Consider the following 115343-nt stretch of genomic DNA (forward strand, 5'->3'; position numbering starts at 1 on the left):
GTCTTGATCGAGTGATCCTCGTTGATCCAGTAGCGCTGCATCTCGTCGTCATAGTCGGCACCGACATACCAGCGAGATCCGGCGTTGGGGTCCTGGGCCGCGCCGTCGGCCGCGCCCATGAGGTAAATCTTGCCCTTCTCGGTGACCTTGATGCCGCGGTCGACGTAGCCCTCCTTGACGTTGCCGTGGAAGAGCTTGCCGTCGGCGGTGCTGAAGAAGCCCGTCTGGACGGAGTGGTCCTCGTTGATCCAGTAGCGCTGAAGGGCGCCACCGTCGTAGTCGCCGCCCACGTACCAGCGGGAGCCGGCGTTGGGGTCCTGGGCCGCGCCGTCGGCCGCGCCCATGAGGTAGGTCTTGCCCTTCTCGGTGACCTTGATGCCGCGGTCGACGTAGCCCTTCGTGGCGTTGCCGTGGAAGAGCTTGCCGTCGGCGGTGCTGAAGAAGCCCGTCTTTACGGAGTGGTCCGTGTCGATCCAGTAGCGCTGCATGCCGCCGTCGTAGGCGTCGCCGACGTACCACTGGGATCCGGCGTTGGGATTCTGGAGACGGCCGGTCTCGGCGTCGGCAAGGTAAATCTTCCCGGTCTTTTTATCGGTGTACTTTCCGAGGGCAATGTATCCATACTCAGTCGCGTAGTACCAGGACGTCGTGTTGCCCTCGAGGACGTCAAAGACCTGGGAGATGAGCAGGCTGCCGCTCTCGATCCAGAAGCGCTTAATCGTGCTGGCAACCGAGCCGTCAGCGAGCTTGTTGGTCTCGACCCAGCCGGACTCCTGCTTCTTACCGTCCTCGCCGTACCAGGAATAGCTGCCGTTCTCCTCCTTGACCCAGCCGGTCTGGGTGGCCTGGGGGGCAGCAGACTCCGGAGTCGTCGGCGTAGCGGACTGGGAGAGGGAGAGCTCGGGGGTCTCGAGCTTGATCGTCTCGGACTCACCGGCCTCCTCGCCAGAGGGGTCGGCCTCGCCGCCCGGGGTCACGACCCCGTCCTCGGACGTCACATCATCGGAAGTCGCCCCGTCATCGGTCTGGTTGCCCTCGACGCCGTCGCCCTCGGTCTCGGTCTCGGTCTCACCTTCGACCGGCAGCGAGCCCGAAGCGTCGCCCTCGGCCTCCGCAGTCTGGCCGTCGCTGGGCAGGTTGGTCTCGGGCTCCTGGGTATCGGAGACGGAACCCGTCGCCGAATCGTCAGTAATCACGTCCTCGCTCGGAGCGGGAACGTCGGAGGGCGTCGTCACGGTAGGGGTCTGGCTCTGCTCCATATTGGGCAGCGTCACCTCGATGCTCTGAAGCTCGCTTCCCTGCTCCGCCGGCGCCTCCTCGGCAAGCGCAGTCACCGGTGCCCACGCAAGCGCCAGGCCAAGTCCGGCCGTTACGGCAAGTGTGCGACCGCTGAATCTCATCGGCATGCTACTGCACGCTCCTTTCGACATGCACTCCGGGCAGCCCGCCCGCTCAATCGCTCAACAGTTTATCATCAACCTTCGATGGACTCGTGTTGGCTTTCTGAAGAAAAGGCAAAGCGGCCGCAAGGGGAAGAAAGAACCACAAAGAGAGCGCATAGCGCACGAGAGCGTTGACGGGAGAGGCGCAGCAGGTAAGCGTCAGGATGATCGTCGCGGCAAGAAGTCCCGCCGCCATTGCGCGCATCCCAAGGCATCTCCTCTTCTCGACCGAGAAGAGCGCGTGGAACGCAAGCGCGGCCTCAAGCCAGAGATACGTCGCCGGGTGATACAGGAGAGAGATGAGGGGGAGCTGCGAGAGCCCCCAGCCGACCTTTGCGGCCGTGGAGGCCATCTCGGGGAACATGGCAGTTGCCGGCTCCATACCCAGCGTCTCCCAGAGGGGCTCCTCGCCCGTGACCGGGCTCACCGGAGCCTGGCTTGAGTAGAAGTTGCTCGCCTGCGCGCGGACGCCGAACGGATACCAGTAGCCGTTGGAGCCCTGGATGGCGGCGACGAGGTAGTCCGCGGGATGGGACAGACCGAGCTCCAGCCAGACCCCCATGAAGCGCATGAGGTCATCGTTTCCCGTGGACTGGAACGAGTCCTTTACCGGGTCAGAAATCGACTCGTCATAGCTCGCCGCGATCCCCTCCAGGCTGTTTCCCAGCGTCTTCTCTATCACCTCTCGCTGCTCCGGGCTCACGTCCTCCATGTTGTCCCTCACGCAGCGCGCGACCTGCTGGAACGGGAGGGAGAGGACCTCCTTCACGCTGCCCTCAGCAATGCCCAGGGCCGGGTAGAGAAGGTTCGTCACGAGCAGGTTGGCCACCAGAACCACGGCGGCGACGGAGAGTGCCGCCCTGCGCACCGCGGCTCCCGCCCCACCAGACCCGCGAGGAACGGCAAGGGCGAAAGCGACGAGGGCGGCCAGCACCACGAACACGTTGTTGTTCCTCAGAAGGCAGGAGAGCAGCCCGGCCACGGCCAGGACGACCCAGCGTCGCGGGCGGCCGGCCTCCCCCAACCCAAACGACTGACGAAGGAGCAAAGTCATGAAGACGCAGAGGGCACTCGAGGAGAGCGTGTCCTTGACGAGCCACTGGGCATAGGTGGGGAAAACGGGCAGCACCGCGCAGAAGATGGTGAGGGCAATCGAGAGGGCGCGAGGACATCCGAGCCGGGAGACCGTCCTCAGGGCATAGGCGAGGGCGCAGGCCATGGCGAGGGCCTGGGCAGCCATGATGGCGAGGAGCGCCCCGTTGGACCCACCGATCGCTGAGCCCATCGCAAACAGGGCCCCGTATATCGCAGACGACAGCGGCGGATGGTGTGCCGTCATGGGCTCCGCACCGAGCCACTGCGGGACCTGGGAGAAGAGGTCCCCGCTCAGAGATCCGGGGGCGCAGACGATGAGCCAGGGCAGCCAGCACAGCAGAAGGATGCCAACGTAAAAGGGGTACCGCCAGGCAAGAGGCCGGCGAGCGGCGCCTGCCGATGCGTCCACCGCGCGGTCGAGGAGCCTGGACCCCCACGAGAGCACCAGAACGTACCCAACGAACGAGCAGACGAGGAGCAGCACAAAGCCGAGGGGGCGCTCCCTCAGGTAAACCAGGTTGTCGTACCGGTCCGTCCAGTAGCCCACGGCGGTGAGCACGGCAAAGACCGTGGCAAGCGCGATGCACCATCTCGGCACGGAGCACCGCCCGCGCCATGGGAGGGAACGAGCGGTTTTGGGTGAATCGGGCACCTATCCCCCTTATGACGGTCGCTACATCGAGACCTTGATGCCCCTGAGGGCGCGCAGGCCGAGCACGACGTACCACCTGATCGGAGAGAAGAGCAGCTCCGGCCAGTTCCGTTCGGAGAGGACCTTGCGGAGCGTCTCCCCCAGCCGGTACGGGTGGACCTTGCCCACGCTCCACTTGAGGAGCGTGCGGTAGTACGTGAGCTTGGCGTAGTGCACCGCCTCGGGCTTGCCCACATGCTCGGCGTACCTGACGATAGTGCGCCCGAAGTCGACCTCGTTTCTGGCGTAGGCGTCATCGATCCTCACCGTTGAGGAGTAGCTGCTCGAGCCCTTGGGAACGTAGCGATAGGCGCTCCACGTATGGGGCAGGCACGCCACGCGCCCATTGCAGAGCGTGAAGAACGCGTTTCTCCGGTCACCCGGATACGCAGCGTAGAGCCGCATGCCCATGAACGTCTCGCGCGCGCGGACGTACTCCTCGCGGCGGTAGAGGGAGGTCCCCAGCTGACCGGGCAGGCTGCAGTAGAAGAACTCCTTGAAGGTGTACTCCTCCCCCGGGCACTCGGGATAGCCGATTCCGCTAGGCCTGCCGTCCTTGCCGACGACCTCGCAGCGGTGGAACACTGCCGAGAAGTCCGGGTGGGACTCGAGGAAGTCCACCTGCTCCTGCAGCTTGCCCTCATAGGTCCAGAAGTCGTCCCCCTCCAGGACGGCAAGGTACTTGCCCCGGGCGCGGGCGGTGGACTCCCTTCCCATGGACTCCCCCCGGTCACCCGAGTTCTTCTCGTAGAGCAGGTAGGTCCAGTTGCCCGGCAGGCTCGGTGCCAGGGCGCGAATGACGTCCTGTGAGCCGTCGGGCGAGCAGTCGTCGCAGACGATGGCCTCCACCTCGAAGTTCGTCTTCTGCATCGCCACGCTTCTGAGGCACTGCTCAATGTAGTCGCGCATGTTGTAGGAGTTGACGATCACCGTCACCATGGGCGCGCTGTTCTCGGGCATGCCCCCTCCTAGCGCGCGCACGAGGCAACGACGTCGCAGATGCGGTCCACGTCCTCGAGCGCGAGGTCGGCGTACATGGGCAGCGTGAGGACGCGCGATGCCACGTGGGCCGCGACGGGCGTCTCTGCGGGATCGAAGCCCGTGCGGCCCCGGTAGCACGCAAAGTCGTTGGTCAGCGGGTAGAAGTACTTGCGGGCGCATACGCCGTTCTCCCCCAGGCGGGAGAAGACCTCGTCGCGCGTAGCGCCAAACTCGTCCTCAAAGACGACGGCGAGATAGGCGTAGTTGGACTCGACGCCCTGCTCCGGCTCGCACACGCGGACGCCGGGGAGGTCGCGCAGACGCTCCCAGTAGCGCTCCGCCACACGGCGGCGCCTGGCTATCTCCTCGCCGATGTGGCGGAGGTTGCAGAGGCCCATCGCGGCGCAGAACTCGTTCATCTTGGCGTTGCCGCCCACGTACTCCACGGTCTCCTCGTCGGCGATGCCAAAGTTCTTCCAGCGATTGAGCTTGGTCTTGAAGGCGGGGTCGCGGAAGCACACGGCACCGCCCTCGATGGTGTTGAACACCTTGGTAGCGTGGAAGCTGAACATCGAGGCGTCACCGTAGGCTGCGGCAGAGACCCCGTTGCGCCGCACGCCGAAGGCGTGGGCCGCATCATAGATGAGCTTGAGGCCGTGGCGGGCGGCAATCTCTGCCAGGGCGTCCACGTCGCAGAGGTTGCCGTAGACGTGCACCGGGACGATCGCGCAGGTGTCCTCGTCGATGAGCTCCTCGACGCGAGCCGGGTCGATGGTGTAGTTGTCCGGCCTGATGTCTGCAAAGACCGGCGTGAGCCCCTTGCGCACGATCGCGTGGGTGGTGGAGGCAAAGGTGTAGGGTGTGGTGATGACCTTCCCCTTGAGGTCCATAGCCTCGAGGACGCACTCGAGCGCCTGATGGCCGTTCACAAAGAGGGCAAGGTCATCCACGCCCAGGTACTCCTCGAGCGCGCTCTCGAGCTCCCGGTGCTTTGCGCCCATGTTCGTGAGCCAGTGGCTCTCCCAGAGAGGGGCGATCTCATCCACGTACTCGTCCAGAGGGGGCATGGACGAACGCGTCACCAGAATCTTACCGTCAGACATGGGCAAGCCTCCACAAACTCAAACACGGCCTACGCGGCCCTGCCGTCTCTCTTCATCTTAATCTCGCGCATCGTGTTCACGATATAGGAAAACTCCTCGACATGGAGGAGTGCAGCCACTCCCACGTACGCCACGAGCATGACCACGGCCTGGAGCACGATGAGCGCGACGCCGGGAAGGCCAAGGAGCCCGAGCGGCGCCGCCGCGGCGGCGGCAACGGCCGACAGGACGAACGCCGGGCAGATGTCGCGCAGCTGCTCCAGGTAGGCATAGCCGATCACGCGGCGATTGGGCTCGGCGTTCACAAACGTTGCCAGGACCGCGTTCACCACGTAGCCGCCCACGATGGCGTAGAGGTCACGAAGCACGAAGGCCGTGAAGCTGAGGATTCCAAGCCCCAGGAGGCACTTGATGACCTCCAGCTTGAGGAAGAGGTCGCTCCTTCCCACGCCGTTCAGCACCTGGAGGTTGGTGGTGTGGATGGGGAGCATCGCATAGATGAGGCAGTAGGTCTGGAGGAACGGCACGCAGGGAAGCCACTGCTCCCCCAGCAGCAGCTCGACCACCGGCCGTGCCACCAGGGCAAAGAGCGTCATCGCGGGAACGATGAGGAAGGTGCTCGTCTTGAGGGCGCGGCGGGCGAGCCTCTTGACGTCGGCGAGGCTGTCCTGGACGCGCGAGACCGCGGAGAGCATGACGGGCTGGATGGCACCGTCGAGGAGGCTCCCCAGGGCGTAAGGGTACTTCTTGCCCTGCGAGACGAGCCCGAGCTCCGCGCTCGTGAACTGCTTGCCGATGATGAGGTCGGAGACGCTCTGGTTCACCTGGTTGATGATGCCCGAGACGAGGAGCTTCCAGGCAAAGCCAAAGAGCACGCGCGCTCGATGGGGCTCAAAGACGAGCTGCGGCTTCCAGGGCACCTGCATCGCGAGGACCACGCACTTGCATAGCTGGTAGAGCAGCTGCTGCACCACGAGCGCCCAGATGCCGCCCCCCATGAGGGCGCACGCGACGCCCAGCGTGCCCGAGACCAGGCCGGCGGTGACCGTCGAGCGGAAGGTCTTGCGGAACTCGAAGCGGCGCGCGACAAGGGCCTCCTGGATGGCGTTGTAGGCGTTGATCACCAGGATGAGCACGAGCACGCGGAGCGGCGCGACGAGGCCGGGCATGGCATAGAAGTCGGCGATGGCGGGCGCTGCCAGGAAGATCGCCCCGTAGAGCACGACCGAGGTCACGAGGCTCATCCAGAAGACGGTGGAGCAGTCGCGGTCCGTGGCGTCCGGCGCCTGGATGAGCGCCGTGTTGAGGCCGGACTGCACGATGACGTTGCCCACGTTCACAAAGACCAGCATGATGGCGAGCATGCCAAACTCCGCCGGCGCGAGCAGGCGGGCCATGACCACCTGTACCGCGAGCGTGATGACGGACGCGCCGCCCTGCTCGAAGAGCTTCCAGAAGAGCGACGTGATCGTCGTGGTCTTCATGTCCTTCTCGGCCACACAGTCTCCTTGCCCGACGAAACGCGCCCTAGAGGCCCGTGGAGTAGATGACGATGCCGCAGATGATGAGCGCCAGGGCGACGAGCTTCCGCCGGTTCATGCGCTCATGGAAGATCGTGACGCCGAAGATGGTCACGTAGAGGTAGCCCGTGGCCTCGAGAATGGGGCCCATGGAGAGCGGGATGCCCCGGTACGAGATCACGGAAAGCAGTGTAGAACCCACGAAGAGCACGTACGCGAAGATCACGAACGGGTTGAGGTACTCGCGGATCGCGGACTCGTGCTCGCGCATCGCGGACTTCTTGAGGAGCACCTGCGAGACGGCGCTGACGAGCACGCCGAGCAGGTTCACGCCGGCAAAGGCGAGGGTCGTCGCGTCCATCACTGCCCTCCCTCGTCCTCGGAGAGCGAGAAGAGCACCACGCCCGCGAGCACCACGGCGGCGCCGAGGAGCTTGGCGGGCGTCACGGCCTCATGGAACAGCAGCACGCCCCAGATGATGCCCCAGACGATGGTCACCGCCTTGTTGGCGTAGGCGCTCGTGAGCGGCATGCGCTTGATGACCTGCTGCCACCCGATGGCATAGAGGCCCAGCACCAAGATCATGCCCCCGTAGCACAGGACGAAGCCGGGGCTCATGAGCTCAAAGCCGGAGGCCAGCTTGCCGCAGATGCTGCACAGCGAGTAGAGCGCGAGGAGCGCGTGCAGCCCGAGTAGGGTCTTCCCCCTCGAGGCACCCACCTAGAGGTTCACCTTCTTGCGCACGATGTACTGCGGCGTTCCGTTGACGGCGAGGACGAGGTCGCCCACGTACTCCCCGATGATGCCGAGCACCATGAGCACGAGCCCGAAGAAGAACACCATGAGCGAGATGGTGGAGGCCCAGCCCATGAGCATGGTGGGGTCGAGGAGCTTCCTGACGATTGTGACGATGGCCATCACAAAGCCCACGAATGCGGAGATGACCCCGATGACCGAGGCGATGCGCAGTGGGATGACGGAGAAGTTGAAGTACGCCATCCACTGCTTGATGAGCTTCTTCAGGGTGTAGCCGGACTGGCCGTACTCGCGCTCGTGGTGCTCAATCGTGACGTTGCCGATGTTGTGCGTCACCCGATAGAAGATGCCGTCCACGTAGGGGCTGTAGTTCTTGTACTTGACGACCTCGTCGCACACCTGGCGCGTGATGCACCAGAAGTTGGAGGACTGGATGTTCTTGGGGCGGCCGAGCAACACGCGGCTCGTCTTCTTGTTGAGCCAGCTCGTGAGGTTCTTGATGGAGCCGTTGGTGCTCTTGCGATAGACGCCGTAGACGAGGTCGTAGCCCTCCCCCATCTTGGCCAGAATCGGAGCGATCTGCGAGGGATGGGTCTGCATGTCGTCGTCCATGCCCAGGACGTAGTCGCCGCTCACGTGGTTCATGGCGCACATGAGACCGTTGTGCTGGCCAAAGTTGCGCATGAGGCTGAGGCCGTGGACGCTGGGGTAGCGCTCGCTCAGGCGCGCGATCTCCGCGAAGGTGCCGTCGGAGGAGTTGTCGTCCACGAGCACGAACTCGCAGTCAAAGCCATCGAGCTTGGCGAACTCCGCCATGGTGAGCTCGACCACCTCGGCGATGCTGCGCTCGGAGTTGTAGCAGGGTATGACGACGGACACGAGCTTGGACATATCTGGATGCTCCTGTTACTCAATTGCTGTACACAGAGCCTCTCGTCGAGGCGAGGTAATCGTAGAAGAGCGGCGTGCCCCCCGTGTGGAGGAACAGCACGCTCGCGTTTGACACGTCGTTGTCACGTAGGTAGTCGAGGGCCCCGCGGAGCGCCTTGCCCGTATAGGTGGGGTCGAGCGGGAGGGCGCAGCGAAGGAGCGCCTCCTCGATCAGTGCGTCCACGCGCGCGTCACGCGCACCGTAGCCGCCGCAGGTGTAGGAGGTGCAGAGGTCGAGGTGGCTGGCGTAGTCCGAGGGCAGCGCCAGGCCCCGCTTCTCGAACCAGTCCCGCACTGTGGCGTCAAGGATCTTCTCGGCGCGCTCCCTCGGCCGGGATGAGATGGAAATCCCCACGATCTTGCGGCCGTCGCCGCGAACGAGGCTCCCGCAGACGAGCCCGCCCTGGGTGCAGCCCGTCCCGTAGGGGACGAAGATGACGTCGAATCCCAGCCCGAGCTCCCACTCCTGGGAGCAGAGCTCCTCGTAGGCGCGCGCATAGGCGTTGGCGCAGGTTCCCTCGTTGCCGCGCCCCGTACGGTCCCCGTAGATGTAGTAGGGCCTGTGCCCGCACGCCCGCAGACGCGCGAAGGCCTCGTCGATGGCCTCGGCGATGCCGCCCTTCTCGCAGACCAGGACCGGGACGCCCAGGCGGCGCACCAGATCCTCGTTGAAGGACGTGCCCCCGTCCGCGTTCTCCGAGGTTGCGACCATGAGGCTGGGGACACCCCGCTGATGGCAGAGAAACGCGAGCACGCGACAGAGGTTGGAGCGGAGGTCACCGTACATGATGAGGGCGTCGCACCCGCTCGCCTCCATGTCTTCCATGAGCTCGAGCGCGATGCGAACCTTGTTGCCACCAAAGGCGACGGGAAGCAGGTCGTCCCGCTTGACGTACAGGCGGTTGCCGCGTGCCGCGAGCTCCGGTAGCTCAATGTGCTGGATGGGTGTGACGGGGAGCGCCACCTATCTCGCCTCCCCCGCAGTGGGAGCCCCTCCGCGCTCCTCGGAGAGCACGCGCAGAACGTCGAGCTCCCACGAGCGACGCGCCGCCTTCACCTCGGTGTCCAGAATCAGCCCGCAGATAAAAAGCAGCACCGCAAGGCCGCACAGCGCGACGGCGACGATCGCGGACGGCAGCCTGGGAACGAGCCCCGTTGCCGTGAACTCAAGGACGACCGGCACGCCAACGCACAGCCCCGCAACAAAGAAGACGAGGGCGAGGCCGGAGAAGAACCCCAGGGGCTTGTAGTCCTTGAAGAGCGAGCAGATCATACGGAGGACCTTGGCGCCGTCTGAGAAGGTGTTGAGCTTGGACTCCGAGCCCGCGGGCCTGTCCCGATAGTCGATGGGCACCTGCGCAATGCGCCAGCGCTTGTCGACGGCATGAATCGAGAGCTCGGTCTCTATCTCGAACCCCGGGGAGAGCACGGGGAGCGTCTTGGCAAAGGCGCGCGTGAACGCTCGGTAGCCCGTCATGACGTCGCTGAACTCAAAGCCGTAGAGAATCTTGATGAGCCGGCGCACCAGCTCGTTGCCCAGACCGTGAAAGGCTCGCTTGTTCTCCTCGCCGTAGCTGCCGTTGGAGAGTCGGTCCCCCACGACGTGATCCGCGCTCCCGTTGAACAGCGGCTCGAGGAGGCTTCTCGCAGCGTCGGCGGGATAGGTGTCGTCACCGTCGACCATGAGGTAGTAGTCCGCATCGATGTCGCGCAGCATCTGGCGGACGACGTTTCCCTTTCCCTGGCGCGGCTCAAACCTCACGACCGCCCCGTGAGCGCGGGCCACAGAGGCCGTCTCATCGGAGGAGTTGTTGTCATAGACGTAGATCGTTGCCTCGGGGAGGGTCTCCCTGAAGTCGTCCACGACCTTACCGATGGTCATCGCCTCGTTATAGCACGGGACCAGAACTGCAATGGTCTCCGACATGTGCACCGTCCTTCCCGACGCCACGGCGGCCAGCCCAGGAACTAGCCGACAAGATGGGCTAGGTACTCCTCGAGCTGCTCCTCCCAGTCGCGCGGCGAGAAGCCCGTGGCCTCGATCTTGGCGAGGTCCAGCGCCGAGTGCGCGGGCCGCGGGGCGACGGGGCCCTTGGCGCTCGCGTAGTACTCCGCCGTGGAGACGGGCACGACGGCGTCCCCGTTGCCGTTGGCGACCTCGAAGGCCCGGCGTGCGATGTCCGCCCAAGTGCGCACGGCGCCGGAGCCGGTCATGTCGTAGGTGCCGTGCGGCGCGCGGACATCCAGCAGGTGGAGGATCGCTGCGGCCATCTGGTCGGCAAAGGTGAGGCGGCCCTCCTGGTCGTTCACCACGGTCACGCGGGGCAGCTCGCCGGCGGCCACGCGGCCGGAGAGCCCCACCATGGTCTTCACGAAGTTCTTGCCGTCGCCGATGACCCAGCTCGAGCGCAGGATGTAGTGCGCGGGGCAACCCGCCACGGCAAGGTCTCCCGCCGCCTTGGACTGGCCGTAGACGGAGAGGGGCGAGAGTGGCTCGTCCTCGTCGTGGAGCTCACGCGTGCCGTCGAAGACGTAGTCCGAGCTCACGTGCACGAGCGTGATGCCGTGCTCGGCGCAGGTGCGGGCGAGCAGGGCCGGCCCGGTGGCGTTGGCCTTCCAGGCGGCGACGCGGCCCTCCGGGGTCTCAGCGGCGTCCACGGCGGTGTAGGCGCCGCAGTTGATGACCGTGCCGTAGAGCGACCAGTCGTAGCGGTCGTACTGCGCAGGGTTGGAGAAGTCGAAGGTGTCGATGTCGCAGTAGTCGAACGTGTCGGCGTCCGCGCGCTTGTCGGCGGCCTCGCGCACCGCACGGCCGAGCTGCCCGTTGCAGCCCGTGACGAGCGTGCGCCTGGGCGCCATGGGGACCACGTCGACGAGGAGCGGATGGTTCTTGTCGGCCTCCGAGAGCTCGCACTCCTCGAGCGGGATGGGCCACTCGATGGCGAGCGTGGGGTCGGCGAGGTTAACGAAGGTGTAGGTCTTCTTGAGCTCGGCGGACCAGTGCGCGTCCACCAGGTACGTATAGGCGGTGCCGTCCTCGAGCGCCTGGTAGGCGTTGCCCACGCCCCGGGGGACGTAGACGGCGCGCGAGGGGTCCACCTCGCAGGTGAACACGCGACCATAGGTGGGGCTGCCGGCGCGCAGGTCCACCCAGGCGCCGAAGATGGAGCCCGTGGCCACGGAGACGAACTTGTCCCAGGGCTCGGCGTGCACGCCGCGCGTAACGCCGCGGGCGAGGTTGTAGCTCACGTTGTTCTGGACCCAGCGGTGGTCCGGCAGGCCGAGGCCCCCGACCATCTTGGCGCGCTGCCAGTTCTCCTTGAACCAGCCGCGGTTGTCACCGTGGACCGTCAGCTCGACGACGACGAGACCCTCGATGCCGGTCTCCGCCGTGCTCAGCTCCTTCTCGAACTCCATGCGTCTCCCCTACTGGCCCTGCTTGGCGTACTTGGCCTCGGTTGCCGCCTTGGCCGGCCGCCACCATCCCTCGTGCTCGCGGTACCACGCGATGGTGGCCTCGAGACCCTCGGCGAAGTCGGTGTGCCTGGGCTCCCAGCCGAGCTCGGTCCTGAGCTTGGTGGAGTCGATTGCGTAGCGGCGGTCGTGGCCGGGACGGTCGCGCACCCAGTCGAAGTCGTCCTCGTCCCTGCCCATAGCGCGCAGGATGGCGCGGAGCACCGTGATGTTGTCCCTCTCGCCGTCCGCGCCGATGAGGTAGGTCTCCCCGATGCGGCCCCTAGTGAGGATGGTCCACACGGCGGAGCTGTGGTCCTCGGTGTGGATCCAGTCGCGGACGTTGCGGCCGTCGCCGTAGAGCTTGGGGCGGATCCCGTCGATCACGTTGGTGATCTGGCGCGGGATGAACTTCTCGACGTGCTGGTAGGGGCCGTAGTTGTTGGAGCAGTTGGAGATCGTGGCGCGCAGGCCGTAGGTGCGCGTCCAGGCGCGGACGAGCATGTCGGAGGCCGCCTTGGTGGAGGAGTACGGGGAGCTGGGGCGGTACGGCGTCTCCTCGGTGAAGCGGGCCGGGTCGTCGAGCGCGAGGTCGCCGTAGACCTCGTCCGTGCTCACGTGGTGGTAGCGCACGTCGTACTTGCGGCAGGCCTCGAGCAGGCGGTAGGTGCCCTCGACGTTGGTGCGCAGGAACGGCTCCGGGTCCGCGATGGAGTTGTCGTTGTGGGACTCGGCGGCGTAGTGAACGATGGCGTCGTGGCCGGGAACCAGGCGGTCCAGCAGGTCGGCGTCGCAGATGTCGCCCACCACGAGCTCGACGCGCTCGGCCGGCAGGCCCGCGATGTTCTCCGGGTTGCCGGCGTAGGTGAGCTTGTCGAGCACGGTCACGTGCACGCCCGGGCAGTTGTTGACGACGCAGTGCACGAAGTTGCTGCCGATGAAGCCGCAGCCGCCGGTGACGATGATGTTGGTGGGCTCGAAGGTCTCGGCCATGTGGTCATCTCCTTCACAAGATTGCACAGATTTTATATAGTCTACCTCACCGAGAGAGTTCGCACGTAACCGTCACAGGCGAAACATGCCTAAAGGGGACAGGCCCCTTTTAGGCATGTTTTGGCTAAAGGTCCTTCTTTTCTTCACTAGTCCTTGTACGGCCTGTCAGGCGCGATCTTGCCCTCGGCCACGGTCCGAAGGTGCGCGCCATAGTTGGACTTTCCGTAGCGCTCCGCGCACTCCAGCAGGCGCTCGCGGGAGACCCAGCCGTTCTCGTAGGCGATCTCCTCGGGGACGGAGACCGGCAGGTCCTGGGCGGTCTCCACCGTGCGCACGAACTGCGAGGCCTCGAAGAGCGACTCCATGGTGCCGGTGTCGAGCCAGGCGTAGCCGCGCCCGAGCGTCACCACGTCGAGCGAGCCGTCCTCGAGGTACATCCGGTTGAGGTCCGTGATCTCGTACTCGCCGCGGGCCGAGGGCTCCACGCGCGCCGCGAAGTCGCACACGCGGCCGTCGTAGAAGTAGAGCCCCGTCACGGCGTAGCTCGACTTGGGGTCGGCGGGCTTCTCCTCTATCGATATCGCGTTGTAGTTCTCGTCGAACTCCACGACGCCGAAGCGCTCCGGGTCGTCCACGCGGTAGCCGAAGACCGTGGCGCGGCCGCGCTCGGCGTTGGCGGCCGCCCGCCTCAGGTGCCGGCCGAGCCCGTTGCCGTAGAAGATGTTGTCCCCGAGGACAAGCGCGCAGGGGTCGCCGCCCGCGAAGTCGCGCCCGATGACGAAGGCCTGGGCCAGGCCGTTGGGCTCGGGCTGCACGGCGTAGGAGAGCGAGATCCCGAAGTCCGAGCCGTCCCCGAGCAGGCGCTCGAAGTTGGGGAGGTCCTCGGGCGTGGAGATGATCAGGATGTCGCGGATGCCCGCCAGCATGAGCGTGGAGAGCGGGTAGTAGACCATCGGCTTGTCGTAGACGGGCAGGAGCTGCTTGCTCGTGACCGTGGTGAGCGGGTAGAGGCGCGTGCCCGATCCGCCCGCGAGGATGATGCCCTTCATGGAGACCCCCTCCGAGGAGTTCTTCTCTGTCGTCTTCACATCATACGACAAGCGCGGCGAGAGGAGTCTACTTTGCCTCGAGCCAGCGCTTCCTGCTCCAGAAGTTCCAGAGGGCCACGACGACGGTAGCCACCACCTTGGTGATAGTCACGGCAAGGGCCCCGCCGCCAAACGCCTGAGTCCCCGCCCAGATAATCGCCGAGTTGATGCCGAGGCCAACAATCGAGAGGACAACGAAGATGACGAACTCCCGCTCGCGCGAGAGGTCCTCACGGCGCGTGAAGACGTAGCGCATCGACGCCACGTAGTTGAACACCACGGAGAGCGTGAAGGAGATGGCCGACGAGACCACGGGATCCCAGCCAACCACCTGGGATAGTAGCATGAGGACGGCGTAGTCGATCACGAAGGCGATAACGCCCACGACGCCGAATTTGAGGAACTGCCCCATGAGAGACTTGAGACCCATGCACGTCCTTCTCGCGCGTTCTTGTTCTGCCGACTTAGCATCCTACTACACAAGAAGAGGGGCCCGCCTAAGCGAGCCCCTCCCAAGTCGCCTATGTCCTGAGCCTAGAGCTTGCGGACGTTGGAGGCCTGGAGCTTGCCGTTCTGGCCGGTCGTGACGTCAAACTCGACAGCCTGGCCCTCGTCCAGCGTCTTGAAGCCGTCCATCTGAATCTCGGAGTAGTGAACGAACAGGTCGTCCCCATCCTCACGGGAGATGAAGCCGTAGCCCTTGTCCGGATTGAACCACTTGACAGTACCCTGAGCCATGTCGTGCCTTTCTTTCTCTGCCCCGCAGGGCAAAAGCTGCGCTCGCGCGCGATACCGTGACCGTTTGGCCACGCGGTCTATCTTACCCCGAAACCGCCATCGCATTCCCGACAATCCGCTGAGAGGCGATAACGGACCGTCGGCAGCATCTGGGCTACTCACCGTCAGGCTGAGCCCCCAACCTTCTGCAGCGCCCGCCTGAGGAAAGAGCCGATGCCCCTCTGGCGGAGGCGATGCTCAAGCGCGAGCGCTCTTCTCGCCCGTGCGGGCATGTCCGCGTGATAGCAGGCGTCAAGTGCCATACGACGGACGTCGCGTGGCAGGTCCATGGCGGCGACGTCCTCCTCGGTCCAGTATCGCGAGAGGATCCGGCGCAGCCCCTCGGCGACGGAACGATAGGCATCGTCATCGAGCTTGAGGGCGTCGTAGAGCGAGAAGTCGAGCGCAAAGGCCACGAGGTCGGCAGCGTGGGATCGCAGGAAGCCGCCGGCGTCCCAGTCGGCGAGGATTCGCTCGATGACCCCATTGTGCTCGAGCATCTTGGCGCCGAAGTCCGCGCGAAGCCCGCTCATGAGCGATCCCTCGCGCACAACCTGATACTCATAGAGCTCGTCGGAGATGAGCGTTGTGCGGCGCGAGCGCGGGTAGACGGCAAAGCAGAAGAGCTGGTCCTCGCCGAAGCGGAGGTCCTTGTCGAGAAGGACGCCACGCTCGAGAAGGAAGCCCCGCCTGAGGGCGAGCTTCCAGACGAAGGGGCGCGAGGCCTCCTTGAGCAGGAGGTCCATGCTGAAGGCGTCGTAGGTCACGTCGCGCGGGTGAAGCGACTCGGAGAGCCACTCGGGGCAGGGTGCGTCTTCCGGAGAGACCCGCCCGCCAAAGACGAGGACGTCGGACTCGGTATCGTCGAGCGCGGAGACGATGCGCCCGCACGCGCCGGGAAGATAGCGGTCGTCCGCGTCGAGAAAGCTCACGTAGTCGCCGCGCGCGGCGCAGATGCCGGCGTTGCGCGCGGCGGAGGGGCCTCGATTGACCTGGTCGATCACGCGAATCCGCGAGTCCCCGGCCTCCCACTCCGCCAGACGCTCGCGCGAGCCGTCCGTGGAACCGTCGTTCACGCAGACGATCTCAAAGTCAGGGAAATTCTGGGAGACCAACGACTCGAGACAGCGGTCAATCCAGCGCGCAACGTTGTAGACGGGGACGATGACGCTCAGTCGAGTCACAGCGCGGCCCCCCGGGCGTCGATCCTCCTCGCCGATCGTCCAAAGAGTTTGAACCAGAGGATACGCGCCACCAGGACTGGACCCCCCATACGCAGGTAGCGCCTGAGAGAGCCCATGGTACCCGCGGATGCGGCGGCATCACGCTCGGCGCAGAACACCTCGGGGCCGGCGACCATCGCGCGCAAATCCGCCTCTGCAGCCGGCTCGAAGAGCGTGCGGTCGACCTCTCCCCGCCCGAGCGCCGCCCGGAACTCTCCCGCCGCGCGCTCCACGAACGCCGGACGCAGCTCTGGGGCGAGTCGGTCGTAGTTCCAGAGGTAGCTGTCGAGCTTCATGCGCTGAAGGATGGCAAGGAGTTGCCGCTCGTCGGCACCACCGCGAGCGTGGACGAACTCCTCCATGGAGGCGTACTCGTCGCACACGCAGAAGACCTTGCCAGGGTTGTTGACAGACGAGCCCTCATTGTCCTGGCGATAGTTGAGGACGGGCGCGCCCACGAACGAGGCCCGCTCGGCCGCAGCCCACACCTTGAAGTTGAAGCCCGAGTCCTGATAGGATGCGCCGGGAGTCTCGAGGAAACGGATGTCGTTGGCGGTAAGGAAGTCGCGCCGATAGAGCCCCGACCAGATGGAGGGCTTGCGGAAGAAGATGACGAGATCGTCGAGCGGCCTCAGCGTGCGGCCCTCCTCAGAGGGGTCCACCACGCGGAAGAGCTCGCGACGCTCCTCGGGACGAGACCAGTACAGGTTGAAGTTTGCCTTCACGACCTCGGCCGAGTTCTTCTCGGCAGCCTCGTGCAGCGCAGCAAGGGCATCGGGTTCGTAGAGGTCATCAGACTCGAGGATGGCCACGTAACGACCGCGGGCAGCATCGAGGCCGCAGTTCATGGAGGCCCCGTAGCCGGAGTTCTCCTTGTCAATCACGCGGAAACGCGGGTCATCGTCAAGGAAGCGCTGGATGATGGCGCGCGAGCCGTCAGTGGAACCGTCGTTGATGCAGATGGCCTCGAAGTCGCCATAGGTTTGGTCACGGAGCGACTCGAGGCACTGCTCGAGATAGCGCTCCACGTTATAGATGGGGATGAGGACCGAGACCTCAGGCTTCTCGTCAACTCCGTGCTCCCGCGTCATGGGGTTCACCTCGTCCCAGCTAGTCCTCGGGCATGTAGCGGCCGGTGAAGTGGTTGAAGGCGCTCTCGAGCACGAAGAGCAGGCCCTCCGTCTTGCACGAGAAGCGGAACTCCTCGATGAGGTAGGCGAGACGTGACTTGTTATATGGGAGGCTCCTCTGCTCTGCGAAGAACTTCTTGTTGAACGGGGAGATCTGCTCCGAGCGCTCGACGATGCCCGGGTCCATCTGCTCCACCATCTCGTGAACGCGCTTGACAACGAGCGGGTTCTTCATGCCGTCGTCGTAGCGGGCACCGTGGGCGTAGTTGAAGCCGCGCACGTAGTGGCCGGCGAGGATGCGCTCGTCCGTGATACCGAGCCGCTCAATAATCTTGAGCATGTCATCCCAGCGGTCGAAGGGGCGCTCGACGGCTTCTGCCGTCTTGTGATGGCGTGTGGCGCCGGGCAGGTCACGCCGGTAGTTGTAGTAGGCATGGTCGAGGTAGACGATGGCCTCCGCCTGGCACATAGTTTCCACCAGGAAGGGGTTGTCTGCCCAGCCCGCTCCCGGGTACTCGGGGAAGCGGATGCCCTTCTCCACGAGGAAGTCCCGTCGATAGATGGCCGACCAGATGGAAGGGTGATGCTCGATGAGCAGCGGATTCTCGGCTAGCGTGAATGGGCGCCCTGAGGTCTTGATCTTTCCCTTCATGCTGCATTTGTGCGGGTGCTGCTTCCTGGGGTTGTCCCAGTCGCAGATGTCAGTCCACGGGGTCTTGACGATGTCGAGCTGCTCGTCGAAGGTCGAGGCAAAGGCGAGCATGTCCTCGTACATGGTGGGGTCGATCCAGTCGTCCGGCTCTACGATGGAGACCCACTCTCCCTTGGCGAGGCTGAGGCCGAGGTTGCAGCCCTGCCCGTAGCCGCCGTTCTCCTTGTCAATCACGCGGACGCGCGGGTCCTTCTCTGCATGGGCCGCCATGATGTCGCGCGAGCCGTCGGTGCTGCCGTCGTTGATGCAGAGGACCTCGATGTTCCTGTGCGTCTGGGCCTCGATGCTGCTGAGGCACTGGTCGAGGTACTTCTCTGTATTGTAGGTGGGAACGATGACGGAGACGAGCGCCTGGGAGTCATTGCGCATGCGGTCTTCCTCCAAGGGTTGCGTTGGGCTGTTCTTCAGTCTTTCCATCATAGCGGTTCTTCTCGCGCATTCCTCATTTCGGGTCGCAAGCGCATATTGTTACCCCCCACCCCCTTTAGGGGCTGAAAAAGAGTAAACTATCGGAGGTTCTGCACCTGACGCAGGGAGGTTCCCATGCACCATCGACTCAGGGCGGTGGCGGTCACGGCCGGGCTCGGACTCGCCCTTGCTGCCTTGCCCGCTCAGGGCGCGCTTGCGGACGATCTGGAGGCCACTTTCCCGGCCCAGGATGCTGCGTTTGAGCTCTCAGTTGAGGACGTCACGACGCCAAGTGACGAGAACGCGCCCGTCTCGGACGCCGACGTCCCCCAGCAGAGCGACGAAGCGCCAGACGGGCCCGCAGCTGAAACGCCGACCCAGAACGAGGCCGGCACGCCAACGACGCCGACGGCGCCTCCCAAGACGGATGGCGACGGGGACGTCGCAGCTGAGACCTCCCCTATCACGGAGGCCGAAACCACCGTTTCAAACTCGCTCCCCGATTCGCCCATGCTCCCCGTGGAGCCTGAAGCTGCGTCCGAGCCCGCCCAGCAGCCAACCCCCGTCAAGGGCTGGAGCGGGAACCACTACTGGGACGGGACGCTCAACGACGACGGCACGGAGAGACTCTACACCGGATGGGTCGTAGACGACCACGACGGCGAGGGTCTGCAACGTTACTGGGTGATCGGCGGCGAGAAGTTCACCGAGGGGCTCTTCCACGTTGGCGACGGGACGTGCGGCTATGCGCTCTCCGACGAGGGCTGGGTGCTGCGCGGCATCTCCGACGTCATCGACGGACTCGTCTACATCGCGAACAACGACGGCATCCTCCTCTCCCCCGGCTGGCACGTGACGGGCGAGTTCACGGACGGCGATCTGCAGCGCTACTACATCGAGGACGACCACGCCGCGCATGTGGGCTACGGGGAGTCCGGCGGCTGGGCGCATTACACCACCTCCCATGGCTACGTCGCCCGAGGAAAGACCGTGGACACGGACGGCACCGTCGCCCTCGCGGACAACGACGGACGCGTGGAGAGGGACGGATGGCTCGTCACGGGAACGTACGACGGCGGCGGCCTCCAGCGCTACTACATCGAGAAGGGCGCCGCCAAGCTCGGCGAGTTCACGGTGGGCGCGTCAAAGTACTTCGGCCTCGCGGACGAGGGCTACGTCCTCAGGGGCGTCGGCGCGGGCGAGGCTGAGGGCCGCTACGCCGACAACGACGGCGTGCTCGCCCAGTCGCGGTGGGTGGTGACGGACGCCTTTGGCCAGGGCCTCCAGCGCTACTGGTTTGACTCCTCCGCGAGCATGGCCTCGGGCCGCCTCGTTGACCCCACGAGCGTGCTGGACGCCGGCGCAGGCTGGTACGCATACGCGCGGCCGGAGGGCTACGTCGTCCGCGGGAAGTACGACACGGGCAGGGGCCTGGTCTACCTCGCGAACAATGACGGCGTCCTCGCCTCGACGCCCGATGGCGGTGGCTGGCTTATCACGGGAGCATACGACGGCGGCGGCCTCCAGCGCTACTGGATTGACCCGGTCTCCCACGCCGCCCGCAGCGGCTTCTTCGCCGTGGACGGGAAGACCTACTTCGGCCTCGGCAACCAGGGCTACATCCTGCGCGGCAAGATGACCTGGGGCGACCACGTCCTTCTCGCCAGCAACGACGGAGACATGGCGCAGGCCGCCGGCTGGCTCGTGACCGGGCTCTACGACGGCGGGACGCTGCAGCGCTACTGGATCGGTGAGATCGACGGCTTCGCCGGCTTCTTCGGCGCCGTCACGGGCTTCTTCGACCTGGCCGACGGCACGTCGAGCTATGGCGTGGCGGGCCAGGGCTACGTGCTCCGCAACGCCCCCATCTGGCGCCTGAACGACGACTACACCGCCCGCTACTGCGTTGCCGACAACGACGGGCGGCTCATCGTCGACGAGGCGCGCTCCAAGGTGGTGAGCACCTACGCCAAGTGGATGGCGGAGATCGCCCTCGACGACTCTCACGGCTACGACCAGCTCTATCGCCTGGGCCAGTACGGGGACTATGACTGCTCGGCGCTCACCATCGCCGCCCTCGAGAAGGCCGGCATCGACACCGCGTGGGCGTGGAGCACGCGCGACATGCGCGCCGCGCTCACGATCACGGAGTTCGAGTGGATTCCCAGCCTCTCCGACCTGCAGTACGGCGACATCCTCCTCGCGGAGGGACACCACGCCGCGGTCTACCTCGGCGACGGGAAGCTCGTCGAGGCGTGGGCGAACGAGTTCAACGGGGCTGTGGGCGGCAAGCCCGGTGACCAGACGGGCGAGGAGATTCGCATCCGCAGCTACTACGACTACCCGTGGAGCGGCATCCTGCGCCTGAGGGCGTAGGGACGGCCACCACAGGCTCGTGACATGGGGCGGGGCGCCGGCGACTTCCTCTGCCGGCGCCCCGTCCCTCTTGGCCGTAGCTTCTACGACGCGCTACCGGGCGTCGTTCTTCTCGATGTCTATGAGGATCTCGTCCGCGTCGATGAGGGGCAGCATCACGGTGCCCATGGGCGACATCGCTGACATCTCCGCGAGCTTGCTCGTGGCGAAGGCATAGCCCGCCTTGATGGCCTCGAGGCGCATGGCGTGCTCCATCTTCTTGTCGCGCTGCGCGGCGGCGGACTCCTCGCTGCCGGCCATGTGGCGCGCGGCTATCGCGGCATCCCCCATGATGGGCGAGGTCACGACCACGCCGACGAGCGCGCCGAAGTGCAGGAACTCGGGGTGCTCGCCCTGCTCGCCCGCGGGCGCGGACGGGTCGGCAATGCCAAACTGGATGCCCACCATGGCGCGCAGCACGTTCTGGCGGTTCTTGACGTCCAGGCTGAAGCGCTTGTCGGGGTTGGTGATGGCGAGGCGGCTCTCGCCGGCGCGCTCCGCGACGGGCGCGGCGTGGAAGACGCACTCGATGAGCGAGAGGTCGTCGACGCGCATGGCGAGGGAGATGTCGGTGTCGCTCATGTGGTCTCCTTTCGTGCGATGTCTCCCGTGCATCTTAGCATGCGGGGCGCTGGGGCAGAGGCGTGGGCCTGCGTCCCGGGGCCGCGGCTAGCATGCATTCTGCGCGGTCCTTCTCGCATACCCGCAGATGATGAGACAAGCCCGGCGCAGAGTGCATGGTACCCGCTGCCATCGACCAACGAAAATGGGGCCGGGGAGTCGCTCCCCGGCCCCGGAGTCACCGCTGTCGCTCGACACTAGCGGGTGAGCTCCCCCACCGCGGCGCGGAGCTCGTCCACGCGGTCCGTGCGCTCCCAGGTGAACTCGGGCAGCTCGCGGCCGAAGTGGCCGTAGGCGGCGGTCTTCTCGAAGATGGGGCGGCGCAGGTCGAGGTCGCGGATGATGGCGCCCGGGCGCAGGTCGAAGACCCTCTCCACGGCCGCCTCGATCACCGCGTCGTCGACGGAGCCGGTGCCGAAGGTGTCCACCATCACGGAGAGCGGGTGGGAGACGCCGATGGCGTAGGCGAGCTCGATCTCGCAGCGGTGCGCGAGGCCCGCGGCCACCACGTTCTTGGCCACCCAGCGCGCGGCGTAGGCGGCCGAGCGGTCCACCTTGGTGCAGTCCTTGCCGGAGAAGCACCCGCCGCCGTGGCGGCCCATGCCGCCGTAGGTGTCCACGATGATCTTGCGGCCGGTGAGGCCGGTGTCGCCCATGGGCCCGCCCACCACGAAGCGGCCGGTGGGGTTCACGTAGACGTCGGCGTTGTGCCACTCGATGCCCACCATGTCCATCACGGGCGCGATCACGTAGTCGACCATGTCCGCCTTGACGGTGGCCATGTCCTCGATGGCGGCGTCGTGCTGGGTTGAGACCACGATGGCCGTGACCTCCGCGGGGACGTCGTCCTCGTAGCGGACGGTCACCTGGGTCTTGCCGTCCGGGCGAAGGTACGGCACCTGGCCGTTCCTGCGGACCTCGGTGAGGCGCTCGGCCATGCGGCTTGCCAGGTAGTGCGGCATGGGCATGAGGACGGGGGTCTCGTCGGTGGCGTAGCCGAACATCATGCCCTGGTCGCCCGCGCCCACGAGGTCGATGGGGTCGGTGGTGCGGCCGGCCTGGGCGTCGAAGGACTCGTCGACGCCGGCGGCGATGTCGGGGCTCTGCTCGTGGATGAGGTTGAGGACGCCGCAGGTGTCGGCGTCGAAGCCGAACTTGGCGCGCGTGTAGCCGATGCGGCGGATGACGTCGCGGGCGATCTTCTGCACGTCGAGGTAGGCCTCAGTGCGGATCTCGCCGGCGATGATCACGGTGCCCGTGGTCACGAAGGTCTCGCACGCGCAGCGGACGTTGTCCACGTTGGCCGGGATGCCGCCGGGCGCGACGTAGCCGGCCTCCTGGAGCTCGGCCTCCTTGGCGAGGAGCGCGTCGAGGATGGCGTCCGAGACCTGGTCGCAGATCTTGTCCGGGTGGCCCTCCGTCACGCTCTCCGAGGTGAAGAGGTAGCTGCGGGACGAGGTGGAACGATGGGGTGAAGACATGTCGGTCCTTCTTTCGCTTTCGGGGCGGCCGTTGCCATTCCGCCCCTCCCAATACAAATGCCTAGTGATGATACCCAAATGCCGCGGCGCCGAGGCCGCGCCCGCACGTCGGCACGGCAACCACACGTTCCGGCGCGGGCAGGAGGGCGGCGGGCTCTTCTCGCCGGTCCTTCTCGCCATGCGGAACCGCGCGAGGAGGCATGCTCGGCAGGCGCGAGAGGCGAGAAGCGGGGCGCCCTCCTCGCCTTTGAGCATGCCGTATGTACCAGCATGCCCATATGCACGGAATCGGCCCCTGAAGACGAGAAACCGTGCGCGGAGGCATGCTCGGCGGCGGCATGGCAGCGACACCGGCCGTCGCACCCGTGGGTCAGCCGAGAAAGACGGCGCGGCCGCGCTCCGTGCCCACGCCGGAGAGCGCGAGGTCCAGAATCCTTCGGGTGAGCGCCTCGACGCTCTCGGGCGCCCCGTCGGGGGCCACGTGCTCGAACACCAGGAAGGCTCCTGCCACGGCGGCCGCGCAGAGGCGGCTGTCGGCGTCCTCGCGGACGAGCCCCTCCCCCTTGGCGCGCTCGAGCTGGGCCGTGAGGATGGCGAGGACGCGCGCGAGCCGCGGCCCCTCCACGGCGGGCGCCCCCGTCGCGCTCGTCCCGGAGCCGAGCATCGCGAGCATGAGGGGGCCACCGGGCCTCAGGGCCTCGGCGAGCGCGCGAACGAGCCCGAGGATGGAGTCGGCCGCCGAGGGGGCGTCGGCAACGACCCGCTCCACCGCGTCGACGAGCGCCTCGACCGAGCGGTCCATCACGGCGCGGACGAGCTCCCCCTTGTCCGCGAAGTAGTAGTAGAGCGAGCCCTTCGACATTTCGCAGCGAGACGAGACCTCGATCATCTGGAAGTCCGTCCCGCCGCGCTCTACCATGAGCTTCGCCGCGGCCTCCATGATCTTCTCGCGCGTCACCGCGCTCTTGCGGGTCCTCGCCTCCGCCCGGCCTCCCCTGACCTCCATGCGCGCCTCCCCTCGTCCGCCAGGGCCGCATGCCTAAAAGGTGCCTAAAGGGGGCCTGTCCCCTTTTAGGCGAGCCCTCCGGGCACGGCTCTCGTTAGCAGAATCCTAGCATCAGGTCGCTGTTTTTGAGCTGAGTTCAAAAATATTGAACACACGTGTATAGTTTCGGCCGAAAGGGAAACGAGAGGGTAAGCGGGCCCGGCAGCCCGCACGACGGCCGAGTGACGGGTTTTGGACGGATGAGGCCCTGGAAACGGCCTCGTTTGTCCGAAACCCGTCACTCGGCTGGACAGACCCGCCCGGAGGACCAGAGGAGATCACCAAGCATGCGCACCGCAATCAAAATATTCGCCCGCGACCTGAGGAGGCTCCTCGCGAGCCCCGCGGCGATCGTGATCGCCGTGGGGGTCTGCGTCATACCCTCCGTCTACGCGTGGCTCAACATCCTCGCCAACTGGGACCCGTACGAGAACACGGGCACGGTCCCCGTGGCGGTGGCCGAGCTCGACCGGGGGGCGGACGTCCCCGGGATGGGGTTCACGGACGCGGGCGACATGGTCCGCCAGCGCCTCGAGGAGAACGACCAGCTGGGCTGGACGTTCGTCGACAGCGAGGAGGACGCGCTCGAGGGCGTGCGCTCGGGGCGCTACTTCGCGGCCTTCGTCATCCCCGAGGACTTCACCTCCACGCTCGCGGGCGTGCTCGACGGGCGCACCGAGCCCGCGCGCGTGGGCTACTACGTCAACGAGAAGGCGAACGCCGTGGCGCCCAAGGTCACGGACACCGGCGCCACCACGCTCGAGACCCAGATCGCGCAGGAGTTCGTCAGCGTGGCGGGAGAGACGGTGACCGAGCGGCTCCAGGGCGCCGTGCGCGGAGCGACGGACGCCGCCGACGCCGCGTCCGAGGGCGCCGTGGCCGACCTGCGCGACGTCGGCGGGCGCCTCGACGGGCTCGCCGGCGTGCTCGAGGCGGCGCGCGGCGACGTCGCCACCGCACGCGGGGCCGTGGGCGACGCCCGCGCCGCCGTGGCGGACGCCGGCAGGGCCGCGAGCTCCCTCGCCGGGTCGCTTGACGCGGCGCTCGGGACGCTCGGCCAGGCGCGCGGGCGGGCGCGGACCCTCGCGGGCGACCTCTCCGCCGCGCTCGGGACGGGCGCGGGCGCGCTCGCCGACCTCTCATCGACCGCGAGCCACGACATCGGCGCCATAGCCGGGGACGTGGGCTGGGCGCAGGGGCGCGCGCAGGCGGCCATCTCGCAGATCCGCGCCGCCAACGGCACCGTGGGCGGCATGCTGGGGACGCTCGAGTCCGCCCTGGACGAGCTCTCCGCCGCGGGCCCCTCGGACGGGGCGGCGGCAGCGCTTCGCGACCGCGTGGTCGAGGACCTGCGCTCCGTCCTCGCCGACCTCGAGCGGCTCTCCGCCGACCAGGCCTCCGAGCTCGACGAGCTGGAGGCCGCCTCCCAGGAGGTCGCCGCCGGGGCGGACGCGATGGGCGGCCTCGCCGGGGAGGTGAACGACGCCGTGCAGGCGGGCGCCTCCTCGCTGGAGGGGCTCCGCTCCCAGGTGGCGCAGGACGCCTCGCCCCAGCTCTCCTCCGCGCTCGACGAGCTCGCGGACGCCGGTGGGCGCGTGGCGGGCGGCGTCTCCGCGCTCGGCCCGATGACGGGCCAGGCGGACGGCACGCTGGCGCAGCTCGACGCCCTTCTCGCCCAGTGCGACGCCACGCTCGACCGGGCCGCCTCGGGCCTGCGCGACGCCGCGGGCACCGCGGACGGCCTCGCCGACGACCTCGCGGCCGTGGCGGGGGCCTCCGACTCCGCCGCTGTGAGCGGCCTGCTCGCGCTCGACCCCGCGTCCACGGGCTCGGCGCTCGGCGCGCCTGTGGAGATGGCGAGCGATCCCGTCTTCCCCGTCGCCAACTACGGCTCGGGCGTGGCGCCCTTCTACACCAACCTCGCCCTCTGGGTGGGCGGGTTCGTCCTCGTGGCCGTCTACAAGCTCGAGGTCGACCGCGAGGGCCTCGACGTCGCCGAGGTGACGCCCACCCAGGCGTTCTTCGGCCGCTGGCTGCTGCTCGCCCTGCTCGGGCAGGTGCAGGCGCTCGTCTGCTGCGTGGGCGACGTGGCGCTCGGCATCCAGTGCGTCTCGCCCGCGGCCTTCGTGCTGGCGGGGATGGTGGAGTCGCTCGTCTACGTGTTCGTCGTCTACGCCCTGGCGGTGGCCTTGAAGCACGTGGGAAAGGCCCTCGGCGTGCTGCTCGTGGTCCTGCAGATCCCCGGAGCCTCGGGGCTCTACCCCATCCAGATGCAGCCCGACTTCTTCCGCGCGCTCGGGCCGTGGCTGCCCTTCACCTACGGCATCAACGCCATGCGCGAGGCCGTCGCGGGCTTCTACGACGGCTACTACGTTCGCAACCTGCTGGTCCTTCTCGCCTTCGCGCTGCCGGCGCTGCTGCTCGGCGTGGCCGCGCGCCGCAGGCTGGCGGGCGTGAACGCCCTCTTTGACCGCCGCATGGCCCAGACGGACCTCCTCATCGCCGACCATCCCGCCGCGTGGGGCGAGAAGGACGAGGGGTTCCTCGCGTCCGTCGTGGACGCGCTCGCCACCTCCCCGGGCCACCGGGAGGCCTTCCTCGAGCGGGCCGCGCGCTTCGAGCTCGCGTACCCGCGGCTCGTGCGGCGAGGCGTGGCGGCGCTGCTGGCCGTGCCGCTGGTCCTTCTCGCCCTGCTCTTCGTGACGCCCGCGAAGTTCGCGCTGCTCGTGCTGTGGGTAATCTCGCTCGTGGCCGCGAGCGCGTACCTCATCGGCGTCGAGTACGCGCACGACCGGCTCGCCCGCATGAGCGAGCTCGAGAGGATGGGGACCGACGAGCTCGTGGGGCTCGTCGAGGACATGAGAGGGGGCGATGGGCGATGAGGAGGATCTGGGCCTTCATGCGCCGCGACGCGCGCCATGCGGTCTCGAGCGCGATCGCGCTCGTCGTGTTTGCGGGAATCGTGGCCGTGCCGTCGTTCTACGCGTGGTTCAACATCGCCGGCAGCTGGGACCCCTACGGCAACACGAGGAACCTCCGGGTGGCCGTGGCCAACGAGGACGCCGGCTACGAGGGGAGCCTCCTTCCCGTGAGGGTCAACATGGGCGAGCGCGTGGTGTCCGACCTGCGCGCGTCCGAGTCGATCGGCTACGAGGTCACCTCCGCGGACGACGCCGTCGAGGGCGTGCGCTCCGGCGAGTACTTCGCCGCGATCGTGATTCCGGAGGACTTCTCGCGCGACATGATGGGCGTGCTCTCCGGGGACTCGGCCCGGCCGCAGGTGAGCTTCTACCAGAACGAGAAGGAGAACGCCATCGCCACGATCGTGACGGACAAGGCGTCGGCCGCCGCGCAGGCGGACATCGACGCGAGCTTCGCGCGGTCGGTCGCGAGCGTGGGCGCGGGCGTGCTCGACGAGCTCTCCCGCGCGCTCGACGACGACGGCGTCACCTCGCTCGCCGCGCGGCTCGACTCCGCCGTGGCCGACGCGGAGGACTCGCTCGCCGGCACGGCCGACGACGTGCGCGGGTTCTCCGAGCTGCTCGCCTCGACGCGGGGCCTCCTCGGCAGCGGGGCGGACGCGGCCGAGTCGGCGCTCTCCCCTGCCGCCGGGGCGGGCGACGCGCTGCGCGAGACGGCCTCCGGGCTCGCGGGCGCGGGGTCCGCGATCGACGGCGCGGCGACGTCCGTCGAGGGGGCGCTCGCGTCCGCCGGGGCGGGCCTCGACGGCGTGGATGACGCCATCGACGACGCGCTCGCCGCGGCGGGGGCGCAGTCGGCGCGCGTCCGCGGGCTGCTCGACGACGCGCGGGCCGCCGCGGACGGGCAGGCCTCCTCGCTCGACGCGCTCGCGTCCGCGCTCGGGGAGCAGGACGCGCTCATGGGCCAGCTCGAGGGGATGCTCCCCGAGGGGGCCGCGCGCGACCGGGTGGCGGCGGCGCGCGAGCGCGTGCAGGGGCTCGCCGGGCGCGTGACGCAGGCGGCCGACGAGATGCGCGAGCTCTCGCAGGGCCTCCAGCGCACCATGGCCGACCTCGACGCGGGCACGGCCGACGCCGAGGCGGCGCGCCAGGAGCTCGCGGGGCTCGTCGGCGAGGCGCGCGCGGCGATCGACGAGGTGCGCGGGTCCTACGACGCCGACGTGCGCGGCGTGCTCGAGGAGCTCGCGGCGCAGGTCGGCGACGCCGCGGCGCAGGCCGACGCCGTGCAGGGGAGCCTCTCGGCGGCGCTCTCCTCCGCGCGCGACGCCGCGCGGGGCGCGGAGGGCACGCTCGGCGACGCGCAGACCTCGCTCGACGAGACGGCGGACGCCATCGAGAAGGGCGCGGGACGGCTGAGCGACCTGCGCGAGCGCCTCTCCGCGGCCCTGGCCACCGGCGACGTTGAGCAGGTCCGCAAGGTGCTCGCCGCCGACCCCTCCGAGCTCGCCGACTTCGTCGCGGCGCCGGTCGACGTGGAGCGCACTGCCGTCTTTCCCGTGGAGAACAACGGCTCGGCCATGGCCCCCTTCTACACCACACTCGCCATTTGGATTGGGGGCGTCGTGCTCTGCGCGCTCGTGCGGGCCACCCCCTCGGCCGAGGCGCTCGCCGAGACCGGCTGCTCGCACGCGCAGGCCTACGTGGGAAGGCTCCTGCTGTTCTGTGCGGTAGGACTCGCCCAGGCGGCGCTCATCTGCGGAGGCGACCTCTTCTACCTGGGCGTGCAGTGCGAGCACCCGTGGCTGCTCCTCCTCGTGTGCCTCGCGTCCTCGCTCGTGTACGTGAACCTGGTCTTCTCGCTCACGGCGTCCTTCGGCGACGTGGGCAAGGCCGTGGCCGTGGTTCTCATGGTGATCCAGGTGGCGGGGTCGGGCGGCACCTTCCCGCCCCAGATGCTGCCTCCCGCCTTCCAAGCCGTCTACGCGTGGCTGCCCTTCGTCCACAGCGAGAACGCCATGCGCGCGGCGATGTTCGGCATCTGGGAGGGCGACATCTGGCGCGAGCTGGCGATTCTCCTTGCCTACCTCGCCCCTGCCCTGCTCCTGGGCCTGGTGCTCCGCCGCCCGGTGATCCGCCTCAACGAGCGGCTCGAGGAGCGCCTTGAGGAGACCCGCCTCATGTGAGGACATGCCACCGTGCCGCTGGCGTCAGGTTCGTCTGGCACGCGGAAAGGGCGTGCCAAACGAACCTGACGCCAGCGGCACGATGGTCTGCAATCAGGCGGATAGTGTGAAAAAACCGCGCCCCGCCCTGCAATCGGGGGGATAGTGCGAAGCGATTCTGGGGGTGCCCCGAGTATCCGCCGCAGCCGCAACAGGCATTTTGCCCGAGAGTCGCCGCAAATCGTGCCGAAGCGCCACGAAAAGGCTTCGCACTATCCCCCTGATTGCAGGGAACGAGCCCCGAATTACACACTATCCGCCTGATTGCAGGCGACGGCACGCCCGCCCCCTGGACACGGCGGCAGATTTCCTCCAACTGCCGTCCCTGCCCCGGTCAGGAGGTCTAGCGCGCTATACTGATGGCGTATGTGACGATTGATTCACGGAGAGGAACCTCATGTCAGAGACCCCCGTTCGCGTGCGCTTTGCGCCCTCGCCCACCGGCAAGCTCCACGTTGGCGGCGCGCGCACCGCAATCTACAACTGGGCCTTCGCCCGCGCCAACCACGGCACCTTCATCCTGCGCATCGACGACACCGACCCCGAGCGCTCCACCGAGGAGAACACCCAGATCATCCTGCGCGCCATGCGCTGGCTGGGGCTCGACTGGGACGAGGGCCCGGAGGTGGGCGGCGACTTCGGCCCCTACAAGCAGACCGAGCGCGCCCAGATGTATCGCGACGCCGCGCAGCGCCTGTGGGACGAGGGGAAGGCGTACCCCTGCTTCTGCACGCCCGAGCAGCTGGCCGCCGACCGCGAGGCCGCGCAGGCGCGCAAGGACCCCTTCCAGGGCTACCAGCGCCGCTGCCGCAACCTCTCCCGCGAGGAGGCTCAGGCGCGCATCGACGCCGGCGAGCCCTACGTCCTGCGCATCAAGGTGCCTGAGGACCGCGGCGACGTCGTCGTGCGCGACGCGGTCCACGGCGACGTGACCTTTGCGGCCCGCGAGCTCGACGACTTTGTCATCCAGCGCACCGACGGCACGCCCACTTACAACTTCGCCACCGTCGTTGACGACGCCGCCATGGGCATCACCCACGTCATCCGCGGCGACGACCACCTCTCCAACACCCCACGCCAGGTCATCGTCTACGAGGCCCTGGGCGCGCCGGTTCCCACCTTCGCGCACATCTCCATGATCCTGGGCGCGGACGGCAAGAAGCTCTCCAAGCGCCACGGCGCGACCAACGTGGAGGAGTACCGCGACGCGGGCTACCTCTCCGACGCCTTCGTGAACTACTTGGCGCTTCTCGGCTGGTCGCTCGACGGAGAGACCACGATCATCCCACGCGACGTCCTGGCCTCGCAGTTCTCGCTCGATCACGTGTCCAAGAACCCGGCCACCTTCGACCCCAAGAAGCTCGACTGGATCCAGGCGGAGTACATCCGCTCGATGAGCGACCAGGAGTTCGCCGACGAGGTCATGCTGCCGGAGCTCCACGAGGCCGGCGTCATCGGCGGCGACTTCGAGGCCGACGAGGCCTGGGTGGACGCACTTGCCGCCATCGTGAAGCCGCGCACGAAATTCCCCGCGGACGTGGTCACGGTGACCGCCCCGGTCTTCGCCACCGCCGAGACCCTGGTCTATGACGAGAAGAGCGTGGCAAAGGGCCTCGCCAAGGAGGGCATGGGCGCGGTCCTGGACGCCGCGCGCGAGGCGCTGGCGGGGCTCGCCGCGTGGGAGCCGGCCGCGATCGACGCCGCGCTTGAGGCGCTGCCCGAGGCGCTCGACCTGAAGAAGCGCCTGGTCTTCCAGGCCGTTCGCGTGGCCGTGTGCGGCAACATGGTGTCGCCGCCGCTCGGCGAGACGATGGCGCTCGTGGGTCGCGAGGACTGCCTCGCCCGCATCGACCGCGCCCGCGCGATGGCGCTGTAGGCCAAAGGGGACAGTCACTTTTGACTCATCGGGCGGGCCCCAGCTGGGGCCCGCCCGTTCTTCTCGCCGGACACGTGCGATCGGGGATTGCCGGAAACGCGAGATGCGCATGCGAGAAGGGCGCGAGGGGCACGCGCAACCTTGAGTCATGCGTCCCTGGGGACAGAAATCCCGGCCCGCGCATCCTTCTTGACATGCGCGGGCCGGGATTGCCGGTAAACGGGGATGCGTGTGGCGCCGCCGCATCCGGGCGCGCCGGGGGCGAGAAGAGCCTACTGCTCGGTGCCCTCCCCTGCCGCGACGGCGTCGTCGGTGCCGGTGACCGCGGCCTCGATCATGGCGGTGAGGCCCGTGACCATCATGTCCACGCTCATGGACGCGGTGCCCTCGCCCATGGAGACGGCCTGCTCGGTGGCATACGGCACGTGCACGAAGCCGCCGCGGACGCCGGGGTGGCGCGTCGCGAGGGTGTGCAGCAGGCGGTAGAGCACCTCGTTGCAGCAGAACGTGCCCGCCGTGTAGGAGACGGCGGCCGGCACGCCCGCGGCGCGCGCGGCGTCGACCATCGCGAAGACGGGGACCGTGGCGAAGTAGGCGTCCGGGGCGCCCTCCACGAGCGGGCCGACGGGCTGGTTGCCCTCGTTGTCCGGGATGCGGGCGTTCGCGAAGTTGATGCCCACGAACTCAGGCGTGATGTGGCTGCGCCCGCCGGCCTGGCCGATGCAGAGAACCACATCGGGCTTCTCGGCGTCGATGGCGGCGTCCACCGCGGCGGCGTCCTTCTCAAAGACCACCGGGATCTGCACGGTGACCACGTCCGCGTCGGCGATCTTTGCCGGCAGGCGGCGCACCGCCTCGAGCGCGGGGTTGATGGTCGCGCCGCCAAAGGGCTCGAAGCCCGTCACCAATACCTTCATGCGTATCGCTTCCTTCCAGGTCGGACGGTTTCCGTGCCATCCGCGTCAGGTTCGTTTGGCTCGACACGATGTCGAGCCAAACGAACCTGACGCCAGTGGCGCGCTAGAGGGCGGTCATGACGATCATGTAGACGATCTGCACGGCGAGCATGAACAGCGCGATGGGGACCTGCTTCTTGATGACGCCGTACTGGTCCTTCATCTCGAGGATGGCCACCGGCAGGATGTTGAAGTTGGCCGCCATGGGCGTCATGAGCGTGCCACAGAATCCGCAGGTGAGCGCCACCGAGCCGATGAGGGCGGGGTCGGCGCCGAGCGAGAGCACGAACGGCGCGCCGATGCCCACCGTGAGCACCGTGATGGCGCCGTAGGCGTTGCCCATGACCATGGTGAACACGGCCATGCCGATGGCGTAGACGATGATGCCCACCACGAGGTTGCCCTGCGGGATCACGCCGGAGACGATGTGGGAGATGACGTCGCCCACGCCGGCGGCGGTGAAGATGGAGCCGAGGGCGGCGAGCAGGATCGGCAGCATGGAGAGCGGGCCCACCGCGTCGAGCATGCGGCGCGTGTCGTTGAGGAACACCTTGGGCGTGTTCTTGTGCGAGAACGCGAAGAGCATGAGGCCGCCCACCACGACGCCGAAGGTGAGGCCGACGAGCGAGCTGATGTTGGTGAAGAGGGCGAAGATGAGCGCCATGACGCCCAGCGAGAGCGCGGGCACGAAGAGCTTCATGCCGATCTTCTCGTAGTTGCCCTCCATCTCCTCCTGAGTGGGCTCGTCGCCCGTTCCGCGGCCGACCTGCTTGCAGATGGCGGGGATGACCATGATGACGACCATCGCGCCCGCGACGGTGCTCGGCACCCAGCGGCCGACGATGAACAGCATGCCGCAGACCACCCAGAACAGGGCCGTGCCCATGCGCTTGGGGTTGGTCTCGTCCTGCGCGTTGCGGATGCCCGCGTAGACGGCGATGAGCCCCATGACGATGTAGGCGACCTCGAGGAGCTTGTCAGAGAGCGTCACGTCGGCGCTCTGGAAGAACTGGATGAACTCCGTCACTTTGCCTCACCGCCCTTCTCGGCGTCGGCGGGCGCGCCCTGGCCTGCGCCCTCGGCCTCGTCGGCGCCCTCCTCGTAGGAGGCCGACCCGGTGGCCTTGATGACGCGCGCGCGGCGCTTGGTGAGGCGACGGTCGATAATGTTGTAGTAAACGATGGCAGCGATCATGGCGACCACGGCCACGGGCACCTGCACCATGGCAAGGTCGAGCAGGCTCACGTCGTAGCCGAGGCCCGCGAGCGTGCCCTGGACGAGCAGGCCGCCCGAGCCGCCAACGAAGAGCACCTGACCGAAGAACCACGCAACGTTGTCCATGCCCGAGGACATGCCCTTGAGCTCCTCGAGGTGACCGTCGCCGATCTTCTTGCCGTCGCGCTCCACGGCCGCCTGGGCCATGGGCATGATGACCGGGCGGATGAAGCCGGCCACGCCGCCGAAGTTGATGTTGAAGGCGGCAAAGAGGACGCGCACGACGCCGTAGGCGGAGATGATGATGCCCGACGTGGCGTTCTTGAGCTTGCGGATGAGCGCCGCCGCTGCCTGGCGCAGGCCGTTGCGCTCGAGCGTGCCCGTGAGCACGAACGTCATGATGAAGATGCACATGCTCCGATTGGAGACGAAGCTCGTGCCGAGGGTGTCCAGGAACGCCACCGGGTCCATGCCGCCCACCACGGCGGTCGCGACGGCGGCCACCATGATGATGAGGATGGAGTCGAGCTTCAGCGCGAAGCCCGCCACGACGATGACGATTCCCAGGAGCTTGAGGAGCTCTGCGGGATCCATCGGTCCTCCTTACAGAGTGCTGATACGACGTACCTATCATAGGCAGCCCGGGCACGAGACGAGAAGAACGTGAGCAATCGGTAACATCATGCGTGCCGCTGTGCCACTGGCGTCAGGTTTGTTTGGCGCGCGTTCGCTGCGCGCCAAACAAACCTGACGCCAGTGGCACAGCGGCACGCTGACGCCGGCGGCGCGCCTGCTATGCTAGTCACCGACGCACGCGCCCGGAAGGAGCCCCCATGGCAGCAAAGCCGCAGACCCTCGCCACGACCTCGGCCTTCGAGGTGCTCGGCCCCGTCATGGTGGGGCCCTCCTCGTCCCACACGGCCGGCGCGCTGCGCTGCGCCCGCGTGGCGGCCTCGCTCATGGGCGGCCGCGTCGCCCGCGTGCGCTTCACGCTGTGGAACTCCTTCGCGCACACCTATCGCGGCCACGGCACCGACCGCGCGCTCGTGGCCGGCGTGCTGGGGCTGGACACCGACGACGAGCGCATCCGCGACGCCTTCGACCTCGCGCGCGAGGCGGGCCTTGCCTTCGAGTTCGTCGAGGCCGGCGACGACACCTCCGTCCACCCCAACACCGTCGACATCGACCTCGAGGGCGAGGGAGGCGCGCGCTGCCAGGTGCGCGGCGAGAGCCTGGGCGGCGGCAAGATGCGCATCAGCCGCATCAACGGCGTGGGCGTGGACATCACGGGCGCCTACGCCACGCTCTTCGTCTCTCACAAAGACGCCCCCGGCATCCTCGCCTCCCTCACCCACCTGCTCGCGATGGCCGAGGTCAACATCGCCTTCTGCCGCACGTACCGCACCGAGCAGGGCGGCCGCGCGTACTCGGTCTTCGAGACGGACGGCGCGCCGGACGACTCGGTGCTGCCCATGATCCGCCGCATCCGCGACGTGAGCTTCGCCACCTTCATCTCGGTCCCGGGCTCGGCCTCCACGGTCTCCCCCGGCGTCACGGCCGCCGAGCTCTTCGACGACGGCGCGCAGCTCCTGGATGCCTGCGCCGAGCGGGGCCTCTCCATCGGCGGCGTGATGGCGCTGCGCGAGCGCGGCCTCACGGGTGAGGAGCGCGCCGAGGCGTCCATGCGCCGCGTGATCGAGGTCATGCGCGAGGAGACCACGGCGCCCATCGCCGCGCCGGCCCGCTCGCTCGGCGGCTTCATCGGCGGCGAGGCCCAGCTCCTGGATGCCGGCGCCGCGCGCTGGTCCGGCTCGCTCATGGGGCCGGTGCAGACCGACGCCGTGGCCCGCGCGATGGCCGTGCTCGAGCGCTCCGCCGCGATGGGCGTCATCGTGGCCGCCCCCACGGCGGGGTCGGCGGGCGTGGTGCCGGGCAGCGTCCTGGCCGTCGCGGACGCCGTGGGCGCGGGCGACGACGCCGTGGCGTCCGCCCTCTGGTGCGCGGCCGCCGTGGGCCTCAACATCCAGACGCACGCGTGCGTGGCCGGCGCCGAGGGCGGCTGCCAGGCCGAGGTGGGCTCCGCCGCCGCGATGGCGGCAGCGGCCGTGGTCGAGCTGCTCGGCGGCACGCCCGAGCAGGCGCTCTGCGCGGCCTCGCTCGCGATCTCCAACCTGCTGGGGCTCGTCTGCGACCCGGTGGGCGGCCTCGTCGAGGTGCCCTGCCAGGCGAGAAACGCCATCGGCGTCGCGGCCGCCATCTCGTCCGCGCAGCTCGCGCTCTCCGGCGTGCGCTCGCTCGTGCCGTTCGACGAGGTCGTCGTCGCCATGGCCGAGGTCGGCCACGCCCTGCCCTCGCGCCTTCGCGAGACCGCGCGCGGCGGCCTTGCCGCGACGCCCACGGCCCGCGCCGCATGCGCGGCGTGCGGGGCCTGCGGGCAGTAGCCAGCGGGTTGGCGACGAGAGCGAGGTCCTTCTCGCCCGTTCTTCTCGGCCCCTCCCGGCGTTTGGTCACCTCTCCCTAGTGAGCATGCCCCGTGGCACGGAACCGCCCGAATCCGGCACGACTCCGTGCGCTGAGGCATGCTCGGCGAAAGCGTGCGCCACGGCATGCTCGGGGCCACCGCTGGCGAGAAGAACCCGCTGCGCGGGGCTCGTGAGCATGCCTCCCGGCACAGAACGCCCGAGCATGCCCCATGGCACGGAACCGCCCTCGAACGCGGGGTTTCCGTGCGCCACGGCATGCTCGGGGCGGCGTGAACCATGACCTCGACAACGAAAAAGGGCCGGACCCGAAGGTCCGACCCTGAACGTTTGGTAGCCCGTACCAGATTCGAACTGGTGATCTCCGCCTTGAGAGGGCGGCGTCCTGAACCGCTAGACGAACGGGCCATTTGGTAGCCCGTACCAGATTCGAACTGGTGATCTCCGCCTTGAGAGGGCGGCGTCCTGAACCGCTAGACGAACGGGCCACATATGCAATTGTGAGGCAAGCGGCAAATGGCTGGGACTGAGAGAGTCGAACTCCCGTTGACGGAACCAGAATCCGCTGTCCTACCACTAGACGAAGTCCCAATTTGCCACTTCGTGCGCCTCTCAGCGCGGAGAAACACTATACGGCATCCCCTCACGTCATGCAAGCAAGAATTTTGGAGAAGTTGTGCATGGAAACTTGCCTAAAAGGGGCCTGTCCCCTTTTAGGCGGCTACCACCGCAGCCAGGCGAGAAGGGCGTCGCGCCTGTTGGGCACCTCCCCCGCCTTGACGGCCTCGAGCAGCTGCGCGAGCACCATGCCCACGCCGGGCCCGGGCTCCACCCCGCGCTCGCGGATCACGTCCGCCCCGCCCACGGCCAGGTCGCGCACGCGCCACACCGCCCCGGCGGAAAGCTCCGCGCGCAGGACCGCCGTCATGGCGTCGAGCTCCACCGCGTACCCCATGCACGCGGGCGCCTTGGCCACCGCGTCGGCGCGCTTGAGGTCCAGCAGCGCGAAGGCCAGCGGCCGCGCCTGCCCCGGCGCCGCCGCCTCCAGCTCGGAGAGCATCCGGCGCATGGAGGGGGCCGTCGCGCGGATCTCGAAGTCGTGGAGCAGCACGAGCGCCGCCGCGGCGCGCGTCACCTCCCCGGGCACCGCCAGGCGCCCCATCACGCGGCGCGCCACGCGGGCGCCCTCCTCGGGGTGGCCGAAGAAGTGGCCGCGCCCCGAGACGTCCTCGCTCCAGCAGGACGGCTTGGCCACGTCGTGCAGGAGCGCCGCCCAGCGCAGGGCCGGAAGCGGGCGCCCGCCCGCGAACTCCTCCGCGCCCGCGCAGACGCGCGCCGTGTGCTCGAGCACGTCGTGGGCGTGATAGGGGCTCCTCTGGTCGAAGCCGGCCATCGGCGCGAGCTCGGGCACGGCCGCGGAGAGCACGGCGAACTCGTGGCGCAGCGCCCAGGCGGCGCGCCCCGTGGCGAGGATCCCGTCGAGCTCCTGGCCGATGCGCTCGGACGCGATCTGGTCGAGCTCGGGCGCGCACGCCTCGAGCGCCGCCTGCGTGGCGGGCTCGATCGCGGCGTCAAGCCGGCAGGCAAAGCGCACGGCCCGCAGCACGCGCAGGGCGTCCTCCTCGAAGCGCGTGCGCGGGTCCCCCACCGCGCGGATGACGCGCGCCGCGAGGTCCCTCTCGCCGCCAAAGGGGTCGAGCAGGCCGCGCCCCGGGTGGAACGCCATCGCGTTGACGGTGAAGTCGCGCCGCGCGAGGTCCTCGCGCACGTCCGTGACGAAGCGCACCTCGTCGGGATGGCGGCGGTCGGAGTAGCCGCCCTCTACGCGGTAGGTGGTGGTCTCGACGGGCCGGCCCCCCACGACGGCCGTGACCGTCCCGTGGGCGGTGCCGGTCTCGTGCACGGCGATCCCCGCCGCGCGCAGCACGGCCGCCGTCTTCTGCCAGGGGGCCGAGGTGGTCACGTCGACGTCATGGCCGGGCGTGCCGAGAAGGGCGTCGCGCACCCAGCCGCCGACGACCCACGCCTCGTAGCCGGCGGCCTCGAGCGCGTCGACGACGCGCCGGGCGTATGCGGGCAGCTCGCGCGCGAGGCGGCCCTCGATGTCCGTGCCCATATGACCCCTCCACCCGTGGTTCTTCTCGCCACATTCTAGCAGCTCGGCCGGACGCGCCCCCGGGTGCGTACGCGCCTCGCCCGGGTACGTACGAGGTTTCCGGGTTGATGTCCTTCTCGCCGCGGTGCCGACCTGCGGTTTTCCCGCAGAGGGCCCGATATCAGACCTCGAATCGCGTACGCATCCGGGCGGGGCGCGCACGCACCCGGAGGGACGCCCCGCCAAAGCGGTGCCGCCCGCCGAGTGCTATGCTCGATGCCGGTCCAATCCGAACTAACGAACGGGAGGTACCGCCCCATGGACGAGATGACATCCGTCACCGCTGACGACCTCGCCTGCGCCCGCGAGGAGTTCTTCTCCGAGCGCGCCAACGTGGTCGCCAAGAACGCCGTGAGCTCCGTCGGCATCCGCGCCGCCGCGCGCGTGCCCGAGGGGGTCGCGAGAAACGCCCTGACCTTCGACGTCGAGGTCACGCAGGGCGAGCGCTGCAACCAGGAGCGCTCGGGCCGCTGCTGGATGTTCGCGAGCCTCAACACCATGCGCTACCGCGTCATCAAGAGGTACGGCCTCAAGACCTTCGAGCTCAGCCAGGCCTATCCCCTCTTCTGGGACAAGCTCGAGAAGAGCAACTGGTTCTTCGAGAACGTCCTCGACACGCTGGACGAGCCGCTGGACGGCCGCCTCGTGAGCTACCTCCTCGCCGACCCCATCGGCGACGGCGGGCAGTGGGACATGTTCAAGAGCCTCGTCAAGAAGTACGGCGTGGTCCCCAAGGAGGCCATGCCCGAGACCGCCTGCTCGCGCAACACCCGCGAGATGGACTCCTACCTCACGCGCTACCTGCGCGGTGCCGCCAGGCGCCTGCGCCAGAGCCACGCGGCCGGTGTCGGCGCCGACGACCTCGCGGCCATGAAGAAGGAGATGATGGGCGACGTCTACCACCTCCTCGTGACCTGCCTCGGCGAGCCGCCCGCGAGCTTTGACGTCCGCCTGCGCGACAAGGACGGCAAGCTGGCGCTCTCCGGCACCTTCACGCCCGCCGCGTTCTTCGACGAGGCCGTGGGCATGGACGTGGACGACTACGTGAGCCTCATCTCCGCCCCCACCGCCGACAAGCCCTTCGGCCACACCTACACCGTGAGCCGCCTGGGCAACGTGGTGGAGGACGGCGGCGTGCGCTACCTCAACCTCCCGATCGAGCGCCTCAAGGAGTGCGCCGTGGCCCAGCTGCGCGAGGACCTGCCCGTGTGGTTCGGCTGCGACGTGGGCCAGAGCTACCTGCGCGAGGAGGGCATCATGGACACGGCCGCGCTGGACGTGGACGGCCTTCTCGGCTTCCCGGTGGAGGGCTGCATGGACCGCGCCGAGCGCCTGGACTACGGCGAGTCGCTCATGACCCACGCCATGGTCCTCGAGGGCGTGAACCTTGACGAGGGCGGTCACCCCACGCTCTGGAAGGTGGAGAACAGCTGGGGCAAGGACCACGGCCGGGACGGCTTTGACACCCTCTCCGACGCATGGTTCGACGAGTACGTCTACCAGGTCGTCGTTGACAAGAAGCACCTGACTGACGAGGAGCGCGCCGCCTACGAGACCGAGGAGCCCCGCGTGCTCGCGCCGTGGGACCCCATGGGCTCGCTCGCGCGCGTCCGCTAAGGAGGGCAGGAATGACCGACTACTCCGCCGGCGCCATCGCGCCCGCAACCTCTGACGAGCTCGCCGCGTCCTTCTCGGCAGACCGCGCCAACCGCGTGGCGAGAAACGCCGTGACCTCGATGAACGTCCACGCCTCCGCGCGCGACGTCTCGCGCATGCGCACCTACCACGACACGTTCTGCGTGAGCCGCCTGCGCACGGGCAAGGTCACCAACCAGCGCCACTCCGGCCGCTGCTGGATGTTCTCCGCGTTCAACGTGGCCCGCGCGGCCACGATGGAGCTCCTCGACGTGGACGACTTCGAGTTCTCCCAGGCCTTCGGCTTCTTCTACGACAAGCTCGAGAAGTTCAACGTGGGCCTCGAGTACGTCATCGAGACCGCCGCGCTGCCGCTGGACTCCCGCGAGGTCTCCGACCTGCTGGAGCACTCGATGGGCGACGGCAACTACTACCCCGCCGCGATGAACATCATCAAGAAGTGGGGCCTCGTGCCCAAGGACGCCATGCCCGAGAGCGCCTGCACCAAGGACGCCGACCAGATGAACGCCCAGCTCGACCGCCTCTTCCGCAAGAGCGCCATGGAGCTGAGGCGCATGGCCGCCGCGGGCGCGGGCGTGGGCGAGCTGCGAGCCGCCAAGGAGGGCATGGTCGCCGACTGCCACCGCGTGCTCTGCGTCTGCCTCGGCGAGCCGCCCGCCACGATCGACGTCGAGGTCCCCGTGGGCGAGAAGTGCCGCGTGCACGCCTCCATGCTCGTGGAGCAGGAGGGCGGCACGGCGCCCGACGGCAAGACGCGGCGCCTCCTCGTGGACCGCGGCATCACGCCCCGCGAGTTCGCCGAGCGCTACGTCCCCTTCGACCCCGATGACTACGTGCAGCTCGTGCACATGCCCGGCGAGAGCCGCCCCTTCGGCCACGCGTTCCACCGTCGATTCTCGGACACCATGGCCGGCGGGCGGGCGCTCAGGATGCTCAACGTGGGCATCGAGGTGCTCGAGGACGCCGCCGTGGCGTCGCTCTCCGCGGGCGTGCCCTGCGAGATGGCCTGCGACGTGGCGCAGCAGTTCCCGCGCAGGATCGAGGACTTCCCCGGCGTGCTCGCGTGCGACACGATGGACTACGAGGGCCTCTTCGGCGTGGACCTCTCCATGGGCCGCGCCGAGATGATCGACGCGCACGAGACCCGCAACACCCACGCCATGACGTTCCAGGGCGTGGAGCTCGGTGACGACGGGCGCCCGGTGGCCTGGCGGATCGAGAACAGCTGGGGCGAGGACGCCTGCAAGAAGGGCTACCTCGTGGCGAGCGCGGAGTGGTTCCGCACCTATGGCGGCGAGGTCGTCGTGCGGCGCGAGTTCGTGCCGGCCGAGGTCCTCGACCTCTGGGACAACGCGCCCGTCGAGGAGGTCGACCCCTGGACCACCATCGGCATGGCGATGGCGCCCCGGCTGTAGGTCCTTCTCGCCAGGCGCGGGTCCTTCTCGCCAGGTGGGAGCCCTGCTCGCCAGCATGCGTAAACTCAATTTGCCGGACTTCTTGAGTTACGCGTCCAAAAGTTCGAACCGTCGAATACGTAACGCCGGATTTTGTGGCAGACACGACCACAGATCCGGCGTTACGCGTTCTCGGCGCATGCGCAGACTCGAATGTCCGGAAAGTCGCGATTGCGCGTGGCGAGAAGGACGCGGGGCCGCGGTCGGGACGCCCGGCCCGCTAGAACTCTGCGAAGCGGGGCTCGCCGGCGCGTGCCAGGTCCTCGCCGTTGGCGAGCTCGCGGGCCGCGGCGAGGAAGCGCCCCTCGTCCCCTGAGCGAAAGACGCAGGAGAGCTGCACGTCCTCGGCGAAGAGCTGGTCAGCGACCTTGCCCCCGCAGTCGGAGACGAGCCGCGTCACGCGGTCGTAGAGGGCGTAGGGAAGCTGTGCCGTCACCGGGGTCACGAGCGTCATCTCCACGATGGCGCCCTCCCCCTCGGCGGCCGCCACGGCGGCCTGCGCAGCGGCGGTGTAGGCGCGCACGAGGCCGCCGGGACCGAGGAGCGTGCCCCCGAAGTAGCGCGTGACGACGCAGCACACGTCGGCGAGGCCAGCGCCGCGCAGCACCTCGAGCGTGGGCATGCCGGAAGTGCGGCTGGGCTCGCCGTCGTCAGAGCAGCGCTCGCGGCCGTCGGCGAGGATCCACGCGGGGACGTTGTGCCGGGCGTCGTGGTGGCGGGAGCGGACCTCGGCGATGAAGGCCTCGGCGTCCTTCTCGCCCCCCACGTGGGCGAGCTGAGCGATGAAGCGGCTGCGCCGGTCCTCGACCTCGCCCGTGACCTCGATGCCGCCGCGCAGCGTGCGATAGCCCCCGGGGGCCGCGCCCTCCCCAAGCGTCATCGGTCCGTGCGCAGCACCGCGCTGCCGGCGGAGACGAGCGCGTCGTCCGCGGCGGACTCGACCCGCGAGAAGGACTCGGAGTTGGTGACGGTGACGATCACGGTGTCGTCGAGGCCGCTCCTCTCCAGCAGGGCGCGGTCGAAGGAGATCAGCGGGTCGCCCGCGCGCACCTGGTCGCCCTTGCCCACGAAGAGGCGGAAGCCCTTCCCGTGCAGGCGCACGGAGTCGACCCCCACGTGCAGGAGCACCTCGGCGCCGGCGTCCGTCCTAATGAGCAGGGCGTGGCGCGTCTTGACGTCGGCCATGACCGTGCCGGAGACCGGCGAGAACGCCACGGCGGGGCCGTCGGCCGCCTCGCGCGGCCTGATGCCGACCCCGGCGCCGAGCATGCCCTGCGCAAAGACCGGGTCCCCCACCCGGTCGAGCGAGACGACGCGGCCCGAGACAGGCGCGCTCACGACCCCGGGATCGTCCGCCGCCGCGACCGGGGCTGGCTTTGCGGCGCGACCGGCGCCGATGACTTCGAGCAGACCCACGTGCAAAAACCTTTCGTCGAAGGCGCGCCGCCGCTCGACGGCGCGCGCTCGCGTTATGGCCCAATGTATTGTAGTCCACCTCATGTCCACAGAAAACCGTTCGAATCATGCTAGAATCATCGGACGCGAGGTGGGCCAGGCGACCGCGGGGCGCCCGTGAGGGCGTCATGAGGAAAGTCCGGGCTCCACAGGGCAGGATGCCGGCTAACGGCCGGGCGGGGTAACCCGACGGAAAGCGCCGCAGAAAAGAAGACTCCAACTGGCCGGCCCTCGGGCCGCGCAAAGGGAAAAGCTGAAACGGTGGTGTAAGAGACCACCAGCGCCGCGGCAACGCGACGGCTTGGCAAGCCCCATCCGGAGCAAACGCAAATAGGAGCGCCATGGTGTGGCCCGCACTGCGCTCGGGTTGCGCGCTAGAGGCGGACGGTGACGTCCGCAGTAGATAAATGGCCGCCCACGACAGAACCCGGCTTATAGGCCCACCTCGCGTACCGTGTGCCAAATAAGCCTGACGCCAGTGGCGCGCCCGTCTTCCCGGGATGAGAACATGTGTCCGGTCCCTGTGCTACCCTACTCTCAAACAGATGTTCGGGAGAAGGAGGGCGGATGGACACGCTCGACAAGCTCGGCATACTCGCCGAGGCCGCGCGCTACGACGCGGCGTGCACCTCCTCGGGCGCGATGCGCGCGCCGCGCCAGGGCAGGCTCGGGGCCACGCAGCCGGCGGGCTGCTGCCACGCCTTCACGCCGGACGGGCGCTGCGTCACCCTGCTCAAGGTCCTGCTGTCCAACGCCTGCTCCCATGACTGCGCCTACTGCGTCAACCGCAGCTCCGCCTCCTGCGCGCGGGCAACGTTCGCCCCGCGCGAGCTCGCCGAGCTCACGGTGGACTTCTACAAGAGGAACTACGTGGAGGGCCTCTTCCTCTCCTCCGGCGTCCTGGGCACGGCGGACGCCACGACGGAGCGCATGGTCGCCTGCCTGCGCGTCCTGCGCGAGGACCTGCGCTTCAACGGGTACGTGCACGCCAAGGTCATCCCCGGGACGTCCCCCGAGCTCGTTGACGCGCTCGGTCGGCTGGCGGACCGCCTCTCGGTGAACATAGAGCTCCCGAGCGCGACCTCCCTCGAGGCGCTCTGCCCCGAGAAGAGCCGCGACGCCGTGCTGCGCCCCATGGCGCAGATCCGCTCGAGGCGCGCGGACGAGGAGCGGCGCCTGCTCGCGGACGGCAGGGCGGCGGACAGGCGCAGGCTCGCGTCGCGGGGCGAGAAGGACGGGCGGGAGGCGCGACCCTCCCCCGACGGCCCCCTGCCGCTCTTCGCCGCGGGGCGGGGCTCGGCGCTCGCGCTCACCACGCGCCCGCGCGCCCGCGTGGGCCCCCGCGGGCGCGCCTTCGCCCCGGCGGGCCAGTCCACCCAGCTCATCGTGGGCGCCACGCCCGAGGACGACCGGCACGTCCTCTCCCTCTCCAAGGCGCTCTACGACCGCTTCGACCTGAGGCGCGTGTTCTTCTCGGCCTACATGCCGCTCATGGACGACGAGCGGCTCCCCGATCCCGGCACGCCCGTGCCGCTGCGTCGCGAGCACCGCCTCTACCAGGCAGACTGGCTCATGCGCTACTACGCCTTCGAGCCGGAGGAGCTCGTCACGGAGGAGGAGCCCTGGCTCGACCTCGAGGTGGACCCCAAGCTCGCCTGGGCCCTGCGGCACATCGACCGCTTCCCCGTCGAGGTGATGGACGCGCCGCTCGAGCTGCTGCTGCGCGTGCCGGGCGTGGGCCCCGTGGGCGCACGGCGCATCGTGGCCGCTCGGGCGCGCGGGCCCGTGACCTTCGACGACCTGCGCGCGCTGCGCGTGACGCTGAGGCGGGCGCGGCACTTCCTCACGTGCGGCGGCGTTCGGGACGAGGGGAGCCCGCTCGACGAGGGGCTCATACGCGAGAGGCTGGTGAGCGATGCGCGAGGGAGCGCCTACAACAGGAGACGCGCCGAGCTCGAGGGCGCCCAGCTGCGCCTCTTCTGAGGTCGAGCGCATGGTGGGGGCAGTCGCCGAGACCGCGCGGCGCTACGGCGTCCTTCTCGCCTGCGCGCCGGGTGCCGAGGGCATCGTGGCCTCGGTGGGGGTCGGCTACCTCGCCCACGTGGGCGAGGGGTCGCTCGAGCTCTGCCGGGCGGACGCTGTGCAGCCGCGCCTGGGCCAGGTGGCGCTCGGCCCGCTCGACGCGGCGGACGAGGGCGTGGTCGGGCTCTCCGAGCGGGTGCTCAAGGGCTTCCGACGCAAGACGGGCCGCGAGTGCGCGCGGCGCGCCCTTCTCGCCTGCTCGTCCGACGACCCCTCCGCGCCCGAGGCGGTCCATCGCTACCTGAGGCTCGGCTTCTCCCGGCCGCACGAGCTGCACGCCCGCGCCACGGACAAGCGGGCCCTCGCCGTGGACGACCTCGCTCGGCACGTGCTCTCCGAGGTCGAGCACGCGCGGCAGTTCGCGCGCTTCTCGAGAAGGGCGGACGGGTCGTGGGTCGCCGCGATCGAGCCCGCGGCGGACGTCGTGCCCCTCGTGGCGCCCCACTTCGCCCGACGGATGGGGCCGGAGCGCTTCTGCCTCGTGGACCCCGCCCACCGCGTGGCCGCCCTCCACGAGGCGCGCGCCGCCCGCTGCGTCGTGGTGCGCCTCGACGAGGCGCTGGCGCGGCGGCTGGCCGCGCTCGGCGAGGACGACCTCGCGGGTGACGAGCGCTACGTCCGCGCCCTCTGGAAGCGCTTCTACGACCATGTCTCGCTCCCGGGGCGCGAGGCGGCGGAGCGCGGCTACGACCTGCGGACGAAGTTCGTCCCCGTCCGGCTGCGGGGCCGCATGACGGAGCTCGACCCCCGCTCGGACGATGCCGGCGCCCACGTGCCGGCCCGCTACGCCGGGGGCGGCGAGGGGGCGGCCGCGCCCGGGTGCGCCGAGCATGCCCCGGCGCACGGAATCGCTCTCTGAGCGGCAAGATCCGTGCGCGGGGGCATGCTGGGGCGGTCCGTGCGCGGGGGCATGGTCACGAGGGCACGTCCTTCTCGCCGGCGCCGTCCCGCGCCGACCGAGCATGCCTTGGCACCCACATCGGCCGAGCATGCCCGGGCGCACGGTTTTGAGCCGCAGGGGGCCAGAGGCGTGCGTGGGGGCATGCTCGGCCGATGCGAGTGGGCGTCAGGCGGCGACCACCTGGTACTCGAGTCGCCATGTGCCGAGGTCCATCTCCCCAGCCCCGCACGAGGGGTTCCACCCTCCGGCAAGAGCGCGCACGGGAACGCCGTGGCGACACTCGGGCGGGGGCCCGAAGGGGATGCCGTAGAGGCGAACCCAGCGCCAGAAGCTCGCCTCGTTTACCACCTCGCCGAGCGAGAAGCGCGCCACGCGCATGTTGTAGGCGGTGATGCGGGCCTCGCGGCGGCGCTCGCCGGCGATGACCGCCTCGAGGCCGAGGCCGCCCATGAATGCGGGGTCCACATACTTGACCAGACCGTCGAGCTCCCCCGCGACGGGCCTCCCGTCCTTGCCGAGCCACGTGAAGTCGACCCTGAACCAGCCGTCCTCGTCGAGCGGGTCGGCGAGGCGGACCTGAATGGCCGGGAGCGCCACCCCGCGCTCGATCATGATGGCCCGGGCCACGGACTCCCCGCCGCTCTCCGCGCGAGAGTCGGCCCAATCGCAGGTGGCGAGTACGCGCGCGATGCCGCGGTGGCCCGCGAAGGAGCGGCGCAGCAGCCGTCGGAGCGCCCCGCGCCCCATCCCAGTCAGCCGGAGCACGGAGTCCGCGACGGCGAGGGCGTCGGGAAAGCGCGCGTCGCGCATGCAGTCGAACGCGGTGCGCTCGAGCGAGGTCACGCGAATGCCGCCCACGACCTCGGCCTCCCCCACGTCGATCTGGTGGCGGACGATGCGGGCGGCGAGCCTCTTGCCGTCGCGCGGGCCGCAGACCACGTGCGTCCTTCGAAGCGACGCCCAGGAGACGGAGATGCCTCGGACGAGCGCGGCGGAGGGGCCGCAGAAGACCCAGTCGGGGTGAAGCGCGGCAAGCCCGCGGATGATGCCGAGGGCGCGTTGCGGGGGCTTGAGCGAGCGCCAGTGGACCCATCGGGCGTAGATTCCGGGAACCGGGGATATGATGCGGTCCTCTTCCGCGGTCCGGCGCCGCCTGACGCGCCGCTGGAGCGCGGCGCAATCCGCCCGCGACGCCGGCGCGAGGCAGGAGCCCTCCGCCTCGGCGCGCGCCAGCTCGGCCCCGATCCGCTCGTCGACCTTCCTGCTCATGCCCGCCTCCCCTCTCCGGTGTAAAAGGGCCGCCATTCTCCCACGGAGGGGCTCTCCCGGACGGGGGCTTTCGGCGGGCGGCGGTCATGACGGCCATCTCCATGCCGCCGCCATGCTCGAGCATGCCCCTGCGCACGGATTTGGCCGTCTGGGAGACAAAACCGTGCGCAGGGGCATGTTCGGGGAAAGCGTGCAGGATGGCATGCGCGGAAGGGGCAATCGGCGAGCGGCGGGCGGAAGCGGGAGGCGCGAGCATGCCGCGACGCACGTTCTTCTCGCCACGCGGGTCGTGAGGCAATCCGTGTCCGGAGGCATGCTCGACATCGGGGACAGGGGGCGAGAAGAACGCGCGGGGACATCGCGAGCATGCCTGGGCGCACGCTTTGGCCGAGCATGCCCCCACGCACGGTTCTAGTCCACGGAAGGCGGAATCCGTGCGTGGGGGCATGCTCGCGAGGGCGCATCCTTCTCGCCGGCGCCGTCCCGAGCCGCCAACGCGACGCGAGACGAAGCGGCCCCGCACCCAGAGGGGCGCGGGGCCGCGAGAGGGCTATGGTGCGAGGGCCTAGTCGAGGTCGCCGAAGTCGGCGAGGCTCACGGCCGGGGTCGCGGGGGCCGCGGGCGCGGCGACGCGGGCGGGCGCGGAGACGGGGGCGTCGGCGTGCGTGGTGCCGGCAGAGCCGTTCGGGGCGCTCGAGAGCGCGACCTGGGCCGGGAAGACGGCCTCGGCGTCGTCCATGAAGTGCTGGAGGAGCTTCTTGTACTCGGAGCGGAACTCCTCGCGGGAGGCCTTGAGACGGTCGATCTCGTCGAGCTCGTTCTGCTTCTCGGCGAGCGCCTGGCGGATGACCTCGCGGGCCTTGGCGTCGGCGTCGTTGCGGATCTTCTCGGCGTTGTCGCGGGCCTCGGCGACGAGCTTGTCGGCGGACTGCTGCGCCACGATGAGCACCTGGGAGATCTGGCGCTCGGAGGCGGTGATGGCATCTGCGGGCGCGGCGGCAACGGGGGCGGCGACGGTGGCGGAGCCGTGCTCCTCCATGCTCGCGATCTGCGCCTGCGCGGCGGAGAGCTGCTGCTCGGTGGAGGTCAGACGGCCCTTGAGGTCGGCGATCTTCTGAAGCATCGCGTCGACCTCGGCGGAGAGCTGCTCGAGGAAGGCGTCGACCTCCTCGGTGTCATAGCCGTGCTTGGAGGGAGAGAAGGTCTGCTGCTCGATGTCTGCTGGTGTGATTGCCATTCTTGTTCCCTTTCGCTTCGCAGGACGCGGGCTGCCCCGCGTGTCCGTACCGTACCAGTCTACAAAATGATGGCGAAGAGCAGCCTCTCGATGAGGCTGAGCGCCAATATCGCCACAATCGGCGAGAAGTCGACCCCCATGACCGGCGGTATGAACCGGCGGAAGAGGCCGAGATAGGGCTCGACGAGCATGCCGAGGGCTCCGCGAATGTCCTCGAAGAGCCCCGATCCCGTGCGCGGCACCCATGACAGGATGCACCAGATCACGATGACCCAGCCGTAGATGTCAATCAGCCGTTGAAGGAGAACCGCGATGTTGTAGAGCCCCATGCCCTGCCTTTCGAATCCGAGACGTCACTCTCGTGATGGTACCCGCTCCCGGACGTTCCTATCGGTCGCCCGCAAGCTCCCGCGTCCGCGCGAGCGCCGCGTCGACGGCCTCCTCCGACCCCTCCACGAGCAGCGGCTCGAGCTCGCGCAGCGCGGCGGCGGTGGTGCCCCCCGGCGAGGTCACCCGCTCCATGTACGCACGCGGGTGCACCCCCTCGGAGAGGAGCTGCTCCGCGCAGCCGCGCATCGTGGTCTCGAGGAGCTCTCGGCACGCCGCGGCGGGAAGGCCCGTCCTCACGCCGGCGCGGGTGAGCGCGTCGACGAAGAGCGAGAAGAACGCGGGCGCGGTGCCCACGACCGCCCCGGCGGCGTCGAGCTGGTCCTCGCGCACGACGCACGCGGTGCCGAGCGCCGAGAAGAGCTCGCGGGCGAGCTCGACGTCGGCCGCCGTGGCGCGCGGGCCGGCGCACACCGTGGTGGCGCCGGAGCGGACCTGGACGGGGAGGTTGGGCATCACGCGCACCACCCGCGAGCCAGGGAGCGCCGATGCGATGGCGGCGGTGCCCACGCCGGCGGCGATCGAGATGACGAGCCTGCCCGCGGCGGCCTCGGCGATGTCAGCCATGACGTCGCCTATGACCTGCGGCTTCACCGCGAGGATGACGACGTCGGGGCCGTCCGCGAGCAGGTCCGCGGCGTCCGCGCACCCCGCGATCCCGCAGGCGGCGAGCGCCTCGACGCGGGCCGGGTCGCTGTCCGCCACGCGCACGGCGGAGGCATCGAGCTCCCCCGACTCAACGAGGCCCCGGGCGATGGCGCCGCCCATGGACCCGCCGCCGACGATGCCGACGGTCACGCCCAGCTTGCCCATGACGCCTCCCCTACCGCACGAGGTCGCCGTCGGCGACCAGCTTGTCGAGGTCCGACTGCGAGAGGTCGACGTCGGCCGGCAGCACGGCGAAGACGCGGTCGCCGAGCTCGCGGACCTCGCCGCCGAGGCCGAAGGAGAGGCCGAAGCAGAAGTCGAGGATGCGCTTGGCGGTCTCGATGTTCGTGTTGCGGAACACGATGACGACCGGCTGGTTGGTGCGCACGCGGCGCACGACCGTCTGGACGTCGTCGTAGGAGACCGGCTTCAGGACGTAGGGGGGCAGCTTGCCCGAGCTGACGCGCGAGACCGGCTTGAGGCCGACGTCGCCGGGCGTCGCCTGGGAGGTCGGGCGCATCACCGAGGTGGCGTCGGAGTGGTAGCTCGGCTGGTAGGACGGCTCGACGGGCGACGGGGCGGCATAGGTGCTCGGCGCGGGGCGCGGGGCCGCGCTCGCCGGGCGCTCGGCGCCCACGGGGCGGCCGGAGCGCGTGTAGACCGAGACGCTCTCCGCCTCGGGGCGCGGCGTGTTGCCGAGCAGGCGCGGGCTCGACCCCGCGTCGCGGCGGCGGGGCTCCTGGGCGCCGGAGTAGCCGTCGTCCTCGTAGCCCTCGTCGTAGTAGTCGTCCTCGTAGTAGTCGTCGTCCGAGCCGCCGCGCAGGCGGTCCCTGATCGAGTCGAGGAAGCCCATGTTCTTCTCCTTCCATGCGACGCGCCGGCGCACCGGCGCGCGGCCCAGCTAGTCTCTCAGGGCGTAGCCCTGGTCGAACACGCACCTGCCGAGGCGGACGAGGGTCGAGCCCTCCTCCACCGCGATCTCGAAGTCATCGCTCATGCCGCAGGAGAGCTCCGGCAGGGGGAGCCCCGTGCGGGCGCGCAGCTCGGAGGCGAGCTCGCGCAGGCCGGAGAACGTCCGGCGCGCCGCGTCGGCGTCGCCCGCGGGCGCCATCGTCATGAGCCCCAGCACGCGGATACCGGGGAGCGCCACCACGCCCTCGGCGGCGGCGCGCAGCTCGTCCGGGGAGAAGCCCGACTTCGAGGCCTCGCCCGACACGTTGGCCTCGAGCAGGACGTCGGCCACGATCCCGCGCGCCTCGCAGCGGGTGGACACCGCCTCGGCGAGGTGGGCCGACGAGATCGAGTGGATGAGCGCGACGCGCCCGATCACCTGGTTGATCTTGTTCTTCTGCAGGTTGCCGATCATGTCGAAGCGCACGCCCGCCATCTCGGGCGACGCCGCGGCCGCCTCGAGCTTGCGGACGAGCTCCTGGGGGCGGTTCTCGCCGAAGGCGTCCCACCCGGCGCGCCGGGCGAGAAGGACCTCGTCGAAGCCGACCGTCTTGGAGACCGCGATCGCGGAGACCCCCGCGGCGTCGCGCCCCGCGCGGGCGGCTGCGGCGCCGATCATGTCGCAGATCTCCCGGCGGCGCGTCTCGAGGAAGCGGGCGTATGACTCGTCGCGCTCGCTCATCTGCACCACCCCTCCTCCGTGGCGCCCGCCGCGGGCCAGCCCGCGGGGCGCCTTCCCATGAGGGCGACGGCGGCATGCCGGCCGCAGGTGCCGCCCTCGGCACGATACGAGAAGAACCGGTCGGTCGCGCGCGCCGTCGAGACGTCGCACACGGCCACCCTATCCGCCGCAACGCCCGCGCCCTCGAGGGCGGAGGTCACGGCGAGGGCGAGGTCGAGGTTGCGCGGGGCGCGGGCGACGCCCTCGCCGAACTCGCCCACGAAGATCCCGAGGAGCTCCTCGGAGACCTCGTAGTCCCCCGCCCCGATGTGCGGGCCCACGTAGGCGAGAAGCTCGCCCGCGCCGCAGCCCGCGGCCTCGGCGAGCGCGCGCGCCGCCTTGGCGGCGATGCGCGCGAGCGTGCCGCGCCAGCCCGAGTGGACGACGGCGAAGCCGCCGGGCGCGACGAGCACCACGGGCACGCAGTCGGCGAAGCACATGAGGACCGGGACCTCGTCGGCGACGCACACCACGGCGTCGGCGCCGGCGAGCGCCTCGGCGCGCGCGGCCTCGAGCGCCGCCGGGTCGGCGGAGCGCACCGTCACCACGCGGTCCCCGTGCACCTGATGAGGGCACACGAGCCGCTCGAGCAGGTCCGCGGCGCCGAGGGCGGCGAGCGCCCGGCGGCGGTTCTCCGCCACGCGCACGGGGTCGTCCCCGCAGCGGTCCCCGAGGTTGAGCGAGGCGTACGGGGGCTCCGAGACCCCGCCCGCCCGCTCGGTGAACGCGAACGTGACCCTGCCCGGGACCGACGGGTCGGTCAGCAGGGTCACGTCGCCCGAGCGATGTCTCTCGAGGGAGGGCATCGCTAGATGCGGCTGCGCTTCAGGAAGTCGGGGATGTCGAACTCCTTGTCGTTGTTGGACGAGGAGGACGACGGGCGGCTCGCCGGCGCGGGAGCGGGCGCCGGGGCGGCCTGGCGCTCGCGCGAGGACGGGCGGGAGACGCTCATCGTGGGGAGGGTCTGCTGGACGTTGGCGTCGCTGAAGCCCGTGGCGATGACGGTCACGCGGACCTGGTCGCCGAGGGACTCGTCGACGACGGTGCCGAAGATGATCGTGGCCTCCGGGTCGACGTTCTTGGCGACGAGGTCGGCGGCGTCGTTGATCTCCTGGATGCCGAGGTCCTTGTTGCCCGCGATGGAGAGAAGGACGCGCGTGGCGCCGTCGATGGAGCTCTCGAGCAGGCGGCTGGAGATGGCCTCCTCCGCCGCGTCGGTGGCGCGGTTGTCGCCGGAGGCGGTGCCGATGCCCATCATGGCGGTGCCGGAGCCCCTCATGATGGTGCAGACGTCGGCGAAGTCGAGGTTGATGAGGCCGGGGACCGTGATGAGGTCGGTGATGCCCTGGGTGCCCTGGCACAGGACGTCATCGGCCATGCGGAAGGCCTCGAGCATCGTGGTCTTCTTCTCGGAGAGGTCGAGCAGGCGGTCGTTGGGGATCACGATGAGCGTGTCGACGTTCTCGGAGAGGTTGCGGATGCCCTCGACGGCGGAGTTGTAGCGCTTGCGGCCCTCGAAGGTGAAGGGCTTGGTGACGACGCCCACGGTGAGCGCGCCCACGTCGTTCTTGGCGATGTCGGCCACGACGGGCGCCGCGCCCGTGCCGGTGCCGCCGCCCTCGCCGGCGGTGATGAAGACCATGTCGGAGCCGGCGAGCGCCGCCTTGATCTCGTCGCGGGAGTCCTCGGCCGCCTCCTTGCCGACCTCGGGGTTGGCGCCGGCGCCGAGGCCCTTGGTGATGTCGGTGCCGATGTGGACCTTGATGTCGGCGTCGGAGATGGCGAGCGCCTGCGCGTCGGTGTTCACGGCGACGAACTCGACACCGCGAATGCCCTCCTCGATCATGCGGTTCACGGCGTTGGTGCCGCCGCCGCCCACGCCCACGACCTTGATCACGGCGAGGTAGTTGTTGAGGGTGTCGGTGTCCTTGATCATCGTGTCCTCCTCGAAGGGCCTTTCGTGCTGCGTTCTGCTTTCGATTTTTCTTCCTGCCGGTCGCCTCGGCGCTGGCAGAAACCCTAAAGCTCAGGTTAACGTCGACGCTCTAGCGAAAGCGACGTATCTTGGCACACTTGAGGGTCTCGCGTCAAACGGTTTGGCGAAATCATGGAGTCCGCAGGTAGCGGGCCCGCCGCTCACCCTTGAGACTTTTCGGCGACAGGTCAGGCGTCGCCCTCGGCGGTCGCGTCGACGGAACCCTCGAGGTCCCCGCCGCCGTCCGCGGAGCCGTCGTCAGAGCCCTGGGACGCGTCCTGGGACCCCTCCCCGTCCGAGCCCTCCCCCTGCGAGGCGTCGTCGGAGCCCTGCGCGTCGGCCGAGCCCTGCGTTGCGTCGGCCGTGGCCTGCCCCTCGTCGGGGGCCGACGCCGAGACGCCGTCGCCCGCCTCGACGTTGTCGGAGTCCACGAGGCGCACGGTCGGCCTCACGGCGGGGTCCGTGACCACGCGGACGTTGATGTAGGTGACCGCCCCGGGGTGCTGTTCGAGCGTCCGGGTGACGACGGTCTCCTTCGCCGCGATGTCGGTCGGCGACCCCAGCAAGATCTCGACGCCGTTCTTGAGGGTGCAGGTGATGCTGTCCGGAGAGGCGGCCGAGAAGCTCACCACCTGGGAGAGGAACTCCTCCGAGAAGCCCCTCCTGAAGGCGGCGACCGCGTCGAGGACCTCGTCGGTGGCGACGGAGCCCGCGGCCGGGGAGACCGTCGCCGGGACGTCGGTGATGAGCAGGCAGCCGTCGGCGAGCGCCTGCGCGAGCGCCGCGTCGTTCACGGACTGGCCCTCGGCGGCCTCGATCTTGGTGGGCTGGATCCAGACGTCCGCGTCGCCGAGGTACCAGGCGACCGAGCCCGTGTTCATGACCACGAGCGCCTCGACCCGCTGCTCGACGATCTCGATGCGCAGGGTGTGGGGAAAGACCCGCTCGAAGGTCACGTCGGCGACCCAGGGGTCCTTCTTGAGCGCGGCCTCCACGGCGTCGGTGTCGACGTTGAGCAGGGTCGAGCCCGCGGGGACGTGGACGAGGTTCTGGATGTCGGTCTGGGTGACGTGCTCGGTCGGCTCGGCCTCGACCGACTCGATGAGGAAGACCGCGGAGTCCCTGAGGACGAAGAGCGCCACGAGCCCCACGAGGGCGAGCGCGACGAGGCCGCCTGCGACCATGAGGACGACGCGCAGGACCTGCCCGCGCTGGTAGCGCTGGCGCCGCTCGCGCCCGGACGCCGCGCTCGGCGAGCCCGTCTGGCGCGCCATGGCGGCGGCGCGGTCGAGAAGGGCGGGGCGGGGTGAGCCCGCGGGAGACGCCGCCCTCCGGGACGCCTTGGGGGCTGGGGCCTTCGCGGCCTTGGGCGCCTTGACCTTGGCCGGCTTGGCCTTCGCGGGCCTGGCCTTGGGGGCGGGGGCCTTCGCCTTGGCGGGCTTGGGCATGCTCAGCTTCGCCTTGGCGGGACGGGACGCCTTGGGGGCGGCCGCCGGCGAGACGGTCCTTCTCGCCACGCCGCCGGAGGGGGCCGCCGCGCGGGCGGCAGCCGACGAGAGCGGGGACTTCTGACGCGGCGTCGGCCGCATGCCGGGGTTCTTTGCCATCTTCGCCCTTATGCCCCGAAGCCGAGGAGCTTGACCTCGCACGCGAGGTCCACCCCGTAGCGGGCGAGCACCTCGTCGTGCGCTCGGCCGATGAGCGCGATGACGTCGGCGGCCGTGGCGCCCCCGCGGTTCACGATGAAGTTGGCGTGCTCGGGCGAGATCTGCGCGCCGCCGCACGAGGCGCCCTTGAGGCCGCACGACTCGACGAGGATGCCGGCCGAGCGCTCGGGCGGGTTGCGGAAGACCGAGCCGCAGCTCGGGGCGCCGAGCGGCTGTGCCTCGCGGCGGCGGCGCAGGCGCTCCTCCATGTCGGCGGTGATCTCGGCGCGCGAGCCGGGCTCGAGCGCGAGCGTCGCCTCGAGGATGATCTCGGAGGTGGGGATCGAGGTCGAGCGGTAGCCCCACTCGATGTCGGACCCCTGGTAGCGGTGCAGGCCCTCCCCCGGGCGCAGGACCACGAGGTCGCGGACGCGCCGCCCGATCCACTCGTGGCGCGTCCCGGCATCCATGGAGATGGCGCCGCCCGCGGTGCCGGGGATGCCCACGCAGAACTCGAGGCCGGAGAGGCCCGCCTTGAGGGCCTCGTTGACCACCTTGGAGAGCGCGGCGCCGGCGCCCACGGTGACGGCGCCGTCGTCGCCGATGGCGATGCGGGAGAACTCGTCGTCGAGCGTGATGACGCAGCCGTCGTAGCCGCGGTCGGCCACGAGCAGGTTGGAGCCCTTGCCCACGATGACCCAGTCGACGCGCTCGGCGGCGAGGACCGCCACCGTCCGCGCGAGGGCGGCGTAGCTGTGCGCGGCGACGAACAGCGCCGCCGGCCCGCCGATGCGATAGGTGGTGTGGCGCGAGAGGCGCTCGTCGCGCAGGACGTCGGCGTCGATCGCGCCCGAGAGGGTCATGTACGCGTTGAAGACGCTCACGAGGCGCGACCGCCCTCTCGCTCACGCATGGCCTCGATGAAGGCGGGGCCGAGCGTGGTGACGTCGCCCGCGCCCTGGGTGACGAGCAGGTCGCCGGGGCGGACGAGCCCGCAGAGGTCCTCCACGAGCTGGCGGCGGTTGGGCACGTACGCGACGTCGGCGACGTGCCCGTTGCGCTGCACCGAGGAGACGACCGTCTTGCCGGAGACGCCGGGGATGGGCATCTCCCCGGCGGAGAAGACGTCCATGACGCGCAGGACGTCGGCGTGGTCGAAGGCGGAGCCGAACTCCTCGGCGAGGTTCTGGGTGCGCGAGTAGCGGTGCGGCTGGAAGACGCAGACGATGCGCTCGAACGGCAGGTCCGCGGCTGCGGAGAGGGTGGCCGCCACCTCGGTGGGATGGTGGCCGTAGTCGTCCACGACGGTCACGCCGGCGACGTCGCCCACGTGCGTGAAGCGCCGGCGCGCGCCCTTGAACTGGGAGAGCGCGGCGGCCGCCTCGCGCTCGTCGAGCGAGAGGACCGAGGCCACGGCGATCGCGGCGGTGGCGTTGGCCATGTTGTGCCGGCCGGGGTTGGCGCTGATGGTCACCGCGACCTCGTCGCCGGAGGGCAGCCGGACCGAGAAGGAGCTCTCCAGGCGGTGGCGCGCCTCGCCGGGCACGCACACGAAGTCGCACGACGGGTCGAAGCCGTAGGTCACCACGCGGCGGCCGGTCGAGCGGGCGAGGTCGACGACGTGCGCGACGTCGCCGTTCACCACGACCGTCCCCTCCTCCCCCACGAGGCCCATGAAGGTGCAGAAGGTCTGCTCGAGGTTCTCGAGGGTGCCGTAGTGGTCGAGGTGGTCCGCCTCGATGTTGGTGACCACCACCACGCTGGGGTTGAGGTAGAGGAAGGAGCCGTCGGACTCGTCGGCCTCGCACACGAAGTGCTCGCCCGCGCCGTTGCGGCCGTTGGTGTCATAGCCCTCCACGACGCCGCCGATGAGGAACGACGGGTCGAGCCCCATCTTGTCGAGCATCGTGGCGACCATCGAGGAGGTGGTCGTCTTGCCGTGCGTGCCGGCGACGGCGACGGTGCGCTGGGTGCCGGAGAGCCAGGAGAGCATCTTGGCGCGCGGCCAGATGGGGATGCCCAGCTCGCGGGCGCGCATGACCTCGGGGTTGGTGTCGGGGATGGCCGTCGAGGTAACCACGACCTGCGGCGCGACCTCGTCGATGGTCGCGGCCACGTGCCCGACGCGCACGTCGATGCCGGCGGCCTCGAGCTCGCGCACGTAGTGGGAGCTCTTGAGGTCGCTGCCGGTGACGCGGCAGCCGCGCTCGTGGAGCACGAGCGCGATGCCGCTCATGCCGGCGCCCCCGATCCCGATGAAGTGGGCGCTCGTGACGTTCTCGATCTCTGCCATCAGAAAACCCTCCGTGCTCATGGAAAGGTCGAATCCCCTACGACCCTCTACTGTAGCCGATGGGCGGCCCTCAACGGCCGGCATACGCCACTCTCCACTCCGTCTGCGGGGCGCCGCCGCCCGTCCTTCTCGCTTGTCCTTCTCGACTGCCGGGATCGGGCGGGCGGCTCCGCGGGGGCTTCGCGACGTTTCGCGGGGCCGGAATGTCGCCTCGGCCCCGCACGGCAGGTCCGCGGGGCGTTCGCGACGCTTCGTGAGGCCGGAGTGTCGCCTCAGCCCCGCACGGCAGGTCAGCGGGGGCTTCGCGACGCTTCGCGGGGCCGGACTGTCGCCTCGGCCCCGCACGGTGGGTCAGCGGGGGCTTCGCGACGTTTTACGTGCGTGGAGCGTCGCCTCAGCCCCGCACGGCGGGTCCGCGGGGCGTTCGCGACGCTTCGCGGGGCCGGAGCGTCGCCAGAACCCCGCACGGCGGGCGCGCGGGGGTTTCGCGACGCTTCGCGGGAGCGCGGGCCCTCACGCGCGGGCGGCGGCCTCCACCTGGTCGGCGAGCGCGGCGGCGGCGCGGGCCTGGCCGAGGCCGCGGGCGGCGGCCCTCATGGCGTCGCGGCGGGCGGGGTCGTCCACGAGGCCGAGGAGCTCCTCGGCGAAGACGGGCTCGTCGATGCGCGCGTCGGCGAGAAGGACGGCCGCCCCGGCGTCCGTGAGGAAGCGGGCGTTGGTGGTCTGGTGGTCGGCCGTGGCGTGCGGGTAGGGCACGAGCAGGCTCGGCACGGCGAGCGCCGCGATCTCGGCGATCGATGAGGCGCCGGCGCGGGAGAGCACGAGGTCCGCCGCAGCGAGCGCCTGCCCCATGTTGGAGATGTAGGGCATCACGCGCCAGCGCAGCTGCTCCTCGGGCGTGAGCGCGAGGGCGGAGACCGTCTCGTCGAAGCCGTCGGCGCCCGTGGAGTGCACGACGACGAGCCCCTCGCGCGAGAGGAGCTCGCGCTTGAGGCGGCAGACGCCCTCGTTGATATGCGCCGCCCCGAGCGAGCCGCCGAAGACGAGCAGCATCGTCTCGTCGGGCTCCACCCCAAAGGCGGCGCGGCCCTCCTCGCGGCTCGCGTTCACGACGCTCCTGCGCACGGGGTTGCCGGTGAGCACCACCGCGGGCGCGCGCCTCCCCTCGCGCTCGAAGGCCGCGCGCGCGGCGGGCACCGAGATGCACACGCTCGCCGCGTGCGGGGCGAGCGCCTTGTTGGCGAGGCCGGGCACGGAGTTCTGCTCGTGCAGCACGTAGGGGACGCCCAGGCGGTGGCAGCAGTTGAGCAGGGCCATCTCGACGTAGGCGCCGAAGCCCACCGCCACGTCGGGCGCGCCCTCCTCCGAGAAGCGCCGCGCGATCTGGGACTGCGCGCGCCTCATGCGGTAGAGCGAGCTCGCGAGCGTCCAGGGGCGGGAGCGGTCGAACCCGCTCACCACCACGGGGACCAGCTCGAAGCCCGCCTCGGGCACGAGCCGCCCCTCGAGCTTGGCCTGCTGGCCGAAGAACCTCACGTGGTGGCCGCGGTCGCGCAGCTCCTCGGCGAGCGCGAGCGCCGGGTTGATGTGGCCGGCCGTCCCGCCGGCGGCGATGGCGACCTCGAGGGCGCGTTCGGACATGTCTCCTCCTATCGTCTCCCCCTCGGGCCGCGGCGGCCGCGAAGGCGCTCCGCCGCGTCGGGCCCGAGGTCGACCCTTCTCCTGCCGCGCGCGTCGGTCGTCACCCTGCCCGCCGGGCGGCCGTCCGCGCGCCCGGCGGCGCGGCCTCGCGCGCCCCCGTCCATGACCGTGAGCCTCGGCCCCCGCCCGGCGTCGGCGCCCCGGGCCGAGCGCGGGCGCGGCTCGCCCACGAGCGAGAGGCCCGCGTCGGCGGCGTCGCCCTCGGTCACCCTGAGCGAGCGGCGCGCCCCGTCGTGGGCGGTCTCGGGCAGGTGCGAGTGCGTGGAGACCGAGACGACCATGCCCGCGAGCATGAGGCTCGCGATGACCGAGGAGCCGCCGTACGAGACGAAGGGGATGGGCTTTCCCGAGAGCGGGAAGATGCCGATGACGCCCGCGACGTTGAGCAGCATCTGGATCACGACGAGCGTGGTGCAGCCCGCCGCGATGAGCCTGCCGGCGAGGTCGGGCGCGTGCAGCGCGATCCTGAACCCCGCCCACGCGAAGAGCGCGAAGCCCGCGAGCAGGCCGAGCGTGCCGAGAAGCCCGCACTCCTCGCCGATGACGGCGAAGATGAAGTCGTTGTGCGCCATGGGGAGGTAGGAGTACTTCTGCTTGGAGAAGCCTATCCCCACGCCGAAGAGGCCGCCCGACCCGAAGGCGTAGAAGCCCTGGAGGAGCTGGTAGCCCGCACCATAGGGGTCGGACTCGGGGTTGAGCATCGTGAGCAGGCGCTGGCGCGAGTAGTCGTCCCTCAGCGAGAGCCCCAGAAAGCCCAGGATGCCCAGGACGAGAAAGACGGCGAGGATCCGCTTGGGGACGCCCGCGAGGTAGCCCATCGTGACGATGGTGATGCCGAGCACCATCGTGGAGCCCTTGTCAGGCTGCAGGACGATGAGCACAATCGGCAGGCCCACGCCGATGGCCATGAGCTTCACGAAGGTCCACCAGTCGATCGTGCCCTCCTCGAAGTAGCGCTGCGCGAGGCTCGCCGCCACGAGGACGATCGTGATCTTGGCGAACTCCGAGGGCTGGAGCTGGAAGCCGCCGATGGCGATCCAGCGCGTGGCGCCGTAGGCGTCGCCCGCGGTGATGAAGACGAGCAGGAGCAGCAAGATCGTGCCCGCCCAGATGACGTTCACGAGCCGCTCGCTCCAGAGGTGGTAGTCGCTCCAGGCGAGAAAGACCGCAGCGGCCGTGCCCACCGCCGCGAAGAGCAGCTGCCGCTTGAGGTAGTAGGCCGAGTCGCCGAAGTCCGCGAGCGCGGTGACCGACGAGGCGGAGTAGACCATGAGCAGGCCGAACCCCACGATCACGGCCGTGACGGCAATGAAGACCACCCGGGGGCGCATGAAGCGCTCGGGGACGCCGAAAAGGCCGTCCTGCCCCGACGCCCGGTGCGCCGTCGCGCCGCGCGGGGCCGAGGCGGCGCGCGCCGCGCCGGCCACGCTAGGCCCCCCTCTCGGCGAGCTCGGCGACGAGCGCCTTGAAGAGGCGGCCGCGCTCGGCCATGTTGGAGAACTCGTCGAAGGACGAGCAGGCCGGCGAGAGCAGCACGACGTCGCCCGGGCGGGCGAGGCGCACGGCCTCGGCGAAGGCCTCGCGCAGGTGCGGGGCGCGGACGACCTCCAGGGGCGCCCCGTCCTTCTCGGCGTCCTTCTCGCCGTCCCCGGCGGCCTCGAGGGCGGCGGCCATCCTGGGGCCCGCCTCGCCGTAGCAGACGGCCGCGCGGCACCGCCCGCGCACCGCGGCGGCGAGCGAGGCGAGGTCGGTCATCTTGTCGTGGCCGCCGAGCAGCAGCACCACCGAGCCGGGCGCGAACCCCGTGAGCGCCTTCTCGACGGCGTCGGTGTTGGTGGCCTTGGAGTCATTGACGTAGCTCACGCCGGCCACGGTGCCCGCCGGCTCGAGCCGGTGCTCGATCGGCGAGAAGGACCTGAGGCCGCGGACCACGTCCTCGGCGGAGACGCCGAGCTCGAGCGCGACGGCCGAGGCGGCCAGCGCGTTCTCGGCGTTGTGGAGGCCCACGATCCTGAGCTCCGCCGTCCGGCAGAGCGCGCGCTCGACGCCGTCGAGGCGCACCACGAGCTCGTCGCCGCGCAGGAAGGCGGCGCAGGGGCCGTCCGGCTCCCCGTGCACGGAGAGCCGGCAGACGCGCAGGCCGCGCCCCTCGCAGCGCTCCGCGACGGCCCGGCAGGGCCCGTCGTCGACGGAGACCACCGCGAGGTCGCCCGCGCCGAGGTTGGCGAAGGCGCGCTCCTTCGCCGCGGCGTAGGCCTCCATCGTGTGGTGCCACTCGAGGTGGTCGGGCGTGACGTTGAGCAGCACGGCGACGCGCGGGTGCAAAAGGCGCGTCGTGGCGAGCTGGAAGCTCGAGAGCTCGGCGACGAACCACCCGCCCTCCGGGCGCGCGGGGACGGCCTCGGTCGGCGGGGTGCCGATGTTGCCCACCGCCTCCGCGGGCAGGCCCGCCTCGCCGAGCAGGTGCGTCGCGAGCGAGGTCGTGGTCGTCTTGCCGTTGGTTCCCGTGATGGCGACCCACCGCTCGGGGCTCTCGCGCCAGGCGAGCTCGGGCTCGCCCACGACCTCGCCCGCGCACGCGGCCGCGGAGCGGAAGAAGGCGGAGTCGACCGGGATGCCCGGGGAGGCCACGACGAGGTCGTAGCTGCCGGAGACCTCCTCGGTCCCGAGGACGCAGCGCACGCCCTCGGCCTCGAGCGCGCGGGTGCGCTCGCCCTCCGCGGACGCCGCGCCGCCGAAGAGCGTCACCGAGCGCACGCGGCCCGGGACGAGCGAGGCGAGGTAGCGGGCGGCAGACTCGCCGGTGCGGCCGAGGCCGAGCACGGCGACGTCGCCGAGATGTGACTGAGTGGTGGGACCCATGAGCTCACTCATCCCCTAGCCGAGCTGGAAGTACAGGGCGAAGCCGAGCGCGGCGAAGGCCGCGGCGACGATCCAGAAGCGGATGACGACCTTGTTCTCCGCCCACCCCATCTGCTCGAAGTGGTGGTGGATCGGCGTCATGAGGAAGACCCGGCGGCCGGTGAGCTTGAAGCTCGTGACCTGGATCATGACGGAGAGCGCCTCGCAGACGAAGAGGCCCCCCATGATGAGCGAGGTGACCTCGGTCTTGGTGAGGACCGCGAGCGAGGCGAGCGCGGCGCCGAGCGCGAGCGATCCCGTGTCGCCCATGAAGATCGAGGCGGGGTAGCAGTTGTGCCAGAGGAAGCCCACGCAGGCGCCCGCGATGGAGCCGGCGAAGATGGCGAGGTCGAGCTCGTTGTAGCGGTAGGCGACCATCGCCATGAAGAGCATGACCACCATCGTGCAGCCGCCGGCGAGGCCGTCGAGGCCGTCGGTGAGGTTGACGGCGTTGGAGAGGCCCGCCATGAGGAGGAAGACGAAGACGAGGTAGAGCCAGGGCACCGTCACCTCGACGCCGCCCGCGGGGAAGGTGGTGGCGAGCACGCCCAGGTCGAGCGAGAGCCCGCCCGGGAAGCGGATCTCGGGGGCGATGCCGCAGACGTTGACCGCCACGAGGCAGAACGCGACCGAGATGAGGACGAGGCCCACCATCTTCTGGGACGGCGTGAGCCCGAGCGAGCGGCCGTGGGCGACCGACTCGATGTCGTCGAGCAGGCCGAGCGAGCCCGTGACCAGCGTCACCACGACGGCGAGCACGAGCGCCGGGGTCCACTGCGCGACGAGCCCGCAGGCGACGAGCACGCCCACGAGGATGATGATGCCGCCCATCGTGGGGGTGCCCTGCTTCACGAGGTGGCGCTGCGGGCCGTCGGCGCGGATCTGCTGGCCCACCCCCTCGTGGCGCATGAGGCGGATGAAGAGCGGCATGAGCGCGCAGGTCACGAGAGCCGCGATGCCGATGGCGAGAAAAACCTGGTAGGTGGGATATGAGGGATTCCCGATCACGAGGCAAGCACCCCTTTCACGAAGTTGTCGAGGCCGGCGGCGCGGCTCGCCTTCACGAGCACGAGGTCGCCCTCGGCAAGGACGGGGCCGATGACGCGGACGGCGTCCTCGACCGTGGCGAGGCGCTCCACGGCGTCCTCGGAGAGGCCCATCGTGCGGGCGGCCTCGGCCATCTCGTCGGCGAGCTCGCCCCCGACGAGCACGAGCAGGTCGACCCCCTTGGCGGCGGCGTAGGCGCCCACGTAGCCGTGGAGGCGCGCCGCCTCGTCGCCGAGCTCGCCCATCTCGCCGAGCACGGCGATGCGCCGGCCCTCGCACGCCATGCTGGCGAGCACGTCGAGCGAGGAGGCCATCGAGGCGGGCGCGGCGTTGTAGGAGTCGTCGATCACGCGCGCCCCGGAGGCGGCCCGGACGACGTCGAGGCGCATGCTCGTGGGCTCCATGCGGCAGATGGCGTCCACCGCGGCGTCGCGGTCGAGGCCGGCGCGCCACAGGAGCGCGAGCGCGAGCAGGAAGTCGTCGACGAGCTTCGCGCCCGGAAGGGACAGCGCGACCTCGCGGGACCAGCCGTCGGCGCACGTCACGGTGAAGCGCGCGCGGCCCGAGGCGTCGGTCGAGACGAGCGAGGCGCGCACGAGGTCCTTCTCGCCCGACCCCACGGTCATGACGTCGACGCCCGCGGGACGGGCGAAGCCGTCGGCGATGAAGGGGGTGAAGTCCCCCGAGCTCGCGAGCGCGAGCGCGGGGCCGACGCCGTCATGGGCGCGCATGCCGGAGACGACCTCGGCCTTGGCGCGGGCGATGTTCTCGCGGCTGCCGAGGATGCCGATGTGGCTCGTCCCCACGTTGGTGATCGCGGCGAGCGCCGGGCGGCACGCGGCGGCGAGACGGTCGATCTCGTGCGGGTGGTTCATGCCGAGCTCGCAGACCACGACCTCGGCGTCCTCCGGCGCGGCGAGGACGGTGAGCGGCAGGCCGATGAGGCTGTTGAGGTTGCCGCGCGTGGCGTGGGTGCGGCGCTGCGCGGCTGCGCCGGCGGCGACCATCTCCTTCGTGGTGGTCTTCCCCACCGAGCCCGTGACGGCCAGGACGAGCCAGCCGGGGTGGAGCTCGCGCCAGGCGCCGGCCAGGCGCAGGAGGAACTCCTCGCCGTCGTCCCCCTCGGCGCGCAGGACGGCGCAGCCGGCGGCGCAGGCGGCCTCGAGCGCCTCGGCCGGGGGCTCGGCGGTCGCCACGACCGCGGCGGCGCCCGCGCGGGCGGCGGAGGCGAGGTAGGCGTTGCCGTCGACGCGCTCCCCGGGGAAGGCGACGAAGAGGCGCCCCTCCCCCGCCTCGCGCGAGTCGACGACGACCTCGCCCGCGACGTCGCGCGCGCCCTCGAGAAGGACGGCGGCGCCGGTCGCCCGGGCGATGTCGGAGACGGTCATGCGTAGCATCGTGCACTCCCTTGCGTACGTTCGGGGGCCTCTCCCCCGTCACCCATTCTACGAGACCGGGACGATCCCCATGATCTGGACGGTCTGCTCCATCACGTCGCGGAAGACGTGGGCCGAGGTCTCGGCCGCGAGGTACGGCAGGCCGTTCAGGCCCACGTAGACGAGCGCCTCGGGGTCCTCCGCGTTGACGAACCCGCACAGGGACGCCACGAACTTGCCCTCCTGGTAGCCGCCCGACTCCCCCGCCTGCTCGGCCGTGCCCGTCTTCGCGGCGATGCTGTAGCCCTCGACCTGGGCGTTCTCCGCCGTTCCCTCCTGCACGACCGTAATGAGCAGGTCGGTCTCGGCCGCGGCGGTCTCGACGGAGCAGGCCGCCTCCCCCGCCGGCCAGTCGATGGCCTCGTCGCCGCGCTCCACGACGAAGTGAGGCGTGAGGGGGACCCCGCCGTTGGCCACGGCCCCGTAGGCGCGCACGATCTGGACGAACGGCACGGCGAGGCCCTGGCCGAAGGCCATCGACCCCAGGGTCGAGCCGTCGTACTCCTCGAGCCCCTTGACGATCCCCTCGACCTCGCCGGGAAAGTCGATCCCCGTCTTGTGCCCGATCCCCCAGCGGTCGACGCCCTCCGAGAAGGCCTTCGCGCCGATGACCTCCGTGGCGAGAAGGGCCATCGCGGTGTTGGACGAGCGGCGCATCATCTCCCGCACGTCCATGTCCATCTGGTAGTCGCGCAGGTCGTCGTCGCGCACCGTGTCGGAGCCGACGGTGTAGGCGGGCGGGACCGAGTAGACGGTGTCCGCCGAGAAGAGCCCGTCGTCGATGCCGATGGCGGTCGTGATCGTCTTGAAGACCGACCCGGGCTCGAAGGAGCTCGTGACGAGCTTGAGGTTGAGCGAGGAGGAGTCGGTGAGGTTGGAGAAGTCCGGCAGCGGCGTCGAGCACGCGGCGAGGATCTCCCCGGTCTTGGGGTCGGTCACCATGACCGAGCCGGACTCGGCGCCGTAGTCCGAGACGCCCTTCGCGATGATCTCCTCGCACGCCTGCTGGAGGTCGATGTCGATCGCGAGCACGAGGTCGGTCCCGTCCTCGGCCTCGGTCACCTGGGAGGCGCCGCCCGCGATGGGGGTGCCGTAGAGGCCGGTCTCCACGAGCATCTCCCCGTCGGTGCCCGTGAGGACGTCGTCGTACTGCTGCTCGATTCCCGAGAGGCCCTTGCCGTCCACGCCCACGTAGCCGAGCACCTGCGCCCCCACGTTGCCATAGGGGTAGACGCGCTTGGTGTCGGCGAGGTAGTAGACGCCGGCGAGCTCCTTCTCGGAGAGCTCCTCCCTGAGGGCGTCGGCCGTCTCCTGGTCGACCTGGCGCTGCAGGTAGACGAAGGTGGTGTCCTGTGTGAGCAGCTTCATGTAGTCCTGCTTCTCGCCGCCGAGGTGCCTGACGAGCGCGGCCGCCACCCCCGAGGGGTCGGCCACCTCCTCGGGGTTGGCGTAGACGGTGCTGCACTCCTCGCTCATGGCGAGGACGTTGCCGTTGCGGTCGAAGATGGTCCCGCGGCGGGCGTGGAGCGTGATGCGGTTGGTGCGCTGGCTCTCCGCGCGCGCGGCGTACTCGCCCGCGCCGAACACCTGGAGGAAGGCCAGGCGCGCCGCCACCGCGGCGAACAGGACCATGAGCGTGCGCCGCACGACGACGAAGCCGTGCGCGCCGCCGCCCGAGCCCGAGCCGCCCGGCCGCGACGCCCTCACGCGATAACGCGCACGAGAGGCCTCGTCATACGAGGCCTCCGGATGGTTCCTCCGCCTACGGCGGCTCTGTCGATCCCTGTCTCTCACGTCAAGACAGTCTAATCCACGGCGGCATTCCCGCCCGTGGCGTCGGCCGGCTGCGCAGCTTCCCCATCAGAGGGGGCCTGCTCGCCCTCGGCGGGGGCGTCGCCCTGAGACGCGGCCGTGGCGTCGAGGTCGACCGTGAGGCGCTCCGCGGGGAGCGCCATGCCGTAGTTCTGGGTCGCGATGCGGCTGATGCGCGCGTTGCTCGAGAGGACGGAGCGCTCGATCCTGAGGTCGGTCGAGAGGGTCTGCGCCGTCTCGATCTCCTCCGCGAGGGCGGAGTTCTGCTCGAGGAGCGCGACCGTCGCGGACGAGAGCACCACGCGCACGAGGCCGAGCGCGATCACGAGGGCGGCGACGGCGAGGGCGGCGCGGACGCGGGCGACGAACTGGGGGCTCACGCCGCGGCGGGCGCGCGCGTCGAGCCCGCCGCCGGGGACGACCTCGAAGGAGCGGCGCGGCTCCTGCGAGACCCGCTCGCACCTCCTGGGCTCGGCTCCCATGTCGTATGCCACAGATCCCTGGTACCTCATCGTCGTCCTTCTCGTGACGTGAGCGGCTCTCGCCGCGATGACTACATATACGGCAGGTACGCTGGGAACTTGAGGGTTGATTGAGACTGGTTCCTCGAGAGTTGGTTAAGCGACCTTAAGTGTTTGTCGATAGTGAGTTGATAGTTCGTTGATGGTTCGAAGGTGGTGTGTTTGAGCTGCGTTCTGATGCGGTTGTGGTGCGTCTCTCGGTAGACGGCTCGCGCCGGCTACGTCGCTCTGGAGGCCCTCAGTCGGTGACGTCGAGCTTGACCGCCACGCGCATGAGGGCGCTGCGCGACCGTGGGTTGGCCGCGACCTCCTCGTCCGAGGCGACGAGGGGCCTTCTCGTCCTGACGTCGACTATCGGCACGTGGCCGCACACGCACACCGGGAGGTCCGGCGGGCAGGTGCACCCCTGAGAGAGCTCGGAGAAGACGTGCTTCACGATGCGGTCCTCGAGGGAGTGGTAGGAGATGACGCAGATCCTGCCACCCGGGTTCGCCCAGCGGACCGCCGCCCTGAGGCCGCGGTCGAGGACGTCGAGCTCGTGGTTCACCTCGATGCGCAGGGCCTGGAAGGTCTTGCGCGCGGGGTGGCCGCCGTGCCTGCGCGCCGCCGCCGGAATCGCCTCCTTGACGATCTCCACGAGCTGGAGGGTCGTCTCGACGGGCGCCTTGGAGCGGCGCTCGACGATGCGGCGGGCGATGCGGGACGCAAAGCGCTCGTCACCGTAGACGCGAAGGATTCGGGTGAGGTCAGCTTCGTTGTAGGTGTTCACGACCTCGGCTGCGGTTAGGGTGTGGTTCCCCGAATTCATGCGCATGTCGAGCGGGGCGTCCTCGTGGTACGAGAAGCCCCTCTCCGGGATGTCGAGCTGCGGCGACGAGACGCCGAGGTCGAAGAGGAAGCAGTCCACCCCGGGGACCTCGGCCTCGACGAGCAGGTCGTCAAGATCGCCGAAGTTGCCCCTGAGAAGGCGCACGCTCGCCTCCGGGACCTCGCGCGAGAGGCGCTCGGACGCCGCCGTCAGGGCCATGTCGTCCTGGTCGATTCCCAGGGACAGCCCGTCGGGGGCGACGCGCCTCGCAAGCTCCACCGAGTGCCCGGCCCCGCCGAGGGTGCAGTCGCAGACCACCTCTCCCGGCCGCGGGTCGAGCTCGGCGAGGACCTCGTCGAGCATCACGGGTACGTGCCGATATTCTCCTGTCAAGACCCTCACCCCCTCCTACTCGCCGTAGAGCAGCGCGTCGATGTCCGCCTCGAAGGCGACCTGGCTGGCGTTCCACTTGTCGGCGTTCCACACCTCGAAGTGGTCCTCCTGCCCCGTGACCACGACGTCGCCCAGAAGGCCCAGGCGCTCGCGCGTCCCCTGGCGGGAGGCGTCGAGCTTGCCGAGGGCAAGGCGGCCGGCGCTGTCAAGGTCGACCTTCGTGACGGCACCCAGGATGCCCCGCTTGAGCTCGGCGTCGCTTTGCCTGCGCGGGTTGAAGGCCTCGGTGCCGTGGTCGAAGAGGTTCTTCAGCCACGTCTTGAAGCCCTCGAGGGTGAAGCCGTTCACGTGCCCCTGAAACGGGACGAGGACGATCGTCTTGCTGGCCCCCTCCGGCACGAGCTGCCGGCGGAAGTCTGAGGGAAGCGTGACACGGGCCTTGGCGTCGACGGTCATGGGATACGATCCCATGAGGAACATCTCGGCCTCCGCCATGTCTCCCTCCCTCCGAGACGAGAATCCTGCCCCGAACGGAGCGTGGGAACACTATACGCCATGTGCCCCACTTTGCCACACCAGAAAACACAACGCCCCACCCTATGGTTGAATCTGGGACGCGGACGGCATGGGCCGACACCCTCGGCCCCCAAGATGTGGTGCCGTCATGCAAGATTGACCACAAGCGACGTTGGGTCTGTTCGCATTTCGGGGAAACAGATTGTGTGGGCGACGTGAATCCGCAGCTCAGCGCTACGAAGCGACGTCCTTCTCGCCATTTTTCCAGCTCAGGACAGCCAACGGGGCCCATTCTCCCCCAGTGGGGCACCGTCCCAGCGCCGGTGGGGCACCGTCCCACGCCACGAGCATGCCCCCGCGCACGGAATGTGGGGCTCCAGCCCACATTCCGTGCGCGGGGGCATGCTCAAGCAAAAAGGCCAGAAGGTGGGCGCCCAGCGTCCCAAGCCGCGCCGCGCAACGGACCGCGCATCGCCGCAGGCCCCGGCCCGCCGTCCTTCTCGCCCCGCGACTTTTGCGCAGCAATGAGCGGGCGAGAAGGACGGCGGGCCGGGGCCGAACAGATGGCCTACTCCCTCGCGCGGGGGTGCGCGGCGAGGTACACGCGCCTGATGTGGGAGCGGTCGACGTGGGTGTAGAGCTGCGTCGTGGCGATGTTGGCGTGCCCGAGCAGCTCCTGCACGGCGCGCAGGTCGGCCCCGCCCTCGAGCAGGTGCGTGGCGTAGCTGTGTCGCAGGGTGTGGGGGTGGAGCCCCTCGATGCCCGCCACGCGCCCGTAGCGCTCCACGATCGCGTGGACCGACTGCCTCGAGAGGCGCCCGCCGCGCACGTTGAGGAAGACCGCCTGCGTGGGGCGGCTCCCCACGAGCTCGCCGCGCCCCCGCTCGAGATAGGCCGAGAGCGCCGCGGCGGCCGTCCCCATGACGGGCACCACGCGCTCCTTCTCCCCCTTGCCGTGGACGCGGAGCAGCGCCTCGTCCAGGACGACGGAGCGCAGGTCGAGCCCGCAGAGCTCGCTCGCGCGCAGGCCGCAGCCGTAGAGGATCTCGAGGATGGCGTGGTCGCGCAGGCCGGAGGGCGTCTGGGGGAAGGGCTGGTCGAGCAGGCGGGCGGCGGCCTCGACCGAGATCACGTCCGGCAGGCGCGCCGGCTTCGCGGGCAGCGGGAGGTCCGCCGTGGGGAAGGCGGAGCAGAGCTCGTCGGCGACCATGAAGCGGTGGAGCCCCTTGATCGCGGAGACGGCGCGCTCCACCGAGGAGGGGGCGAGGCCCACGTCCACGAGCGCCCCCACGTGCTCCTCGATGAGCTGGCGCGTCACGTCCTCGGGGTCGGTGACGCCGCGCTCGGCGAGCCAGGCCACGTAGCGGGCGAGGTCGCGGCCGTAGGACGCGATGGTGTTCTCCGAGCTGCCCCGCTCGACGGCGAGGTATCCCAGGTACTCCTCGAGGGCATGCGCGAGGTCCACGGCTCCTCCGTCCTTCTCGTCTAGGGGAGCGGCGCCACGTCCTGCCGGCCGCACCCCTCGTGGTGCGCGATCGCGGCGCGCACGAACTCCCTGAAGAGCGGGGCGGGACGGTCCGGGCGGCTCTTGAACTCGGGGTGCGCCTGGCTCGCCACGAACCACGGGTGCACGTCCTCGGGAAGCTCCACCATCTCCACGAGCCGGCCGTCCGGCGAGAGGCCCGAGACCACGAGCCCTGCCTCGACGAGCTGGTCGCGATAGGCGTTGCTCACCTCGAAGCGGTGGCGGTGGCGCTCGTAGACGAGCGGCTCCCCGTACGCCTCCTCCGCAAGCGTACCAGAGAGCACCTTGCACGGGTAGGCGCCGAGCCGCATGGTGGCGCCCTTCTCGGTGACCTGCGCCTGGTCGGGCATGAGGTCGATCACGGGGTGCGGCGTCTGCGGGTCGAACTCGGCCGAGCTCGCGCCCTCGAGGCCGCAGACGTCCCGGGCGAACTCGCAGACGGCGACCTGCAGGCCGAGGCAGACGCCGAGGTAGGGCACGAGCCCCTCGCGGGCGCGCCGGACGGCGCAGATCTTGCCCTCGATGCCACGCAGGCCAAAGCCGCCGGGCACGAGGATGCCGTCGGCGTCGCCGAGCACCTCGTCGACGTTCTGGGCGTCGAGCGCCTCGCCGTCCACGAGGCGGATGTCCACGTGGCGGCCGAAGAGCACGCCGGAGTGGTGGAGCGCCTCGATCACGGAGAGGTAGGCGTCCGGCAGCTGCGTGTACTTGCCCACCACGCAGATGCGCGTGACGTTCTCGCGGGCGTTGGCCGCGTGCATGGCGCCCGTGAAGGCGTACCAGCCCTCCATGTGGCTCTCGCGGGGGTCGAGTCCCAGCCTCTCGCAGACCTTGAGGTCGAAGTCCTGCTCCGCGAGGTGCGCCGGCACGTCGTAGATCGAGGGGCAGTCGGAGTTCTCGAAGACGTGGTCGGCGGGGACGTCGCAGAAGCTCGCGATCTTTGCGCGGATGGAGGCGTCCACCTCGTGGTCGGAGCGGCAGACGATGAAGTCGGGCTGCAGGCCGAAGGAGCGCAGCTCCCGCACGCTGTGCTGCGTGGGCTTGGTCTTGACCTCGTGGGCGGCGGCGATGTAGGGCACGAGGCTCACGTGGATGAGGATGCAGTCGTCGCGGCCCTTCTCGTTCCTGAACTGGCGGATGGCCTCCACGAAGGCCTGGCTCTCGATGTCGCCGATGGTGCCGCCGAGCTCGGTGATGACCACGTCGGCGCCCGTCTGCTCCTCCACGCGCAGGAAGCGCTCCTTGATGGCGTCCGTCACGTGCGGGATGACCTGCACGGTGCCGCCGAGGAAGTCGCCGGCGCGCTCGCGGCTGATGAGGTCCTGGTAGATGGCGCCCGTGGTGAAGTTGGAGTTGCGCGTGAGGTTCTCGTCGATGAAGCGCTCGTAGTGGCCGAGGTCGAGGTCGGACTCGTAGCCGTCCTCGGTGACGAAGACCTCGCCGTGCTGGAAGGGGCTCATCGTCCCCGGGTCGACGTTGAGGTAGGGGTCTGCCTTCTGCATCATCACGCGATACCCGCGGGACTTGAGCAGGCGGCCGAGCGATGCCGCCGTGATGCCCTTTCCCAGGGACGATACCACGCCGCCGGTCACGAATATGTGCTTTGCCATGGGGACCTCCCGTAGAGAACCGTTTCGTTTCCACGGGATTCCATGATAGCGCGAAGCCGCGGCGACGCCGCGACCGCTCGCCGAAGTCGACGCACGCGCGAAACAAAGGGACACGGGGAGGAAACGTGGGGGTGTAACTCGATGGCGGCGGCGCGTTGGTAACACGCGTGTTATACTCTTGAGGACGGAGGGAGGAGAGATGGCCGAGATGCTGACCAGGAGCGTCAGGGTAAGCGAGCCGGCGCTGAGGCTTGCCGAGAGGGTGATCGCCGAGAGGGGCACCACGTTCTCCCGGCTCGTCAGGGACGTCGTGGACTTCGTGGCCCGGACGGGCACGCTGCCCACGCTTGACGCCGCGCCGACACTCTCCCCCGACGAGCGGATGCTCGAGTTCGAGGCGTGGGCCGACGAGCTCACCCTCTCGCGGCGGGCGGAAGGCTCCTATGCGAGCGCGAGCGCCCGGGACCTCCTCGAGGACGCGCTGGAGGAGCGCTATGCCTAGCAAGGGAGGGAGCATGACCATGCACGTCGGCGCCCAGGCTGCCGAGGGGGACGCCCTCCTTGAGCCACGGCGCGTCCTTCTCGACACGAACATACTGCTCGACTATCTCGACGCGCGCCGCTCTGAGCACGACACCGCGCGCTGGCTCGTGCGCGCCATTCTGTCGCGCGGCGGCGCTCCCGTTGCGCCGGCGTCGTCATACAAGGACGTCTACTACATCCTCCGCCGGTCGCTGGGAGGCGAGAAGGACGCACGGGCCCTCGTCAGGGGCCTTGTGGAATGCGTGCCCATCTCCCCCATCGAGCTGCGCGGGGCGGACCTCGCCCCGGCGGTCGCAAGCGACGAGCCGGACTTCGAGGACGGCCTCGTGAGGCAGCTCGCCGAGCGCGAGCGCCTCGCCGCGATCGTCACGAGGGACGCGTCGGCCTTCCGCTCGTCGTTCGTCCCCGTCTTCACCCCGCAGGAGATGCTGGGGCTGCTGTCCGGCTAGAGGTAGCGCCTCCAGTCGTCCTCGCCCTCGTCCTCGACGGGCTCCGCGGCGCGAGCGCGCGCCGCCTCGGCGGCCCGCTCGGCGCGGGTGCGGTACGGCTCGGGGTTGGGCTCGGGGAAGGTGGCCAGCGCGTGCTGGAAGACCTCGAGGTTCTCGTCGGCGCGGCCGCGCGGGATCGCGAAGGTCACCTCGGAGGCGACGTGCGCCCCGCCAGCGAGCTCGGCGCGGAAGGCCTCCGCCACCGTCGCGGCATCCCAGCCGAAGACCCCGCAGCCGAAGGCGCCCAGGACGAGCTTGTCGTGCCCGAGGTCGTCCGCGATGGCCATCACCAGGCGGACGCGGTCGCGCAGGGCGGAGAGAAGGGGCCCCTCCCCCACGTGGTACTCCTCGCGGGCGCGCCGGGCGTTGGGGGCCGCCGCCACGATGACGTCCGCGTACGAGTGGAAGCCGTCGCGCTCGAAGCGCACGCGCGGCACCACGAGCGCGCGGTTGCGATAGAGCTCGCAGTTGATCTTACGGCGGCGGTTCTCGGCGTACCAGGCGCGCTTCTCGGTGAGCACGTTGTAGAGGAAGCTCTCGGCGCAGAGGGACTCCTCCTGCGCCATGGTCCCCCGGTCGTAGCCGCCGCCGGGATAGGTGAACGAGGCGAAGTCCAGGACGGCAAGGTCGCAGGCGGACGCCAGGCCGCGCCCGCGCGCGAGGACGGCGGCGACGGAGTCCTCCTCCACCACGGTGACGACGGGCACCCGCCCCTCGACGGACGCCCTCGGGGCGCCGTCGTAGGCGCGCGTGTCGGCGACGGCGCGCTCGATCTCCGACGCAAAGCGCCGGGCCATCTCGCTCGTGTGACGCCTCGCCTCCGCGGCGCGTCCGCCCCCGCGGGCGTCGCGCCGGGCGTTCCTCTCGGCCATGGGTGCTCCTTTCGTCGCTTCGGGCCATTCTCGCACAACGCGCGACGCGCGGCCCGGCCATGCGCCCCCGACGCCCAAGCGGGCACAAAGACGAAACATAGCGCGCCCTTGGGCGCAAGGCGAGAGGCGCCGGCGATGGCGACTACGAGGCGCGGCGCGCCAGCATCTCCCGCGCGAGGTCGCGGCTGGCCTCGCCCGTGTCCCCGGAGAGCATGCGGGCCACCTCGGCCACGCGGTCCTCGCCGGAGATCTCGACGAGCGAGGTCTCGGGCACGCCCGACTCGCCCTCGGACTTCCGCACGAGGTAGTGCCGCTCGGCCGCGACGGCGACCTGGGCGAGGTGGGTGACCACGATGACCTGGTGGGTGGCCGCGAGGCGGGCGAGCACGCTCGCGAGCGCCACGGCCGTGGCGCCGCCCACGCCGGCGTCCACCTCGTCGAAGACGAGCGTCTCGCAGTCGTCGGCCTCGCCGAGGACCACCTTGCAGGCGAGCATCACGCGGCTGACCTCGCCGCCCGAGGCGATCTTGCGCAGCGGCCGCGCCGTGAGGCCCGCGCCCGGCCGGTAGAGGAACTCCACGCGGGAGGCCCCGGAGCGCGTCCACTCGGCGCGCGGCAGGCGCTCCTGGGACACCACGAGCTCGGCTGACCCCATCTCGAGAAACGCCATCTGCTCGGAGACGGCCCGCGCCAGGCGCGGGGCGGCCTCGGCGCGCACAGCGTCGAGGGCGTCGGCGGCCTTGGCGAGCGCGGCCTCCCTGCGGCGGAGCTCCTCGGCGGCGCGGCGCTCGAGCTCGCCGCCGTCGCTCGCCGCCTCGACGACCTCGCGCGCCTCGTCGCGGCGGCGCAGCACGTCGGCCATGCTCGGGCCGTACGCGCGGCGAAGCCCCTCGAGGCGGGCGAGCCGCTCCTGCAGCCGCTCCAGCTCCTCGGGGTCGAAGTCCACCCCGTCGGCGTAGTCGCGCAGCTCGGAGGCGACGTCCTCGATGTCGATGAGGGAGCTCTCGAGGGCCTTCGCCCACGAGCCGAGCGCCGGGTCGAAGCGCGCGGCGTCCACAAGCGCGCTCACGGCGTCCCCGAGCGCGTCGCAGGCCCCACCGTCGCCGGAGAGGAGCTCGCGCGCCCCGGAGGCGGCCGCCATGAGGGCCTCGCCGTGCTCCGCGCGCGGAAGCTGGGCCTCGAGCTCCTCGAGCTCGCCCTCCCGCGGGTCCACCTCGTCGATGCGGCGCAGCACGAAGGCCGCCTCGTCGAGCCGCTCGCCCGTGGCGCGGCCCATCTCGCGGACGCGCTCGAGCTCGGAGGCGGCGGCCTCGGCGGCGGCGAGCGCATCGCGATAGGCACCGAGGGCGTCGGCCGCCGGGCCGCCCGCCCACGAGTCGAGCATGTCGACGTGCGTCTGCACGGAGAGCAGGCGCTGGTGCTCGTGCTGGCCGCAGAGGTCAACCGTCGCGCCCACGCGCTGGGCGAGCTCGCGCACGCTCGCCATGTGCCCGTCCACGTCCACGCGGCCGCGGCCGTCCGCGCCCACGCGCCGGCGCACCACGGTGCCGTCCTCGTCGTCTCCCGGGAGGAAGAGCCTGCCCTCGACCTCGAGCGCGGGCGCGCCCTCGCGGACCATGCCCGCGTCCGCGCGCTCGCCCACGAGGAGCTTGATCGACGAGAGCAGCGCGGTCTTGCCCGCGCCCGTCTCGCCGGTGAGGACCGTGAGCCCGGCCGCCGGCTCTATGGAGGCGTCGCGGATGAGCGCGACGTTGCGAACGTGGAGCTCGTCGATCATCTTGCCGCCTGCCCGCCCTTCTCGCCGCGCGCCGGGCCGCCCCAGCGGGGCCTCACTTCCCCACCTGCCCGTAGAACACGCGCGAGACCGAGTCGTAGAAGCTCTGCGTGCTGCGGTCGAGCAGGATGACGTCGCCCCGGCCGCGCCGCACCGTGGCGCGCACGCCGCGGCTGTGCTTCTCGCGCGCGATGGGCTGGCCGTCGACGAAGAAGTGGCGCATGGACGGCCGCTCGGGGCTCATCTCGATCTCGACCACGTCCGAGGGCGAGGTGAGGAAGGCCCGCGCCATGATGGTGTGCGGCGCGATGGGCACGCACACCATGCCGGTGAACTCGGGCGTCACGATGGGCCCGCCGGAGGCGAGCGCGTAGCCGGTGGAGCCCGTGGCCGTGGAGACCACGAAGCCGTCCCCGCGCAGTCGGTCGATGTGCTTTCCGGAGACGGAGACGTCGAACTCGATCATGTTGCCGGCGCCGCCGCGCGCGACGGCGAGGTCGTTCAGGGCGAAGCCGTGGCGCACGTAGGTGCTCCCGTCCGCGCGCTCGAACTCGCACTCGACGTCGAGCGTCGCCCGGCGCGAGACGTGGAGCTCGCCCGCGAGCGCGTCCTCGACCGTCGCCACGAGGTCCTCCGGGCCCGCGGCCGTGAGGAAGCCGAGGTGGCCGTAGGAGATGCCCACGATGGGGATGCCCTCGTACCCGACGATCCGCGCCGCGCGCAGGAGGGTGCCGTCGCCGCCGAGGGAGACCACGAGGTCGCAGCCCTCGGCCGAGTCGTCGACCCCCGGGAAGAGCTTCTTGTCGTGCGCCCAGAGCACGTCCGCGCCCTGGTCGAGCAGCCACCCCTCGAGCGAGCGGGCGCCCTCGAGGGCGTCCGAGCGAGAGAAGTTGGGAACGATGAGGACCTTCACGCGCCTGTCTCCTCCTTCTTGGTCGACGACTCAGAGTGTAGCATCACCCGGAGCCCGCCCGGCGGCGCGCCCCTAGGCGAGCGAGCCGCAGAGGAGGTACTCCACGTTGCCCTTGTGGCCGGTGATGGGGCTCTCGCACGAGCCGCGCACCGCGAGGCCCGCCTCCTCGAACGCCGCGCGCACCCGCTCGAGCGCCGCGAGCCGGACGGCCTCGTCGCGCACGACGCCGCCCTCCCCCACGTCGTCGCGCGGGGCCTCGAACTGGGGCTTCACCAGCGTGAGGAAGGTCGCACCCGGGCGCAGGAGCTCGAGCACGGCCGGCAGCACGGCGAGGACCGAGGTGAACGAGACGTCGCAGACGGCAAGGTCGACCGCCGCCGCGCCCACGATGGCGGGCACGTCCACGATGTTGGTCCGCTCGAGCAGGCGGACCCGGGGGTCCTGGCGGAGGTCCCAGGAGAACTGCGCGTACCCCACGTCGACGGCGATGACCGACGCGGCGCCGCGCTTGAGCAGGCAGTCCGTGAAGCCGCCCGTCGAGCACCCCACGTCCAGGCAGGCGAGGCCCGCGGGGTCCACGCTGAAGGCCTCGAGGCCGCGCTCGAGCTTGAGGCCGCCGCGGCTCACGTAGCGCGACCTGCCGCGCACGTGCAGGGGGATGCCGGGCCGCACGCGCTCGCCGGCCGACGTCATGCGCCGGTCGCTCGTGGAGACCTCGCCCGCCATCACGGCGCGCAGGGCCTCGTCGGTCGTGGAGAAGAACCCCTGCTCGACGAGCTCCTCGTCGAGGCGACGGCGCGGCACGCTACTCCCCGTCGGGGGCGGAGGCCTCGGGGTCGCCGTCCTTCTCGGCCCCGCCCGTCTCGGCGCCATCGGCGCCGCCCTGCGCGGAGCGGTGCTCCTCGACGAGGCGCGCCTCCTCCTCGGGGGAGAAGTCGGTGGCGTCGACGAGGCTCACGGCCTTGGAGCCGAGCGCGATGGCCTCGTCGAAGAGGTCGAGCGAGTGCTCGAGGGAGACGTCCTTGTCGCGCACCTGCGCGACGATGTCGTCCAGGCGCTCGGTGATGTCGCCGAACGTCTGGTAGCGAGAGACGTCAACGCGGGCCATTACGCGTCCCCCTCGGGGGCGTCTGCCTCGCCCGAGGGATCGGGGGCGTCGGCGGGCTCGTCCTCGGCGGCTGCGGCCTGCGCGGCGCGGGCCTCCTCCTCGCGGCGCTCCGCCTCGGCGCGGGCGGCCGCGACGACGTCCACGCCGGCCTCGAGGTCGTCGGCCACGCGGCCGAGAAGGCCGTTCACGAAGCGCGAGGACTCGTCGGTCCCGTACGCCTTGGCGAGCTCGACGCACTCGTCGATCGTGATGGCCACGTCGACCTCGTCGACGTAGAGCATCTCGTAGATCGCGAGGCGCAGGAGGTTCCTGTCCACGCCGTTCATGCGGCTGATCGACCAGCTCGTGGAGCGGGCGGAGATGACGGCGTCGATCTCGGGGCGCGCCTCGTCGGCGCCGAGGGCGAGCCGACGGGCGTAGTCGTCGAGCGGGCCCTCGGAGAGGGCGTAGTCGCCGTCGAGGACCGAGAGGACCGCGCGAGAGTTGGCCTCCGCCTGGAACAGCAGCTGGAGGGCCTGGCTGCGGGCGAGGGTGCGCCCGCCGAAGTGAGTGCTCAAGTTACTCCTTGGGGAAGACGAGGCTGTCAATGCACACGTCGACGGCGGAGACGCCGACGCCGATCTGCTCGGTCACCGCGTCGGCGACCGCCTGGCGGACGTCGGCGGCGAGCTTGGTGAAGGGGTAGCCGTAGAACACGGCGAGGTGCACGGTGAGGTGCAGCTCGTCGCCCTTGACCGTCGACTCTACGGCCTTCTCGGGAGCCACGCTCCGGCTGGTGAAGACGGAGATGAGGCTCGAGGCGATGTCGTTGCCCCCCACGGAGGCGACGCCCTCGACGCGGCGGGCGGCGATGGAGACGATGGTGGAGACGACATCCTTGGAGATGCCGATGCCAGAGACGTGAAGCTCGCTTTCGGCCATTGATGACCCCCTTGTCGAACGGTTGCGTCCCAAACAGTATACCCTCTGGCCGCGACGGAGCGGGCCGCGACCGGCCCGCTGCGCGAAAGCGTGACACTCGGTCGCCCGGGCGCCGCCGGCGACGCCTCCGCCGCTGCGGAATCGGGGCCTGTGGCAGCCGCGGCCCGGCCCGCGTTGCGCCGACTGGGGTTGTGGCGGCCCGCACTTCTCGCCACCTGCGGCCCCTCTCGGCACCGCTGCGCAATCCGGGGTCATGGCAGGGCGAATCCTGCCACGACCCCACTTCCGGCAACGCCCGGGCGACGCGCCCTGCCACGAGGCCCGATTCCGCAGCGTCCGCCGGAGCCCGGCGCGCCTCCGCCCCGGGAAGTGAGATACTCTAAGGCGCGGGCGAGAAGGACGGGAGGTCGTGGGCCCCATGGAGCAGTCAAGGTCGTTCTGGGCGGCGTTCGCCCTCCTCTGCGGTGCGTGCGCGCTCGGCGTGGCAAACCCGTGCGTCGGCGTCTTTGCCCTCGTCTACCTGGTCATCGCGCTCGTCGCCTGCGCGGCCTACCTCGTCATGCGGGCAGACGTCCGCAGGGTCTCGGACGCCTCCCACGAGGCGTCGCGCGACGAGGCGGGCCGGAGGGCCGACGCCATGAGCCGCGCCGCCCTCGGGTTCTGCTCGGTCTTCGCGGTCTTTGCCGCCGTCGGCACCTGCGTGCTCACGATGCTCGGGCTGGACCCCGAGCGCGGCGGGCGGGCGCTCCTCCCCGTGCAGCTCGCCCCCTTCGACGCGGCCCTCGACCTCTGGGCGCTCTCCGCCGTCATGGCCGTCGCGGCCGCCGTGCTGCTCGTGTCGGCCGGCGCGGACGTCCGCCGCTGGCTCCGGCGCGCCCGATAGCCGCGACCGCCCCGGTCCCATTATTGTCCGGTCCCTCCCCTACTCTGGTCCCAGCAGCCGGCGGGGGCGCCGCCGGCAGGAGAAGAGAGGCTGGGAGGCCACCATGTACGAGCCGTCACGTCATGTCTCAACGTTCTACGTCGCAGGGTTCCAGTATTGGGACGGGGCAAGCGTCATAGGCGAGCTCTCCTCCGGGATGGGGCTCGACCTCGCGCCGGAGCGCGACAACCCGCACGACCCCGAGGCCGTGGCCATCAGCTGGAGGGGCACCAAGCTGGGCTACGTCCCCGCCGACGAGAGCGGCCTCGTCTCCACGCTCGCCTATTACGGCCACGCGGACGTGCTCGAGTGCCGCGTCCTCAAGGCCGACCCCACGCGCAGCCCCTGGCACCAGCTCATGGTGGGCATCTACGTGCGCGACGCGAGATAGCGGCGGGGCTCCGGCGCCCGGCGCAGGCGGGCCGCGGCCGGCTACTCCCCCTCCACGCGGCGGCGCAGCTGCTTCACCTGCCCGCGGGCACGCTTCGCCTCCAGGCGGCGCCGCTTCTGCGCGGCGGAGACGCGCGTCTTCTTGCGCGGGCGCGGCGGGCGGGAGCGACGGCGGCAGACCTCGAGGATCTTCTCGACGCAGCGGCGGCGGTTCTGAAGCTGGCTGCGCTCCTCGCGGGACACCACGACGATCCCGGTGGGCCGGTGGCGCATCCGCACGGCGGAGTCGGCGGTGTTGACGCCCTGCCCGCCCGGGCCCGAGGCATGGAAGGCCTGGACCTCGCAGTCGCGCGCGATCTCGTCGGCCGTCTGCCGCGCGAAGGCGGCGTAGTCGCGGTATGTGAGCCCGTTCGTCTCCATGGGAGCATGGTAGCAGAGCCTGGCGGCATCACAGGACGCACAGGCGCATGCCGTATCATGATGGCCGTGTAAGCGTCGCGTCATGAAAGGGTCAGGATGTCCCTCGCTCTCATCCCGCTCGTCGCCCTCTGCGCCCTCACGGCCGGGTCGGTGCTCTTCGTCCGCCGCTCCCTCGCGAGAGGCGGCCTCCCCCGCCCGAGCGCCTTCTGCTGGCTCGCCGTGCCCGCACTCACCCTCATCGCCGCGATCGTCTGGTGCGGGAGCGGCCTCTACCTGGGCGGCGCGCCGGAGCTTCTCGCCCTCTGCGCGGCGGCGCTCGTCGCCGGGGCGACCGCGCTCCTGCGAGACACGCTCCTCGCCGCGCTCGACGTGCGCGCCGCCGCGGCCGTCCTCCCCCGCCGGGCGCCGCGCGCCCTTCTCGCCGTCCTGGCGATAGCGGCCGGCGTGGCGCTCGGGTTTCTCGCCATGGAGCTCCCGTATGCCGAGGGCGGGATCGCTGTGGAGCCGAGGTTCGCGCTCATCGAGGCGCTGCTCGTCCTGGGCGCGCTCACGTTCCTGTACTTCCTCTTCCAGAGGCGGGGGTCGGGCATCGCGCTCGGCGTGGGAACGTGCGCGTTCATCGGCCTCACGCAGTTCTTCGTCGCGGGCTTCAAGGCCTCGGCGATCCTCCCCAACGACCTCTTCGTGCTGGGGACCGCCGCCGCCGTGAGCGGCAACTACGTCTACTCCGTCGACGGCAGGGTCCTTCTCGGCCTCTCGTGCCTGCTCGTCTCGCTCGCGCTCTGCGCGCTCGTGCTCCCCGTCCCGGCCGAGGGGCGCGCCGGCCGGGCGCGCTCCGCCGCCGCCAACCTCGCCGCCGCGTGCCTCGTCTTCGTCGCGCTCTGGGCGGGCGCCACGCTGCCGAGCTACTTCGACGACCTCGGCGTGGGCATGGAGTACTGGTACACGCTCACCTACTACCGCAGGCAGGGCTTCCTCACGTCCTTCGTCGCCGTGGCCCAGGACCTGCCCGTCGAGGAGCCCGAGTGCTACTCCGCCTCGGCCGCCGAGGCCCTCGAGGCGTCCTACGCCGCGGAGTACGACGAGACGCGGGGCACCGAGGGCGGGCGCTCGGCGGCATCGGCGCAGTTCGACGAGAGTCGCCCGACCGTCATCTGCATCATGAACGAGACCTTCGCCGACCTCTCGTGCCTGGACGGGGCAAGCTGGGGCTACGAGGGGCTCGGCTACCTGGGCCAGATTCCGGGACGCGTCCTCTCGGGAGACCTCTCCGTCTCCGTCCTGGGCGGCGGGACCTGCAACTCAGAGTTCGAGTTCCTCACGGGCATCCCGCTCGCCTACGTGGGGGACGGCAAGTACCCGTACTCGCTCTACGACCTCTCCGAGGCGCCGAGCCTCGCCAGGCAGTTCTCCGAGCTCGGCTACCGCACCACGGCGATGCACCCCAACTACGCCACCAACTGGAACCGCGACCGCGTCTACGAGGCCCTCGGCTTCGACGAGTTCCTGACCATCGACGACTTCCCCGGCGCGGAGTGGTACCACAGCGGCGTGTCCGACGCCGAGACCTACGACCGCATCCTGCGCCTGCTCGACGAGGACGCGGGCCCGCAGCTCATCTTCGACGTGACCATGCAGAACCACTCAAGCTACGACCAGAACAACATCGGAGACGTGGAGCAGTACCACGTCGACGGCGTGAGCGACTACGACAACGGGCGCCTCTCCGAGTACCTGGGCTGCATCGCCGAGTCCGAGCGGGCGCTCGAGGGGCTCCTCTCCGCGCTGGAGGAGCTCGACCGCCCCGTGGTCGTGCTGTTCTTCGGCGACCACCAGCCGGCGCTCTCCTCCATCGTGAACGACGCGGCGTACCCGAACGAGTCCGACGAGCTGGCCCACAACCTCAGGGTCCACGAGACGACGTACTTCGTCTGGGCCAACTATGACATCGCCGGCGCGGGAGGGCTTGACGAGGAGGCGACGAGCGTCTGCTACCTGGGGGCCCTTCTCGCCGAGAAGATCGGCGCGCCCCTCACGGACTACCAGAAGGCCCAGCTCGTCTCCTGGGAGGAGATGCCCGCCCTGAGCCTGCTCGGCGCGCGCGACGCGAGCGGCACGTGGACCCCGCTCGACGAGACCGACGCGCTCCCGAGCGTCTACGACGACCTCGCTCAGATGAGCTACCTGGAGTTCGCCAGCAAGCTGGAGTAGCGCGGGCGCGCGGCCATACCGCCGTCGGCCGGCGTTGTCGAATCGGGGGTCGTGGCAATCCGGGCCACCGCGGCGTTGCGGAATCTGGGGTCGTGGCAGAATACGCCCTGCCACGACCCCAGATTCCGCAGCGGGGCGAGAAGAACGCCCAGTTGAGGCCAAGCCGCGGCTGCCACAACCCCCAACGCGACAACGCCACGGGACCGGGAATTGCCACGACCCCCGATTCCGCAACGCACAGCCATGCCGCCTGCTTATCGCGACCTCGCAGAAGCATCCGACCGCTTCCCCGGCGCACCCGTTGCCCAATAAGCCGCCCCCTCCTGACGTCCCTACCGCGGCAAGCGCTCAGGACAGATACGAAAACAGCTCAGAGCCGACATGCTCTGAGCTGCGAAGAGTTGGTGGGCGTTACAAGATTTGAACTTGTGACCTCTTCCGTGTCAGGGAAGCGCTCTCCCCCTGAGCTAAACGCCCTTATGTGATGCACTGCTGGGGACCGCAGCGCGAGGGATATATTAGCAAGGAACGCAGCCGGAGCGCAACCCCCATTTTTGACTTTTTTCGTCTGAGCCGAATGTTCCTATCGTGCCCCGCCCGGACAGCCGCATGCGAGATGCGACGATCCTACTTCTTCGCCGCCGGCCTGCGCTTGATCTTGACGGTGATCTCGGAGCCCGCGCTCGCGGGAGCGGCCTTCTTGGCGTCGCCCTTCTCGGCGGCGCGGCGGCGCGCGGCGGCCGCCTTGCCGGCGGCGATGCGTGCCTCTATGTCGGACGCCGCGGCGGCCGAGGGCCCGCCGGAGACGACGGCCTTCTTGGCGCCCGGCCTCACGGTGACGCCGCCGCGCGCCGCGCGCTTGCCGCCCGCACCCGGCTTGCCGCCCACGAACCCGCGGAGGCGCTTCCAGGCGCGCGTCCAGCGCCGGTTGATGGACTCGCCGCTCGTGGAGCGCATGCCCATGCACGGGGCGGCGATGAGGACCGGGAGCAGGTACTCGACGGCACGCCAGATGACGAAGCCGGCCGTGGTGTGCACCCCGTACATCCCCTGGAAGAGGATGGCGAAGCCCACCTCGGCGCCGCCCGCGCCGCCCGGGAGCGGCACGGCATTGATGAGGAGCTCGAGCATCGAGCCCGAGGCGAGGCAGATCAGGAAGTCCGCCGGCTCGCCGAAGGAGCGCAGAACGAACCACGGCAGCGCGTACATGCAGCCGAGCTGAAGGAGCGTCACGAGCATCGTGAGCAGCATCTCGCGCACGTTCCTGGCGGAGCGCTTGAAGGCGGCCGAGAACTTGACCACCTGGGTGTTGACCATCTCGTACCACTGCTCGTACTTCTCGTCCTTGAGCCAGCCGCGGCGGTTGGCGAAGCGCAGCGCCCAGTTGCCGATGGCCACCACCGGCTTGGGGAACAGGCACAGGAAGAGCATCGCGCCGACCTGCACCACCTTGAAGCCGAAGAGGAAGACGCCGATGAGGGTGACGTCGCCGAAGGTCTCGTAGAAGTAGGTGCCGCAGAAGAGGAGCATGATGGCGGCGAAGACGCCCTCGCCCGCCTCGTAGAGCACGGTGCGCGTGAAGTTGAGGGCGCTCGCCTCGCCGACCGAGAGGCCGGCGCGCGTGAGGCGATAGATCTGGGCCGGAGGGGCGCCCGCGCTGTTGGGCGTGAGGCGCATGAAGAAGACGCCGGAGGCCTCGACGCTCATGAGGTCGCGGATGCCCACGGGGTTGTCCGGGTCGGCGATGATGGAGAGGACGTAGGCGAGCACGCCGAAGACGTAGTAGAACATGAAGCAGGCCACGCCCGCCGCGATCCAGGCGAGGTCCACACCCGCGAGAGACGTCACGAACTCGTCGACCTGCCCGCTGAGGACGAGGTAGAGCGCGTACGCGATGGCGACGAAGCCCAGGAAGACGACGGTCTTTCGGACCTGGCCCAGCGACTTCTTGTCCGCCTCGCGGTCCTCCGCCGCCACGGTGCGAACGGCCGAGACCTTCATGGAGACCCGCTTGGCCGCCCCCTTCGCGCCCTTGGGGACCGAGGTCGGGGCCGCCTTGGGCTCGGCCGCGGGGGCCGGCACGCGCGCGGTCTCGGCGTTGTTCTGATCTTCTGCCACTCGGAAGCTCCCCACGGGCCGGCGGACGGTTCGTCAGTCTAGTGTAACGCGGCGGCGAGAAGGACGACCGCTCGCCGGCCGGCGGGCGGCAGACAACAGAGAACTGCTACGCGCCGCGTCGACCTACTCCCCCTCGCGCCAGCCCTTCGCGACGTCGACCCAGCCGCGTGCGCCAGAGAAGCGCTCGAGCTCGTCGAGCGTGAGCTCGATGGCGGAGTTTGAGCTGCCGGCCGCGGGCCACACGGTCTCGAAGCGCCTGAGCGACTCGTCGAGGAACACGTCGACGCCCGGCTCAACGCCGAAGGGGCACACGCCGCCCACCTCGTGCCCGACGAGCTCTGCGGCCTGGTCGCGCGAGAGCATCTTGGGCTTGGTGTGGAACGCGGCCTTGAACGCCTGGTTGTTGACGCGGGCGTCCCCCGCGAAGAGGATGAGCGTGGGCGTCTCCCCCACCATGAAGCTGAGCGTCTTGGCGATGCGCGCGGGCTCCGTGCCCACCGCCGCCGCGGCGAGCTCGACCGTGGCGCTCGACTCCTCGAACTCCCGGATGCGCCCCTCGGCGCCGAACTGCGCGAGATGCGCGCGGGCCCTCTCTATGGACATGGCTCCCCCTCCGAGTGAGACAAACGAACCTGTCCCCTTTGTCTCACTTCCGCACGATGCCGCCGCCGAGGCAGCGAAGACCATCGTAGAGCACCGCGGACTGGCCGGGGGCCACGCGGCGCACCGGTTCTTCGAAGCGCAACACGTCGCCCGCGAGCTCCGCCTCGCGAAGCTCGCCCGTGTGGCGCGTGCGCACGAGGTAGCGCCCCGGGGCGGGGCGCTCGCCGGAGATCCAGCGGACGTCGTCGAGCTCGATCTCGCGGCAGAAGAGCGCCGGGCTGTCGTGGTCCGCCGTCACGTACACCACGTTCTTCTCGACGTCCGTGCCCACCACGTAGCGGGCCGGCCCGCCCCCGAGGTCGAGCCCGCGCCGCTGCCCCACGGTGAAGAGGAACGCCCCGTCGTGGCGGCCGAGCACGCGCCCGGTCTCCCACTCCACCACGTCCCCGGCGCGCCGCTCCAGCGCGTCGAGCAGGAACGTGCGGATGCCCACCGGACCCACGAAGCAGATGCCGTCTGAGTCCGGCTTGTTCTCCACCCCCAGGCCGCGCTCGGCGCACATGCGGCGCACCTCGGCCTTGTCGCGAATCTCGCCAACGGGGAGCAGCGTGCGCGCGAGGGCCTCCTCCCCCACGCGCCACAGGAAGTACGTCTGGTCCTTGTGCTCGTCGAGCGCGCGCAGCAGGCGCACGCGGCCGTCCTCGCCGCGCTCAACGCGGCCGTAGTGCCCGGTGGCGACGAAGTCGGCGCCCTCGGCGAGGGCGCGCTCGAGGAACGTCCCGAACTTGATCGTCTGGTTGCACATGACGTCCGGGTTGGGCGTGCGGCCGTGCGCGTAGGCGTCCACGAGGTAGTCCACCACGGTGGCCCTGTACTCGGCCTCGCAGTCCCAGACCTCGAGGTCGATCCCCAGCGTCACCGCCACGCGCTCCGCGTCGGCGAGCTCCTGGGCCCAGGGGCACCTGAAGCCGGGCAGGTCGCGCGACCAGTTGCGCATGTAGACGGCCGTGACGTCGTAGCCGGCCTCCACGAGCAGCGCCGCGGCGAGCGCGGAGTCGACGCCGCCGGAGAGGCCGCAGCAGACGCGGGTGCCGGGCCCGGGCGCCGGGAGCGCGCGCCCCATCAGCGCCACCCCGCCACGAGCTCGGCCGCGCGAGCGGCCTGGCCGGCGTCTTCAAGCCCGAGGCGGGCCATCTCCGAGCGCACCGCGCGCTCGATGGCGAGCACGGCGTAGTCGACCTCGCCCTCCGTGGTGGGGAGGCCGAGCGTCAGGCGCAGGCTCCCCTCGGCGAGCGGCCGCGGCATCCCGATGGCCTCGAGCACGTGCGAGACGCGCATGCGGCTCGCGGCGCACGCCGAGCCCGTTCCCACCGAGACGCCCTCCCGCTCGAGGGCGATCACGAGGCGGCGCGCCTCGATGCCCGCGAAGGCCACGTGCAGGAGGCCCGGCAGGCGCCTCTTGGGGCTGCGCGGGCCGGAGACCACCGTCCACGGCAGGCGCTCGAGCAGGCCCGCGCGCAGCCGCTCGCGCAGGGCGGCGAGGCGGCGCGCCTCCTGCGCTCGGCGCTCGCAGGCGAGCTCCATCGCCCGCGCGAGGCCCACGACGCCCGCGACGTTCTCCGTGCCGGAGCGCACGCCGCCCTCCTGCCCGCCCCCGTAGACGAGCGGGCGCAGCCGGACGTCGTCCGCGGCCCAGAGCGCGCCCACCTGCTTGGGGCCATAGATCTTCGCCGCGGAGAGCGTGAGCAGGTCGACGCCGAGCGAGCTCACGTTGACCGAGAGGCACCCCGCCGCCTGGGACGCGTCGGTGTGCAGGTAGATGGGCGTTCGCTCGCCGGCCTCGAGGCGTCGCGCGCGCTCGTCGGCCACGACGCGGGAGATGTCGCGCACCGGCTGCACGCAGCCGATCTCCCCGTTCGCGAGCTCTATCGAGACGAGCTCGGTGTCCGGCCTGATCGCGCGCGCGACGGCGGAGGGGTCCACGAGGCCGTCGCGCCCCACGCGCACGGTGCGGCGCGCGTGGGTCCCGGCGCAGGCGAGCACGCTCTCGTGCTCGATTGCGTCCACGACCACGTGCCCCTCGACCGCCGCGAACGCGAGGTTGTTGGCCTCCGTCGCGCCCGCCGTGAAGACGAGGTTGTCGGGGCGCGCCCCGATGAGGCGCGCCACGGCGCCGCGGGCACGCTCGACGTCGTCGCGCACCCCGCGCGCGAGCTCATAGGGCGCAGACGGGTTGTAGAAGCGCCCCGTGAGGTAGGGCGCCATGGCCTCGAGCACCTCGGGGTCGAGCGGCGTCGCCGCCGCGTAGTCGAGATAGGCGCCACGCACGGGGCCGCGCTCGTTTGGTCCTGGCGTCATCGGGCGCTCCCCTCCGCCTCGGTCATGGTGTTGCCGTCCTCGTCGAGCACCAGGTTGCCGTCCTCGTCCACGAGGTCGCGCTCGCCGCCGATCTTGAGGTTCTGGAAGCGCGCCGAGATGAACTCGTCCGAGTAGTTGGTGTCCACCCACTGCTCGAAGGCGTTGGCAGGCGGCACGCCGGCGTCACGCTCCGTCTTGCGGTCGAAGCACACGAGCGTCATCGCGATGTCGGCGACGAGGTAGACCGCCACGAGCGCGACGAACACCACCTGCCGGCGCGCGACGGGCATGCCGATCTGGTAGAGCAGGCGGGGCATGACGGCGCGCGACCACACGAGCCCGAGCAGGCCCCACATGGCGACGAAGCGCCACGCCACCCACTGCGTGATGTGGTCGGGCAGGTGGAGGTACGTCCAGGACTCGGCGTCGAAGAGCTCGGACATGGCCCAGCCGGTCAGCTGCTCGAGCACGCCGCCCACGAGCGCGGAGACGAGAAACACCTGCCACGCGCGCGCCCCGCGACGGCGCATGTGGAAGCAGAGCGCGGTGAGCAGGACCGCCCCCACCCCGTAGAGCGGCGAGAAGGGCCCCCACACGAGCCCCACGCGGCTCTCGGTGAGGCCTGCCGTGAGGAGCATGAAGACCTCCTCGATGAGCAGGCCCGCCATGCTGCCCACGAAGAAGATGAAGATGATCTGGTACCAGCCGAGCTGCAGGTGGTCGAGGTACTCGTCGACCGCGGCGCCGGAGGCGCGCCACCGCGCGAAGACGCGGCCGAGCCCGCGCTGGCGGGACGCCCGGGCAAGCTCGCGCTCGAGCGCGTCCTCGGACTCCTCGAGCGCCTCCTCGGCGAGCTCGACCTCCTCGTCGCCCAGCCTGCGGCCGCGCGACAGCCACTCCCAGAAGTACACGACCGTCCGCACGAAGCCCTGGGCGACGGCGAACAGGAAGATGAGAAGCGCGATGGTGAAGAGCATGCAGAGGTCCCCTCAGGCTCAGGCGTCCGAGTGAACAGGATAGCAAAAGGGCCGGTCACATGACCGGCCCTCTCATACCCATGGAGCGGGCTACGGGGTTCGAACCCGCGACCTCCACCTTGGCAAGGTGGCGCGCTACCAACTGCGCTAAGCCCGCGACGCAAGGAGTAATGATATGGCTTCTCCCCGTAGATTGCAAGGCCCGTCTTGGAAAAGTTTTCCGCCGCCCGTCCTTCTCGCCACGCGGGCGAGAAGGACGGGCGGCTCGCACGCAAAAAAAGGGCACCCCGAGGGGTGCCCGTCACGTCCTGGAGGCGAAGCCCGGATTCGAACCGGGGGTCAGGGCTTTGCAGGCCCGTGCCTTACCACTTGGCCACTTCGCCGTATGAAAAAGGCCGATCAAGACCGGCCTTCTGAGCTCGCATGGAGCGGGCTACGGGGTTCGAACCCGCGACCTCCACCTTGGCAAGGTGGCGCGCTACCAACTGCGCTAAGCCCGCAAGCGCAGGGATTACTATACGGGGCCGGGCCAGCTGACGCAAGGGGTTAGATTTCAATTCATGGAGGAACTGTGAACCCTATGGTCGTCACAGCCGGCGGGTCACCCCGCGAGGGGCGGCGCGCCCTCAGGCGAGGAGCCCGAGGAGTCGAGCAGCTTGACGAGCCGAACGACCGTCCCCTCCCCCGTCCGCTTGCGCGTGATGCTCACGGAGTCGGCGAGCATCCGCATGAGCCGTATGCCGCGCCCGCGCTCGTCCTCGGGGGCGGCCTCGGGAGGCTCGTCCCCGTCCGACAGCTCGAAGCCGCAGCCGCAGTCGCTCACCTCCACGCACACGCGGTCCGGGTAGGCCGCGACCGTGGCGAGCACCCCGTCGGCGCAGGTGTGGTCGACCGCGTTGCCGAGCGCCTCCCCGCAGGCGAGCCTCATGTCGAAGAGGGAGTCTCCCGTGAGTGGGAGGCGCGAGAGGAGCTCGCCGAGGCGCTCGCGGGCGGCGGAGAGCTCGTCGGGGCCCACGCGGAAGGTCGTGCGCCATCGCGGCAGCACCGACGGGTCGAGCGCCGCGACCTCGCGGCGCGCGCCCGCGCGCGAGACGGGCATGAACTCGACGATCCTCATGAGGCTGAGCGCGCGATAGAGCTGGGGCGAGACGTTGGAGAGCGAGAGCAGGCCGCCCATGCGGCGAATGCGCCGCAGCTCGCCCAGGATGAAGCCCATCCCCGCCGAGTCGACGTAGCTGACGTCGCCCATGTTCATGAAGATGCGCCTCGTGCCCTGGGCGACGAGGGCGTCGAGGCGGCGGCGCGCGGCAGGGACCGACCTCACGTCAAGGTCGCCCTCCACGTTGAAGACGGCTATGTCCACAGGAGCACCCATGCCGGGATTATTCCCCGCTCGGACGCGTCCTAACGCCCCGCGCCCGAGCGGTCGGCAGAAGCGCCCTCCCGAGGCGAGGCCGACCCGGCGCGCGCGCCGAGCCCGTCGAAGCGAAGCGCGAGCATCGCGACGTCGTCCTCCAGGTTCTGGCCCGTGAACCCCTCGAGGTCCGCGAGCAGGCGGGCCACGAAGCCGTCGTAGGGCTTCTCGGGAGAGGACTCGCGCATGACGGCCTCGCGCAGCCCGTCCTCGCCGAAGAAGGCCCCCCGCGGGTCGCGCGCCTCCGTCGTGCCGTCGGTGTAGAGCAGAAGGACGTCCCCGGGGACGAGGTCGACGAGACCGTCCTGGTAGTTGATGTCATGGAACGCGCCCACCACGCCGGACTGCACGTCGAGGATCGAGATCTCGTCCGCGCCCGCGTGCACGAGCACGGCGGGGGGATGGCCGGCCGAGCAGTACCTGATCGTCGCCTCGTCGAGGTCCACGATGCCCACGAAGAGCGTGGCGAAGGTCTCGAGGCGCGAGAAGCCGAGCAGGAACTCGTTCAGCGAGCGCACCATCCGCGCAGGCGCGAGGCCCTCCCACGCGTAGGCGCCGAGCGCGGTCTTGACCGCGGCGGAGACCGAGGCGGCCTCGACCCCCTTGCCCGAGACGTCGCCCATGATGACGCAGGCGCGGTGCCCCGGGAGGCGGATGAGGTCGTAAAAGTCGCCGCCGACCGAGGCCGCCTTGGTCGCGGAGGAGTAGACGGCCTGCGAGGTGAGGCCCTCGACCGACTGGAGCTCGTTTCTCATGCCGGTCTGGAGCGCCTGCGAGATGCGCTTGTCCTGCTCGCGCGCCTCCTCCCCCCGGGCGATGTCGCGGGCGTCGGCGGCGAGGCCCGCGAGGAAGTCGAGCTCGGTCTCGTCGAGGGGCTCCGCGCCGTCCGGGCGGAGCACGAGCAGGCACCTCCGCACGCCCGAGAGCTCGCCGAGGTCGACGAGGGCCCCGACGCACGGCTCCCCCATGTCGCGCAGCAGCGAGAAGAGCTCGGAGTCGGGGCGCACCGGCACCACGGCGACGTCCCCAGCGCGATAGGGCTCGGCGAGGGCGTCGAGGTCGACGGGGAGCTCGCGCGAGCCCGTGAGCGGCAGGTCCGCCATCACGACGTGCTGGCGGTCGTTCTCGCGCACCGTCACCACCGCGGCGTCGAGCTCGTCTCCCGCCTCGGCGAAGACGTCGTGGATGCGGCCGAGCGCGCCCTCGCCCGTGCCCTCGGAGGCCGACGTGAGCAGCTCCTCGCGGAGCTCGGTCGCGAGCGAGGCGAGCCGGTCCGCCCGGCGCGCCCGCAGCGTGGCGAAGGCTCCCGCGAGCTGGATGGAGAGGTAGCGGGCCACCGAGTCGAGCAGGCGCGCGTCATCCTTGAGCAGCGGGTGCAGGCGACGCCACCCCACCTCGATGATCGAGATGACCCTGCCGCCGAACCACACGGGCACCACGATGAAGCTCGTGAAGGGCGGCACGGTGTCGACCCGCATCCGGAGCACCTCGCCCGTCTCCTCGTTCAGCACGTCGCGCTTCGTGAGCCTGCCCTGGCGCAGCGAGGCGTTGGAGGGGGCGCACACGCGCAGGCGCACCGCCCTCCCCTCGCGGATGGCGAGCCGCTCCACGCTCCGGCCGAACGGCATGAAGCGGGCGAGGCGCTCGCCGTGCAGCCCGCTCGAGATGCCGCGCAGGTGGAAGCCGTCCGCCTCCGAGAGGTACACGAGCGTGCCGTCCGCCTCCATGGTGTCGGTGAGCTCCTCGAGCGTGCGCTCGAAGAGGGTGGCGATGTCCCCGGAGTCGATCGTGTCGAGCACGATGTTGAGCGTGCCCGAGAGGCGGTGGTTGGCGCGGCGGAGGTCCGCCATCGCGCGGGCCCCCTCGCGGTCGGCGAGGGCGTCGGCGTCCACGGGCATGGCGACGAGCAGGTAGGTCTCCCCCGGCGCCCGCACGGCGTCGCAGCGCACGCGCACGGCGTGCGGCCTGCCGTCCGCCGACCTGAGCGAGGCGAGCGCCACCGAGCCGTCCGCCGGGATGCCGAGCGCGCCGACCTCGAAGGGGCCCTCGGCGGCCGGCCTCCCCTCCCGCTCGACGAGCGTGCGCACGTCGACCCCCACGAGCCCCTCCCCGGCCCCGAGGAGCTCCACGGCCTCGTCGTTGGCAAGAAGGACCCTTCCGGAGCCGTCAAAGACGAGCACGGCCTCGCACGTGAGCTGGAGGAGCTTCGAGAGGGCGCCGACGAGGCTCCCCTCGCCGATCCCCCCGACGCGCGTTGTGCTGAGCTCGCCCCTGGCCATGAGACCCCCTCCGTCACGACTCTCCGCATTAGCGTAGCACGCGGGAGCGACGCACGGCCGCATACGAAAACGGGCCCCTTTCGGGGCCCGTGCACCTTCGTGGTGTCGGAGGCGGGACTTGAACCCGCACGACCTTTTAGTCAGTCACTAGCACCTCAAGCTAGCGCGTCTGCCAATTCCGCCACTCCGACTTGTCACTGCGCTTTCGCGCAAGGGATAGTATGCACGAGTCCCCCCGACGATGCAAGCCCCAATCTGAGATTATTTTCGGAGCGGGATCGGCATGGGCCGGGACCCCCTCAGGCCGCACTCGCGAGTGCCCTCCGCGAGTGCGGCCTGAGGGGGGCGTCGATGGACGCACTCGCGGGTCCTTCTCGCCCAAGCGTCCGCACTCAACGCGTTTCCGCCGCGAGTGCGGCCGCACTTGCGGAACGCACTGCCCGACGGCGTGGCCCCGGGCTCCGTCGCACGAAAAAAGGCGGCGACCCGAAGGCCGCCGCCGAGAGGTGCTCCCTATTTCGTGCGAGAAGGACTAGCCGAGCGTGCCCGTGGGGAACGTGAGCGCCATCACGAGAATGCTCACGATGAAGACGGTCGCGGTGATGACCGTCAGGCGGTTGAGGTTCTTCTCGAGAACGCCCGAGCCGGTGCCGGAGTTGTAGAGCGAGGAGGCGATCATGTCGGAGACGCCCGTGCCCTTGCCTGAGTGCATGAGGACGAGGATGACGGTGAGGGCTCCGGAGAGGAACAGCAGAACGGTCAGGATGATGTTGAGCGGGTTCACTGAGGCTCCTTCAGGACAGATGCATAACAACTGGTCATGGTAACACAAAGGGGCCCGGACGAGGTCCGGGCCCCAGACTCCACATCTGTCGAGAAGAACGTGGCCTACGCCATCGCGCTCTTGACCATGGCCGCGAAGCTGTCGGCCTTGAGGGAGGCGCCGCCGACGAGCGCGCCGTCGACGTCCTCCTTCTCGAGGAAGCCGGCGATGTTCTCGGGCTTGGCGGAGCCGCCGTAGAGGACGCGGATGCCCTGGGCGACCTCCTCGCCGAAGACCTCGACGAGGGTGGCGCGGATGGCGCCGCAGACCTCCTGGGCGTCGTCGGCCGTGGCGGTCTTGCCGGTTCCGATGGCCCAGATGGGCTCGTAGGCGATCACGTACTTGGAGGGGTCGGAGATCTCCAGGCCCTCGGTGTCCTTCTTGATCTGGTCGACGACGAACTCGACGTGCTTGCCGGCCTCGCGGACCTCGAGGGACTCGCCGCAGCAGGAGATGGGCACGATGCCGTGGGCCATGAGGGCCTTGGCCTTCTTGTTCACGTCCTCGTCCGTCTCGCCGAAGTAGTCGCGGCGCTCGGAGTGGCCGATGATGCAGTAGGTGGCGCCCACGGCCTCGAGCATGTTGGGAGCGGTCTCGCCGGTGTAGGCGCCGGACTCCTCCCAGTAGACGTTCTGGCCGCCGAGGGCGAACGGGGCGGACGTCTGCTCGATGACCTCGGAGACGCCCTTGAGGTCGACGGCGGGCGGGCAGACGACGACGTCGACGTCGCCGGTGCCGTCCTTGAGCTCGTCGGCAAGGCCCTGGGCGAGGACGACGCCCTCGCTGTAGGTCTTGTTCATCTTCCAGTTGCCAGCGATCATCCTCTTACGCATCGAGAAGCGCCTCCACTCCAGGAAGGGCCTTGCCCTCGACGAGCTCCATGGAAGCGCCACCGCCGGTGGAGATCCAGCTCATCTTGTCGGCCAGGCCGAACTTGTTGATGGCAGCGACGGAGTCGCCGCCGCCGATGATCGAGGTGCAGTCGGAGTCCGCGATGGCGCGGGCGACGGCCTCGGTGCCGTGGGCGAAGTTGTCGAACTCGAAGACGCCCATCGGGCCGTTCCAGAAGACGGTCTTGGCGGCCTTGACGGCGTCGGCGTAGAGCTTCTCGGTCTCGGGGCCGATGTCCATGCCCTCGCGGTCGTCGGGGATGGCGTCGGAGGCGACGACCTCCGGCACGGCGTCCTCGCCGAAGTGGTCGGCGACGCGGTTGTCGATCGGGAGAAGGATCTTGACGCCCTTCTCCTCGGCCTTCTTCAGCATCTCGCCGGCGCGCTCGACCCAGTCCTCCTCCTTGAGGGACATGCCGACGGACATGCCCTGGGCGAGGAAGAAGGTGTAGGCCATGCCGCCACCGATGATGAGGGTGTCGGCGGAGTCGATCAGGTGATCGAGGACACCGATCTTGGAGGACACCTTGGAGCCGCCGACGATGGCGACGAAGGGGCGCTCGGGCTCGGCGAAGATGGAGGTCAGGGTGTCGACCTCCTTCTCGAGCAGGAAGCCGGCGTAGGCGGGGAGATAGGCGGCGGGGCCGACCACGGAGCCCTGGGCGCGGTGCGCGGTGCCGAAGGCGTCAAGCACGAAGATGTCGCCGTAGGAGGCGAGGGTCTTGGCGATCTCGGGGTCGTTCTTCTTCTCGCGCTTGTCAAAGCGGACGTTCTCGAGGACGAGAATCTCGCCGTCCTGGAGGGCGTCGACGGCGGCCTTGGCCTTCTCGCCGTAGGTGTCGTCGACGAACTTCACGTCATAGCCGGTGAGCTCGGCGAGCTTGTCGGCGGCCGGCTTCAGGGAGAACGCGGGCTCGGGGCCGTCGCCCTTGGGGCGGCCGAGGTGGCTCATGAGGATGATCTTGGCGCCCTTGTCCTTGAGGTACTCGATCGTGGGGATGGCGGCGCGGACGCGGGTGTCGTCCGTGACGACGCCGTCCTTCAGGGGGACGTTGAAGTCAACGCGCATGAGGACGCGCTTGCCCGCGACGTCGGCGTCGCGGACGGTCTTCTTGGTGAAGGCCATGCTCACTCCTTTGTCTGGTTCCTACGAGAAAGGGGCGCGGCCGCGGCCCCGTGAGCTGCGACCGCACCCCTGCGAAAAGCCGATGCGAAGCGTTGACTACGCGACGAACTTCTCGAAGTACTTGATGGTGCGGACCATCTGGGAGGTGTAGGAGTTCTCGTTGTCGTACCAAGAGGTGACCTGAACGAGGCTCTGGCCGTTGCCGAGGTCCTGGACCATGGTCTGGGTGGCGTCGAAGATCGAGCCGTGGGTCTCGCCGATGATGTCGGAGGAGACGATGTCGTCCTCGTTGTAGGCGAAGGTCTCGGGGATGGTCTCGGCGTAGGCCTTCATGGCAGCGTTGACCTCGTCCTTGGTGACGACCTTGTCAACCACGCAGTAGAGGTTGGTGATGGAGCCGGTGGGCGTGGGAACGCGCTGGGCGGCGCCGATCAGCTTGCCGTTGAGCTCCGGGAGGACCAGGCCGATGGCCTTGGCGGCACCCGTGGAGTTGGGGACGATGTTCTGCGCGCAGGCGCGGGAACGACGCTTGTTGCCCTTGCGCTGCGGGCCGTCGAGCGGCATCTGGTCGCCGGTGTAGGCGTGGATGGTGGTCATGATGCCGGAGACGATCGGCGCGAAGTCGTTGAGGCCCTTGGCCATCGGGGCGAGGCAGTTGGTGGTGCAGGAGGCCGCGGAGATGATGTTGTCATCGGCGGTCAGCTGCTCGTGGTTGACGTTGTAGACAATCGTGGGGAGGTCGTTGCCCGCGGGAGCGGAGATGACGACCTTCTTGGCGCCGGCGTCGATGTGAGCCTGGGCCTTGGCCTTGGAGGTGTAGAAGCCGGTGCACTCGAGGACGACGTCAACGCCGAGCTCGCCCCAGGGGAGCTTGGAGGCGTCGGCCTCCTTGTAGATGGTGATCTTCTTGCCGTCGACGGTGATGGAGTCCTCGCCGGCCTCGACCTTGTGGTCGCGAGCGTAGTTGCCCTGCGTGGTGTCATACTTCAGAAGGTACGCGAGCATGTCGGGGGAGGTGAGGTCGTTGATGGCGACGATCTCGGAGCCCTCGTGACCGAACATCTGACGGAAAGCCAGACGGCCGATGCGACCAAAGCCGTTGATTGCAACCTTAACTGCCATGCTTTCTCCTTTCACGGGGCCGCCGGGGCTTCTCCTCGGCGGACCAAAGCACCAACATGGGCTGACGCCCCTGCCACCCGATAGTGTACCCCACACGCGACGGTGCGTTTCGCTAAAACTGGCACGGGGCTGAATTTAAGCCGCGGGCGCTCAGGTTTTCGCCGCCGACGTGGGATGGTTCCCGGCTCTCATCTGGGGACGGGTTATTTCGGCCGGAGATTCTGGGACGGGCCATGCCGCCGGCGGCATGGCCCGTCCCAGAATCTCCGGCCGAAATAACCCGTCCCCAGATGAGGTCACTCCTCGGCCTCCTCGACGATCTGCTGGAGCCTGAGGACGCGGTGGTACATCGCGGACTTCGACGCCGGCGGGTCGAGCTCGGCGCCGAGCGCGGCGAGCGAGAGCTCCGGGTGCTCCCGGCGCGCGCGGCAGAAGGCGCGCAGCGCCGGCGGCAGCGCCGCGAGCCCCACGCCCCTCTCGGCGCGGTCGATGAGGTCGAGCTGCGAGGCGGCCGCGCCCGTCGAGCGGGCCTGGTTGGCCATCTCGGCGTTGACGCGACGGTTGACGTCGTTCTTGACGGACTTCTGCGCGCGGGCGAGCTCGACCACCCTGGCCATCCGGTGCGCCCCCATCACGCGCAGGAGCGAGATCACGTCGTCGAAGCTCTTCAGGTAGAGCGCGAAGGCGCCCCGCCGGCGGTTCAGGCGCGCCGAGACCCCGAAGGACCCGACGAGCGACACGAGCCCGCGGGCGAAGTCCTCCCCCGTCACGGCGATCTCCAGGTGGAAGTCCCCGCGCGGGTCGGCGATGAAGCCGCCCGCCATGAACGCGCCGCGCACGAAGGCCGCCCGCGCCTCGCGCGAGCGCAGCAGCGCGACCGGCACGCCCGTCGCGAGCCCGCGCCCCGGGACGAGGATCCCGAGCTTCACGAGGTCCTCGGCGAGCTCGTCCTGCTCGGGCATCTCGATCAGGTAGTTCCTCGTCTTGTGCAGGACCGAGCGGCGCACCGTGAGCGGCGTCTCCAGGTCGAAGAGCTTGTGCGTGAGCTTGATGATCGTCCGCGCGACGGCGCCCGTCTCCGTGGCGATGCGGATGGAGTAGCGCCCCGCCCCCCGAAACGAGAGCGTGCCGCACACGCGGATGAGCGCCGAGAGCTGGGCGAGCTCGGCGGCCGGCGCGCCCTCGACGCGGGAGAGCTCGTCCTTGACCCGGGCTGTGAACGACATCCTAGCCCGTCCTCACGTTGGCGAGCGCGAGGTCGCGGTGCGAGAGCGTCACGTGGTAGCCCCCGTGCTCGAGGTAGGCCGCCGTGGCGCCGGCGATGGCGACGCTCCTGTGCTGGCCCCCCGTGCAGCCGACGGCGATGGAGAGGTGGCTCTTGCCCTCAGCCACATAGCCGGGCATCGCCACGTCGAGCAGGCGGTACCACGCCTCGAGGAACTTCTCGGTGGTGGGGTTGCCGAGCACGAAGTCCGCGACGAGCCGGTCGTTGCCCGTGAGGGCGCGCATCTCCGGGTCGTAGAAGGGGTTCGGCAGGAAGCGCACGTCGATCATGAGGTCCGCCTCGACGGGCATGCCGTGCTTGAACCCGAAGGAGAAGACCGAGACCTCCATGAGCTGCTGGTCGGTGAGCTCGGAGAAGGCGCGGCGCAGGCGGGCGCGGAGCTCCTTGGTGGAGGTGCGGCTCGTGTCTATCACGAGGTCGGCGGCGTCGCGCACGGCGGCGAGCTGGGTCCGCTCGCGGGCGATCGCGCTCGCCACGGTCTCGCCGGGGCCGGCGAGCGGGTGCCGGCGGCGGTTCTCGTCGTAGCGCCGCATGAGGACGTCGTCGTCGGTGTCAAGGAAGACGACCTTGCAGGAGATCTCGTGCTCGCGCAGCTGCGTGAGCGAGTCGCTGATCTCGTCGAAGAGGCCCTGGCTGCGCAGGTCGCAGGTCACGGCGAGGTGGCGCCCGACGCCCGAGTTGATGCCCACGAGCTCGGCGAGCTGCAGGAGCAGGCGCGGGGGCAGGTTGTCGATGCAGAAGTAGCCCATGTCCTCGAAGACGTGGAGGGCCTGCGTGCGGCCCGAGCCGCTCATGCCCGTGATCACCACGACGTCGGGCACGCGGTCGCGCCCCTCGGCCGCGCGCATCTGCTGGCCGGTCGCACCCATGGCACTCCCCTCCTCGAGGTCCTTCTCGCCGTCCTTCTCGCCAGTATACGGCAGCGGGGTCGGGCATGCCGCACGGCATGCCCGGACGGGACGTCCCCGGGCCGGCCCAGAAGGCCGCGCGGCGAGAAGGACGCGCGGCCGAGCATGCCCCCGTGCACGGAATCGCGGCTCGGGAGCCGCAGACCGTGCGCGGGGGCATGCTCGATGAAGCCGTGCCGCACGGCATGCTCGCGCGGGCCCAATTGGATGCCGACAGCGCGGGAGGGACGGACCGGGCATGCCTCCGCGCACGGATGGACCATCGTGCCATGCGGCATGCTCGGGCCGGCCCAGAGGGCCGCGTGGCGAGAAGGACGCGTAGCCGAGCATGCCCCCGCGCACAGATGGCGCGAGCATGCCCCTGCGCACGGTTTCCGGCTCCCGCGCCGCGATTCCGTGCGCAGGGGCATGCTCGACGGAAACGCGCCCCGGGAATCCACCCGGGGCGCTGGGGACTACTTGTCGAGGCCGCTCTGCTCGGGAGGCAGGGGCTTCTTCAGCAGGGAGAGCACGAGGCATCCCACCGCCGCGCCCGCGGCGAGCGCGATCAGGTACTGCACGGGGTTGGTGATCACGGCGATCACCCAGGCGCCGCCGTGCGGGGCGGGGCTGGCGCAGCCGAGGAGCATGGAGAGCCCGCCGGCCGTGGCCGAGCCCGCGATGCAGGCGGGAAGGACGCGCAGCGGGTCTGCCGCGGCGAAGGGGATGGCGCCCTCCGTGATGAACGAGAGGCCCATGACGTAGTTCACCAGGCCCGCCTTGCGGTCCGCCTCGGTCCAGCGGTTCTTGAAGAGCGTGGTGGAGAGCGCGATCGCAAGCGGCGGGACCATGCCGCCCGCCATGACGGCCGCCATGATCATGTTGCCGGTCACCGTCTGCTCGGCGAGCGCCGCGGTGCCGAAGACGTAGGCCGCCTTGTTGATGGGGCCGCCCATGTCGGTGGCCTGCATGCCGGCCACGATGATGCCCAGGAGCACGATGGAGGTCCCGGAGAGGCCGTTCAGGAAGCCGGAGAGCGCGGAGTTGATGGCGCCCATGACTGGGTTCACGCCCATCATGACGAGGCTCGTGAGAAAGACGCCGAGGACCGGGTAGAGCAGGATAGGCTTGATGCCCTCGAGCGAGGACGGCAGCTTCTCGAGCGCGCGCTCGAGACCCAGCACGAGGTAGCCGGCGACGAAGCCCGCGAGAAGGGCGCCCAGGAAGCCGCCGGAGACGAGGGCGGCCTGCGCCTCGGCGTCCATGGCCGAGGAGAGGTAGCCGAGCGTGTAGCCCTGCTTGGCGATCCAGCCGCCCACAAAGCCCGCGGCAAGGCCGGGACGGTCGGCAATCGACATCGCGATGTAGCCCGCGAGGATGGGCAGCATGAAATTGAAGGCCTGGTTGCCGGCCACGTTGAAGAAGGCCGCAACCGGGGTGGAGTGGCCGTAGGCGCTCGTGCCGAGGCCCGGCTGATCGAGCAGGAACGAGAGCGCCATCAGGATGCCTCCGCCCACCACGAAGGGCAGCATGTGGGAGACGCCGTTCATGAGGTGCTTGTAGACCTGACGCCCCACGCCCTCGCCCTCGGCAGCCGCGGGCGAGGCGGCGCCGCCCTGGGCGTGGCAGATGGGGGCGCGGCCCTCCATCACGATGTTGATGAGCTCCCCGGGCTCGTTGATGCCGCGGGTGACGGAGCAGGAGTAGAGCGGCTTTCCGTCAAAGCGCGCGAGGTCCACGTTCTTGTCGGCCGCGATGATCACGCCGCGCGCGCCGGCCACGTCCTGCGCGGTGATGACGTTCTTGGCGCCGCCCTGGCCCTGGGTTTCGACCTTGATGCGCACGCCCATCTCCGCGGCCTTCTTTTCGAGGGCCTCGGCGGCCATGTAGGTGTGGGCGATGCCCGTGGGGCAGGCCGTGATCGCAAGCACGTCGTAGCCCGCGGCGTCGCGCGCGGCGGCGCCGGCGGCCTTGGCCTCCTCCTCGGCGCGGTGCCGGTCCTCCTCGGCGTCCACGAGGGCGCGGAACTCCGCCGGGGTCTTCGCTGCGCGCAGGGCCGCGCAGAAGTCGGCGTCGAGAAGCAGCGTGGAGAGGCGGCTCAGCACCTCGAGGTGCGTGTTGGCCTCCCCCTCCGGCGCCGCGATGAGGAAGAGCAGCGTCGCCGGCTCCCCGTCGAGCGACTGGTAGTCCACGCCCGCGGGCACGGTCATGGCCGCGAGGCCGGGCGCGGAGACGGCGGCCGTCTTGGCGTGCGGGATTGCGATGCCGTCGCCGAGGCCCGTGGAGAACTGCGCCTCGCGCTCGCGAACGGCCGCGGCGTAGCCCGCCTTGTCGGCGACGTTGCCGCCCTTCGCCATGAGGTCGACGAGCTCGTCGATGGCCTCGTCCTTGGATGCCGGCGCACCCCCGATCCTGATCGACTCAGGCTTGAGCAGGTCCGTGATTCTCATGTTCTCTCCTTCCTTTCGTGCATTTAATTTAATATTTTATCTATACGGGAGGAGCTCCCCCGTCGTGACCGCCTCTGGCCGCCGCGCTCGGCGCGGTCGTGCCAAATAAACCTGACGTCAGTGGCGTGACGTCAGTGGCGCGTGGCGAGCAGCGCCTCGACCTCGGGCCTCGTGGCCAGGTGGTCGGAGAACGCGCTGGCTGACCCCGTGGCGAGTGCCATCTTGAAGGCGGTCTCGTAGCTGCCGGTCTCCATCAGGCCCGCGAGGAAGCCGGCGACGGAGGAGTCGCCCGCGCCCACGGAGTTGACCACGGTGCCCTTGGCGGCGGGGCTCTGGAAGACCTCGCCCGTCTCGGCCACGAGCACGCCGCCCTCCCCCGCCATCGAGACGAGCACGTTGGCGGCGCCCATCTTCTGGAGCCGGCGCGCGTACGGCACGACCTCGTCGCGCGCGCGCAGCGTCACGCCGAAGATGTCCCCGAGCTCGTGGTTGTTGGGCTTCACAAGGAAGGGGCGGTACCGCAGCACGCGCGTGAGCAGGTCCTTCTCGGCGTCCACGACGACTCGCACGCCGCGGCCCTGGAGGCGCTCCATGATGCGCTCGTACATGTCGTGCGGCAGCGCGGCGGGCACGGAGCCGGAGATGACGAGCGTGTCACCCTCGCCCAGCGCGTCCAGCTTGGCGAGAAGGACCTCGACGTCCTTCTCGGCGATCTTGGGGCCCATGCCGTTGAGCTCGGTCTCCTCGTTGCTCTTGACCTTGGCGTTGATGCGCGTCATGCCCTCCGCCACGCGGATGAAGTCGGTCTCGACGCCCGCCTCGGCGCACAGGCGGCAGAGCTCGTCGCCCGTGAAGCCCGCCACGAAGCCGAGCGCGCGGCTCGCGTGCCCGAGGTTGCCGAGCACGATGGAGACGTTCACGCCCTTGCCCCCGGGCAGGATCTTCTCGTAGGTGGTGCGGTTGATGACGCCCAGGCGCATGTCGTCCACGCGGACGATGTAGTCGAGCGACGGGTTGAACGTGACGGTGCAGATCACAGCGACACCTCCATGACGTTGTCGAAGCTCCGGTACTCCTCGGGGACGTCCCCGCAGGTGACTATCGTGGCGTCGCAGAAGTCCGCGAACGTGACGAGGCTCGTGCGGCCGAGCTTGGAGGCGTCGGCGAGCACGTAGCGCCGGGTCGTGCGCTCCAGGGAGACCCGCTTGACCATGGCCTCGTTGGGCTCGGGCGTGGTGAGGCCCGCCTCCGGCGTGATGCCGTTGGAGCCCCAGAACCCCAGCGTGAAGTGGAGCTTGGAGAGGGCGTCGAGGGCGCCGGGCCCCACGAGCGCCTCGGTGGCGCTCTTGAGCTCGCCGCCGAGGACCGTCACGGAGAGGCCGCGGGCCGCCAGGCGGATGGCGTGCGAGACCGAGTCGGTCACGTAGCCGGCGCGCGTGGGGGGCAGCAGGTCGAGCAGGATCTCCGTGGTGGAGCCGGCGTCGAGGTAGACGAAGTCGTCGGGCTGGACCAGCGCGGCGGCGTGCGCGCAGATGGCGCGCTTCTCCTCGTCGTGCAGGCCGTGGCGCTCCCCCAGCGTGAGGTCGCGCGTGAGGTGCGCCGACTCGCGGGTGGTGGCGCCGCCGTGAACCTTGACCAGCTGGTGGGCCTGGTCGAGCTTGTCGAGGTCGCGGCGGATGGTGGACTCTGAGGTCTCGAGCGCGGCGGCGAGCTCGGGCACGGTGACAGTCCCGCGCAGGCGCACCATATCGACGATGCGCGCGTGGCGCTCCTCTGCCAGCATGGCTACTCCTCCTCGGGGTAGGTGACGCCCCAGTCGGCGCGCAGGCGCGTCATGAGGTCCATCACGTCGGACGCGGTGTCGATGAGGCAGGCGGCCTGGGCGTCGCCCGCGACGGCGCGCTCGAGGTCGGCCATCTCGTAGCAGAGGGCGTAGCCCTCGACGCCGGCACGCACGGCCTCGCGGCGGCCGTCTGCGGTCCACACGATCGTGGCGGTGTCGGCGCGCGGGTACTCCGTCACCTCGACGTAGCAGCGGTCGAAGGAGATGACCGCGCGCTTGGGCTGCTTGGAGTGGAGCGTGAGCGCGATGACGCCGAGCTGGCCCTCGACGTTGCGGCAGACGATGCCGCCCGCCTCGTCCACGCCTGTGACGGCGAGGTTGCCGAGCGAGACCACCTCCTCGGGCTGGCTCGCCATGAAGAGGCGCATGATGCTGAGCGCGTAGACCCCGATGTCGAGCATCGCGCCGCCGGCGAGGCCCCGGTTGTAGAAGCGGTTGGTGAGGTCCCCGTACTCCTTGTAGGAGCCAAAGCTGACCTGCGCGAGGTTCATGCGGCCGAACTCCCCCGCGTCCGCGCGACGCCGGAGCTCCCGATAGAGCGGCATGTGCAGGATCGTCGTGGCATCCATGAGCACGACGCCGTTGGCGGCGGCGAGGGCGCGGGCCTCGGCGAGCTCGGCGGAGTTGAGCGTGATGGACTTCTCGCAGAGCACGTGCTTGCCCGCCGCGAGGGCGCCGCGCAGGTAGCGGATGTGCGTGTTGTGCGGGGTGGTGATGTAGACGGCGTCCACCTCGGGGTCGGCGTAGAGCTCCTCGGCCGTGTCGTAGACGCGCTCCACGCCATGCCTCTCGGCAAAGGCGACGGCCTTCTCGCGGGTGCGGTTGGCAACGCCGTGCAGGTGGCGACCGGCGAGCGCGAGCGAGGTCGCCATCTGGTTGGCGATGACACCGCAGCCGATCACGGCCCAGCGGAGCTCGGGCGCGGTGAAGACGTCGTCGGGGAACGGGCGATTCTCGATGGCCTCGAAGGCGGCGGCTGCCGCGGCGGCGGCGTCGAGCGGGGCGTTCTTCTCGGTGTCTGACATGGGTCCTCCTGCCGTTCTGGTCCTACCCTACGATTGTCATTTTTGCGCAATTTCTTCCATTTGTACGCAACTCTACGCATTCTAGCGGTAAGCGGTATGAAAATGACCATAAACGGTCATAAGTACGCATTTCTGCGCATTTTCACGCATGCTTGGATGTTCCGCGCCGTCAGCAGACGACGCGCGGGGCGAGAAGGACGCGCAATCTCGGATGTGGCCCCTAACGAGCGGCATAGTTAGTCATCCGCTCCCTCGTCGCCTCGGCGATCGCCGCCGCGACCCACTCCTCGTTCTCCCTCTTCTCCCTCCGCGCGTTCCTGAACCTCCTGCCCGGCCCCTGGGCGGAGAACGTCGAGGAGAGGAGCTCGGCCCTCGGCACGTGCCCGCGCGCGGCCTCGCCCAGCAGCTCCGAGGCGATCCCGGGCCCTCCCGGCGCGCGGTGCGAGTACCTCCAGCAGAACTCGTCCACGAAGCCCTGGAGCCTCGTCGCCGAGAGGCCGTGGTAGGTCCCCTGGACGTAGGCGCGCAGGTTCGAGATCACCTTGTGCGCCAGGCGCAGCCACGTCCCCGGCGCGCCGCCCGAGGGCGACCTGCCGGCCTCGGCGCGCGGCCACGACGCGACCGCGCAGCCTATGGGCAGGAAGCCGTCGAAGCGCACGCGGGCGAGCACGCTGACGCGGGCGCGGAGGAACTCCCGGTAGGAGCCCGCCGCCACGTCGGAAGCGACCCTGGCCGAGCAGCGGCCCGGGCCCCCGGGGCCGCCGGCCTCGACGGCGACGAGCAGGGGGACCTTCCCGCAGCCGCGGCCCACCCTCCCGGCGACCGTCGCCCCCAGGTACATCTCGTCGACCTCGACGGTCCCGTCAAGCCGCTTGAACCGACTCCGATCTGGCCATGGCGCCCCGGAGGCGCAGCAGCACGTAGCCGGCGGTGCGCTCGGAGACCCCGAGGTGCCTCGCGAGCTCGATCGCGGAGACCCCGCGCTTGGAGTGCGTCATCAGGTAGGCGGAGAGGAACCACTTCACGAGCGGCAGCTTGGTGCCCCTCATCGCGGTGCCCGCCGTCACCGAGAACTGCCTGGAGCAGCGCGTGCACTGCCACTTGTGGGACCGCCCCTTCACCCGCGAGCACCTGGCGTGCCCGCACGCCGGGCACAGGAACCCGTCAGGGAACATCCTGCGCAGAAGCTCCTCCTCGCAGGCCTCCTCGGTCCCGAAGCGCGCCATCCACTCGATCAGGGTCCCGTCCCCGCCGTTTGCCGCCGCCACGTCCCTGCCCGTCATGCTCGCCATCGCGACCTCCCTACGCCGTCGTGCCCCTCGCTGCGAGCGTACGCCGGCGACCGGACAGAAACTCAGGGGCTATGCTTCTCGTTAGGGGCCACAATCTCGGATATCCGGACATCTGCGGTTACGCGTGACAAACTTGAAACTTCCCGATGCGCAAGCTCGGAAAAGGGGCCGGAATGACGGCAAACCCCAGGCTGCGCGTTCTCTCGCGAACGCGCAGCCTGGGGTTTGCGAACATCGCAGGTTGCGCATGCGGGCCTCGCGCGACGCGGTCGGCAATCCGGCGGCAGGATCAGACGCCCGCATGGCGAGAAGAACGGGAACGCCGACAAAGGAGGCGGGCCCCGGACGAGTCCGGGGCCCGCGTCAGCTCGGGGCGATGGGGCTCTCCTCCCCTACTCGATCGCGGCGCGGAACCAGCTGGTGAGCGAGGTGGGGTGCGTGATGCCGGTGCCCACGACGACGGCCCAGGCGCCTGCGTCGATGGCGGTCTTGGCGTCGGCTGGGGTGTGGACGTGCCCCTCGCAGATGATCGGGTAGTCGGGGAACTCCGAGGTCGCCTGCTTGAGCAGCGGCACGTCGGGGCCGTCCTCGAGCGTGGTGTCGATGGCGGCCTTGTTGTGGGAGAGCGTCGTGGAGACGAGGTCGCAGCCGCAGGCGACGGCACGGCGGATGTCCTCGATGGTCATGCAGTCGGCCATGATGAGGACGTCGCTCTGGGCGCGGATGGCCTCGACGGTCTCCTCGAAGGTGCGGCCGTCCGGGCGCGGGCGGTCGGTGGCGTCGAGGGCCACCACGTCGGCGCCGGCGTTCACGCAGGCCATGGCGTGGCGCAGCGTGGGCGTGATGTAGACGCCCTCGTGGCCCTCCTTCCACAGGCCGATGACGGGGATCTCCACGCGGCCCTTGATGGCGGCGATGTCGGAGAGGCCCTGGCAGCGGATGGCGGCGGCGCCGCCGAGCTCGCAGGCGCGCGACATCTGGGCCATGGTCTCGGGGTGGCGCAGCGGCTCGCCGGGATAGGCCTGGACGGAGACGATGAGCTTCCCCTTGAGGGACTGGACGAGCGGTGAGATGGGCATGGTTCCTCCTTCGTGTGCCAACCACGTCAGGTTCGCTGGGGCGTGCAAAAGGGACAGTCACTTTTGCACGACTGACCGTTAGCAGGGGGCGTGCAAAAGTGACTGTCCCTTTTGCACGCCCCAGCGGGGCTAGTCGGAGACCTCGGCGTAGCCGGACTTCACGAAGTTCTCCGCGGCGCCGACGAGCGGGGCGTCGCCGCCGAGCTCGCCGCCCACGATGGGCGTGGTGGCCACGGGCGGCATGGCCTGGCCCCTGAAGGCCTCGGCCATGGCGTCGGACCAGTCGGGGCCGCACTGCGCGACGGAGCCGGAGAGGATCACGACGTCCGGGTCGAGCATGTTGCACATGCTGCCCAGGACCTCGCCGAGGGCGCGGCCCGCCCGGGCCTCGGCGGCCTTGGCGGCCGCATCGCCCGCGGCGGCGCGGCGGTCGATCTCCGCGCCGTCCATCGGCGTGCCGTCGGGCTTCTCGGCGTCGCCGCCCTGGCGCACGTACTCGCGGATGATGCCGGGGCCGGCGGCGATGGGCTCGAGATGGCCGGTCGCCCCGCAGGAGCAGGGCACGCCCGCCGCGGCCGGGCAGCAGACGTGGCCGATGTGGCCGGCCTCGTCGTGCGCGCCGAGCATGATCTTGCCGTACTCGACGAACGCGCCGCCGATGCCGGTGCCCACGGCCGCCACGAGGCAGCTCTTCTTGTCGCGGCCGCCGCCCCAGCGGGCCTCGCCCAGCGCGTGGGCGTGGACGTCGTTGAGGACGCGGCACGGCAGGCCGGTCGCGGCGGTGACCTCGGCGCCAAGGTGGGTGCCGCCCCAGCCGGGCATGAGCTCGTTGGCGAAGGTGATGTCGCCGTTGCGGGGGTTGACCACGCCGGCGGACGAGATCCCCACGCCCACGGGCTTCTCGCCTGCGCGCTCGATGGCGGCCCTCACCTGGGCGATAACCGTCGCGAGGACGTGGTCGCCGCCCTCCATGGCCTCGGTGGGAACCTTCTCGACCTTCTCGATGACGGGGCTCTCCCCTCCCAGGGTGACGAGCCCGCACGCGATCTTGGTGCCGCCGATGTCGACGGCGACGATGGTCTGGCTCATGGTTCCTCCTAGAGAAGGCCGTTGTCCACGAGGACCTTCCTGATGGCCTCGACGTTGTCGCCCTCGAGGGCCTTGACCGGGCGCGGCATGGTGTTGGAGTCAAAGACGCCGAGGAGCCAGAGCGCGGTCTTGAAGGCGCCCACGCCGCCGGCATAGCCCTGCACGCCGGAGGTGACGTCGAAGATGTGGGAGATCTCGTTCAGGCGGTCCTGCTCGGCCTTGACCGTGGCCCAGTCACCGGCCTGAGCGGCCTTCCACATGCGGACGTAGCCCTCGGGCTCGACGTTGGCGAGGCCGGGGACGGAGCCGTCGGCGCCAGAGAGGTACGCGCCGTCGACCACGATCTCGTGACCGGTGAGCAGGGACAGCGGGTGGCCGGCCTTCTCGTTCTCCTGGCAGAGGTAGCGGAAGGAGATGTCGTCGCCGGAGGAGTCCTTGACGCCGGCGAGCACGCCCTCGCGGCCGAGCTTGACGAGCAGCGGCCACGGGAGCTTGGTGTGCACGCACACGGGGATGTCGTAGGCGAAGATCGGGAGGTCGAGCTCCTCGTGGAGGATGCGGAAGTGCTCCTCGACCTCGGCCATGCCGCCGAGGGCGTAGAAGGGGGCGGTGGCCACGAGGGCGTCCGCGCCGAGCTCCTGGGCGACCTTGCCGTGCTCGATGACGCGCTCGGTCTCGGTGTCGATGATGCCCACGAGGACGGGCACGCGGTGGTCGACGATGCGGACGGCCTCGGAGATGATCTGGCGGCGGCGCTCGTCGGTGGAGAAGACGACCTCGCCGGAGGAGCCGAGGAAGAAGAGGCCGTCGACGCCGGCGTCGATCATGCGGTTGATGAGGCGCTCGAAGGAGGGGACGTCGAGCTCGTGGTCGGGGGTGTCGGGGACGACGACGGGGGGGACGACGCCCGTGATCTTAAGGTCTGCCATGCTGGTCCTTTCTTGTGTGGGGCGGGAAGCTCCGCCTCGTGCGGGACAGGGCACTCAGATGCTAGGGCACAAGCGGCGAGAAGGACGCGCCGCTCGCCGATTCGCAAAGCGGGCGCGCCCGGAGGCGCGCCCGCCGCAGGGCCTTGGGGCCTACTGCCCGAGGTTGGGGTGAAGCAGCGACGGGGCCGCGCCGAGGAGCGTCTTGGTGTACGCGTCGTGCGGGTCCTCGAAGATCTGCCGCGCCGGGCCCTCCTCCATGATCTGGCCGTGGTTCATGACGACGATGCGGTCGGAGATGTAGCGCTCCGTCTGGATGTCGTGGCTGATGAAGACCATGGCCAGGCCGAGCTCCTTCTTGAGGTCCGTGAGCAGGTTCAGGATCTGCGCGCGGACGGAGACGTCGAGGGCCGACGTGGGCTCGTCGGCGATGATGACGTCCGGCTGGAGTGAGAGGGCTCGGGCGATGGCGACGCGCTGGCGCTGGCCGCCGGAGAGCTGGCCCGGGAGGGCGTACATCGCGGAGGACGGCAGGCCGACGATGCCCAGCAGCTCGTTGATGCGCGCCTCGCGCTCGTCGTCGGAGCCGACCTTGTGGACGATCAGCGGGTCCAGCAGCTGGTCGTGGACGGACATGCGCGGGTTCAGCGCGGTGGCCGGGTTCTGGAAGACGACGGAGACCACGCGGCCGATCTTCTTGCGGAGCTCCGCGGTGCGCTTGGTGACGTCCTCGCCCTTGAAGTAGACGTGGCCGTCCGTGGGCGACTGCAGGCCGCACATGACGTTGGCGGTCGTGGACTTGCCGCAGCCGGACTCGCCGACGATGCCGATCGTCTCACCCGGCATGAGCTTGAGCGTGAGGCCGTTCACGGCATGCACGAGGTTGGGGTGGAAGAGCGAGCCCGTGCGGGACTTGAACGTGACCGAGATGTTGTCCAGGAAGATGATGGGGGTCTGCCCAGAGGTCTTCTCCGCCATCTACCTCACCTCCAGTCGAGAGACGAGACCGTTCTTCGCGAGCTCCTCGTCCGGGATCTCCGATACGAGGTGATGGTCGGCGCCGGGAACGGGCTTGAGGATGGGATGGACGTCGAGGCCGACCGTGGGGTGGCTCGAGCGCGGGGCGAAGCGGTCGCCCTTGGGGAAGTCCGCGGGGCTCGGGACGGAGCCGGGCACCTGGTGCAGGCGGCTGCCGTCGTGCGCCTCGATCGAGAGGACGGCACCGAGCAGGCCCTGCGTGTACTCGTGGATCGGGTTGGTGAGGAGCTCCTTGGTGGGGGCGGACTCGATGACCTGGCCGGCGTACATGACCGTGATCTCGGAGGCGACCTCGGCCACGAGCGCCAGGTCGTGGGACACGAAGATCATGGCGAAGCCGAGCTGCTTCTGGAGGTCGTTCAGCAGCTTGATGACCTGCTTCTGGACCGTGACGTCGAGGGCCGTGGTGGGCTCGTCGCAGATGACCAGCGACGGGTTCCTCGTGAGCGCCATGGCGATGATGACGCGCTGGCACTGGCCGCCGGAGAGCTCGTGCGGGTAGCTCTCGAGCGTGCGCTTGGGGTCGAGGCCGACGAGCTCGAGGAGCTCCTCGGCGCTGCGGGTGCCGCCGCGGCTCGTGAGCTGCTTCATCTGCGCGGAGATGAGCATCGAGGGGTTGAGCGAGGACAGCGAGTCCTGGTAGACCATCGCGAGCTCGTGGCCCAACAGCTTGCGGTGCTCCTCCTTGGTGAGCTTGAGGAGGTCCTTGCCCTTGTAGATGATCTCGCCGGAGATGCGGGCGCTGTCGGGCAGGAGGTTCATGATGGTCTTGGTGGTGATGGACTTGCCGCAGCCGGACTCGCCGACGAGGGCCATGCACTGGCCCGGGCGCACGTCGAAGGAGACGTTGTCCACCACGTGGACGTCGCCGTGGCGCGGGAACCCGATCGAGAGGTTCTTGACCTGGAGGATCGGCTCCACGGAGTAGTCGGGCACGCGGCGGTCGGTGCGGGCGAGCTCCACCTCGCGCAGGGCACCGAGACGACGGGCGAGGGAGTCGGCCTGCTCCTTGTAGGCGCGGACCGGGTCGGCGACGAGGAGGTCGGCCTCGCGGCGGCTCTCGGCGTTCTCGTTGCTCACGGGGGCGGACGGGGCGGCGGCCATGGCGTCGGTCAGGCCCTCGGAGAGGATGTTGAGGGCAAGGCACGTGACCATGATCGCGATGCCCGGGAAGAGCGCCTGCCACCAGCGGCCGAGCAGGACGCCGTCGCGCGCGGACGAGAGGATGTTGCCCCACGTGGGCGTGGGCTCGGCGATGCCGGCGCCGATGAAGGTGAGCGACGCCTCGAAGATGATGGCGTCGGCGACGAGCGTGACCGTGAAGACCATGATCGGCGCGATGCAGTTGCGTAGGACGTGCCTCATGAGGATCCACGGGGCGCGGGCGCCGGAGACGATGACCGCGCGGACGTAGTCCTCGCCGTACTCGGACACCACGTTGGCGCGGACGATGCGCGCAATCTGCGGCGTGTACATGAAGCCGATGGAGAAGATGATGGCCGGCACGGAGTTGCCGAGGATGAGGACCAGGATGGCGGCGAGGGCGATGCCCGGGATGGACATGATGACGTCCAGCACGCGCATGATGACCTCGGAGACGGCCTTGCGGGCGACGGCCGCGACGGCGCCGATGATCGAGCCGAGCACGAGCGCGAAGAGCGTGGCGCCAAAGCCGATCACGAGCGAATACTGACCGCCGTAGAGCATGCGGGAGAGAATGTCGCGACCGGCGTTGTCGGTGCCGAACACGTACTCGGCCGAGGGCGGCTGGTAGGCCGTCGTGATCTCGAGCGGGTCATGCGGGGCGATGACGGGCGCCAGGATGGCGGAGAGCGCCACCAGGACGAGAAGGACGAGCGAGATCTTGCTGGAGATGCTCATCTTCTTGAGGCCGCCGAGCTTGAGCCCCTTGGCCGCGGCCTTCTCGAGCTGGGCGGTCTTGTTTTCCCTAATCTTAGTCATGGGGCCTACACCGTCCTAATGCGCGGGTTGATCAGCAGGTAGAGCATGTCAACCACGATGTTGATGATGACGAAGGCCAGAGCCACGACCACGACGACGCCCTGGACGAGCATGATCTCGCCGCCCGTGATGCCCTGCTGGATGAGCGTGCCCATGCCGGGGAGCGCGAAGATGACCTCGATGACGACCGCGCCGCCCATGAGGTAGCCGATCTTGAGGCCAAGCGTGGTAACGGGCGTGATGAGGGCGTTGCGCAGGACGTTCTTGGCGATGACGACGTTCTCGGGGATGCCGCTGCCGCGGGCCGTCTGCACGTAGTCCTTGTCGAGCTCCTCGACCATGGCGGTGCGCACGATGCGCGTCATCTGGCCGATGACCGGGAAGGCCAGGGCGATGGCGGGCATGAGCATGCGGCCGAAGTAGCCGCCGGGGTTGGCGAAAAGGTTGGGCAGGGCGCCGGCGGACGGGAAGACGCGCGTGAGCCCGCCCAGGGTGACGGCGAGGATGAGCAGGACCGCCAGCCAGAACGACGGTGTGGCGATGCCTGCGATGGATATCACTCGAATCACCTGGTCAGGCCACTTGTCCCGGTAGAGCGCCGATATGACGCCGAGGGTGAACGAGAAGATCGCGGCCAGGAGCAGGCCGAAGAACGTGAGCTGCATCGTGATCGGGAGCGCAGAGGCGATGGCGGTGGCGACGGGCGTCTGGCGGCTGCCATAGGTGCCCAGGTCGCCCTGGAAGAGCCCGCCGATGTAGTCGACGTAGCGGACAGGCCACGGGTCGTTCATGCCGTGCTCGTCCATGTACTCCTCGACCGCCTCCGGGGACGCGCCCTCGCCGAGGACGGTGCGCGCCGGGATTGAGGGGTCGGTGAAGGACATGAGGAAGAACACGAGCAGGGTGACGCCCAGGGCCATGATCGGCAGCGCGATGAGGCGCCGGCCGACGAGGCGCAGGAGGTTGTTCATACCCTCTCCTCTCTCTATGCCTTTCGTTAAAGAGAGGGGCCCGAGCGAACCTAGGCCCGGGCCCCTCGAACGTCCTTTGTGCCTCCCCAGCCTTTCAGTGGGGAACGGGGGCGTTTCTCAAGGCTACGCGGTGACCGTCTTGCAGCCGATGAAGTTCATGCCCGTGGTGCCGATGCCCTCGAAGCCCTCGATGGCGGTGCCCATGGGGTTGGCGGCGGCGTCGGCCCAGGAGGCGGTCACGGTCTGGACGTGGATGAGCGGGTACAGGACCGCGTTCTCGGCGATGATGTCGTAGACCTGCTTCCAGGTGGCCTGCTGCTCGTCGCCGGACTGGCCGAGGGCGGTGGTCATGAGCTCGCGGATCTGCGCGAACTCTGCGGAGCCGCCCCAGCCGGTGCGGGTCTGCTGCCAGACGTTGTCGCCGTACCACCAGTTGAGGAGCAGGTCGGGGTCGGCGCCCCAGCAGGACGGGTCGCCCGGGGCGATCAGGATGTCGAAGTCGTCCGAGCCGCCGTCGATGGCCGCGTAGGTGGCAGCGGAGGTCTCCTCGGCGATCGTGCAGTTGAAGCCGAGGGCGTCGAGGTCCTGCTTGGCCTGGGTGGCCATGCCGGAGGCCTGGGTGTTGTCCGTGCAGCGGATCTTGAGGTCGCCCGGGGTCACGCCGGCCTCGGTGAGCAGGCTCTTGGCCTTCTCCTGGTCGTAGGTGTAGACCGTCGCGGCCTCCTGGTAGTTGGGGAAGTCCTGCGGGATGTAGGACGAGGCGGAGGCGGCAAGGCCGCTGAAGATGTTGGAGATCATCTGGTCGGTGTTGATGGCGTACATGACGGCCTGGCGGGCGACCTTGTTGTCCCACGGCGCCTTGGCGGTGTTGAACATGATGAAGCGGGTGCCGAAGCCCTGGACCTTGTCGACCTTGCAGCCGGCGGACTCGATCATCTCGATGGCGTCGGCGGTGACGGACTCCATGACGAGCGTGGTGCCCTGCTGCTGGGCGGTCATGCGCGCGGTGGCGTCGACGAGGATGTCATAGTGCAGGCCCGCGTCCTCGGCCGGGAAGGACCCGTTGTAGTTGGGGTTGGGAACGAGGTCGACGGCGTTGTCGGTGATGGAGCTGTACATCCAGGGGCCGGAGCCGACGGGCTGGTTGGAGAGCTCGTCGTCGGTCGTGCCCGCCGGGAAGACGCGGACGAGCGCCAGGCGCTCCTTGAGGAGCGAGAAGTTGGCGACGGCCGTGGTGACGGTGATGGTGGTGTCATCGGTGGCCTCGAGCGCGTCGATCGGGGCGAGGAACGCCGAGTAGGTGGCGTCGGCCTTGGTGCGGTCGAAGGACTCGACGATGTCGGCGGTGGTCACGGGGTTGCCGTTGGAGAACGCGGCGCCCTCGCGCACGGTGATGGTGAAGTGGGTCTCGTCGACCTGCTCCGGGTCGCCGGTGGCGAGCTCGGGGAAGGTGGAGTAGTCGTGCGGGTCGGTGCCGTAGAGGCCCTCGAGGACGTGCCAGTTGGAGCCGAGGCAGAAGGCCGAGGAGGTCTTCGTCGGGTTGTACTCGGAGGGGGCGTACGCGGAGCCGGCGGTGATGGTGCCGCCGCCCGAGGTGGTCTCGCCGCCGGTCTCGCCGCCGGTGGTGTCCCCGCCACCGCCGCAGGCCGCCAGGCCCAGAGCGCCGGCCGCGGCCGCCCCACCGAGGAACGCGCGACGCGACACGGCGCTGTTCATGAGCTTCTTCATGTTCTCTCCCTTTCCTCCTGCGGCCGCCCCGTCTTGGGCAGCCGTCCCTTTGGTATTCAACACTACGAAATGCGGGCGCAATCTCCCCGTAGCAAACGGCCGACGGTGCGTTTTGGTACCCCAGACGGTAAGGTTCCCGTAGGCTTATTGTGTATTGGTATTCTGGTTGGACCCTATTTCGCTTCTGTTTTCTATGCGATAAGAACCAATCAACTTCGAACAAATAGCTGTTGAATCGGCGATTTCGAACTGATTCATGAATGACAGACAAAGGTTTTTCTCGTCAACTGGTATCACAATGTGGAACCACTTGTATCATGACGCGAAGCGGTATCGATTCCATATCCTATGCGCACCGCCGCGCGTTCCCGCCTCATCCTGGGCTCGACCGGGGCTCGCCCCGGGTCGGACTTCGCCGCGAAGCGCTCAGTTCCGGAAGTGCGCACCGAACCCCGCTCAGTTCCGGAACTGAGCGTCAGCCGCGGGCGCATGGGCGGCGATTCCGCGGGCCGCAGCCCTTCTCGCCGCCTCGTCGGGCGCCGGGCGGCGCTCAGATGCGGAACTGAGTGGGGCTCCGCGCTCAGTTCCGGAATTGAGTACCCACCCGTGCTCAGTTCCGGAAATGAGCGTCAGGCGCGGACGCGAGGGCGGCGATTCCGCGGGCCGAGGTCCTTCTCGCCGCCTCGTCGGGTGCCAGGCGATGTCCGACATGACGCGGCGTCCGGGTGCGGGGAGGCGTCGCGAGAAGGACCGCGCGGCAGGAGGGCTAGTCCTCGCCCGCCCCGGGGCCCGCGGGCCCGTCCTTCTCGTCCCAGGCGCGCAGCGCCTGCCAGACGGCCGTGGCCACCTCGGCGGGGATGCCCGGGGTCGCGGCGAGCTCCTCGACCGTGGCCTCGCGCATCCTCCTGATCGAGCCGAAGCGGCGCATGAGCGCCCGCTTGCGCTTGGGGCCCACGCCGGGGACGTCGTCGATCACCGAGCGCGTCATGGCCTTGTCGCGCAGCTCGCGGTGGAAGGTGATGGCGAAGCGGTGGGACTCGTCGCGCACCTGCTTGATGAGGTAGAGCGAGGGCGACCCGGAGGGCAGCACAACGGGCGTCTCGTCCCAGGGGACGAAGATCTCCTCGTCGGACTTTGCGAGCCCGCAGACCGGGATGTCGAGCCCGAGCTCGGCGAGCTGCTCCATGGCGGCCGTGAGCTGGGGCTTGCCGCCGTCCACGACGAGCAGGTCGGGGCGGCTGCCAAAGCGCTCGTCCGCCATGCGCTCCGGGGAGTAGCGCCGTCCGAGGACCTCGGACATGGAGACGAAGTCGTTGGCCTCGGTGAGCGGGGTCTGGATCTTGAAGCGGCGATACTGTGACTTGTCCGGGCGGCCGTTGGTGAACACCACCATCGACGCCACGGTGAAGTGGCCGTGCAGCGTCGAGATGTCGAAGCACTCGATGCGCATCGGCGGCGCGTCGAGGGCGAGCGCGCTCTCGAGCTGCAGGAGCGCCTTGTTCGTGCGGTCGTCGGCATAGCCGGTGCGCACCATGTAGCGCATGAGGGCATGGCGCGCGTTGGCCGAGGCCATGTCGAGCAGGTGGCGCTTCTCGCCGCGCTGCGGTCGACGCAGGCGCACGGAGTGCCCGCGCTTCTCGGCGAGCCAGCCCTCGATGAGCTCCGCGTCCTCGAGCTCCACGGGCAGGTCCACCTCGGCGGGCACGTCGGCCGTCTCGTCATAGTAGCGCTTGAGGAAGCCGGAGACGAGCTCCTCCTCCCCCGTGTCGAGGCCCTTGTCGAGCACGAACTCGACGGAGCGGACGGTGCGGCCCTCGCGCACGGCGAAGACGCACGCGCAGCTGATGGTCTCCTCGCGGTAGAAGCCGATGAGGTCCGCGCTCACGCTGGACGAGAAGACCACCTGCTGGCGGTCGTCGAGCGCGTCGAGCCCGTCGAGGCGCGCCTTGAGGCGGCCGGCGCGCTCGAAGTCGAGGTCCGCTGCGGCCTCGCGCATCTGCTCGGTGAGCTCCCCCACCACCTGCGAGCGGTTGCCGCGCAGGAAGTTCTCCACCTGGCGCACGTGGCGGGCGTACTCCACGGTGTCGATCATGCCGGCGCAGACGCCGGGGCCGCGCCCCACGTGGTAGTCGAAGCAGGGGCGGCACCGCTCGGCGAGCATGAGGTTGGCGACCGAGGCCTGCTCGGGGCTCTTCTCGAGCAGGCGGCGGGCGCGCTTCCACTCGACGCAGGTGGCCATGCAGATGGGGATCACCTTGCGCAGGGTGTCGATGGTCTCGCGGGCGGCCCGCGCGTCGGTGTAGGGGCCGAAGTAGCGCGTGCCCTTGCGGTGCTTCTCACGCGTGTACTTGATGGCCGGGAAGACGTCGGACTCCGTTATCGCGATGTAGGGGTAGGACTTGTCGTCCTTGAAGTCCACGTTGAAGTAGGGATGGTACTGCGCGATGAGGTTGCGCTCGAGCACGAGCGCCTCGTGCTCGGAGCCCACCACGACGTAGTCGAAGGACCTGACGACCTGCATCATGAGCGGGATCTTCTCGCGGTCGTCCTGCAGCGTCACGTACTGCCGCATGCGGGCGCGCAGGTTCTTGGCCTTGCCCACGTAGACGACCTCGCCCTTGCCGTCCTTCCAGAGGTAGCAGCCGGGGTCCGTGGGGACCCGGGCGACCTGCTCGGCGAGCGTGGGCTCGCCCACGGCTACTCCCGCCCGCCGCGCAGGCGGTCGCGCACGTCGCGCACGCCCACGAGCGTGCGGTAGAACGCCCTCTTGAGCGGCAGGTCGCGGTCGGGGGCCACGGGGCGCACGCCGTCCTTGGCGAACTTGGTCTTGAACTCGTTGAGGCCCATGATCGAGGGGGAGAA

98 protein-coding genes, 8 tRNA genes, 1 other RNA gene and 1 pseudogene (1 of these 108 running past the window's edge) are annotated in these 115343 nt (G+C 69.8%); 15 read left to right on the plus strand and 93 right to left on the minus strand.

The features are described 5' to 3' along the window. The 18 genes from E0L17_RS02085 to E0L17_RS02170 form a co-directional block, all read right to left on the minus strand. A partial coding sequence (locus tag E0L17_RS02085; protein ID WP_206108964.1) for a PspC-like choline-binding domain-containing protein occupies positions 1-1406 on the minus strand: 1406 nt, incomplete at its 3' end. A gap of 46 nt (positions 1407-1452) precedes the next feature. Then, entirely contained in the window at positions 1453-3135 is a 1683-nt protein-coding gene (locus tag E0L17_RS02090; protein WP_167929635.1) for a DUF6020 family protein, read from the minus strand. 75 nt (positions 3136-3210) lie between these two features. Beyond that, the gene (locus tag E0L17_RS02095) at positions 3211-4188 is read right to left on the minus strand and encodes a glycosyltransferase family 2 protein (RefSeq protein ID WP_167929636.1); all 978 of its coding nucleotides are present in this window, start codon (positions 4186-4188) and stop codon (positions 3211-3213) included. An 8-nt stretch (positions 4189-4196) separates the two neighbouring features. Continuing rightward, positions 4197-5312, minus strand: a complete 1116-nt coding sequence (locus E0L17_RS02100) for a DegT/DnrJ/EryC1/StrS family aminotransferase (protein WP_167929637.1) — start codon at positions 5310-5312, stop codon at positions 4197-4199. A gap of 29 nt (positions 5313-5341) precedes the next feature. Next, entirely contained in the window at positions 5342-6811 is a 1470-nt protein-coding gene (locus E0L17_RS02105) for a lipopolysaccharide biosynthesis protein (protein WP_167929638.1), read from the minus strand. A gap of 28 nt (positions 6812-6839) precedes the next feature. Beyond that, complete coding sequence (locus E0L17_RS02110; RefSeq protein ID WP_167929639.1) at positions 6840-7193, minus strand: DMT family transporter; 354 nt, start codon at positions 7191-7193, stop codon at positions 6840-6842. Then, entirely contained in the window at positions 7193-7552 is a 360-nt protein-coding gene (locus E0L17_RS02115) for a DMT family transporter (protein ID WP_167929640.1), read from the minus strand. The genes E0L17_RS02110 and E0L17_RS02115 overlap by 1 nt, the downstream gene beginning before the upstream one ends. Continuing rightward, positions 7553-8479, minus strand: a complete 927-nt coding sequence (locus E0L17_RS02120) for a glycosyltransferase family 2 protein (protein WP_167929641.1) — start codon at positions 8477-8479, stop codon at positions 7553-7555. A 19-nt stretch (positions 8480-8498) separates the two neighbouring features. Then, on the minus strand, positions 8499-9482 hold the full coding sequence (locus E0L17_RS02125) for a 1-aminocyclopropane-1-carboxylate deaminase/D-cysteine desulfhydrase (RefSeq protein ID WP_167929642.1): 984 nt from the start codon (positions 9480-9482) through the stop codon (positions 8499-8501). Then, positions 9483-10445, minus strand: coding sequence for a glycosyltransferase (locus tag E0L17_RS02130; protein ID WP_167929643.1), 963 nt, complete (start codon positions 10443-10445; stop codon positions 9483-9485). A gap of 41 nt (positions 10446-10486) precedes the next feature. Then, complete coding sequence (locus tag E0L17_RS02135) at positions 10487-11935, minus strand: sugar nucleotide-binding protein (RefSeq protein WP_167929644.1); 1449 nt, start codon at positions 11933-11935, stop codon at positions 10487-10489. Between the two features lie 9 nt (positions 11936-11944). After that, entirely contained in the window at positions 11945-12964 is a 1020-nt protein-coding gene (rfbB, locus tag E0L17_RS02140) for a dTDP-glucose 4,6-dehydratase (RefSeq protein WP_167929645.1), read from the minus strand. A 146-nt stretch (positions 12965-13110) separates the two neighbouring features. Next, positions 13111-14013 carry a glucose-1-phosphate thymidylyltransferase RfbA gene (gene rfbA, locus E0L17_RS02145; protein ID WP_167929646.1) on the minus strand — a complete coding sequence of 301 codons (903 nt, stop codon included), beginning with the start codon at positions 14011-14013 and terminating at the stop codon, positions 13111-13113. A 67-nt stretch (positions 14014-14080) separates the two neighbouring features. Then, positions 14081-14482 carry a GtrA family protein gene (locus E0L17_RS02150; protein ID WP_167929647.1) on the minus strand — a complete coding sequence of 134 codons (402 nt, stop codon included), beginning with the start codon at positions 14480-14482 and terminating at the stop codon, positions 14081-14083. A gap of 104 nt (positions 14483-14586) precedes the next feature. Next, positions 14587-14790, minus strand: coding sequence for a cold-shock protein (locus E0L17_RS02155; RefSeq protein ID WP_075279965.1), 204 nt, complete (start codon positions 14788-14790; stop codon positions 14587-14589). A 164-nt stretch (positions 14791-14954) separates the two neighbouring features. Further along, positions 14955-16013 carry a glycosyltransferase family 2 protein gene (locus E0L17_RS02160; RefSeq protein ID WP_167929648.1) on the minus strand — a complete coding sequence of 353 codons (1059 nt, stop codon included), beginning with the start codon at positions 16011-16013 and terminating at the stop codon, positions 14955-14957. Then, the gene (locus E0L17_RS02165) at positions 16010-17143 is read right to left on the minus strand and encodes a glycosyltransferase family 2 protein (protein ID WP_167929649.1); all 1134 of its coding nucleotides are present in this window, start codon (positions 17141-17143) and stop codon (positions 16010-16012) included. The genes E0L17_RS02160 and E0L17_RS02165 overlap by 4 nt, the downstream gene beginning before the upstream one ends. A gap of 19 nt (positions 17144-17162) precedes the next feature. Further along, positions 17163-18263, minus strand: a complete 1101-nt coding sequence (locus tag E0L17_RS02170; protein WP_167929650.1) for a glycosyltransferase — start codon at positions 18261-18263, stop codon at positions 17163-17165. Positions 18264-18812: 549 nt separating this feature from the next. Here E0L17_RS02170 and E0L17_RS02175 point away from each other — a divergent pair. Further along, positions 18813-20678, plus strand: a complete 1866-nt coding sequence (locus E0L17_RS02175) for an endolysin-like domain-containing protein (RefSeq protein WP_167929651.1) — start codon at positions 18813-18815, stop codon at positions 20676-20678. A gap of 93 nt (positions 20679-20771) precedes the next feature. Here the strand turns inward: E0L17_RS02175 and E0L17_RS02180 are convergent, their stop codons facing one another. From E0L17_RS02180 to E0L17_RS02190, 3 genes are all read right to left on the minus strand, one after another. Next, entirely contained in the window at positions 20772-21299 is a 528-nt protein-coding gene (locus E0L17_RS02180; protein WP_167929652.1) for a hypothetical protein, read from the minus strand. Between the two features lie 236 nt (positions 21300-21535). Further along, positions 21536-22819, minus strand: coding sequence for a methionine adenosyltransferase (metK, locus tag E0L17_RS02185; protein WP_167929653.1), 1284 nt, complete (start codon positions 22817-22819; stop codon positions 21536-21538). Positions 22820-23189: 370 nt separating this feature from the next. Then, positions 23190-23825, minus strand: a complete 636-nt coding sequence (locus tag E0L17_RS02190; protein WP_167929654.1) for a TetR/AcrR family transcriptional regulator — start codon at positions 23823-23825, stop codon at positions 23190-23192. 326 nt (positions 23826-24151) lie between these two features. Between E0L17_RS02190 and E0L17_RS02195 the strand changes: the two genes are divergently transcribed. The 3 genes from E0L17_RS02195 to gltX all read left to right on the plus strand — a co-directional run bounded on the left by E0L17_RS02195 (position 24152) and on the right by gltX (position 30883). Then, positions 24152-26746 (plus strand): YhgE/Pip family protein, encoded by a 2595-nt coding sequence (locus tag E0L17_RS02195; protein ID WP_167929655.1) that lies wholly within the window; start codon positions 24152-24154, stop codon positions 26744-26746. After that, on the plus strand, positions 26743-28968 hold the full coding sequence (locus tag E0L17_RS02200) for a YhgE/Pip domain-containing protein (RefSeq protein ID WP_167929656.1): 2226 nt from the start codon (positions 26743-26745) through the stop codon (positions 28966-28968). The genes E0L17_RS02195 and E0L17_RS02200 overlap by 4 nt, the downstream gene beginning before the upstream one ends. Before the next feature lie 436 nt (positions 28969-29404). Further along, complete coding sequence (gene gltX, locus E0L17_RS02205; protein WP_167929657.1) at positions 29405-30883, plus strand: glutamate--tRNA ligase; 1479 nt, start codon at positions 29405-29407, stop codon at positions 30881-30883. Positions 30884-31155: 272 nt separating this feature from the next. Here gltX and pcp read toward each other — a convergent pair whose 3' ends face one another. The 3 genes from pcp to E0L17_RS02220 all read right to left on the minus strand — a co-directional run bounded on the left by pcp (position 31156) and on the right by E0L17_RS02220 (position 33648). Continuing rightward, entirely contained in the window at positions 31156-31800 is a 645-nt protein-coding gene (pcp, locus tag E0L17_RS02210; protein ID WP_167929658.1) for a pyroglutamyl-peptidase I, read from the minus strand. Positions 31801-31903: 103 nt separating this feature from the next. Further along, positions 31904-32866, minus strand: a complete 963-nt coding sequence (locus E0L17_RS02215) for a DUF979 domain-containing protein (RefSeq protein ID WP_353652934.1) — start codon at positions 32864-32866, stop codon at positions 31904-31906. Then, positions 32863-33648 (minus strand): DUF969 domain-containing protein, encoded by a 786-nt coding sequence (locus tag E0L17_RS02220; protein ID WP_167929659.1) that lies wholly within the window; start codon positions 33646-33648, stop codon positions 32863-32865. Before E0L17_RS02220 ends, E0L17_RS02215 begins: the two co-directional genes overlap by 4 nt. 239 nt (positions 33649-33887) lie before the next feature. Between E0L17_RS02220 and sdaAA the strand changes: the two genes are divergently transcribed. Continuing rightward, entirely contained in the window at positions 33888-35495 is a 1608-nt protein-coding gene (gene sdaAA, locus E0L17_RS02225) for an L-serine ammonia-lyase, iron-sulfur-dependent, subunit alpha (RefSeq protein ID WP_167929660.1), read from the plus strand. Between the two features lie 370 nt (positions 35496-35865). On the opposite strand, the gene E0L17_RS02230 is transcribed toward sdaAA, so the two are convergent. The 4 genes from E0L17_RS02230 to E0L17_RS02245 all read right to left on the minus strand — a co-directional run bounded on the left by E0L17_RS02230 (position 35866) and on the right by E0L17_RS02245 (position 37650). Further along, a tRNA-Glu gene (locus tag E0L17_RS02230) sits at positions 35866-35942 on the minus strand. A 3-nt stretch (positions 35943-35945) separates the two neighbouring features. Then, a tRNA-Glu gene (locus E0L17_RS02235) sits at positions 35946-36022 on the minus strand. A 29-nt stretch (positions 36023-36051) separates the two neighbouring features. After that, positions 36052-36125, minus strand: a tRNA-Gln gene (locus tag E0L17_RS02240). Positions 36126-36255: 130 nt separating this feature from the next. Then, a complete protein-coding gene (locus tag E0L17_RS02245; protein WP_167929661.1) occupies positions 36256-37650 on the minus strand; it encodes a CCA tRNA nucleotidyltransferase in 1395 nt (464 codons plus the stop codon). A 297-nt stretch (positions 37651-37947) separates the two neighbouring features. Between E0L17_RS02245 and E0L17_RS02250 the strand changes: the two genes are divergently transcribed. Both E0L17_RS02250 and E0L17_RS02255 read left to right on the plus strand, forming a co-directional pair. Further along, on the plus strand, positions 37948-39306 hold the full coding sequence (locus E0L17_RS02250) for a C1 family peptidase (protein WP_167929662.1): 1359 nt from the start codon (positions 37948-37950) through the stop codon (positions 39304-39306). Between the two features lie 11 nt (positions 39307-39317). After that, positions 39318-40760 (plus strand): C1 family peptidase, encoded by a 1443-nt coding sequence (locus E0L17_RS02255; protein ID WP_167929663.1) that lies wholly within the window; start codon positions 39318-39320, stop codon positions 40758-40760. Positions 40761-41019: 259 nt separating this feature from the next. On the opposite strand, the gene E0L17_RS02260 is transcribed toward E0L17_RS02255, so the two are convergent. Then, entirely contained in the window at positions 41020-41679 is a 660-nt protein-coding gene (locus E0L17_RS02260; RefSeq protein WP_167929664.1) for an IMPACT family protein, read from the minus strand. Then, positions 41676-42215: a PTS sugar transporter subunit IIA gene (locus tag E0L17_RS02265; protein WP_167929665.1), complete on the minus strand. Its 540-nt coding sequence runs from the start codon at positions 42213-42215 to the stop codon at positions 41676-41678. Before E0L17_RS02265 ends, E0L17_RS02260 begins: the two co-directional genes overlap by 4 nt. A gap of 127 nt (positions 42216-42342) precedes the next feature. Between E0L17_RS02265 and rnpB the strand changes: the two genes are divergently transcribed. From rnpB to E0L17_RS02280, 3 genes are all read left to right on the plus strand, one after another. After that, an RNA gene (rnpB, locus tag E0L17_RS02270) (RNase P RNA component class A) lies at positions 42343-42705 on the plus strand. 116 nt (positions 42706-42821) lie between these two features. After that, the gene (locus E0L17_RS02275) at positions 42822-44237 is read left to right on the plus strand and encodes a putative DNA modification/repair radical SAM protein (protein WP_167929666.1); all 1416 of its coding nucleotides are present in this window, start codon (positions 42822-42824) and stop codon (positions 44235-44237) included. A gap of 10 nt (positions 44238-44247) precedes the next feature. Beyond that, positions 44248-45195, plus strand: coding sequence for a TIGR03915 family putative DNA repair protein (locus E0L17_RS02280; protein WP_167929667.1), 948 nt, complete (start codon positions 44248-44250; stop codon positions 45193-45195). Positions 45196-45402: 207 nt separating this feature from the next. Here E0L17_RS02280 and E0L17_RS02285 read toward each other — a convergent pair whose 3' ends face one another. The 22 genes from E0L17_RS02285 to pyrG all read right to left on the minus strand — a co-directional run bounded on the left by E0L17_RS02285 (position 45403) and on the right by pyrG (position 70634). Continuing rightward, the gene (locus tag E0L17_RS02285) at positions 45403-46506 is read right to left on the minus strand and encodes a hypothetical protein (protein ID WP_167929668.1); all 1104 of its coding nucleotides are present in this window, start codon (positions 46504-46506) and stop codon (positions 45403-45405) included. 565 nt (positions 46507-47071) lie between these two features. After that, positions 47072-47743 carry a DivIVA domain-containing protein gene (locus tag E0L17_RS02290; RefSeq protein ID WP_167929669.1) on the minus strand — a complete coding sequence of 224 codons (672 nt, stop codon included), beginning with the start codon at positions 47741-47743 and terminating at the stop codon, positions 47072-47074. Between the two features lie 59 nt (positions 47744-47802). Beyond that, positions 47803-48072: a YggT family protein gene (locus E0L17_RS02295; protein ID WP_167929670.1), complete on the minus strand. Its 270-nt coding sequence runs from the start codon at positions 48070-48072 to the stop codon at positions 47803-47805. A gap of 58 nt (positions 48073-48130) precedes the next feature. After that, positions 48131-48943 (minus strand): pyrroline-5-carboxylate reductase, encoded by an 813-nt coding sequence (gene proC / locus E0L17_RS02300; protein WP_167929671.1) that lies wholly within the window; start codon positions 48941-48943, stop codon positions 48131-48133. A gap of 10 nt (positions 48944-48953) precedes the next feature. After that, entirely contained in the window at positions 48954-49631 is a 678-nt protein-coding gene (locus E0L17_RS02305; RefSeq protein ID WP_167929672.1) for a cell division protein SepF, read from the minus strand. A gap of 48 nt (positions 49632-49679) precedes the next feature. Further along, positions 49680-50411 (minus strand): YggS family pyridoxal phosphate-dependent enzyme, encoded by a 732-nt coding sequence (locus tag E0L17_RS02310; RefSeq protein ID WP_167929673.1) that lies wholly within the window; start codon positions 50409-50411, stop codon positions 49680-49682. Beyond that, complete coding sequence (locus tag E0L17_RS02315) at positions 50408-51256, minus strand: purine nucleoside phosphorylase YfiH/LACC1 family protein (protein ID WP_167929674.1); 849 nt, start codon at positions 51254-51256, stop codon at positions 50408-50410. The genes E0L17_RS02310 and E0L17_RS02315 overlap by 4 nt, the downstream gene beginning before the upstream one ends. Before the next feature lie 2 nt (positions 51257-51258). After that, positions 51259-52386, minus strand: coding sequence for a cell division protein FtsZ (gene ftsZ, locus E0L17_RS02320; RefSeq protein ID WP_206108965.1), 1128 nt, complete (start codon positions 52384-52386; stop codon positions 51259-51261). Between the two features lie 227 nt (positions 52387-52613). Further along, positions 52614-54032 (minus strand): cell division protein FtsQ/DivIB, encoded by a 1419-nt coding sequence (locus E0L17_RS02325; RefSeq protein WP_167929675.1) that lies wholly within the window; start codon positions 54030-54032, stop codon positions 52614-52616. Positions 54033-54040: 8 nt separating this feature from the next. Further along, positions 54041-54955 (minus strand): UDP-N-acetylmuramate dehydrogenase, encoded by a 915-nt coding sequence (gene murB / locus E0L17_RS02330; protein ID WP_167929676.1) that lies wholly within the window; start codon positions 54953-54955, stop codon positions 54041-54043. Further along, complete coding sequence (gene murC / locus E0L17_RS02335) at positions 54952-56364, minus strand: UDP-N-acetylmuramate--L-alanine ligase (protein WP_167929677.1); 1413 nt, start codon at positions 56362-56364, stop codon at positions 54952-54954. Before murC ends, murB begins: the two co-directional genes overlap by 4 nt. Positions 56365-56877: 513 nt before the next feature. Beyond that, entirely contained in the window at positions 56878-58005 is a 1128-nt protein-coding gene (locus tag E0L17_RS02340) for a UDP-N-acetylglucosamine--N-acetylmuramyl-(pentapeptide) pyrophosphoryl-undecaprenol N-acetylglucosamine transferase (protein WP_167929678.1), read from the minus strand. 8 nt (positions 58006-58013) lie between these two features. Beyond that, positions 58014-59492, minus strand: a complete 1479-nt coding sequence (gene ftsW, locus E0L17_RS02345; RefSeq protein WP_353652935.1) for a putative lipid II flippase FtsW — start codon at positions 59490-59492, stop codon at positions 58014-58016. 1 nt (position 59493) lies between these two features. Further along, a complete protein-coding gene (murD, locus tag E0L17_RS02350; RefSeq protein ID WP_286163230.1) occupies positions 59494-60939 on the minus strand; it encodes a UDP-N-acetylmuramoyl-L-alanine--D-glutamate ligase in 1446 nt (481 codons plus the stop codon). A 3-nt stretch (positions 60940-60942) separates the two neighbouring features. After that, the gene (gene mraY / locus E0L17_RS02355; RefSeq protein ID WP_167929679.1) at positions 60943-61974 is read right to left on the minus strand and encodes a phospho-N-acetylmuramoyl-pentapeptide-transferase; all 1032 of its coding nucleotides are present in this window, start codon (positions 61972-61974) and stop codon (positions 60943-60945) included. Beyond that, positions 61971-63410 carry a UDP-N-acetylmuramoyl-tripeptide--D-alanyl-D-alanine ligase gene (locus E0L17_RS02360; protein ID WP_167929680.1) on the minus strand — a complete coding sequence of 480 codons (1440 nt, stop codon included), beginning with the start codon at positions 63408-63410 and terminating at the stop codon, positions 61971-61973. The genes mraY and E0L17_RS02360 overlap by 4 nt, the downstream gene beginning before the upstream one ends. 48 nt (positions 63411-63458) lie before the next feature. Then, positions 63459-65156, minus strand: a complete 1698-nt coding sequence (locus E0L17_RS02365; protein ID WP_353652936.1) for a peptidoglycan D,D-transpeptidase FtsI family protein — start codon at positions 65154-65156, stop codon at positions 63459-63461. Between the two features lie 98 nt (positions 65157-65254). Further along, complete coding sequence (locus tag E0L17_RS02370; RefSeq protein WP_167929682.1) at positions 65255-65773, minus strand: cell division protein FtsL; 519 nt, start codon at positions 65771-65773, stop codon at positions 65255-65257. A 247-nt stretch (positions 65774-66020) separates the two neighbouring features. Then, positions 66021-66983 (minus strand): 16S rRNA (cytosine(1402)-N(4))-methyltransferase RsmH, encoded by a 963-nt coding sequence (gene rsmH, locus E0L17_RS02375; protein ID WP_075279925.1) that lies wholly within the window; start codon positions 66981-66983, stop codon positions 66021-66023. A 15-nt stretch (positions 66984-66998) separates the two neighbouring features. Next, on the minus strand, positions 66999-67478 hold the full coding sequence (locus tag E0L17_RS02380; RefSeq protein ID WP_167929683.1) for a division/cell wall cluster transcriptional repressor MraZ: 480 nt from the start codon (positions 67476-67478) through the stop codon (positions 66999-67001). 589 nt (positions 67479-68067) lie between these two features. Continuing rightward, the gene (locus E0L17_RS02385; RefSeq protein WP_167929684.1) at positions 68068-68964 is read right to left on the minus strand and encodes a site-specific tyrosine recombinase; all 897 of its coding nucleotides are present in this window, start codon (positions 68962-68964) and stop codon (positions 68068-68070) included. Between the two features lie 20 nt (positions 68965-68984). Next, positions 68985-70634: a CTP synthase gene (gene pyrG, locus E0L17_RS02390; RefSeq protein ID WP_167929685.1), complete on the minus strand. Its 1650-nt coding sequence runs from the start codon at positions 70632-70634 to the stop codon at positions 68985-68987. Positions 70635-70833: 199 nt separating this feature from the next. On the opposite strand from pyrG, the gene E0L17_RS02395 reads away from it, so the two are divergent. Together E0L17_RS02395 and E0L17_RS02400 are read left to right on the plus strand one after the other, a co-directional pair. Then, positions 70834-71136, plus strand: a complete 303-nt coding sequence (locus E0L17_RS02395) for a hypothetical protein (RefSeq protein WP_167929686.1) — start codon at positions 70834-70836, stop codon at positions 71134-71136. Then, positions 71129-71626, plus strand: coding sequence for a type II toxin-antitoxin system VapC family toxin (locus E0L17_RS02400; RefSeq protein ID WP_167929687.1), 498 nt, complete (start codon positions 71129-71131; stop codon positions 71624-71626). The genes E0L17_RS02395 and E0L17_RS02400 overlap by 8 nt, the downstream gene beginning before the upstream one ends. Here the strand turns inward: E0L17_RS02400 and E0L17_RS02405 are convergent. The 7 genes from E0L17_RS02405 to E0L17_RS02435 form a co-directional block, all read right to left on the minus strand. Then, complete coding sequence (locus tag E0L17_RS02405; RefSeq protein WP_167929688.1) at positions 71623-72537, minus strand: TIGR02452 family protein; 915 nt, start codon at positions 72535-72537, stop codon at positions 71623-71625. The genes E0L17_RS02400 and E0L17_RS02405 overlap by 4 nt on opposite strands. 142 nt (positions 72538-72679) lie before the next feature. Next, positions 72680-74314 carry a DNA repair protein RecN gene (gene recN, locus E0L17_RS02410; RefSeq protein WP_167929689.1) on the minus strand — a complete coding sequence of 545 codons (1635 nt, stop codon included), beginning with the start codon at positions 74312-74314 and terminating at the stop codon, positions 72680-72682. A gap of 52 nt (positions 74315-74366) precedes the next feature. Then, complete coding sequence (locus E0L17_RS02415; protein WP_167929690.1) at positions 74367-75224, minus strand: NAD(+)/NADH kinase; 858 nt, start codon at positions 75222-75224, stop codon at positions 74367-74369. 72 nt (positions 75225-75296) lie between these two features. Then, the gene (locus E0L17_RS02420) at positions 75297-76028 is read right to left on the minus strand and encodes a TlyA family RNA methyltransferase (protein ID WP_167929691.1); all 732 of its coding nucleotides are present in this window, start codon (positions 76026-76028) and stop codon (positions 75297-75299) included. 1 nt (position 76029) lies between these two features. Next, positions 76030-76332, minus strand: a complete 303-nt coding sequence (locus E0L17_RS02425) for an exodeoxyribonuclease VII small subunit (protein ID WP_286163231.1) — start codon at positions 76330-76332, stop codon at positions 76030-76032. Next, positions 76332-76889 (minus strand): transcription antitermination factor NusB, encoded by a 558-nt coding sequence (nusB, locus tag E0L17_RS02430; RefSeq protein ID WP_167929692.1) that lies wholly within the window; start codon positions 76887-76889, stop codon positions 76332-76334. Before nusB ends, E0L17_RS02425 begins: the two co-directional genes overlap by 1 nt. 1 nt (position 76890) lies before the next feature. Beyond that, positions 76891-77253 carry an Asp23/Gls24 family envelope stress response protein gene (locus tag E0L17_RS02435; protein WP_167929693.1) on the minus strand — a complete coding sequence of 121 codons (363 nt, stop codon included), beginning with the start codon at positions 77251-77253 and terminating at the stop codon, positions 76891-76893. 418 nt (positions 77254-77671) lie between these two features. Here E0L17_RS02435 and E0L17_RS02440 point away from each other — a divergent pair, with 418 nt between their 5' ends. Together E0L17_RS02440 and E0L17_RS02445 are read left to right on the plus strand one after the other, a co-directional pair. Then, the gene (locus tag E0L17_RS02440) at positions 77672-78136 is read left to right on the plus strand and encodes a hypothetical protein (protein WP_167929694.1); all 465 of its coding nucleotides are present in this window, start codon (positions 77672-77674) and stop codon (positions 78134-78136) included. A gap of 103 nt (positions 78137-78239) precedes the next feature. Then, complete coding sequence (locus E0L17_RS02445; protein WP_075279910.1) at positions 78240-78566, plus strand: HIRAN domain-containing protein; 327 nt, start codon at positions 78240-78242, stop codon at positions 78564-78566. A gap of 41 nt (positions 78567-78607) precedes the next feature. Here E0L17_RS02445 and E0L17_RS11325 read toward each other — a convergent pair. Next, positions 78608-78898 (minus strand): annotated as a pseudogene (locus E0L17_RS11325) (peptide chain release factor-like protein); the annotation flags it as partial. A 183-nt stretch (positions 78899-79081) separates the two neighbouring features. Here E0L17_RS11325 and E0L17_RS02455 point away from each other — a divergent pair. Beyond that, positions 79082-81196: an LTA synthase family protein gene (locus tag E0L17_RS02455; protein ID WP_167929696.1), complete on the plus strand. Its 2115-nt coding sequence runs from the start codon at positions 79082-79084 to the stop codon at positions 81194-81196. 402 nt (positions 81197-81598) lie between these two features. Here E0L17_RS02455 and E0L17_RS02460 read toward each other — a convergent pair. The 33 genes from E0L17_RS02460 to E0L17_RS02620 all read right to left on the minus strand — a co-directional run. Then, positions 81599-81673: transfer RNA gene (locus E0L17_RS02460), tRNA-Val, on the minus strand. A gap of 150 nt (positions 81674-81823) precedes the next feature. Continuing rightward, a complete protein-coding gene (locus E0L17_RS02465; RefSeq protein ID WP_353652937.1) occupies positions 81824-83314 on the minus strand; it encodes a lysylphosphatidylglycerol synthase transmembrane domain-containing protein in 1491 nt (496 codons plus the stop codon). Positions 83315-83437: 123 nt separating this feature from the next. After that, entirely contained in the window at positions 83438-83917 is a 480-nt protein-coding gene (locus tag E0L17_RS02470) for a YbaK/EbsC family protein (RefSeq protein WP_167929697.1), read from the minus strand. 43 nt (positions 83918-83960) lie between these two features. Next, on the minus strand, positions 83961-85040 hold the full coding sequence (gene mnmA, locus E0L17_RS02475; RefSeq protein ID WP_167929698.1) for a tRNA 2-thiouridine(34) synthase MnmA: 1080 nt from the start codon (positions 85038-85040) through the stop codon (positions 83961-83963). Beyond that, positions 85040-86275: a cysteine desulfurase family protein gene (locus E0L17_RS02480; protein ID WP_167929699.1), complete on the minus strand. Its 1236-nt coding sequence runs from the start codon at positions 86273-86275 to the stop codon at positions 85040-85042. Before E0L17_RS02480 ends, mnmA begins: the two co-directional genes overlap by 1 nt. Further along, positions 86272-87252 (minus strand): putative ABC transporter permease, encoded by a 981-nt coding sequence (locus E0L17_RS02485; protein WP_167929700.1) that lies wholly within the window; start codon positions 87250-87252, stop codon positions 86272-86274. The genes E0L17_RS02480 and E0L17_RS02485 overlap by 4 nt, the downstream gene beginning before the upstream one ends. Positions 87253-87333: 81 nt before the next feature. After that, positions 87334-87409 (minus strand) — tRNA-Gly (locus E0L17_RS02490). A 152-nt stretch (positions 87410-87561) separates the two neighbouring features. Next, positions 87562-87635: transfer RNA gene (locus E0L17_RS02495), tRNA-Cys, on the minus strand. A 41-nt stretch (positions 87636-87676) separates the two neighbouring features. Continuing rightward, positions 87677-87752: transfer RNA gene (locus E0L17_RS02500), tRNA-Gly, on the minus strand. Positions 87753-87853: 101 nt separating this feature from the next. Beyond that, on the minus strand, positions 87854-88627 hold the full coding sequence (locus E0L17_RS02505) for an anti-sigma factor antagonist (RefSeq protein WP_167929701.1): 774 nt from the start codon (positions 88625-88627) through the stop codon (positions 87854-87856). A gap of 29 nt (positions 88628-88656) precedes the next feature. Continuing rightward, the gene (locus E0L17_RS02510; protein WP_167929702.1) at positions 88657-90945 is read right to left on the minus strand and encodes a SpoIIE family protein phosphatase; all 2289 of its coding nucleotides are present in this window, start codon (positions 90943-90945) and stop codon (positions 88657-88659) included. 100 nt (positions 90946-91045) lie between these two features. Next, a tRNA-Leu gene (locus E0L17_RS02515) sits at positions 91046-91136 on the minus strand. A 341-nt stretch (positions 91137-91477) separates the two neighbouring features. Continuing rightward, positions 91478-91729: a preprotein translocase subunit SecG gene (gene secG, locus E0L17_RS02520; RefSeq protein WP_075279900.1), complete on the minus strand. Its 252-nt coding sequence runs from the start codon at positions 91727-91729 to the stop codon at positions 91478-91480. Between the two features lie 104 nt (positions 91730-91833). Then, the gene (gene tpiA / locus E0L17_RS02525) at positions 91834-92601 is read right to left on the minus strand and encodes a triose-phosphate isomerase (protein ID WP_167929703.1); all 768 of its coding nucleotides are present in this window, start codon (positions 92599-92601) and stop codon (positions 91834-91836) included. Continuing rightward, on the minus strand, positions 92594-93784 hold the full coding sequence (locus E0L17_RS02530; protein ID WP_167929704.1) for a phosphoglycerate kinase: 1191 nt from the start codon (positions 93782-93784) through the stop codon (positions 92594-92596). Before E0L17_RS02530 ends, tpiA begins: the two co-directional genes overlap by 8 nt. 96 nt (positions 93785-93880) lie before the next feature. Continuing rightward, a complete protein-coding gene (gene gap, locus E0L17_RS02535; RefSeq protein ID WP_075279897.1) occupies positions 93881-94906 on the minus strand; it encodes a type I glyceraldehyde-3-phosphate dehydrogenase in 1026 nt (341 codons plus the stop codon). Between the two features lie 296 nt (positions 94907-95202). After that, positions 95203-96132: a DNA-binding protein WhiA gene (gene whiA / locus E0L17_RS02540; RefSeq protein WP_167929705.1), complete on the minus strand. Its 930-nt coding sequence runs from the start codon at positions 96130-96132 to the stop codon at positions 95203-95205. A 1-nt stretch (position 96133) separates the two neighbouring features. After that, positions 96134-97060: an RNase adapter RapZ gene (gene rapZ, locus E0L17_RS02545; protein ID WP_167929706.1), complete on the minus strand. Its 927-nt coding sequence runs from the start codon at positions 97058-97060 to the stop codon at positions 96134-96136. Positions 97061-97554: 494 nt separating this feature from the next. Continuing rightward, positions 97555-99528, minus strand: coding sequence for a PTS fructose transporter subunit IIABC (locus tag E0L17_RS02550; RefSeq protein ID WP_167929707.1), 1974 nt, complete (start codon positions 99526-99528; stop codon positions 97555-97557). Between the two features lie 131 nt (positions 99529-99659). Further along, the gene (gene pfkB, locus E0L17_RS02555) at positions 99660-100565 is read right to left on the minus strand and encodes a 1-phosphofructokinase (RefSeq protein WP_167929708.1); all 906 of its coding nucleotides are present in this window, start codon (positions 100563-100565) and stop codon (positions 99660-99662) included. Then, the gene (locus tag E0L17_RS02560) at positions 100562-101311 is read right to left on the minus strand and encodes a DeoR/GlpR family DNA-binding transcription regulator (RefSeq protein WP_167929709.1); all 750 of its coding nucleotides are present in this window, start codon (positions 101309-101311) and stop codon (positions 100562-100564) included. Before E0L17_RS02560 ends, pfkB begins: the two co-directional genes overlap by 4 nt. A 2-nt stretch (positions 101312-101313) precedes the next feature. Further along, positions 101314-102396, minus strand: coding sequence for a Gfo/Idh/MocA family protein (locus E0L17_RS02565; protein WP_167929710.1), 1083 nt, complete (start codon positions 102394-102396; stop codon positions 101314-101316). 220 nt (positions 102397-102616) lie between these two features. Beyond that, positions 102617-103237, minus strand: coding sequence for a transposase (locus tag E0L17_RS02570; protein WP_167929711.1), 621 nt, complete (start codon positions 103235-103237; stop codon positions 102617-102619). 22 nt (positions 103238-103259) lie between these two features. Continuing rightward, on the minus strand, positions 103260-103688 hold the full coding sequence (locus E0L17_RS02575; protein WP_167929712.1) for a transposase: 429 nt from the start codon (positions 103686-103688) through the stop codon (positions 103260-103262). A 392-nt stretch (positions 103689-104080) separates the two neighbouring features. Beyond that, positions 104081-104767 (minus strand): N-acetylmannosamine-6-phosphate 2-epimerase, encoded by a 687-nt coding sequence (locus tag E0L17_RS02580; protein ID WP_167929713.1) that lies wholly within the window; start codon positions 104765-104767, stop codon positions 104081-104083. A 129-nt stretch (positions 104768-104896) separates the two neighbouring features. Further along, positions 104897-105856 carry an ROK family protein gene (locus E0L17_RS02585; protein ID WP_167929714.1) on the minus strand — a complete coding sequence of 320 codons (960 nt, stop codon included), beginning with the start codon at positions 105854-105856 and terminating at the stop codon, positions 104897-104899. An 8-nt stretch (positions 105857-105864) separates the two neighbouring features. Beyond that, positions 105865-106785, minus strand: a complete 921-nt coding sequence (locus E0L17_RS02590; protein WP_167929715.1) for a dihydrodipicolinate synthase family protein — start codon at positions 106783-106785, stop codon at positions 105865-105867. A gap of 150 nt (positions 106786-106935) precedes the next feature. After that, positions 106936-107760, minus strand: coding sequence for an ABC transporter ATP-binding protein (locus E0L17_RS02595; protein WP_167929716.1), 825 nt, complete (start codon positions 107758-107760; stop codon positions 106936-106938). Then, on the minus strand, positions 107761-109782 hold the full coding sequence (locus E0L17_RS02600) for a dipeptide/oligopeptide/nickel ABC transporter permease/ATP-binding protein (RefSeq protein ID WP_167929717.1): 2022 nt from the start codon (positions 109780-109782) through the stop codon (positions 107761-107763). Between the two features lie 5 nt (positions 109783-109787). After that, complete coding sequence (locus E0L17_RS02605; protein WP_167929718.1) at positions 109788-110753, minus strand: ABC transporter permease; 966 nt, start codon at positions 110751-110753, stop codon at positions 109788-109790. 123 nt (positions 110754-110876) lie between these two features. Then, positions 110877-112481 carry an ABC transporter substrate-binding protein gene (locus tag E0L17_RS02610; RefSeq protein ID WP_167929719.1) on the minus strand — a complete coding sequence of 535 codons (1605 nt, stop codon included), beginning with the start codon at positions 112479-112481 and terminating at the stop codon, positions 110877-110879. Between the two features lie 766 nt (positions 112482-113247). Beyond that, complete coding sequence (gene uvrC, locus E0L17_RS02615) at positions 113248-115176, minus strand: excinuclease ABC subunit UvrC (protein ID WP_167929720.1); 1929 nt, start codon at positions 115174-115176, stop codon at positions 113248-113250. Between the two features lie 2 nt (positions 115177-115178). Continuing rightward, positions 115179-115343, minus strand: partial view of a lipid II:glycine glycyltransferase FemX gene (locus E0L17_RS02620; protein WP_167929721.1) — the 3' portion only. The gene runs 846 nt beyond the window's last position; the window shows 165 of its 1011 coding nt (coding positions 847-1011); the start codon falls outside the window, past its right edge; it ends in the stop codon at positions 115179-115181.

The sequence above is a fragment of the Olsenella sp. SW781 genome (genome assembly GCF_012027725.1).
Lineage (GTDB): Bacteria > Actinomycetota > Coriobacteriia > Coriobacteriales > Atopobiaceae > Thermophilibacter.

Excerpts from the sequence above, each read along its gene's own strand:
- E0L17_RS02590 (WP_167929715.1), bottom strand. The coding sequence starts at position 106,785 with ATGGCAGACCTTAAGATCACGGGCGTCGTCCCCCCCGTCGTCGTCCCC.
- E0L17_RS02435 (WP_167929693.1), bottom strand. The coding sequence starts at position 77,253 with ATGGCCGAAAGCGAGCTTCACGTCTCTGGCATCGGCATCTCCAAGGAT.
- E0L17_RS02275 (WP_167929666.1), top strand. The coding sequence starts at position 42,822 with ATGGACACGCTCGACAAGCTCGGCATACTCGCCGAGGCCGCGCGCTAC.
- E0L17_RS02180 (WP_167929652.1), bottom strand. The coding sequence starts at position 21,299 with ATGAGCGACACCGACATCTCCCTCGCCATGCGCGTCGACGACCTCTCG.
- E0L17_RS02485 (WP_167929700.1), bottom strand. The coding sequence starts at position 87,252 with ATGCTCTTCACCATCGCGCTTCTCATCTTCCTGTTCGCCGTCGCCCAG.
- E0L17_RS02130 (WP_167929643.1), bottom strand. The coding sequence starts at position 10,445 with ATGTCGGAGACCATTGCAGTTCTGGTCCCGTGCTATAACGAGGCGATG.
- E0L17_RS02400 (WP_167929687.1), top strand. The coding sequence starts at position 71,129 with ATGCCTAGCAAGGGAGGGAGCATGACCATGCACGTCGGCGCCCAGGCT.
- E0L17_RS02565 (WP_167929710.1), bottom strand. The coding sequence starts at position 102,396 with ATGTCAGACACCGAGAAGAACGCCCCGCTCGACGCCGCCGCCGCGGCA.
- E0L17_RS02200 (WP_167929656.1), top strand. The coding sequence starts at position 26,743 with ATGAGGAGGATCTGGGCCTTCATGCGCCGCGACGCGCGCCATGCGGTC.
- E0L17_RS02255 (WP_167929663.1), top strand. The coding sequence starts at position 39,318 with ATGACCGACTACTCCGCCGGCGCCATCGCGCCCGCAACCTCTGACGAG.
- E0L17_RS02570 (WP_167929711.1), bottom strand. The coding sequence starts at position 103,237 with ATGTACCTGGGGGCGACGGTCGCCGGGAGGGTGGGCCGCGGCTGCGGG.
- E0L17_RS02250 (WP_167929662.1), top strand. The coding sequence starts at position 37,948 with ATGGACGAGATGACATCCGTCACCGCTGACGACCTCGCCTGCGCCCGC.
- E0L17_RS02380 (WP_167929683.1), bottom strand. The coding sequence starts at position 67,478 with ATGGCGGAGGCCGAGATGTTCCTCATGGGATCGTATCCCATGACCGTC.
- E0L17_RS02220 (WP_167929659.1), bottom strand. The coding sequence starts at position 33,648 with ATGGATCCCGCAGAGCTCCTCAAGCTCCTGGGAATCGTCATCGTCGTG.
- E0L17_RS02150 (WP_167929647.1), bottom strand. The coding sequence starts at position 14,482 with ATGGGTCTCAAGTCTCTCATGGGGCAGTTCCTCAAATTCGGCGTCGTG.
- E0L17_RS02295 (WP_167929670.1), bottom strand. The coding sequence starts at position 48,072 with ATGGGGCTCTACAACATCGCGGTTCTCCTTCAACGGCTGATTGACATC.
- E0L17_RS02575 (WP_167929712.1), bottom strand. The coding sequence starts at position 103,688 with ATGGCGAGCATGACGGGCAGGGACGTGGCGGCGGCAAACGGCGGGGAC.
- E0L17_RS02600 (WP_167929717.1), bottom strand. The coding sequence starts at position 109,782 with ATGACTAAGATTAGGGAAAACAAGACCGCCCAGCTCGAGAAGGCCGCG.
- E0L17_RS02605 (WP_167929718.1), bottom strand. The coding sequence starts at position 110,753 with ATGAACAACCTCCTGCGCCTCGTCGGCCGGCGCCTCATCGCGCTGCCG.
- pcp (WP_167929658.1), bottom strand. The coding sequence starts at position 31,800 with ATGAAGGTATTGGTGACGGGCTTCGAGCCCTTTGGCGGCGCGACCATC.
- E0L17_RS02195 (WP_167929655.1), top strand. The coding sequence starts at position 24,152 with ATGCGCACCGCAATCAAAATATTCGCCCGCGACCTGAGGAGGCTCCTC.
- E0L17_RS02480 (WP_167929699.1), bottom strand. The coding sequence starts at position 86,275 with ATGACGCCAGGACCAAACGAGCGCGGCCCCGTGCGTGGCGCCTATCTC.
- E0L17_RS02285 (WP_167929668.1), bottom strand. The coding sequence starts at position 46,506 with ATGAGCAGGAAGGTCGACGAGCGGATCGGGGCCGAGCTGGCGCGCGCC.
- gltX (WP_167929657.1), top strand. The coding sequence starts at position 29,405 with ATGTCAGAGACCCCCGTTCGCGTGCGCTTTGCGCCCTCGCCCACCGGC.
- ftsZ (WP_206108965.1), bottom strand. The coding sequence starts at position 52,386 with ATGATCAAGGACACCGACACCCTCAACAACTACCTCGCCGTGATCAAG.
- E0L17_RS02315 (WP_167929674.1), bottom strand. The coding sequence starts at position 51,256 with ATGCCCTCCCTCGAGAGACATCGCTCGGGCGACGTGACCCTGCTGACC.
- E0L17_RS02310 (WP_167929673.1), bottom strand. The coding sequence starts at position 50,411 with ATGAGCGAGCGCGACGAGTCATACGCCCGCTTCCTCGAGACGCGCCGC.
- E0L17_RS02530 (WP_167929704.1), bottom strand. The coding sequence starts at position 93,784 with ATGGCCTTCACCAAGAAGACCGTCCGCGACGCCGACGTCGCGGGCAAG.
- E0L17_RS02405 (WP_167929688.1), bottom strand. The coding sequence starts at position 72,537 with ATGGCCGAGAGGAACGCCCGGCGCGACGCCCGCGGGGGCGGACGCGCC.
- E0L17_RS02260 (WP_167929664.1), bottom strand. The coding sequence starts at position 41,679 with ATGACGCTTGGGGAGGGCGCGGCCCCCGGGGGCTATCGCACGCTGCGC.
- E0L17_RS02440 (WP_167929694.1), top strand. The coding sequence starts at position 77,672 with ATGGAGCAGTCAAGGTCGTTCTGGGCGGCGTTCGCCCTCCTCTGCGGT.
- gap (WP_075279897.1), bottom strand. The coding sequence starts at position 94,906 with ATGGCAGTTAAGGTTGCAATCAACGGCTTTGGTCGCATCGGCCGTCTG.
- E0L17_RS02580 (WP_167929713.1), bottom strand. The coding sequence starts at position 104,767 with ATGCCCATCTCACCGCTCGTCCAGTCCCTCAAGGGGAAGCTCATCGTC.
- murC (WP_167929677.1), bottom strand. The coding sequence starts at position 56,364 with ATGGCAGAGATCGAGAACGTCACGAGCGCCCACTTCATCGGGATCGGG.
- E0L17_RS02100 (WP_167929637.1), bottom strand. The coding sequence starts at position 5,312 with ATGTCTGACGGTAAGATTCTGGTGACGCGTTCGTCCATGCCCCCTCTG.
- rfbB (WP_167929645.1), bottom strand. The coding sequence starts at position 12,964 with ATGGCCGAGACCTTCGAGCCCACCAACATCATCGTCACCGGCGGCTGC.
- E0L17_RS02175 (WP_167929651.1), top strand. The coding sequence starts at position 18,813 with ATGCTCCCCGTGGAGCCTGAAGCTGCGTCCGAGCCCGCCCAGCAGCCA.
- E0L17_RS02560 (WP_167929709.1), bottom strand. The coding sequence starts at position 101,311 with ATGCTGGCAGAGGAGCGCCACGCGCGCATCGTCGATATGGTGCGCCTG.
- E0L17_RS02470 (WP_167929697.1), bottom strand. The coding sequence starts at position 83,917 with ATGTCCATAGAGAGGGCCCGCGCGCATCTCGCGCAGTTCGGCGCCGAG.
- E0L17_RS02290 (WP_167929669.1), bottom strand. The coding sequence starts at position 47,743 with ATGGCAATCACACCAGCAGACATCGAGCAGCAGACCTTCTCTCCCTCC.
- E0L17_RS02135 (WP_167929644.1), bottom strand. The coding sequence starts at position 11,935 with ATGGAGTTCGAGAAGGAGCTGAGCACGGCGGAGACCGGCATCGAGGGT.
- E0L17_RS02550 (WP_167929707.1), bottom strand. The coding sequence starts at position 99,528 with ATGAGAATCACGGACCTGCTCAAGCCTGAGTCGATCAGGATCGGGGGT.
- E0L17_RS02280 (WP_167929667.1), top strand. The coding sequence starts at position 44,248 with ATGGTGGGGGCAGTCGCCGAGACCGCGCGGCGCTACGGCGTCCTTCTC.
- E0L17_RS02155 (WP_075279965.1), bottom strand. The coding sequence starts at position 14,790 with ATGGCTCAGGGTACTGTCAAGTGGTTCAATCCGGACAAGGGCTACGGC.
- E0L17_RS02120 (WP_167929641.1), bottom strand. The coding sequence starts at position 8,479 with ATGTCCAAGCTCGTGTCCGTCGTCATACCCTGCTACAACTCCGAGCGC.
- E0L17_RS02505 (WP_167929701.1), bottom strand. The coding sequence starts at position 88,627 with ATGGGTGCTCCTGTGGACATAGCCGTCTTCAACGTGGAGGGCGACCTT.
- rfbA (WP_167929646.1), bottom strand. The coding sequence starts at position 14,013 with ATGAAGGGCATCATCCTCGCGGGCGGATCGGGCACGCGCCTCTACCCG.
- E0L17_RS02165 (WP_167929649.1), bottom strand. The coding sequence starts at position 17,143 with ATGACGCGGGAGCACGGAGTTGACGAGAAGCCTGAGGTCTCGGTCCTC.
- E0L17_RS02510 (WP_167929702.1), bottom strand. The coding sequence starts at position 90,945 with ATGGCCAGGGGCGAGCTCAGCACAACGCGCGTCGGGGGGATCGGCGAG.
- E0L17_RS02190 (WP_167929654.1), bottom strand. The coding sequence starts at position 23,825 with ATGGAGGTCAGGGGAGGCCGGGCGGAGGCGAGGACCCGCAAGAGCGCG.
- E0L17_RS02245 (WP_167929661.1), bottom strand. The coding sequence starts at position 37,650 with ATGGGCACGGACATCGAGGGCCGCCTCGCGCGCGAGCTGCCCGCATAC.
- proC (WP_167929671.1), bottom strand. The coding sequence starts at position 48,943 with ATGGGCAAGCTGGGCGTGACCGTCGGCATCGTCGGCGGCGGGTCCATG.
- pyrG (WP_167929685.1), bottom strand. The coding sequence starts at position 70,634 with ATGGCAAAGCACATATTCGTGACCGGCGGCGTGGTATCGTCCCTGGGA.
- rapZ (WP_167929706.1), bottom strand. The coding sequence starts at position 97,060 with ATGGGTGCGACCGGCCAGCAGATGCGCGCGGCCGAGGGGCGCGACCGC.
- metK (WP_167929653.1), bottom strand. The coding sequence starts at position 22,819 with ATGTCTTCACCCCATCGTTCCACCTCGTCCCGCAGCTACCTCTTCACC.
- E0L17_RS02455 (WP_167929696.1), top strand. The coding sequence starts at position 79,082 with ATGTCCCTCGCTCTCATCCCGCTCGTCGCCCTCTGCGCCCTCACGGCC.
- E0L17_RS02395 (WP_167929686.1), top strand. The coding sequence starts at position 70,834 with ATGGCCGAGATGCTGACCAGGAGCGTCAGGGTAAGCGAGCCGGCGCTG.
- E0L17_RS02110 (WP_167929639.1), bottom strand. The coding sequence starts at position 7,193 with ATGGACGCGACGACCCTCGCCTTTGCCGGCGTGAACCTGCTCGGCGTG.
- E0L17_RS02425 (WP_286163231.1), bottom strand. The coding sequence starts at position 76,332 with ATGGCCCGCGTTGACGTCTCTCGCTACCAGACGTTCGGCGACATCACC.
- E0L17_RS02370 (WP_167929682.1), bottom strand. The coding sequence starts at position 65,773 with ATGAGGTACCAGGGATCTGTGGCATACGACATGGGAGCCGAGCCCAGG.
- tpiA (WP_167929703.1), bottom strand. The coding sequence starts at position 92,601 with ATGCGTAAGAGGATGATCGCTGGCAACTGGAAGATGAACAAGACCTAC.
- E0L17_RS02595 (WP_167929716.1), bottom strand. The coding sequence starts at position 107,760 with ATGGCGGAGAAGACCTCTGGGCAGACCCCCATCATCTTCCTGGACAAC.
- E0L17_RS02445 (WP_075279910.1), top strand. The coding sequence starts at position 78,240 with ATGTACGAGCCGTCACGTCATGTCTCAACGTTCTACGTCGCAGGGTTC.
- E0L17_RS02360 (WP_167929680.1), bottom strand. The coding sequence starts at position 63,410 with ATGCTACGCATGACCGTCTCCGACATCGCCCGGGCGACCGGCGCCGCC.
- E0L17_RS02325 (WP_167929675.1), bottom strand. The coding sequence starts at position 54,032 with ATGGCAAAGAACCCCGGCATGCGGCCGACGCCGCGTCAGAAGTCCCCG.
- E0L17_RS02340 (WP_167929678.1), bottom strand. The coding sequence starts at position 58,005 with ATGTCCGAACGCGCCCTCGAGGTCGCCATCGCCGCCGGCGGGACGGCC.
- E0L17_RS02305 (WP_167929672.1), bottom strand. The coding sequence starts at position 49,631 with ATGGGCTTCCTCGACTCGATCAGGGACCGCCTGCGCGGCGGCTCGGAC.
- mnmA (WP_167929698.1), bottom strand. The coding sequence starts at position 85,040 with ATGGGGCGCGCGCTCCCGGCGCCCGGGCCCGGCACCCGCGTCTGCTGC.
- recN (WP_167929689.1), bottom strand. The coding sequence starts at position 74,314 with ATGATCGACGAGCTCCACGTTCGCAACGTCGCGCTCATCCGCGACGCC.
- sdaAA (WP_167929660.1), top strand. The coding sequence starts at position 33,888 with ATGGCAGCAAAGCCGCAGACCCTCGCCACGACCTCGGCCTTCGAGGTG.
- E0L17_RS02610 (WP_167929719.1), bottom strand. The coding sequence starts at position 112,481 with ATGAAGAAGCTCATGAACAGCGCCGTGTCGCGTCGCGCGTTCCTCGGT.
- whiA (WP_167929705.1), bottom strand. The coding sequence starts at position 96,132 with ATGTCGTTCACAGCCCGGGTCAAGGACGAGCTCTCCCGCGTCGAGGGC.
- E0L17_RS02170 (WP_167929650.1), bottom strand. The coding sequence starts at position 18,263 with ATGCGCAATGACTCCCAGGCGCTCGTCTCCGTCATCGTTCCCACCTAC.
- E0L17_RS02585 (WP_167929714.1), bottom strand. The coding sequence starts at position 105,856 with ATGAGCCAGACCATCGTCGCCGTCGACATCGGCGGCACCAAGATCGCG.
- E0L17_RS02095 (WP_167929636.1), bottom strand. The coding sequence starts at position 4,188 with ATGCCCGAGAACAGCGCGCCCATGGTGACGGTGATCGTCAACTCCTAC.
- murD (WP_286163230.1), bottom strand. The coding sequence starts at position 60,939 with ATGAGTGAGCTCATGGGTCCCACCACTCAGTCACATCTCGGCGACGTC.